General features: G+C 71.5%; 106 protein-coding genes (2 of these 106 cut by a window edge). 60 read left to right on the forward strand and 46 right to left on the reverse strand.

Annotation, left to right across the window (positions count from 1 at the left end; all coding sequences use genetic code 11):
* From ABZ098_RS12270 to ABZ098_RS12280, 3 genes are all read right to left on the reverse strand, one after another.
* Positions 1–1,332: the 5' portion of a glycoside hydrolase gene (locus ABZ098_RS12270; RefSeq protein ID WP_356589928.1), read on the reverse strand. Its footprint begins 513 nt before the window's first position; the window shows 1,332 of its 1,845 coding nt (coding positions 1–1,332); its start codon is at positions 1,330–1,332; its stop codon lies beyond the left edge, outside the window.
* Between the two features lie 36 nt (positions 1,333–1,368).
* Positions 1,369–2,613 (reverse strand): ROK family transcriptional regulator, encoded by a 1,245-nt coding sequence (locus tag ABZ098_RS12275; protein ID WP_356589930.1) that lies wholly within the window; start codon positions 2,611–2,613, stop codon positions 1,369–1,371.
* Positions 2,614–2,725: 112 nt separating this feature from the next.
* On the reverse strand, positions 2,726–3,979 hold the full coding sequence (locus ABZ098_RS12280; protein WP_356589932.1) for an FAD-binding protein: 1,254 nt from the start codon (positions 3,977–3,979) through the stop codon (positions 2,726–2,728).
* 110 nt (positions 3,980–4,089) lie between these two features.
* Here ABZ098_RS12280 and ABZ098_RS12285 point away from each other — a divergent pair, with 110 nt between their 5' ends.
* The 4 genes from ABZ098_RS12285 to ABZ098_RS12300 all read left to right on the forward strand — a co-directional run bounded on the left by ABZ098_RS12285 (position 4,090) and on the right by ABZ098_RS12300 (position 9,064).
* Positions 4,090–5,097 (forward strand): hydroxyacid dehydrogenase, encoded by a 1,008-nt coding sequence (locus ABZ098_RS12285; RefSeq protein WP_356589934.1) that lies wholly within the window; start codon positions 4,090–4,092, stop codon positions 5,095–5,097.
* A gap of 90 nt (positions 5,098–5,187) precedes the next feature.
* A complete protein-coding gene (locus ABZ098_RS12290; protein ID WP_356589936.1) occupies positions 5,188–5,850 on the forward strand; it encodes a pyridoxamine 5'-phosphate oxidase family protein in 663 nt (220 codons plus the stop codon).
* A gap of 62 nt (positions 5,851–5,912) precedes the next feature.
* Entirely contained in the window at positions 5,913–7,235 is a 1,323-nt protein-coding gene (locus ABZ098_RS12295; RefSeq protein ID WP_356589938.1) for a radical SAM protein, read from the forward strand.
* 356 nt (positions 7,236–7,591) lie between these two features.
* On the forward strand, positions 7,592–9,064 hold the full coding sequence (locus ABZ098_RS12300; RefSeq protein ID WP_356589940.1) for a cellulose-binding domain-containing protein: 1,473 nt from the start codon (positions 7,592–7,594) through the stop codon (positions 9,062–9,064).
* Positions 9,065–9,091: 27 nt separating this feature from the next.
* On the opposite strand, the gene ABZ098_RS12305 is transcribed toward ABZ098_RS12300, so the two are convergent.
* The 7 genes from ABZ098_RS12305 to ABZ098_RS12335 form a co-directional block, all read right to left on the reverse strand.
* Positions 9,092–9,769, reverse strand: coding sequence for a GntR family transcriptional regulator (locus ABZ098_RS12305; RefSeq protein WP_356589942.1), 678 nt, complete (start codon positions 9,767–9,769; stop codon positions 9,092–9,094).
* Positions 9,770–9,846: 77 nt separating this feature from the next.
* Entirely contained in the window at positions 9,847–10,848 is a 1,002-nt protein-coding gene (locus tag ABZ098_RS12310; RefSeq protein WP_356589944.1) for a proline racemase family protein, read from the reverse strand.
* A gap of 32 nt (positions 10,849–10,880) precedes the next feature.
* Positions 10,881–11,777, reverse strand: coding sequence for a dihydrodipicolinate synthase family protein (locus ABZ098_RS12315; protein WP_356589946.1), 897 nt, complete (start codon positions 11,775–11,777; stop codon positions 10,881–10,883).
* A gap of 30 nt (positions 11,778–11,807) precedes the next feature.
* A complete protein-coding gene (locus ABZ098_RS12320) occupies positions 11,808–13,277 on the reverse strand; it encodes an FAD-dependent oxidoreductase (protein ID WP_356589948.1) in 1,470 nt (489 codons plus the stop codon).
* Entirely contained in the window at positions 13,270–13,569 is a 300-nt protein-coding gene (locus tag ABZ098_RS12325) for a (2Fe-2S)-binding protein (protein WP_356589950.1), read from the reverse strand. Before ABZ098_RS12325 ends, ABZ098_RS12320 begins: the two co-directional genes overlap by 8 nt.
* Positions 13,566–14,753: an FAD-binding oxidoreductase gene (locus tag ABZ098_RS12330; protein WP_356589952.1), complete on the reverse strand. Its 1,188-nt coding sequence runs from the start codon at positions 14,751–14,753 to the stop codon at positions 13,566–13,568. The genes ABZ098_RS12325 and ABZ098_RS12330 overlap by 4 nt, the downstream gene beginning before the upstream one ends.
* 166 nt (positions 14,754–14,919) lie before the next feature.
* Positions 14,920–15,735: a hypothetical protein gene (locus tag ABZ098_RS12335; RefSeq protein WP_356589954.1), complete on the reverse strand. Its 816-nt coding sequence runs from the start codon at positions 15,733–15,735 to the stop codon at positions 14,920–14,922.
* Positions 15,736–16,064: 329 nt separating this feature from the next.
* Here ABZ098_RS12335 and rsgA point away from each other — a divergent pair, with 329 nt between their 5' ends.
* The 3 genes from rsgA to ABZ098_RS12350 all read left to right on the forward strand — a co-directional run bounded on the left by rsgA (position 16,065) and on the right by ABZ098_RS12350 (position 19,180).
* Positions 16,065–17,165 carry a ribosome small subunit-dependent GTPase A gene (rsgA, locus tag ABZ098_RS12340; protein ID WP_356589956.1) on the forward strand — a complete coding sequence of 367 codons (1,101 nt, stop codon included), beginning with the start codon at positions 16,065–16,067 and terminating at the stop codon, positions 17,163–17,165.
* Positions 17,166–17,309: 144 nt separating this feature from the next.
* Complete coding sequence (locus tag ABZ098_RS12345; RefSeq protein ID WP_356590510.1) at positions 17,310–18,695, forward strand: AlkA N-terminal domain-containing protein; 1,386 nt, start codon at positions 17,310–17,312, stop codon at positions 18,693–18,695.
* Positions 18,696–18,697: 2 nt separating this feature from the next.
* Positions 18,698–19,180 (forward strand): methylated-DNA--[protein]-cysteine S-methyltransferase, encoded by a 483-nt coding sequence (locus ABZ098_RS12350; RefSeq protein ID WP_356589958.1) that lies wholly within the window; start codon positions 18,698–18,700, stop codon positions 19,178–19,180.
* Here ABZ098_RS12350 and ABZ098_RS12355 read toward each other — a convergent pair.
* On the reverse strand, positions 19,177–19,548 hold the full coding sequence (locus ABZ098_RS12355; RefSeq protein WP_356589960.1) for a PPOX class F420-dependent oxidoreductase: 372 nt from the start codon (positions 19,546–19,548) through the stop codon (positions 19,177–19,179). The genes ABZ098_RS12350 and ABZ098_RS12355 overlap by 4 nt on opposite strands.
* Before the next feature lie 87 nt (positions 19,549–19,635).
* Entirely contained in the window at positions 19,636–20,118 is a 483-nt protein-coding gene (locus tag ABZ098_RS12360; RefSeq protein ID WP_356589962.1) for a DUF456 domain-containing protein, read from the reverse strand.
* Between the two features lie 382 nt (positions 20,119–20,500).
* On the opposite strand from ABZ098_RS12360, the gene ABZ098_RS12365 reads away from it, so the two are divergent.
* Genes ABZ098_RS12365 through ABZ098_RS12375 form a run of 3 tightly spaced genes read left to right on the forward strand, consistent with a single transcriptional unit; the run spans position 20,501 to position 24,761 of the window.
* On the forward strand, positions 20,501–22,564 hold the full coding sequence (locus tag ABZ098_RS12365) for a protein phosphatase 2C domain-containing protein (protein WP_356589964.1): 2,064 nt from the start codon (positions 20,501–20,503) through the stop codon (positions 22,562–22,564).
* A 54-nt stretch (positions 22,565–22,618) separates the two neighbouring features.
* On the forward strand, positions 22,619–24,361 hold the full coding sequence (locus ABZ098_RS12370) for a pyruvate dehydrogenase (protein ID WP_356589966.1): 1,743 nt from the start codon (positions 22,619–22,621) through the stop codon (positions 24,359–24,361).
* 28 nt (positions 24,362–24,389) lie between these two features.
* On the forward strand, positions 24,390–24,761 hold the full coding sequence (locus ABZ098_RS12375) for a VOC family protein (protein WP_356589968.1): 372 nt from the start codon (positions 24,390–24,392) through the stop codon (positions 24,759–24,761).
* A gap of 9 nt (positions 24,762–24,770) precedes the next feature.
* Here ABZ098_RS12375 and ABZ098_RS12380 read toward each other — a convergent pair whose 3' ends face one another.
* On the reverse strand, positions 24,771–26,189 hold the full coding sequence (locus ABZ098_RS12380) for a helix-turn-helix transcriptional regulator (RefSeq protein ID WP_356589970.1): 1,419 nt from the start codon (positions 26,187–26,189) through the stop codon (positions 24,771–24,773).
* 212 nt (positions 26,190–26,401) lie between these two features.
* On the opposite strand from ABZ098_RS12380, the gene ABZ098_RS12385 reads away from it, so the two are divergent.
* The 3 genes from ABZ098_RS12385 (at position 26,402) to ABZ098_RS12395 (ending at position 28,794) form a co-directional block, all read left to right on the forward strand.
* Positions 26,402–27,013, forward strand: coding sequence for a hypothetical protein (locus ABZ098_RS12385; RefSeq protein WP_356589972.1), 612 nt, complete (start codon positions 26,402–26,404; stop codon positions 27,011–27,013).
* A gap of 96 nt (positions 27,014–27,109) precedes the next feature.
* Positions 27,110–27,577: a hypothetical protein gene (locus ABZ098_RS12390; protein WP_356589974.1), complete on the forward strand. Its 468-nt coding sequence runs from the start codon at positions 27,110–27,112 to the stop codon at positions 27,575–27,577.
* Positions 27,578–28,371: 794 nt separating this feature from the next.
* On the forward strand, positions 28,372–28,794 hold the full coding sequence (locus ABZ098_RS12395) for an ATP-binding protein (protein WP_356589976.1): 423 nt from the start codon (positions 28,372–28,374) through the stop codon (positions 28,792–28,794).
* Between the two features lie 92 nt (positions 28,795–28,886).
* On the opposite strand, the gene ABZ098_RS12400 is transcribed toward ABZ098_RS12395, so the two are convergent.
* Together ABZ098_RS12400 and ABZ098_RS12405 are read right to left on the reverse strand one after the other, a co-directional pair.
* A complete protein-coding gene (locus ABZ098_RS12400) occupies positions 28,887–29,927 on the reverse strand; it encodes a DUF2637 domain-containing protein (protein WP_356589978.1) in 1,041 nt (346 codons plus the stop codon).
* A gap of 313 nt (positions 29,928–30,240) precedes the next feature.
* Complete coding sequence (locus ABZ098_RS12405; protein ID WP_356589980.1) at positions 30,241–31,122, reverse strand: (2Fe-2S)-binding protein; 882 nt, start codon at positions 31,120–31,122, stop codon at positions 30,241–30,243.
* A gap of 155 nt (positions 31,123–31,277) precedes the next feature.
* On the opposite strand from ABZ098_RS12405, the gene ABZ098_RS12410 reads away from it, so the two are divergent.
* Positions 31,278–32,084: a GntR family transcriptional regulator gene (locus tag ABZ098_RS12410; RefSeq protein ID WP_356589982.1), complete on the forward strand. Its 807-nt coding sequence runs from the start codon at positions 31,278–31,280 to the stop codon at positions 32,082–32,084.
* A gap of 185 nt (positions 32,085–32,269) precedes the next feature.
* On the opposite strand, the gene ABZ098_RS12415 is transcribed toward ABZ098_RS12410, so the two are convergent.
* Positions 32,270–33,043: a hypothetical protein gene (locus tag ABZ098_RS12415; RefSeq protein ID WP_356589984.1), complete on the reverse strand. Its 774-nt coding sequence runs from the start codon at positions 33,041–33,043 to the stop codon at positions 32,270–32,272.
* Between the two features lie 127 nt (positions 33,044–33,170).
* Positions 33,171–34,844, reverse strand: a complete 1,674-nt coding sequence (locus tag ABZ098_RS12420) for a PucR family transcriptional regulator ligand-binding domain-containing protein (RefSeq protein ID WP_356589986.1) — start codon at positions 34,842–34,844, stop codon at positions 33,171–33,173.
* A 343-nt stretch (positions 34,845–35,187) separates the two neighbouring features.
* Here ABZ098_RS12420 and ABZ098_RS12425 point away from each other — a divergent pair, with 343 nt between their 5' ends.
* The 5 genes from ABZ098_RS12425 (at position 35,188) to ABZ098_RS12445 (ending at position 41,835) form a co-directional block, all read left to right on the forward strand.
* Positions 35,188–36,078 (forward strand): xanthine dehydrogenase family protein subunit M, encoded by an 891-nt coding sequence (locus ABZ098_RS12425; RefSeq protein WP_356589988.1) that lies wholly within the window; start codon positions 35,188–35,190, stop codon positions 36,076–36,078.
* Entirely contained in the window at positions 36,078–36,614 is a 537-nt protein-coding gene (locus ABZ098_RS12430) for a (2Fe-2S)-binding protein (RefSeq protein WP_356589989.1), read from the forward strand. Before ABZ098_RS12425 ends, ABZ098_RS12430 begins: the two co-directional genes overlap by 1 nt.
* A gap of 1 nt (position 36,615) precedes the next feature.
* The gene (locus ABZ098_RS12435; protein ID WP_356589991.1) at positions 36,616–39,006 is read left to right on the forward strand and encodes a molybdopterin cofactor-binding domain-containing protein; all 2,391 of its coding nucleotides are present in this window, start codon (positions 36,616–36,618) and stop codon (positions 39,004–39,006) included.
* A 170-nt stretch (positions 39,007–39,176) separates the two neighbouring features.
* Positions 39,177–40,634 carry an NCS2 family permease gene (locus ABZ098_RS12440; protein WP_356589993.1) on the forward strand — a complete coding sequence of 486 codons (1,458 nt, stop codon included), beginning with the start codon at positions 39,177–39,179 and terminating at the stop codon, positions 40,632–40,634.
* 46 nt (positions 40,635–40,680) lie between these two features.
* Positions 40,681–41,835 carry an XdhC/CoxI family protein gene (locus ABZ098_RS12445; protein WP_356589995.1) on the forward strand — a complete coding sequence of 385 codons (1,155 nt, stop codon included), beginning with the start codon at positions 40,681–40,683 and terminating at the stop codon, positions 41,833–41,835.
* Here the strand turns inward: ABZ098_RS12445 and ABZ098_RS12450 are convergent.
* Positions 41,787–43,109 (reverse strand): lanthionine synthetase LanC family protein, encoded by a 1,323-nt coding sequence (locus tag ABZ098_RS12450; protein WP_356589997.1) that lies wholly within the window; start codon positions 43,107–43,109, stop codon positions 41,787–41,789. The genes ABZ098_RS12445 and ABZ098_RS12450 overlap by 49 nt on opposite strands.
* A gap of 22 nt (positions 43,110–43,131) precedes the next feature.
* Positions 43,132–43,563: an SRPBCC family protein gene (locus ABZ098_RS12455; RefSeq protein ID WP_356589999.1), complete on the reverse strand. Its 432-nt coding sequence runs from the start codon at positions 43,561–43,563 to the stop codon at positions 43,132–43,134.
* Positions 43,564–43,764: 201 nt separating this feature from the next.
* On the opposite strand from ABZ098_RS12455, the gene ABZ098_RS12460 reads away from it, so the two are divergent.
* Positions 43,765–44,337, forward strand: coding sequence for an HAD-IIIA family hydrolase (locus tag ABZ098_RS12460; RefSeq protein ID WP_356590001.1), 573 nt, complete (start codon positions 43,765–43,767; stop codon positions 44,335–44,337).
* 34 nt (positions 44,338–44,371) lie between these two features.
* Here ABZ098_RS12460 and ABZ098_RS12465 read toward each other — a convergent pair whose 3' ends face one another.
* From ABZ098_RS12465 to ABZ098_RS12480, 4 genes are all read right to left on the reverse strand, one after another.
* Complete coding sequence (locus ABZ098_RS12465; protein ID WP_356590002.1) at positions 44,372–44,680, reverse strand: DUF3040 domain-containing protein; 309 nt, start codon at positions 44,678–44,680, stop codon at positions 44,372–44,374.
* 68 nt (positions 44,681–44,748) lie between these two features.
* Positions 44,749–46,170, reverse strand: a complete 1,422-nt coding sequence (locus ABZ098_RS12470) for a family 43 glycosylhydrolase (protein WP_356590512.1) — start codon at positions 46,168–46,170, stop codon at positions 44,749–44,751.
* Positions 46,171–46,436: 266 nt separating this feature from the next.
* A complete protein-coding gene (locus tag ABZ098_RS12475) occupies positions 46,437–47,057 on the reverse strand; it encodes a DUF305 domain-containing protein (protein WP_356590004.1) in 621 nt (206 codons plus the stop codon).
* Positions 47,058–47,110: 53 nt separating this feature from the next.
* Positions 47,111–47,500, reverse strand: a complete 390-nt coding sequence (locus ABZ098_RS12480; protein WP_356590006.1) for a DUF6153 family protein — start codon at positions 47,498–47,500, stop codon at positions 47,111–47,113.
* 145 nt (positions 47,501–47,645) lie between these two features.
* On the opposite strand from ABZ098_RS12480, the gene ABZ098_RS12485 reads away from it, so the two are divergent.
* Positions 47,646–48,497: an isocitrate lyase/phosphoenolpyruvate mutase family protein gene (locus ABZ098_RS12485; protein WP_356590008.1), complete on the forward strand. Its 852-nt coding sequence runs from the start codon at positions 47,646–47,648 to the stop codon at positions 48,495–48,497.
* On the opposite strand, the gene ABZ098_RS12490 is transcribed toward ABZ098_RS12485, so the two are convergent.
* From ABZ098_RS12490 to ABZ098_RS12505, 4 genes are all read right to left on the reverse strand, one after another.
* A complete protein-coding gene (locus tag ABZ098_RS12490) occupies positions 48,472–49,131 on the reverse strand; it encodes a hypothetical protein (RefSeq protein WP_356590010.1) in 660 nt (219 codons plus the stop codon). The two genes, ABZ098_RS12485 and ABZ098_RS12490, sit on opposite strands and share 26 nt — an antisense overlap.
* A gap of 93 nt (positions 49,132–49,224) precedes the next feature.
* Complete coding sequence (locus ABZ098_RS12495) at positions 49,225–49,953, reverse strand: DUF1775 domain-containing protein (protein WP_356590012.1); 729 nt, start codon at positions 49,951–49,953, stop codon at positions 49,225–49,227.
* 97 nt (positions 49,954–50,050) lie between these two features.
* The gene (locus ABZ098_RS12500) at positions 50,051–50,647 is read right to left on the reverse strand and encodes a hypothetical protein (protein ID WP_356590014.1); all 597 of its coding nucleotides are present in this window, start codon (positions 50,645–50,647) and stop codon (positions 50,051–50,053) included.
* A 72-nt stretch (positions 50,648–50,719) separates the two neighbouring features.
* Entirely contained in the window at positions 50,720–50,944 is a 225-nt protein-coding gene (locus tag ABZ098_RS12505) for a twin-arginine translocase TatA/TatE family subunit (RefSeq protein ID WP_356590016.1), read from the reverse strand.
* 135 nt (positions 50,945–51,079) lie between these two features.
* Here ABZ098_RS12505 and ABZ098_RS12510 point away from each other — a divergent pair, with 135 nt between their 5' ends.
* The 7 genes from ABZ098_RS12510 to rox all read left to right on the forward strand — a co-directional run bounded on the left by ABZ098_RS12510 (position 51,080) and on the right by rox (position 58,922).
* Entirely contained in the window at positions 51,080–51,466 is a 387-nt protein-coding gene (locus ABZ098_RS12510) for a BlaI/MecI/CopY family transcriptional regulator (RefSeq protein ID WP_356590018.1), read from the forward strand.
* Between the two features lie 6 nt (positions 51,467–51,472).
* Positions 51,473–52,405 (forward strand): M56 family metallopeptidase, encoded by a 933-nt coding sequence (locus ABZ098_RS12515; RefSeq protein WP_356590020.1) that lies wholly within the window; start codon positions 51,473–51,475, stop codon positions 52,403–52,405.
* Between the two features lie 131 nt (positions 52,406–52,536).
* Complete coding sequence (locus ABZ098_RS12520; RefSeq protein WP_356590022.1) at positions 52,537–53,856, forward strand: hemolysin family protein; 1,320 nt, start codon at positions 52,537–52,539, stop codon at positions 53,854–53,856.
* Positions 53,853–54,875, forward strand: coding sequence for a hemolysin family protein (locus ABZ098_RS12525; RefSeq protein WP_356590024.1), 1,023 nt, complete (start codon positions 53,853–53,855; stop codon positions 54,873–54,875). Before ABZ098_RS12520 ends, ABZ098_RS12525 begins: the two co-directional genes overlap by 4 nt.
* A 154-nt stretch (positions 54,876–55,029) precedes the next feature.
* Positions 55,030–56,352, forward strand: coding sequence for a hemolysin family protein (locus ABZ098_RS12530; RefSeq protein WP_356590026.1), 1,323 nt, complete (start codon positions 55,030–55,032; stop codon positions 56,350–56,352).
* On the forward strand, positions 56,349–57,362 hold the full coding sequence (locus ABZ098_RS12535) for a hemolysin family protein (RefSeq protein WP_356590028.1): 1,014 nt from the start codon (positions 56,349–56,351) through the stop codon (positions 57,360–57,362). The genes ABZ098_RS12530 and ABZ098_RS12535 overlap by 4 nt, the downstream gene beginning before the upstream one ends.
* Before the next feature lie 135 nt (positions 57,363–57,497).
* Positions 57,498–58,922, forward strand: a complete 1,425-nt coding sequence (rox, locus tag ABZ098_RS12540) for a rifampin monooxygenase (RefSeq protein WP_356590030.1) — start codon at positions 57,498–57,500, stop codon at positions 58,920–58,922.
* Between the two features lie 207 nt (positions 58,923–59,129).
* On the opposite strand, the gene ABZ098_RS12545 is transcribed toward rox, so the two are convergent.
* Complete coding sequence (locus ABZ098_RS12545; RefSeq protein WP_356590032.1) at positions 59,130–60,776, reverse strand: allantoin permease; 1,647 nt, start codon at positions 60,774–60,776, stop codon at positions 59,130–59,132.
* Positions 60,777–61,123: 347 nt separating this feature from the next.
* Entirely contained in the window at positions 61,124–61,468 is a 345-nt protein-coding gene (locus ABZ098_RS12550) for a winged helix-turn-helix domain-containing protein (protein ID WP_356590034.1), read from the reverse strand.
* A 130-nt stretch (positions 61,469–61,598) separates the two neighbouring features.
* Between ABZ098_RS12550 and ABZ098_RS12555 the strand changes: the two genes are divergently transcribed.
* Positions 61,599–62,354, forward strand: a complete 756-nt coding sequence (locus ABZ098_RS12555) for an ANTAR domain-containing protein (RefSeq protein WP_356590036.1) — start codon at positions 61,599–61,601, stop codon at positions 62,352–62,354.
* Positions 62,355–62,519: 165 nt separating this feature from the next.
* Here the strand turns inward: ABZ098_RS12555 and meaB are convergent, their stop codons facing one another.
* From meaB to ABZ098_RS12575, 4 genes are all read right to left on the reverse strand, one after another.
* Positions 62,520–63,503, reverse strand: coding sequence for a methylmalonyl Co-A mutase-associated GTPase MeaB (meaB, locus tag ABZ098_RS12560; RefSeq protein WP_356590038.1), 984 nt, complete (start codon positions 63,501–63,503; stop codon positions 62,520–62,522).
* A complete protein-coding gene (gene scpA / locus ABZ098_RS12565; RefSeq protein WP_356590039.1) occupies positions 63,500–65,692 on the reverse strand; it encodes a methylmalonyl-CoA mutase in 2,193 nt (730 codons plus the stop codon). Before scpA ends, meaB begins: the two co-directional genes overlap by 4 nt.
* Positions 65,692–67,500: a methylmalonyl-CoA mutase subunit beta gene (locus ABZ098_RS12570; protein ID WP_356590041.1), complete on the reverse strand. Its 1,809-nt coding sequence runs from the start codon at positions 67,498–67,500 to the stop codon at positions 65,692–65,694. The genes scpA and ABZ098_RS12570 overlap by 1 nt, the downstream gene beginning before the upstream one ends.
* Positions 67,501–67,673: 173 nt before the next feature.
* Positions 67,674–68,069, reverse strand: a complete 396-nt coding sequence (locus tag ABZ098_RS12575) for a RidA family protein (RefSeq protein ID WP_356590514.1) — start codon at positions 68,067–68,069, stop codon at positions 67,674–67,676.
* A gap of 133 nt (positions 68,070–68,202) precedes the next feature.
* On the opposite strand from ABZ098_RS12575, the gene ABZ098_RS12580 reads away from it, so the two are divergent.
* On the forward strand, positions 68,203–69,189 hold the full coding sequence (locus tag ABZ098_RS12580) for a WYL domain-containing protein (protein ID WP_356590043.1): 987 nt from the start codon (positions 68,203–68,205) through the stop codon (positions 69,187–69,189).
* 60 nt (positions 69,190–69,249) lie between these two features.
* Here ABZ098_RS12580 and ABZ098_RS12585 read toward each other — a convergent pair whose 3' ends face one another.
* Positions 69,250–70,128 carry a helix-turn-helix transcriptional regulator gene (locus tag ABZ098_RS12585; protein WP_356590045.1) on the reverse strand — a complete coding sequence of 293 codons (879 nt, stop codon included), beginning with the start codon at positions 70,126–70,128 and terminating at the stop codon, positions 69,250–69,252.
* A 102-nt stretch (positions 70,129–70,230) separates the two neighbouring features.
* Between ABZ098_RS12585 and ABZ098_RS12590 the strand changes: the two genes are divergently transcribed.
* From ABZ098_RS12590 to ABZ098_RS12630, 9 genes are all read left to right on the forward strand, one after another.
* Positions 70,231–70,926 carry an SDR family NAD(P)-dependent oxidoreductase gene (locus ABZ098_RS12590; protein WP_356590047.1) on the forward strand — a complete coding sequence of 232 codons (696 nt, stop codon included), beginning with the start codon at positions 70,231–70,233 and terminating at the stop codon, positions 70,924–70,926.
* A gap of 74 nt (positions 70,927–71,000) precedes the next feature.
* A complete protein-coding gene (locus tag ABZ098_RS12595) occupies positions 71,001–71,477 on the forward strand; it encodes a tautomerase enzyme (protein ID WP_356590049.1) in 477 nt (158 codons plus the stop codon).
* 211 nt (positions 71,478–71,688) lie between these two features.
* The gene (locus ABZ098_RS12600; RefSeq protein WP_356590051.1) at positions 71,689–72,783 is read left to right on the forward strand and encodes a YihY/virulence factor BrkB family protein; all 1,095 of its coding nucleotides are present in this window, start codon (positions 71,689–71,691) and stop codon (positions 72,781–72,783) included.
* A 303-nt stretch (positions 72,784–73,086) separates the two neighbouring features.
* Entirely contained in the window at positions 73,087–73,458 is a 372-nt protein-coding gene (locus ABZ098_RS12605) for a phage holin family protein (RefSeq protein WP_356590516.1), read from the forward strand.
* On the forward strand, positions 73,455–74,000 hold the full coding sequence (locus tag ABZ098_RS12610; RefSeq protein ID WP_356590053.1) for a DUF3618 domain-containing protein: 546 nt from the start codon (positions 73,455–73,457) through the stop codon (positions 73,998–74,000). Before ABZ098_RS12605 ends, ABZ098_RS12610 begins: the two co-directional genes overlap by 4 nt.
* 4 nt (positions 74,001–74,004) lie before the next feature.
* Positions 74,005–74,271: a DUF4235 domain-containing protein gene (locus tag ABZ098_RS12615; protein ID WP_356590055.1), complete on the forward strand. Its 267-nt coding sequence runs from the start codon at positions 74,005–74,007 to the stop codon at positions 74,269–74,271.
* A 150-nt stretch (positions 74,272–74,421) separates the two neighbouring features.
* Positions 74,422–75,411 (forward strand): magnesium and cobalt transport protein CorA, encoded by a 990-nt coding sequence (locus ABZ098_RS12620; protein WP_356590057.1) that lies wholly within the window; start codon positions 74,422–74,424, stop codon positions 75,409–75,411.
* Between the two features lie 127 nt (positions 75,412–75,538).
* Complete coding sequence (locus tag ABZ098_RS12625; protein WP_356590546.1) at positions 75,539–75,712, forward strand: hypothetical protein; 174 nt, start codon at positions 75,539–75,541, stop codon at positions 75,710–75,712.
* Positions 75,713–76,037: 325 nt separating this feature from the next.
* Positions 76,038–77,135: an NmrA family NAD(P)-binding protein gene (locus tag ABZ098_RS12630; protein ID WP_356590059.1), complete on the forward strand. Its 1,098-nt coding sequence runs from the start codon at positions 76,038–76,040 to the stop codon at positions 77,133–77,135.
* A gap of 33 nt (positions 77,136–77,168) precedes the next feature.
* On the opposite strand, the gene ABZ098_RS12635 is transcribed toward ABZ098_RS12630, so the two are convergent.
* On the reverse strand, positions 77,169–78,164 hold the full coding sequence (locus tag ABZ098_RS12635; protein WP_356590061.1) for a LacI family DNA-binding transcriptional regulator: 996 nt from the start codon (positions 78,162–78,164) through the stop codon (positions 77,169–77,171).
* Between the two features lie 214 nt (positions 78,165–78,378).
* On the opposite strand from ABZ098_RS12635, the gene ABZ098_RS12640 reads away from it, so the two are divergent.
* From ABZ098_RS12640 to ABZ098_RS12655, 4 genes are read left to right on the forward strand one after another with little or no spacing between them, the layout of a single operon-like run.
* A complete protein-coding gene (locus ABZ098_RS12640) occupies positions 78,379–79,662 on the forward strand; it encodes an MFS transporter (RefSeq protein WP_356590063.1) in 1,284 nt (427 codons plus the stop codon).
* A 16-nt stretch (positions 79,663–79,678) separates the two neighbouring features.
* Entirely contained in the window at positions 79,679–80,506 is an 828-nt protein-coding gene (locus ABZ098_RS12645) for an alpha/beta hydrolase (RefSeq protein WP_356590065.1), read from the forward strand.
* A 1-nt stretch (position 80,507) separates the two neighbouring features.
* Positions 80,508–81,653 carry a serine hydrolase domain-containing protein gene (locus ABZ098_RS12650; RefSeq protein WP_356590067.1) on the forward strand — a complete coding sequence of 382 codons (1,146 nt, stop codon included), beginning with the start codon at positions 80,508–80,510 and terminating at the stop codon, positions 81,651–81,653.
* Positions 81,654–81,702: 49 nt separating this feature from the next.
* Positions 81,703–83,394: a CocE/NonD family hydrolase gene (locus ABZ098_RS12655; protein ID WP_356590069.1), complete on the forward strand. Its 1,692-nt coding sequence runs from the start codon at positions 81,703–81,705 to the stop codon at positions 83,392–83,394.
* A gap of 123 nt (positions 83,395–83,517) precedes the next feature.
* Here the strand turns inward: ABZ098_RS12655 and ABZ098_RS12660 are convergent, their stop codons facing one another.
* On the reverse strand, positions 83,518–84,396 hold the full coding sequence (locus ABZ098_RS12660) for an alpha/beta hydrolase (protein ID WP_356590071.1): 879 nt from the start codon (positions 84,394–84,396) through the stop codon (positions 83,518–83,520).
* Positions 84,397–84,413: 17 nt separating this feature from the next.
* The gene (locus ABZ098_RS12665) at positions 84,414–85,115 is read right to left on the reverse strand and encodes an SDR family oxidoreductase (protein WP_356590073.1); all 702 of its coding nucleotides are present in this window, start codon (positions 85,113–85,115) and stop codon (positions 84,414–84,416) included.
* Positions 85,116–85,363: 248 nt separating this feature from the next.
* Here ABZ098_RS12665 and ABZ098_RS12670 point away from each other — a divergent pair, with 248 nt between their 5' ends.
* From ABZ098_RS12670 to ABZ098_RS12695, 6 genes are all read left to right on the forward strand, one after another.
* On the forward strand, positions 85,364–85,666 hold the full coding sequence (locus tag ABZ098_RS12670) for a hypothetical protein (protein ID WP_356590075.1): 303 nt from the start codon (positions 85,364–85,366) through the stop codon (positions 85,664–85,666).
* Between the two features lie 8 nt (positions 85,667–85,674).
* Complete coding sequence (locus ABZ098_RS12675) at positions 85,675–86,799, forward strand: 4Fe-4S binding protein (protein WP_356590077.1); 1,125 nt, start codon at positions 85,675–85,677, stop codon at positions 86,797–86,799.
* Positions 86,796–88,085: a DUF3533 domain-containing protein gene (locus ABZ098_RS12680; RefSeq protein WP_356590079.1), complete on the forward strand. Its 1,290-nt coding sequence runs from the start codon at positions 86,796–86,798 to the stop codon at positions 88,083–88,085. Before ABZ098_RS12675 ends, ABZ098_RS12680 begins: the two co-directional genes overlap by 4 nt.
* Before the next feature lie 95 nt (positions 88,086–88,180).
* The gene (locus ABZ098_RS12685; RefSeq protein WP_356590081.1) at positions 88,181–88,750 is read left to right on the forward strand and encodes a TetR/AcrR family transcriptional regulator; all 570 of its coding nucleotides are present in this window, start codon (positions 88,181–88,183) and stop codon (positions 88,748–88,750) included.
* A 342-nt stretch (positions 88,751–89,092) separates the two neighbouring features.
* Positions 89,093–89,908 (forward strand): oxidoreductase, encoded by an 816-nt coding sequence (locus ABZ098_RS12690; protein ID WP_356590083.1) that lies wholly within the window; start codon positions 89,093–89,095, stop codon positions 89,906–89,908.
* A 36-nt stretch (positions 89,909–89,944) separates the two neighbouring features.
* Complete coding sequence (locus tag ABZ098_RS12695) at positions 89,945–90,919, forward strand: NAD(P)H-binding protein (protein ID WP_356590085.1); 975 nt, start codon at positions 89,945–89,947, stop codon at positions 90,917–90,919.
* 6 nt (positions 90,920–90,925) lie between these two features.
* On the opposite strand, the gene ABZ098_RS12700 is transcribed toward ABZ098_RS12695, so the two are convergent.
* A complete protein-coding gene (locus ABZ098_RS12700) occupies positions 90,926–92,128 on the reverse strand; it encodes a CorA family divalent cation transporter (RefSeq protein ID WP_356590087.1) in 1,203 nt (400 codons plus the stop codon).
* A 160-nt stretch (positions 92,129–92,288) separates the two neighbouring features.
* Between ABZ098_RS12700 and ABZ098_RS12705 the strand changes: the two genes are divergently transcribed.
* The gene (locus ABZ098_RS12705) at positions 92,289–93,395 is read left to right on the forward strand and encodes a winged helix DNA-binding domain-containing protein (RefSeq protein WP_356590089.1); all 1,107 of its coding nucleotides are present in this window, start codon (positions 92,289–92,291) and stop codon (positions 93,393–93,395) included.
* A 129-nt stretch (positions 93,396–93,524) separates the two neighbouring features.
* On the opposite strand, the gene ABZ098_RS12710 is transcribed toward ABZ098_RS12705, so the two are convergent.
* The 3 genes from ABZ098_RS12710 to ABZ098_RS12720 form a co-directional block, all read right to left on the reverse strand.
* Positions 93,525–94,316, reverse strand: a complete 792-nt coding sequence (locus ABZ098_RS12710) for a serine protease (protein ID WP_356590091.1) — start codon at positions 94,314–94,316, stop codon at positions 93,525–93,527.
* A 215-nt stretch (positions 94,317–94,531) separates the two neighbouring features.
* Positions 94,532–97,348, reverse strand: a complete 2,817-nt coding sequence (locus ABZ098_RS12715; RefSeq protein ID WP_356590093.1) for an AAA family ATPase — start codon at positions 97,346–97,348, stop codon at positions 94,532–94,534.
* Positions 97,349–97,511: 163 nt separating this feature from the next.
* The gene (locus ABZ098_RS12720) at positions 97,512–98,342 is read right to left on the reverse strand and encodes a helix-turn-helix transcriptional regulator (protein WP_356590095.1); all 831 of its coding nucleotides are present in this window, start codon (positions 98,340–98,342) and stop codon (positions 97,512–97,514) included.
* 116 nt (positions 98,343–98,458) lie between these two features.
* Between ABZ098_RS12720 and ABZ098_RS12725 the strand changes: the two genes are divergently transcribed.
* Together ABZ098_RS12725 and ABZ098_RS12730 are read left to right on the forward strand one after the other, a co-directional pair.
* Positions 98,459–100,126 (forward strand): AMP-binding protein, encoded by a 1,668-nt coding sequence (locus ABZ098_RS12725; RefSeq protein ID WP_356590097.1) that lies wholly within the window; start codon positions 98,459–98,461, stop codon positions 100,124–100,126.
* Positions 100,123–101,709 carry an AMP-binding protein gene (locus tag ABZ098_RS12730; protein WP_356590099.1) on the forward strand — a complete coding sequence of 529 codons (1,587 nt, stop codon included), beginning with the start codon at positions 100,123–100,125 and terminating at the stop codon, positions 101,707–101,709. Before ABZ098_RS12725 ends, ABZ098_RS12730 begins: the two co-directional genes overlap by 4 nt.
* A 183-nt stretch (positions 101,710–101,892) precedes the next feature.
* On the opposite strand, the gene ABZ098_RS12735 is transcribed toward ABZ098_RS12730, so the two are convergent.
* Both ABZ098_RS12735 and ABZ098_RS12740 read right to left on the reverse strand, forming a co-directional pair.
* Positions 101,893–102,432, reverse strand: coding sequence for a GNAT family N-acetyltransferase (locus ABZ098_RS12735; protein WP_356590101.1), 540 nt, complete (start codon positions 102,430–102,432; stop codon positions 101,893–101,895).
* Between the two features lie 737 nt (positions 102,433–103,169).
* Complete coding sequence (locus ABZ098_RS12740; protein ID WP_356590103.1) at positions 103,170–103,856, reverse strand: hypothetical protein; 687 nt, start codon at positions 103,854–103,856, stop codon at positions 103,170–103,172.
* A 212-nt stretch (positions 103,857–104,068) separates the two neighbouring features.
* On the opposite strand from ABZ098_RS12740, the gene gcl reads away from it, so the two are divergent.
* Complete coding sequence (gcl, locus tag ABZ098_RS12745) at positions 104,069–105,853, forward strand: glyoxylate carboligase (protein ID WP_356590105.1); 1,785 nt, start codon at positions 104,069–104,071, stop codon at positions 105,851–105,853.
* A gap of 230 nt (positions 105,854–106,083) precedes the next feature.
* Here gcl and ABZ098_RS12750 read toward each other — a convergent pair whose 3' ends face one another.
* The 3 genes from ABZ098_RS12750 to ABZ098_RS12760 all read right to left on the reverse strand — a co-directional run bounded on the left by ABZ098_RS12750 (position 106,084) and on the right by ABZ098_RS12760 (position 108,507).
* Entirely contained in the window at positions 106,084–106,323 is a 240-nt protein-coding gene (locus tag ABZ098_RS12750) for a hypothetical protein (protein ID WP_356590107.1), read from the reverse strand.
* A gap of 420 nt (positions 106,324–106,743) precedes the next feature.
* Positions 106,744–107,658 carry a 2-hydroxy-3-oxopropionate reductase gene (locus ABZ098_RS12755; RefSeq protein WP_356590109.1) on the reverse strand — a complete coding sequence of 305 codons (915 nt, stop codon included), beginning with the start codon at positions 107,656–107,658 and terminating at the stop codon, positions 106,744–106,746.
* 27 nt (positions 107,659–107,685) lie between these two features.
* On the reverse strand, positions 107,686–108,507 hold the full coding sequence (locus ABZ098_RS12760; protein ID WP_356590111.1) for a TIM barrel protein: 822 nt from the start codon (positions 108,505–108,507) through the stop codon (positions 107,686–107,688).
* 139 nt (positions 108,508–108,646) lie between these two features.
* On the opposite strand from ABZ098_RS12760, the gene ABZ098_RS12765 reads away from it, so the two are divergent.
* The 7 genes from ABZ098_RS12765 to ABZ098_RS12795 all read left to right on the forward strand — a co-directional run.
* A complete protein-coding gene (locus tag ABZ098_RS12765) occupies positions 108,647–108,898 on the forward strand; it encodes a hypothetical protein (protein ID WP_356590113.1) in 252 nt (83 codons plus the stop codon).
* Between the two features lie 47 nt (positions 108,899–108,945).
* On the forward strand, positions 108,946–109,254 hold the full coding sequence (locus tag ABZ098_RS12770; protein WP_356590518.1) for a helix-turn-helix domain-containing protein: 309 nt from the start codon (positions 108,946–108,948) through the stop codon (positions 109,252–109,254).
* Positions 109,255–109,338: 84 nt separating this feature from the next.
* Positions 109,339–109,851, forward strand: a complete 513-nt coding sequence (gene uraD, locus ABZ098_RS12775) for a 2-oxo-4-hydroxy-4-carboxy-5-ureidoimidazoline decarboxylase (RefSeq protein WP_356590115.1) — start codon at positions 109,339–109,341, stop codon at positions 109,849–109,851.
* A gap of 2 nt (positions 109,852–109,853) precedes the next feature.
* A complete protein-coding gene (gene uraH, locus ABZ098_RS12780) occupies positions 109,854–110,249 on the forward strand; it encodes a hydroxyisourate hydrolase (protein ID WP_356590117.1) in 396 nt (131 codons plus the stop codon).
* Between the two features lie 8 nt (positions 110,250–110,257).
* Positions 110,258–111,154, forward strand: a complete 897-nt coding sequence (pucL, locus tag ABZ098_RS12785; protein ID WP_356590119.1) for a factor-independent urate hydroxylase — start codon at positions 110,258–110,260, stop codon at positions 111,152–111,154.
* Between the two features lie 116 nt (positions 111,155–111,270).
* The gene (locus tag ABZ098_RS12790; protein ID WP_356590121.1) at positions 111,271–112,647 is read left to right on the forward strand and encodes an 8-oxoguanine deaminase; all 1,377 of its coding nucleotides are present in this window, start codon (positions 111,271–111,273) and stop codon (positions 112,645–112,647) included.
* 220 nt (positions 112,648–112,867) lie between these two features.
* A protein-coding gene (locus ABZ098_RS12795; RefSeq protein WP_356590123.1) for a nucleobase:cation symporter-2 family protein crosses the window boundary here: on the forward strand, positions 112,868–114,009 show its 5' portion. The gene runs 223 nt beyond the window's last position; the window shows 1,142 of its 1,365 coding nt (coding positions 1–1,142); its start codon is at positions 112,868–112,870; its stop codon lies off the right edge, out of view.

Below are 114,009 nucleotides of genomic sequence, written 5' to 3' on the forward strand. Positions count from 1 at the left end.
GCTGTTGAAGTGCAGCTTCACCGCGGTGTCGGTGGTGTTGTGGTTGTTGACCACGACGACCCACTTGCCGTGGTCGTCGTACGTCGACACCTCGACGCCGTCCGGAACGCCGGTCACGTTGTGGGCGACCGAGCCCGGCCGGACGAACTTGCTGTACTGGCCGAGCGCGTAGTAGCGCTTGGTGAAGTAGAGGGTCTGGTTGCCGTTGGTGGCGTAGTTCGGGTCGTAGTAGATCAGGCCGTCGTTCCAGCCCTCGGAGTTCTTCGCGAGGGGGTCGGAGCCGATCATCTCCGACAGGGCGACCCACCACTGGAACGCCGAGTCGTGCGCGGTCGCGAAGTCCTTGTAGATGATCCGGGACAGGTTCAGACCGCCGTCGATCGTGGGGTCGTACTCCTGGGCCCAGCCCGTGCCGCCGTTGCCGAAGCAGCAGATCTCCGTGGACCAGGACTGCTTGCCGACCGACTTCGACGTCTCGTAGATCTTCGCCCGCTGGTCGTCGCCCGGGTTGTTGTACGTGTGGTGGGCGAGCTTGTCGACGTACTGGGCGGTGTCCGGCTGCGAGATCCACTGCGGGACCTCGGTGTTGAAGTTCACCGTGGAGCTGGACTCGTCCGCGATGATGCCGGTCTTCTGGTGCCGGGCCTGCTGCTCGGCGCCCAACGCCCGCACGATGTCGTCGCGTTGGTCGACCGGCACCAGCATGCCCTCCTGGCCGCAGCTGTCGAAGCTGTTGGTCGGCTCGTTGAAGGGGCTGATGTAGTCGAACCGCACGCCCTGCTTGGCGAAGTGGTCGGTGACGTCGGCGACGTAGTCCGCGAAGTCCTGCGTGTTCTCCGCCTTCAGGTAGCCGCCGCAGCTCTTGGCGTTGGTCTTCCACTGCGCAGGCGCGCTGTTGACGAAGGCGATCAGGTCCTTCACGCCGTACTTGGCGGCCGCGTACAGGAACGTACGGCCCGCCTTGTCCTTGCTCCAGTCGTACGAGCCGTCGTCCTTCAGGAAGTCCTCGGGGGCGCGCGGCGCGTAGGTCACGCCGGTGCCGCCACCTCCGATGTTGTAGCGGTAACTGCTCAGCGCCAGGCCGTCCTTGGAGAACAGCAGCTTGGACACCCGGGCCTGGACCTTGGGGTCGAAGTTCTTCAGGTCGTTGACCCACCAGGCGCCCGAGGCGCCGATGTTGTCGATGGTCTGGGCGGCGTGCGGGGACACTTCGGCCACCGTGGGGGTGGCGGCCGACGCGGGCGGAGCGGATATCAGCGGTCCCGCGACAGCGAACGCGGCTGCGGCTGTCAGCAGGGCCGATCTCTTGCGGTGGGGGTGAGACACGTGCATCCCTTCCGTCGTCATGAAGGTGGTGCGGTACGGCTCCTAGCGGGGTTCGTGCGTCTTCGTCCTCGCCGGGGTGGTGCGTTTCGCGGACCTCTGCCCGACCGACTGGAGCGCCCCTTCGAGCGCGAACGTCGCCGCGCCCAGGCACGCCGGGTCCGTCGGGATCGGGGAGAGGACGATCTCGGTGGCGGCCATCGGCCGGGGCAGCGCGTGCCGGGCGACGGCCTCGCGCACCTCCTCGACCAGGGGCTCGCCGAGGGCGGCCGCGACCCAGCTGCTGAGCACGACCACCTCGGGGTTGACCAGGTTGACCAGGTGGGCGATGGAGGCGCCCAGATAGCGGGAGGTGTGCCGGACGACCTCGATCGCCACGGGGTCCTCGGTGCGCATCCCCCGGGCCAGCGCGGCGATCGTCGCCGTCTGGTCGCCCGGGTGCAGCAGTTCGCTGTCGGGGCTCAGCTCCCGCAGGTTCAGCATGATCCCGGGCGCGCCCACGTACGTCTCCACACAGCCGTGGTTGCCGCAGCGGCACAGGCGTCCGTCCAGGACGATCGTGTTGTGGCCCCACTCGCCGGCGCTGTTGGAGACACCGCGGTGCAGTGCTCCGCCCAGGACGAGCCCGGCGCCCACACCGGTGCCGAGGGTGACCACCACGGCGTTGGCGCGTCCGCGCGCGGCCCCGAACCACAGCTCGGCCACGGCCACGGCACGCAGCGGGTTGTCCAGGTAGAGCGGGTAGGCGATGTACTCGGAGAGCAGGTCGAGCAGCGGCACGTCGTGCCAGTCCCAGTTGGGCGCGTACTCCGAGATGCCGGTGGCGCGGTCCACCTGGCCCGGCACGCTCACGCCGACGCCCAGCACCCGGGCGCCCTCGATCCCGGCCTGCGCGACCACCGAGCCGACGGCGGCGGCGACATGGCTGACCACCTGCTCGGGGAGGCTCTCGCCGGGGCGGACGTCCTCCTCGGCGCGGGCCAGGACGTTCAGCGCGAGGTCGAACAGCTCGACGTGGACGTAGGTCTCCGCGATGTCCACGCCGATCAACGCGCCCCCCGACGCGTTGACGGCCACGAGCCCCCGGGGGCGCCCGCCCGCCGACTCCTCGAAGCCGACCTCAGTGATCATCCGCAGGTCGAGCAGCTCGCCCACGAGCGTGGCGACGGTGGCCAGGCTCAGCCCGGTGGCCGCCGCCAGCTCCTGCCGGGAGGTGGGCGACTCGGCGATGATCTGGCGCAACACCTCGTAGCGGTTCGCGGTGCGGATGTCGCGTGATGTGCGCTTCACCGGGCCTGCCCCATCCCTTCGCTCATGCCGGGACGACAGTGGCACCGGCGCGGCGCAAGGCTATGGTCTGCGGTTACTTTGTACAAGGGGTTAGGAAAGGGGTTTTATAAAGTCAGTCGGCGAGAACGGTCCGGACGAAGGCGTTGGCGAATTTACCCTCGGGGTCCAGCTCGTGCGCCAGCTTCCGGAAGTCGCCGAGCCGCGGCCAGCGCTCGCGCAGCACGTCCGCGGGCGTGGTGAACACCTTCCCCCAGTGCGGCCGCGCGTCGAAGGCGTCCAGCGCCTCCTCCAGCCGGCGCACCGCCGGGAGGACGGCCGCGGTGTCCTCGATCCAGGTGAAGTGCAGGGCCACGGTGTCCCGGCCGTAGGAGGGGCTCAGCCACTGCTCGTCGGCGGCCACGGTCCGCACCTCGCAGATCTGGAGCACCTCGGCGACCGTCTCCCGGATGCCGTCCACGGCGTGCAGTGCCTCGACGGCGTTCGCGCGCGGCAGCAGGTACTCCGACTGGAGTTCCGCTCCGCTGCTCGGCGTGAAATCGGCCCGGAAGTGGGGCAGTCGGTCGTGCCAGGGACCCGGCACCCCGGACTGCTCGGTGCAGTTGACCGCGGGCATCCCCGGCACCGGGTGCATCTTCTCGGTGGCGGGCGCGGCCCACGGGAAGTCGGCGAGCGGCTGATCCGTCCGCCGCTTGACCCACACCTGCCGGAAGCCCGGCGCGCGCCAGTCGGTGAACAGGCTCACGCTGTACGCCGCCGACATGACCGTCTCGAAGGCCGCCGAGTCGAGCCCGGCGAGGGGGAGTTCGGTGAAGACGTACTGCTCCACGTCGAAGGACGGCACGAGGTCCAGGGTGAGCGCGATGACGACACCGAGCGCGCCCAGCGAGGTGACCGCGCCGCCGAAGCGCGGGTCGTCCCGGCCGATCGTCAGCACGGAGCCGTTCGCCGTGACCAGCTCCACCTCGCGCACGGACGAGGAGAGCGGGCCGTTGCCCACGCCCGAGCCGTGGGTGCCGGTCGCCACCGAGCCGGCCACCGAAATGTGCGGCAGCGACGCCATGTTGGGCAGCGCGAGGCCGTGGGCGTGCACCACGCGCGCCAGTTCGGCGTACCGGACGCCGCCGGAGACCCGTACCGTACGGGCCGCGGTGTCCACGTCGATCACCGGCGGCAGGCCGGCGATGGACAGCAGGACGCCCTCCGGGCCCGGCTCGGCGATCTCGTTGAAGGAGTGCCCGCTGCCCAGCACCCGCACCCGCGCGCTGTCCGCGACCAGCTCGGCGATTCCGTCGAGCGAGTGGGGCCGGTGCAGTTGCCCGGCGGAGTAGGTGATGTTCCCCGCCCAGTTGGTGATCGTCTCCGACATGTCCGTCGTTCCTCCCGGAAGCTTGTGTATGCGTTGACCCTCTCATTTGCGGGGGCCTACGGTAGAGAACGGTTTCTACCACCTTTCCGCAGGTCTGGAGGATCACCACCTTGCCCGAGCGACCCCAGGCGCTGTTCGCCATGACCGCCGAGAACGTGCCGCTCGTCTTCCCGCCCGAGGTGCTGGCGCGGCTGCGGGAGTCCGTGGACATCGACCCCGCGGTGGTGGCCGAGGACCTCACCGACCCGGCTCTCGCGGACGTTCTGGCCCGCACCGAGATCCTCGTGACCGGCTGGGGCTGCCCGCGCCTGGACGCGGCCGTCCTCGACGCGGCCCCGAAACTGCGGGCCGTCCTGCACTCCGCCGGCTCGGTCAAGGGCTTCGCCACGCCCGAGATCTGGCGGCGCGGGATCGCCGTCTCCTCGGCGGCCGAGGCCAACGCGGTGCCCGTCGCCGAGTACACGCTCGCCGCGATCCTGCTCGCCGGGAAGGACGTCTTCGTGCGCCGCGAGCGGCTGCGCGCCGAGCGGGTCTCTCCCGGCTGGGGGGTCGTGCCCGGGATCGGCAACCACGGGCGGCGGGTCGGGGTGATCGGGGCGTCACGGATCGGGCGCAAGGTGATCGAGCTGCTGCGCCCCTTCGACCTCGCGGTGAGCCTGACCGACCCGTACGTCGACGAGGCGGGCGCGCTGGAGCTGGGCGTGCCCCTGCTGCCGTTGGACGACCTCCTGCGCACCTCGCAGATCGTCACCGTGCACGCCCCGGAGACCCCCGAGACCCGGCACCTGATCGGCCGCCGCGAGCTGGCCCTCATGCCGGACGGGGCCGCACTGATCAACACCGCGCGCGGAAGCCTGGTCGACACCGACGCCCTCGTCGACGAGCTGCGCACCGGTCGCCTCTCCGCGGTCCTCGACGTCACCGACCCGGAACCACTGCCCGCCGACTCGCCCCTGCACGACCTGCCGGGCGCCTTCGTCACCCCGCACCTCGCCGGGTCCCAGGGCAACGAACTGGCGCGGCTGGGGCTGGCGGTGGCGGAGGAGGCGGAGCGGGTCGTCTCCGGGGCCGCGCTCGCGTGCCCGGTGGACTACGCCGGCCTGACGCGAACGGCCTGATCTACGGATTTCGTTGTTCTTGGGTCACTTCAATGCCTACCAGGGCAGAGGTCTGGTCTAGAAACCGCTGAATCAGTAGGGTCCTGGTTCATGCTTCCTGATCAGCTTCCCGAGACCGACCTCACCCGTCACCGGCGTCTGCGTGCGCAGGGGAGTCGGGAGCGGGCCGACCTGGAGGCGATCCTCGACGCCGGGTTCGTCTGTCATCTCGGCGTCGTGGTGGAGGGGCGGCCGATCGTCGTGCCCACGGTGTACGGGCGGGACGAGCGGCAGCTCTACCTGCACGGCTCGGTGGCCAGTCGGAGCCTCGCGGGCGGCACGCCGGTCTGCGTCACGGTCACGCACGTCGACGGGCTGGTCCTCGCGCGGTCCGTCTTCGAGCACGGCGTCAACTACCGCAGCGCCATGATCCACGGCGCGGCCCGCAAGGTGACCGACCCGCGGGAGAAGCTGGAAGGCCTGCGCCGGCTCACCGAACACGCGGCGCCGGGGCAGTGGTCGTACGCCCGGCAGCCGAGCCGCAAGGAGCTCGCGGCCACCACCCTGCTCGCCCTCCGCCTCGACGAGGCTTCCGTCAAGATCCGTACCGGCGCGCCCGACGACGGGGACGGACCCGACGCCGAACTGGGGCTCTGGGCGGGTGTGCTTCCTCTCACCTCGGCGTGGGGTGCGCCCGTTCCCGACCCGGTACTGCCCCCGGAAACACCCGTACCGACGCATATCGCCCGCCGTGAGGGGACCCGGCACGGATGATGTCCGAGCGAGGGCATACCGTGAGGAGTCGGTCGTACGTCTGAGCCGGGAGGAGACACGGGATGGGCAGCCGTACCGCGCTGGTCGAGGATCTGATGGAGCGGTTCCCGCAAGTTCCGCGGGAAGCCGTCTTCAAGGAGGACCTGTTGCGGGGTGGCGTGGCCTTCGACCCGTCCGCCCTCAGCGACAACGAGTCGGGTGAGGTGAAGCCGAAGTCGTACTTCATCTTCTCCTTCGACCACGGCACCCTGCCGGAGCTGGGCGAGGCCGCGCTGCGCCGCCCGCCGGAGGAGATCATCCTGACCGGCGGGCCGTACGACCTGAGGCGGACCGTGGTGTCGGTGCGGGTGAACCCAGCCTCGCCGTACCGCGTGGCAGCCGATGACTCCGGCATGCTCGGGCTCTACCTCGACGGTAAGCGGATCGCCGACGTCGGGGTGCCGCCGATGCCCGAGTACTACAAGCACAAGCTCTCCAGCGGCAAGTCCGTCATGGAGGTCGCCCCGACCATCCAGTGGGGCTACCTGATCTACCTGACCGTCTTCCGGGTGTGCCAGTACTTCGGCGCCAAGGAGGAGTGCCAGTACTGCGACATCAACCACAACTGGCGCCAGCACAAGGCGGCCGGGCGGCCGTACACCGGGGTCAAGGACGTCGAGGAGGTCCTGGAGGCCCTGGAGATCATCGACCGGTACGACACCGCGAAGGCGTCCACCGCCTACACGCTCACCGGCGGCGCGATCACCAAGACGGTCTCCGGGCGTGACGAGGCCGACTTCTACGGCCACTACGCGAAGGCCATCGAGGAGCGCTTCCCGGGCCGCTGGATCGGCAAGGTCGTGGCCCAGGCGCTGCCGAAGGACGACGTGCAGCGGTTCAAGGACTACGGCGTGCAGATCTACCACCCCAACTACGAGGTGTGGGACGAGTACCTGTTCAAGATGTACTGCCCGGGCAAGGAGCGGTACGTCGGCCGGGACGTGTGGCACAAGCGCATCCTGGACTCGGCGGAGGTGTTCGGGGCGCGCAACGTGATCCCCAACTTCGTGGCGGGCGTCGAGATGGCGGAGCCCTTCGGCTTCAAGACCGTCGACGAGGCCATCGCCTCCACCACCGAGGGCCTGCGCTTCTTCATGTCCCACGGCATCACGCCCCGCTTCACCACCTGGTGCCCCGAGCCGACGACCCCGCTCGGCAAGGCCAACCCGCAGGGCGCGCCGCTGGAGTACCACATCCGGCTGCTCCAGGCCTACCGCCAGACCATGGACGACTTCGGTCTCTCCTCGCCCCCCGGGTACGGCCCGCCCGGACCCGGCCGTGCCGTCTTCTCGGTGAGCTCCTTCATGGACAGCCTCCCGGCCGCGCCGGAGCCGGCCGAGGTCTGACCCTTCGCGTACGACATCCCGCTCCGGGTGGCTCCCGCGGTTTCCGCGGCTGCCCGGAGCGGTGGCGCGTTCCCGCCCGGCTCCAGGGTGCCGGGGCCGCCGGGGCAGGGCGGTTTTGCGTCACGGGTGATTCCTGTGTGGCGGGATTGATACGTTCCCGCTTCCGGTCCGTATACACGGACGTGACTCCGCGCAGCACTGTGCCCTTAGGGGTGGACCGAACCCTCGGTAACCGTTTTGAATAGCCTGCTTGTCAGTTGTGTGGGACACGTGAAAGGCTCCTGTCCTGCCGCGAGGTTCCCCCCAACTCCTTTGCCAGTGTGGCGAGTTGACCTCGCTTTGGATGCAGGAGACCCATGCCCGACCTGCCGACCCCCCAGGACGCCGCCGAGGCCGCGCTGTTCTCCGAGTGCTGGGATGCCGTGCTGTCGTACGCCGATCTGTGCACGGCCGGCTCCACCGCCGCCACCGACCTGGCCCGGGAGGCGTTCTCCCTCGGCATGCGCGAGGCCCGGGAAGCCGAGGCCGCCGTCCGCGGCGCCGGCCGCCGTCCGGCCCGGCTGCCCCGAATACCCCTGCTGCTCACCGCCGTTCGCACCACCGCAGCGGACTGGGAGACGCAGGGCCTCGGCCACCGCCTCGACCCCGACCTGCGACTGTGGCTCAACTCCGACAAGGCCGCCCGCTACACCGGGCCGCCCCTGCAACGCCCCATCGCCCTGCGGGGACTGCGCGATCTCCAGGCGGCGGACGCCGAACTGCTGTGGCTGGCCGAGGTGGAGGCGCTGCCGCTGCCCGTGGTGGCCCGTCGGCTCGGCCTCGACCCGGCCACCGTGGGCGACGAACTCGCCCAGGTGCGCGGCCTGTTCCGGGACCGCAGCCACCGCAACCACCTCGACATGCCGATGGACGCGCAGTGCCGCAGCTACGCCCGGCTGCTGGACGCCGTCACCCGCTCCACCTCCGGTGAGACCCCGGACGACCTGTCCCGCCATCTCGCGCGGTGCCAGCAGTGCGCGGAGGCCGCCGCCTGTCTGCGCCTGCACGGCGGCGGCCTGCCCGCGGCCCTCGCGGGCGGGGTGATCGGCTGGGGCGGACTCGCCTATCTGGAGCGCCGCCGCCGGGCCGCCGAGGTGCGCCTCGGCGCGGGACGCCCGCCGGCACTGGAGAGCGGGCCCCCCAACCCTGGCGCGCACAAGGCGAAGGTCGTGCGCAACGGGCTGCTCGTCGCCGCCGTCCTCGTCTCCCTGCTCGCCCTCGCGGTCTCGATGATGCCGGGCGACGACATGGAGAACGGCGCCGCCGGGCCCGGCACCTCCGCCGAGGGCCAGCCGGTGGGCAACCCCACCTCGTCCGTCCCCGCCGCCACCTCGCGGGCGCCCGGCACGGCGAAGACCTCCAGCACTCCCACGGGGAACCCGTCGGAGTCCGCCGGGGTGACGAAGTCCGACCCGGAACCCCAGGGCACCTCCTCCGCCGGTGCCGAGGAACCGGAGCCCAGCGAGAGCAGCACGCCGACCTGCCGGGTCGAGTACTCCCTCGTCAAGCAGTGGCCCGACGGCTTCCAGGCCGAGGTCACCGTCACCACCCCCGAGGCGCTCGACGACTGGCGGGTCACCTGGTCCTTCAAGGACGGCCAGAAGGTGACGCAGATGTGGGACGCGGACTTCACCCAGAGCGGCACGAAGGTCACCGCGACCGCCGCCGACTACAACAAGTCGGTCCCCGCGGGCGGTTCGCTCTCCCTCGGCTTCCTCGCCTCCTGGCAGAGCAGGAACGCCCCGGCGTACGACTTCTCCCTCAACGGGTCGGAGTGCGCCAAGTCCTGACCTGGCGGGCCATGCTTCGACCGTCCCCTACCGCGCCGCCCACAACCCCCGCACATGACCGATGTGCCGAGTCATCACCTCCCGCACCGCGCTCTCGTCCCGGGCGATCAGCGCGTCGAGGAGTTCGAGGTGCTCCTCGGCGGAGGCCAGCAGGCGGCCGGACTTCACCAGCGGGGTGAGACCGTAGAGCCGCGACCGCTTGCGCAGGTCACCGACCACCTCGACCAGGTGGGCGTTGCCCGCGAGGGCGAGCAGTCCGAGGTGGAAGCGCATGTCGGCCTCGACGTACGCGATGAGGTCACCGGACACCGCCGCCTGCACGATCTCCCGGGCGGCCGGACGCAGCGCCTCCAGGGAGACCGGGTCGGCCGTCGAGGCCAGCTCCACGACGGTGGGGATCTCGATGAGCGAGCGGATGTGGGTGTATTCGTCGAGCTGCTTCTCGGAGACCGCGGTGACCCGGAACCCCTTGTTGGGGACGGTGTCGACCAGGCCCTCCTTGGCGAGGTCGAGCATGGCCTCACGCACGGGCGTGGCCGACACACCGAAGCGGGCGGCGAGTGCGGGCGCCGAGTACACCTGCCCGGGGAGCAGCTCGCCCGCGATCAGCGCGGCCCGCAGGGCGTCGGCGACCCGCTCCCGGTAGCTGCTCTTCTTGCCGCCGAGGACGGGCAGAGCGGGGGTGCTGGATCGCTGGGCGGCCATGAGGGGCATCTCCTAGTGGTGCAATGTCACGCGGCACCCGGCATTATCGTCGACCCGCCGAGGACGGGCGCTCGCGCTCAGAGGACGAACCCCGCCGGGAACGGATCGGTCGGGTCGAGCAGGTACTGGGCCGTGCCGGTGATCCACGCGCGCCCGGTGAAGCTGGGCAGCACGGCGGGGCGGCCCGCGACCTCCGTGGTGCCGAGGAGGCGGCCGGTGAACCGCGTCCCGATGAAGGACTCGTTCACGAACTCGGTGTGCAGCGGGAGTTCACCGCGCGCGTGCAACTGGGCCATGCGCGCACTGGTGCCGGTGCCGCAGGGGGAGCGGTCGAACCAGCCCGGGTGGATGGCCATCGCGTGCCGGGAGTGGCGGGCGGTGGCACCGGGCGCGAGCAGATGGACGTGGTGGCAGCCGCGGATGGACGGGTCCTCCGGATGGACGGGCTCCTCCTCGGCGTTGATCGCCGCCATGAGGGACAGCCCCGCCTTCAGGATGTGGTCCTTGCGGTCCCGGTCGAAGGGCAGCCCGAACTCCTCCAGCGGCAGGATGGCGTAGAAGTTGCCGCCGTACGCCAGGTCGTATGTCACCGTCCGCCCGTCGGCCAGTGCGATCTTCCGGTCCAGGGAGACGGAGAAGGACGGCACGTTCCGGAGCGTGACGTGCTTCGCCCTGCCGTCCTCCACCGCGACCTCCGCGACGACCGGTCCCGCGGGGGTGTCGAGCCGGATCGTGGTGACCGGCTCGACGACCTCGACCATCCCGGTCTCCACCAGCACGGTCGCCACTCCGATCGTGCCGTGCCCGCACATCGGCAGATAGCCCGAGACCTCGATGTAGACGACACCCCAGTCGCAGTCCGGGCGGGTCGGCGGCTGGAGAATGGCGCCGCTCATCGCCGCGTGCCCGCGCGGCTCGTTCATCAGGAGCTGCTTGATGTCGTCGCGGTGCTCACGGAACCACAGCCGACGCTCGTTCATGGTCGCGCCGGGGATCGTGCCGATCCCGCCGGTGATCACGCGGGTGGGCATGCCCTCGGTGTGCGAGTCGACGGCGTGCAGGACGAGTTTGCTGCGCATGACACTCCTGGTGATCGGAGGGACGGTTCGGCCTAAGCGAGCCCTGCCGCGACCGCCTTCTCGGTGGCGGACCGCACGACGGCCTCCTGCTCGGGCAGCAGCGGCACCCGCGGCGGCCGACAGCTCCCGCCGTGGCGGCCCACGATGTCCATCGACAACTTGATCGCCTGCACGAACTCGACCTTGGAGTCCCAGCGCAGCAGCGGGTGCAGCTGCTCGTACAGCGTCTTCGCGGTGGCGAGGTCGCCGCTCACGGCGGCCCGGTACAGCTCGACGCTCGACCTGGGCAGCGCGTTCGGGTAACCGGCCACCCAGCCCTTCGCCCCGGCGAGCGCCAGTTCCAGCAGAACGTCGTCGGCACCGATCAAAAGGTCCAGTTCCGGGGCGAGTTCGGCGAGCTGGTAGGCGCGTCGGACGTCACCGGAGAACTCCTTGACGGCGCGAATGAAGCCCTCGGCGTGCAGCTTGGCCAGCAGCTCCGGCACCAGGTCGACCTTGGTGTCGATGGGGTTGTTGTACGCCACGACCGGCAGGCCCGCCTTCGCGACCTCGGCGTAGTGCGCGAGCACCGACCGCTCGTCGGCACGGTAGGCGTTGGGCGGCAGCAGCATCACGGACGCACAGCCCGCGTCACGCGCCTGCTCGGCCCAGCGGCGGGACTCCGCCGAGCCGTACGCGGCGACACCCGGCATCACCCGCTCACCGCCGATCGCGGCCACGGCCGTCTCCACGACCCTGGCCCGCTCCTCGGGCGTGAGCACCTGGTACTCGCCCAGCGAGCCGTTCGGCACCACGCCGTCGCAGCCGTTCTCGACCAGCCAGGCGCAGTGCTCGGCGTACTTGTCGTAGTTCACGGACAGGTCGTCGTCGAGCGGGAGGGCGGTGGCGACGAGGACACCGCGCCAGGGGCGGAGGTCGGTGGTGGTCATGGCGTATCCCTCTCAGTGGGGTGTGACATGTTACTTATCCCGGTCTTCGCCGGACTTGTTCCGCGGCTCACGGCCGTCCCGCTCCCCGGTCTCCCCGGTCTCCCCGGTTTTCTTGGTCTCCCCGGCCCGCGCCAGCACGCCCAGCGGGACCGGCCGGGCGAACGGTCTGCGCACCGCCGTCTCCGCGCACCCGGCGACTCCGGCCACCCCGGGCCCGCACATCCGGCCCTGGCACCAGCCCATCCCGGCCCGCGTGAGCAGCTTCACGGTCCGCAGGTCACCGGCCCCCAGCTCCCGGACCGCCTCGCGCACCGCGCCGGCCGTCACCTCCTCGCAACGGCACACCACCGTCTCGTCGGTGACCTGCTCGACCCAGTGCGCGGGCGGCCGGTACACCGAGTCGACGGCGGCGAAGAAGACCCGCAGCCTCTCCCGGGTGCGGGCAGCGGGCGCCCACTCACCGGGGTCCGGCGCCCGCCCGGCCAGCCGTGCCGCGATCGACCGCCCGGCGATGTGCCCCTCGGCGAGCGACAGGGCGGAACCGCCGATGCCGGTGGTCTCGCCGGCCGCCCACACGCCCGGCACGTCGGTGCGCTGTTCGTCGTCGACGTACACGTCCGTCCCGTCGACCCGGCAGCCCAGCGCGTCGGCGAGGTCGGTGTGCGGCAGCATGCCGTGGCCCACGGCGAGGGTGTCGCAGACGAGACGCCGGCTGCTGTGCGGGCGGACCCGTCCGTCCCGGTCGAGGGCCGCGACCGTCACCGCCTCCAGCCGATCGGAGCCGTGCGCCTCCAGGACGGTGTGGCGCGGGAGCGTACGCACCCGGTGCCGGAGCAGCCGGCCCGCGTAACCGGCGCCTTCGGCGACCTTGTCCGGACGGCCCGCCAGCGCCCGGGACCGCCGTACGAACGACATCGGGTCGGCCGAGTCCACCAGTGCCGCGACCCTCGCGCCCGCCGCGGCGAGGCCGGTGGCGACGGGCAGCAGCAGCGGTCCCGTTCCGGCGACGACAGCGGTACGGCCGGGCAGTACGAGCCCGCCCTTGAGCATGGCCTGCGCCCCGCCCGCGGTGACGACACCGGGCAGGGTCCAGCCGGGGAAGGGCAGCACCTTCTCGTAGCCGCCGGTGGCGAGGAGGACCGCGTCGGCGCGCACCTCGGCCGGTTCCTCCTGCTCGGGGCCGACCAGGGCGTGCACGGTGAGTCCGGCGGCACCCCGGCGCTCGACGAACCAGACATGATGGTCCGTCAAGTGCCGTACGGCGCCCGTCCGTACGCGGGTGTCGAGCCCGTCCCGCAGTCTTTCCCAGGTCCGCCACTGGTGGTGCAGTGCCTGGGGGCGGCGGGCGCCGAGCCCGGGCGCGGGCTGCCGGTAGAACTGCCCGCCCGCCTCCGCCGCCGAGTCGATCAGCGTGACCCGGACACCGCGGGCGGCCGCCGCGAGGGTGGCCGCGAGCCCGGCCGGGCCCGCGCCGATCACCGCCAGGGTCGGTTCACTCATCGTGGCCGGTGCCCTCCTGTGTGCGGATCGTGTCCCCGGGGCGCAGCCGCACCAGGCAAGCCCGTTGGTTCGGGCGGTCGTTGACGGTCACCAGGCAGTCGAAGCAGACGCCGATACCGCAGAAGATCCCGCGCGGGCGGCCCTCGCCCCGGGTGGTGCGCCAGGAGGTGATCCCCGCCGTCCACAGCGCGGCGGCGACGGTCTGGCCGGGCAAGGCCTCGATCTCCCGCCCGTCGAGCGTGACGGTGAAGGCGGGACCGGGCTCGGCGTCCACCAGCTCCAGCGGATTCACGAGACCTCCCGGGAGTCGGACGAGCCGTCCCGTGAACCGGCCGGCGACGGGAAACGGTCGGGCCGGAAGGGCGCGAGATCCAGTGCGGGAGCGTGCCCGGCCAGCATCTGGGCGATCAACTGCCCCGTCCCGGTGGACAGTCCGATGCCCGCGCCCTCGTGCCCGCAAGCGTGGAACAGCCCGGGCACCCGCGGATCGGGGCCGATCGCGGGCAGGTGATCGGGCAGGTACGGCCGGAAGCCGAGGTACGTCCGCATCGCGCGCACCCGCTCCAGGAACGGGAACAGCCGGGTCGCGCCCGCCGCCAGCCCCCGCAGCGCGGGCAACGACAACGAGCGGTCGAAACCCACCCGTTCACGGGTCGCGCCGATCAGGACAGGCCCCGCCGCCGTCCCCTCCACGACCGGCGAGGTCTGCAGGGCCGCCGAGTCGCTGGCCACGTCGGCCACGTAGTCGGCGGCGTACACCTTGTGGCGGACCAGGCGGGGGAGCGGCTCGGTGACGAGGACGAAGCCGCGCCGGGGGAGCACGGGGAGGTCCACTCCCGCCAGCGCGGCCAGCTCACCGCCCCACGTCCCGGCGGCGTTGACGACGTGCGGCGCGTGGATCTCACCCCGGTCGGTCCGCACCCCGCGCACGGCACCGCCGGCCCCGCGCAGCACCTCGGTCGCCGTCACGCCGGTGCGCAGCCGGGCGCCCGAGGCCCGTAGGAGATGGGCGGCGGCCAGCGTCGGCATGACCTGCGCGTCCTGGGGATACAGCACACCGCCCGCGAGTCCGGGCGCCAAGTGGGGCTCCAGTTCCCGGAGTCGGCCCGCGTCCACCCGTACCGCCTCGACGCCCGCGGCCCGTTGTCCGGTCGCCAGCCCCTCCAGGGCTGCCAGGCTGTCCGGGGTGGCGGCGACGACCACGCCCCCCTTGAGTTCGTACTCGATCGCGTCACCGAGTTCCTCCGCCAGGTCGGCCCACAACCGGCCGGACAGCAGGGCGAGTTCGAGCTCGGGGCCCGGCTTCTTGTCGGAGACCAGGAGATTGCCCTCACCGGCGCCGGTGGTGCCGCCGGCCACCGGGCCACGGTCGACGACGGTCACGTCGAGGCCCGCCCGGGCGGCGTACAGGGCACAGGAGGCGCCCACCATCCCGGCTCCGACGACCACGACATCGCAGGTCAGTGGCTTGCTCACGCCAGTACTATGTCACATGTCGCACGGGACGGGAACACCCCGACGACCGACCGACCGGCCGCGGCCGACGCCACCGGCGGCCCGGGGTGGGACAGACGGCGGACCGGCCGGGGTGGACTAACGGCCGACCGGCCGGGGCGGGGCAGATGGCGCTCACGGTCCGCCGTCAGTCGATCTCACCCGGGTCGGCGGCCGGGGTCCGGCCCGCGTGGACCTCCTTCAGACGTGCCGTGCCCAGCTCCACCGCCTGCTCGGTGCTGTCGCCGTCGACTCCGTCGAGGCCGCCGTTGGTGAGGGTGATCGCGTCCGTGCCGACCCGCAGGGCGGCGACATCGAGGGTGAGGGCGGCGGGCGTACCGCCCGAGGTGCCCTGGACCGTGACCCGCAGCCCCTGACGAGCGTCGCCCACCTTCGGCAGGGACCTCTCCGTCACCTGGACCGTGCGCCGCCCGCCGGAGGAGTCCGTCGCCGTGAACTGGTCGCACTTGACCGGCAGACCCCGCAGCCAGGCGAGGGACGCGTCCAGCCCCGCCCTGTCATAGGCGGCCACCTGGTACAGCAGCCGGGACGCGCCCTCCTGGAAGCCGGTGAGCGCGGACGCCCCGGACGGCTTGCCCAGCAGCTCGTCCCCGTAGAGCCGGTCGAGAAGCTTCTGGCAGTCGGCGGCGTCCGCCTTGGCGGTGAGGAAGTCGGCCACGTCCACCTTGCCGACCAGCAGGCTGTCGCGCCAGGTGGCCGCGTTCTTCACCCGGTCCCAGTCGCCCTCCAGATCCGCCTCGGTCACCAGCGCGGCCCGCGCCCCGGCCGGGGTGAGCGCGGCCGGGGACGCCTGCGCGAGGGGCGAGGAGGAGATCCGCATGGTGTCCGCGCGGTCCGGCCCGCTGTCGTCGTCGCCGTCCGAGCACGCGGCGGTCGTCAGCAGGACGCCGGCGGCGAGGGCCGGGGCGAGGACGCGGAAGGGGCGGGGCGGGCGGTGGGTCATCACGAGCTCTCCTGGAGGTGGGGGTCGGTCTCCATGCCACAACCGCTCCTCCCGTACGACCAGCGCACCGGGCTGTTCGAGTGAGGAGGGGGTTCGCGGCGGGAGTCGGAAAAAACCGGTGGCGCCCCCGGCGCGAGCGCCCCTAAGGTGAGGGCACTTCGCACGGCGGCTCACCGCTGCCGTGCCCCACGAGCGAGGAAGAGGGAGGTGTCGACCGATGGCTGTCTTTGCGATGAGCGCTACCCGCATCCAGATCATCACGTCCACCTCCGTGGCCTTCGGCTGACGCCAACTCCTTGCGCCGGGGCCACCCTTGTGAAGGGTCTCCCTTGACTTCCAGCTCCACTTCTCAGGTTTTCTCCGCTCTCGCTCCCTACGGCTGGGACGAGGCATGGGCGGACGCGTTCGCCCCCTACGAGCCCGAGGGGCTCCTGCCCGGACGGGTGGTCCGGGTCGACCGCGGGCAGTGCGACGTCGTCACCGCCGACGGGCTGCTGCGGGCGGACACCGCCTTCGTCACCCCGAACGACCCGATGCGGGTGCTGTGCACCGGCGACTGGGCCGTCGTCGAGCCCGCGGGAAATCCGCAGTACGTACGCACGTACCTGCCGCGCCGGACCGCCTTCGTGCGCTCCACCTCCTCCAAGCGGTCCGAGGGGCAGATCCTCGCGGCCAACGTCGACCACGCGATCGTCGCCGTGTCGCTCGCCGTCGAACTCGACCTCGGCCGCATCGAACGCTTCCTCGCCCTGGCCTGGGAGTCCGGAGCCCAGCCGCTGGTCGTCCTCACCAAGGCCGACCTCGTGCCGGACGCGGTGACGCTCGCGCATCTCGTGCAGGACGTGGAGACGACGGCACCGGGGGTTCCGGTGCTGACCGTCAGCGCGCTGGACGGGGAGGGGCTCGACGTCCTCGTCGCGGTCGTCGCGGGCGGTACGAGCGTGCTGCTCGGGCAGTCCGGTGCGGGGAAATCCACGCTGGCGAACGCGCTCATCGGCGAGGACATGATGGCCGTGCAGGCCACGCGGGACGCGGACGGGAAGGGGCGCCACACGACCACGACCCGCAACCTGCTCGCCCTGCCCGGCGGGGGCGTGCTGATCGACACGCCCGGCCTCAGGGGCGTCGGACTGTGGGACGCCGAGGTCGGTGTCGGACAGGTCTTCTCCGAGATCGAGGAACTGGGCCGGCAGTGCCGCTTCCACGACTGCGCGCACGAGAGCGAGCCGGGGTGCGCGGTGCTGGCCGCGATCGACTCCGGTGAGCTGCCCGAGCGGCGGCTGGAGAGCTACCGGAAGCTGATCCGCGAGAACCAGCGGATCGTGGCCAAGACCGACGCGCGACTCCGGTCGGAGATCAGGAAGGAGTGGAAGAAGCGGGGCGCGCAGGGGAAGGCGGCGATGGAGGCGAAGCGGGGGCGCTGGGCGTAGTCGGCTGAGGCAGACACGGCCTGCACCAACCCAGGGCGCGGGGAACTGCGCGACCAGCCACGACGTACCCGCACTCGGCCACGCACCGCCATGTCCGTTTTCCGCCAGCGGCACCCCCGCGCACGGCGGACACTGGAACGCGTGATGGACGAGGACACCAGGTACGAAGCGGTCCGCAGCCGGGACGCCCGGTTCGACGGCGAGTTCTTCTTCGCCGTCGAGACGACCGGCATCTACTGCCGGCCGAGCTGTCCCGCGGTGACCCCGAAGCGTCACAACGTCCGCTTCTACGCGACGGCCGCCGCCGCGCAGGGCTCCGGTTTCCGGGCCTGTCGGCGGTGCCGTCCGGACGCGGTGCCCGGCTCCGCCGACTGGAACGTCCGGGCGGACGTGGTGGGCCGGGCGATGCGCCTGATCGGCGACGGCGTCGTCGACCGGGAGGGCGTCGCCGGGCTCGCCGACCGCCTCGGCTACAGCGCACGCCAGGTCCAGCGCCAGCTCACCGCCGAACTCGGCGCGGGCCCCGTCGCCCTGGCCCGCGCCCAGCGCGCCCACACCGCGCGCGTCCTGCTCCAGACCACCGGCCTGCCGGTCACCGAGATCGCCTTCGCGTCCGGCTTCGCCAGCGTGCGGCAGTTCAACGACACGGTCCGCGAGATCTACGCCTCCACCCCCAGCGCCCTACGGGCCGCCGCCCGGACCACCCGCCGCCCGGCCACCCCCACCGCCGGTATCCCACTACGGCTCGCCCACCGCGGCCCCTACCGCTCCGGCGCCGTCCTCGACCTGCTGGAGAGCGAGGCCGTACCCGGCGTCGAGGAGGTGAGCGGGCCGCCCGGGCGGCGCGTCTACCGCCGTACCCTCCGGCTCCCGCACGGCACCGGCATCGTCGCCGTCCACGAACGCCCCGGCACGGCCAGGGCCGCCACCGGCGCCCACCCCGGCGGCTGGCTCGACGCCCACCTGCACCTCACCGACCCCCGCGACCTGACCACCGCCGTCGGACGGCTGCGGCGGCTCTTCGACCTCGACGCCGATCCCTACGCCGTCGACGAGCGGCTCGGCGAGGACCCCCGGCTCGCCCCCCTGGTCGCCGCGCGCCCAGGACTCCGCTCGCCCGGCGCCGCCGACCCCGAGGAGCTCGCCGTACGGGCGCTGGTGGGCCGTACCGAATCCGCACGACTCGTCCAGCGGTACGGCAAGACCCTGGACGCGCCCTGCGGCAGCCTCACCCACCTCTTCCCCGACCCCGCGGCGCTCTCCGAGGCGGCCGGCCCCCTCGGCACGTTCGCCACCGCCCTCGCCGACGGCGCCGTACGACTGGATCCGGGCGCCGACCGAGACGAGGCGCAGCACGCGCTGCTCGCCCTGCCCGGCCTGGACGCCCGTACCGTCGCCGTCATCCGCAGCCGCGCCCTCGGCGACCCCGACGTGGCCCCACCGGACCTCGACACCCCCGACACCTGGCGCCCCTGGCGCTCCTATGCCTGGCAACACCTGCGCACAGCAGGAGAGTTGGAGTTGAAGTAGTCATGGCCATCCGTTGGACCCGCCTCGACAGCCCCGTCGGCGAACTGCTCCTCACCGCCGACGAGACCGGCGCGCTGACCTCGCTGTCCGTCCCCGGGCAGAAGAACGGCCGCACCGTTCAGGAGGGTTGGCTCCACGACCCCGCCCCCTTCCGGGCCGCCGAGGAGCAGCTCGCCGCGTACTTCGCCGGTGAACTCAAGGAGTTCGAGCTGGAGTTGCGCCCGGAAGGCACCGAGTTCCGGACCCGCGTCTGGGACGCCCTCGACGATGTCCCCTACGGCGCGACTGCGACGTACGGCGAGATCGCCGCCCGCGTCGGTGCCTCCCGCGCCGCCGTCCGGGCCGTGGGCGGCGCGATCGGCGCGAACCCCCTGTTGATCCTCCGCCCCTGCCACCGGGTGATCGGCGCGAACGGCCTGCTCACCGGGTACGCGGGCGGCCTGGAGCGCAAGACGGCCCTGCTCACCCTCGAAGGAGCCCTCTAGGACTCCTCCAGCCCCCAGCTGTGGATGCGTCGCGGATGGACGCGGATCAGCTCCTCGCTGAAGTGCGGACCCAACTCGTGCGGCCCGGTGAGGAGTTCCGCCTCCCCGCGGATGTCGATGCCGCGCACCGTCCACGGCTTCAGGCTGACGATGTCGTCCACCACCAGCGCGACCTTCGGGTTCTTCTGGAGGTTGCGCCACTTCTTGGTGCGGCCCATCGCGTGGCCGCCGATCAGGATGGTGCCGTCGTCCTGGGGAAAGAAGCCGACCGGGTTCGCCTGCGGCTGTCCGTGCGGGTCGACGGTGGCGAGTCGGCCCAGCCGCTGGGACTTCAGGTACGCGCGCTCGGCCTCGCTGAATTCGGTCATGGCAGCCACCCAAACACGCGCGCGCGGCCCGCACATCGGCCTCTCGACCTAGGCACGCCCAGGCCTGGCCCGGGCCGCGGTCCTACGTCAGCCCCACAGCACCGCCCCCAGCCACGCGCCCATGATCAGCAGACAGGTGAACAGTTCCGCAAGCACGCTGGAGCCGCCCGAGCGCATCGCCGTGCGCAGGGCGGCCCTCGCCTCCCCGTGGCGGCCGAGACGCAGGCGCTCCGAGAGGTAGATGCCGGCCATGAACCCGGGGATCGCGCCGAGCACGGGGATCAGGAAGAAGCCGAGGAACGCGCCCGCCCCGGCGTACACGCCCATGCGCGGGGTGGCCCCGCTCGCCCGCAGTTTGCGCGGCGGCAGCGCCCAGCGCACCACCTGGGAGAGGAACAGGGCGACCGTGGTCCCCACGAGCACGCCCCACGCGACCGGCTGCGGATCCTTCAGCGCCCACCACAGGACCGCGGCCCACACCAGCCACGACCCCGGCACACCGGGCACCAGAACCCCGACCAGGCCGAACAACATGACCAGGCCGACCAGCAGGAGGTCCCACACTCCCATTCGTCCAGGGTGCAGGAGGACGGCGGGAAGCGCAGGCCAGTGATGTTCAGCGGGCCGTCCTGCGGGCACTCGGTCGGGGAGCCAGGGCGGGCGGCACATCGGCACAAGGAAAGACGCCGTCCGGCACAGCTCCGCGACAGGACGGCCGGTCACACCCGGGACCGAGCCGGACCCGATCGTGACCCGAGCCCGCCGGTGACCGGGATCCGGGTCACTCGGGCGTCGCCGGGCGGTTCTCCCGTGGGGGGTGGAATCGTCCGGCGACCCCATGGGCCACACGAGTTCGACAGCTCACTCGACACGCCGTCCCGGCGGGCCTGACGGTGCTTGATTTTCGGGATGCCCCGTTTTCATACGGCCCGCGCGGTGGACAATTGGGGGCATGAGCCAGCAGGGGGGAAGGCCCACCGGTCACGAGGACGACTGGTGGAGGCAGCTGTACGACTCCACCGACGACACGGGCCCCACACCGGCCCCGGACACCCTGGACGACCGCTACGCCTCAGCGGCGGGCGCGGTACGGGACGGGTCCGGAGACGGCAGGCCCGGGGCCGGGGCGGATGCCGTGGATGAGCCGGGCCCCCAGGCCGGTACCGGGGTACCCGCGCCCCGAACAGGGTTCTCCGGCGCGCCGGCCCCCTCACCCGGCCGGCACCGGGATGCGTGGGAACCGCCCCCTGACGCACCCGCGTCCTTCCCACCCGGCCCCAAGCCACCCGGCTTCGTCGAGCGCGCTCCCGAGGACCGGCCGCTCTCGCCACCCGCTGGGCGCGCTTCCACGGAGACGCCTCCGACCACGACGGTTCCGGCCTCACGGATGCCGACCGAGCCCCCGAGGCCCCCGACCGCGGCACCCCCACCCCCCTCCGCCCCACCCCGCCCCGCGGCCCCGCCCACGCCACCGCAGAACACCGACCGCGCTGTCCCGCCCGACCGCGACTCGGGCGGGGGCGGCTTCGGTGGGGCGGCTGCGGGGCCGGCACCGGACACCGACCGCCTGCTCCCGCCCGACCGGGCCGACTCGGGCAGGGGTGGCTTCGGCGGACCGAGAGCACAGGGTGCCGGTCGCCTGCCAGACGTCCCCGCCCCAGACGCCCCCGCCGCGAGTCCGGCGCAGAACGCCGACCGGCCCACCTCGCCCGGCCGTACCGAGGACGTACCTCCGCCCGACCGTTCCGAGAGCCCTCCAGGGCCTTCGCAACGAGGCGCAACCAGTACACGGCAAGGTGAAGGCGACTGGTGGGCCACTCCACCGGCCCCCGCCTCCGCCCCCGCCCCCGACCCCGGTCTGGACTCCCACCCCGACCCCCACACCGTCGCCCCCCAGGAGTCCCCCGCGCTCGCCCCACCACCCCGCACCGGCCCCGGCTCCACCCAGCCCAACCCCACGCCCGAGCCCTCCGGACACGACCAGGACGGTCCTGCCGCCGCCCCGCAGGCACCCCGTACCGCCACCCGGGTAGACCTCCCCACCCTCCCTCCCGGCCCCGTGGGCTTCGTCGGCTCCGGGCCGCCCACCTACGACGCCGAGCCCACCGCCCTCCCTCCCGCAGACCCCGACGAGCTGGATGACCTGGTGGCGGACACCGTGCTCGACGGAGCCAGGTACGGGGCCTGCACACTGCGGGCGGTGTCCGTGCGCGGGGACTCGGCGAGGTTCCGGGGCGAGCCCCGGCGGGACTCCCTGCTCACCGCGCGCTTCGGCACCGGCGAGCAGGCGTTGGTCCTCGTCGCCATGGCCACCGGCGCCCGTGCCACCCCCGGTGCCCACCGCGCCGCCGCCGAGGCGTGCCACTGGATCGGGCGGGCCGTGGGACGCAGTCATGCCCGTCTGGCGCAGGACATCAGTGCCGCCCGCCGAGGTGACCTCAAGTCAGGGCTGCACCGGCTCACCGACCGCAGTCTCGGCAAGCTCCGCGCCAGCGCCGTCGAGCAGGGCGTCGACCCGGAGGAGTACGCCGCCACCCTGCGCTGCCTGCTCCTGCCGGCGGACCCCGACTGCCGGGTCCGCGTCTTCTTCGGCGTCGGCGCGGGCGGCCTCTTCCGCCTCCGCGACGGCGAGTGGCACGACATCGAACCCCAGGTCAGCGACATCACCGGCGAACCGGTCGTCGGCTTCGGCTCGCTGCCCACCGAGACCCCCGACGGCGACCGCCTCACCATGGACCTCGGCATTCCCACACCGCCGAGCCCGTACGAACCCGCCCCCGAGCCGCCCCGCGAGGCCTTCCGCTTCCGCGCCTCCGTCGCCCGCCCGGGTGACACGCTCCTGATGTGCACCGGCGGCCTCGCCGATCCCCTGCGCGGCGAACCCGAACTGTGCGACTACCTCACAGGAAGGTGGTCAGGACCCCCGCCCGGTCTCGCCGCGTTCCTCGCCGACTCTCAAGTCCGGGTCAAGGGATATGCCGATGACCGTACAGCCGCCGCTGTTTGGGAGGCGTGATCGCGGCCATTGTGGATTGATGGACCCAAGGAGACCGAAGGGGTGCATGGATCCATGGCCAAGCAGAACGTCGCCGAGCAGTTCGTGGACATCCTCGTCAAGGCCGGAGTGAAACGCCTCTACGGCGTCGTCGGCGACAGCCTCAACCCGGTCGTGGACGCCGTCCGCCGCAACGCGGCCATCGACTGGGTGCACGTACGGCACGAGGAGACCGCCGCCTTCGCCGCGGGCGCCGAGGCACAGATCACCGGGAAGCTGGCCGCGTGCGCCGGTTCCTGCGGGCCCGGCAACCTGCATCTCATCAACGGCCTCTACGACGCCCACCGTTCCATGGCCCCGGTCCTCGCCCTGGCCTCGCACATCCCCTCCAGCGAGATCGGCCTCGGCTTCTTCCAGGAGACCCACCCCGACCGCCTCTTCCAGGAGTGCAGTCACTACAGCGAGATGATCTCCAGCCCGAAGCAGATGCCGAGGCTGCTCCAGACCGCCATCCAGAACGCCGTGGGCCGCTCCGGCGTCAGCGTCGTCACGCTCCCCGGTGACATCGCGGACGAACCCGCCCCCGAGAAGTCCGCCGAGACCGCCCTGGTCACCTCCCGGCCCAGCGTCCGCCCCGGCGACGCCGAGATCGACAAGCTCGTCGAGATGATCGACCAGGCGGACAGGATCACCCTGTTCTGCGGCAGCGGCACCGCGGGCGCGCACGCCGAGGTCATGGAGTTCGCGGAGAAGGTCAAGTCACCGGTGGGGCACGCGCTGCGGGGGAAAGAGCACATCCAATACGACAATAAATACGACGTCGGCATGAGCGGCCTGCTCGGCTACGGCGCCGCCTACGAGGCCACCCACGAGTGCGACCTGCTGATCCTGCTCGGCACCGACTTCCCGTACAACGCCTTCCTCCCCGACGACGTCAAGATCGCCCAGGTCGACGTGCGCCCCGAGCACCTGGGCCGCCGCTCCAAGCTCGACCTGGCCGTCTGGGGCGATGTGAAGGAGACCCTGCGGTGCCTGACGCCGAGGGTCAAGGAGAAGAAGAACCGTCGCTTCCTCGACAAGATGCTCAAGAAGCACGCCGACGCGCTCGAAGGGGTCGTCAAGGCGTACACCCGCAAGGTCGAGAAGCACGTGCCGATCCACCCGGAGTACGTGGCCTCCGTACTGGACGAACTCGCCGACGACGACGCTGTGTTCACCGTCGACACCGGTATGTGCAACGTGTGGGCCGCCCGGTACATCACGCCCAACGGCCGTCGCCGAGTGATCGGTTCGTTCTCGCACGGGTCGATGGCGAACGCGCTGCCCATGGCCATCGGGGCGCAGTTCACCGACCGCAAGCGACAGGTCGTGTCGATGTCCGGGGACGGCGGGTTCTCCATGCTGATGGGGGACTTCCTCACCCTCGTGCAGTACGACCTGCCCGTGAAGGTCGTCCTCTTCAACAACTCCTCGCTCGGCATGGTCGAGTTGGAGATGCTGGTCGCGGGGCTCCCTTCCTACGGCACCACCAACAAGAATTCCGACTTCGCCGCCGTGGCCCAGGCCTGCGGTGCCTACGGCGTGCGCGTCGAGAAGCCCAAGGACCTGGCCGGGGCGCTGAAGTCGGCCTTCAAGCACAAGGGGCCCGCCCTCGTCGACATCGTCACCGACCCCAACGCCCTGTCCATCCCGCCGAAGATCAGCGCCGAGATGGTCACCGGCTTCGCCCTGTCCGCCTCGAAGATCGTCCTCGACGGCGGAGTCGGCCGCATGCTCCAGATGGCCCGCTCCAACCTCCGCAACGTGCCCCGGCCTTGACGAGTGGCGTGGATGCGAGACTGACGGCATGCCAGACATCGCCTTCACCGACGTCGCGCCCGTCGTCCCGGTCCGGAACCTCGACGCGGCCCTGGAGCGATACCGCCTGCTGGGCTTCGCCGCGCGTGCCCACGACGGTCCGCAGCGGTACGGCTTCGTCGAGCGCGGGTCGGTCTCGATCCACCTCAGCGAGTGGAGCGAGCACGACCCGCTGCGCACCGGCGCCGTCGTCTACCTCTATGTGAGCGACGCCGACGCCGTCCATGCGGAGTGGACGGCGTCGGGCGTCGAGGGCCGCTTCGGGCAACCGACCGACACTCCTTACGGACTGCGGGAGTTCACCTACGTGGACGCCGACGGCACGGCTCACCGCGTCGGGTCCGCGGCAGAAAAGCCCTAGCAGAAGGCCCTAAGTGCCGGACGGCACCCACGCCCGCTCACCGGCACTGTTCGTGCCGTACCAGAGGCGGGTCAGGCCCTTGATGCTGGTCGTGCGGAACGGGCGGCCGTGGTCGTCGATGCGGACCGTGCCGGTGCGGCCCTGCGAGGACCAGTCCAGTTCGAGGTACCAGTTGCAGTCGTACGTCTGCGTCGTCGCGCTGACCAGCAGCACCTCCGGGTCCGTGGCGGAGACCCGGTAGGGGAACTGCACCGCGGGGACGGTCTGTCCGGTGTCGTTGCCGGCCACCGCGTGGGCGACGGGGCGGTCGATGTCCAGGTTCACGTCGAAGCCGCGCGGGGTGATCCCGCCGCCGCAGCCCTGGTCCATGGCGTACGCGGTACCGGGTGCGGGGGAGCTGCGGCCGGTGATCCGGACGCGGAGCGCCTCCAGCACGACGGCCGTGGACGACCGCCCCTGCACGGAGATCTGCACCTTCGTCTCGCGCCCGTGGATCGCGCCCTGCGTCGCCGCCCAGATCCCGGCGTCCTGCACGAGCGGGGGCGGGGGGACCTGGGAGGGCGGCTTGTCGATGACGTAGTCGTGCCCGCAGCTTCCCTCCCAGATCTGGGAGTTCGCCGTCCAGGTCAGGGGAGTGCCGACGGAGGTCCCCTGCTGCCCGGTCCCCGCGCTCTCCTTCGCGGTGCCGCGGCCGTGTGACGCCGAAGCGGAGGGTCGTGTTCCGGTGGCCTTGGCCGAGGGGGAGGCGGACGTGGCGGAGGGACTCGGTGACGGCGATCCGGAACGGGCGGTCGGGCCCGACGCCGTCGTCCGGGACGATGGGTCGGGAGCCTGGGCCACGGTGTCCGAGGCGGGACGGCCGGACGGCAGCGCCGACAGACTGCCCAGGGTGGCGAGAGCGACCACGACGGCGGCCGCGGTCACGAGGAAACGCCGACGGCGGTACCAGGGGCGGGGCGGAGGAGCGGACCCCGTCACCTGCACGGTGTCCGACTCACCCGCACCCGCACCTTCGCTGTCGGCCGCTCCCTCACCCGCACGCTCGTCGTCGCCCGGCCCCTCCTCGGCCGGCACGACGAGAGCGACGGACGACTCCGCCGACTCAGACGACTCCGATGCCACCGGCGACGGCGACGGCGACGGCGACGGCTCCGCGGTCCGCGGCCGCTGTCGCGCCGCCACCGCCGCGAGCCACAGCCGGTGCAGCTCCATCCGCTCCTCGGCCGAACCGCCGCACAGCGCCGCGAACCGCTCCACCGGTGCGAAGTCGACGGGTACGGCGTCCCCCGCGCAGTACCGGTGCAGGGTCGAGGTGTTCATGTTCAGCCGCCGGGCCAGCGAACCGTAGCTGCGGTCCGTGCGCTCCTTCAGCCTCCGCAGCAGGGCCGCGAACTCCTGGACATCGTCCTGTGGTTCCGGTGCCGACAACGATTTCCCCCTTGATCCCGTATCCCAGGCACTCCCTGTACCTGCACGTCAGACGCCCTGGGATGGTTCCATGCCGACAGATCCCGTGTCCCGTGTTGCGTCCGCCCCCTGCGACCGCTGATGCTCTTGGTGTCACACCGACCGGGCCGGACCGACCATCCGGCGTCGTGGTGGCATCCCACATCCATGCACGTATCTCACGGGGGACACCCATGCCCAAGCGCAGTCGAGCAGGCGCGCTCACCGTACTCTCTCTCACCGGCCTCACGCTCGGCGTCACCCTCGCCGTGCAGGCCGCTGCCGCGCCGGCCGCGCCCAGGTTCCTCTCGGCCGGCGACCTCCCGCCGCACCCCTCGTCCGCCTGGACGGCGGGCAAGGTGACCGACGGGGTCCCGGACGAACTGCTCCTCTGCCTGGAGGACGCGCTGCCGGGCTACGACTCCCGCTACCGCGACTTCCGGACCGACCTGGACACCAGCGCCCGCCAGCTGACGATCGAGGTCGGCACCAAGACCAAGGCCGCCGCCCTCGCCGCCAGCATGAACAAGGAGATCCGCACCTGCGCGGACCGCCTCGAACAGCGCGACCCGGACGTCGAGGCGACGTACAAGGACTACGGCAAGGTCGCGGTCGAGGAGGGCGCCCGGGTGCACGGCCTGCACACCGAGCACTCGTTCGGCGCCACCGACATCCACCTGCTGTCCGTCGGCCGGGACGACCGGACCGTCACCGTCGTGGAGTGGTCCCAGATGGGCGACTTCGCCGACGCCCCGGTGAAGGCCTTCAAGAAGACGACCGCCACCGCGGTCAACAAGCTCCACTGAGCAGCGGGGCCGCCCTCCCGCACGGGGGTCGGGCGGGCGGCCCCGCACGGACCGCACGACCAGCAGCAGGAACCGGAAAGAAAACGGGGAACACAGATGAACACGACCAAGGCGACCCGCCGCACCACCCTGGCCGTAGGCCTCGCCCTGGCCCTCGGCCTCGGGGTCACCGCCCAGGCCTCGGCCGGAGCACCGCGCAGCGTCAGCGGGAAGCCCTCCGACAACATCACGCGCATCGCCGACTTCTACGGCGCCTACATCGACGCGGTGACCGACGAGGGCGGCGGCGAACTCCAGGACGCGCTGCGCGCGCACTACCTGACGCCCGCGTTCCAGAAGGAACTGAACGCCTGGGAGGACAAGGAGCACGCCGACGGCGTCCTGCGCGCCCAGAACGTGCCCCTCGCGTGGAAGGTCACCGACAACGGCACCAACGCCACCCGCACCGAGGCCGTCGTCACCCTCACCTGGAGCGCGGGCCAGACCAGCACCCTCGTGGTCGACATGACCCGCGGCAGCCACAAGATCATGCACATCGGCACCAAGGGCCTCGGCAGCAAGTAGCGGCCAAATCAGGCCAGTTTCCCTGCCGCCCCAGCCCTTCGCGGGATACGGCGAGGTCGACAGGACCGAGTCGGCGGATCGGCCCATGCCGGGCGGTCCCGGTGTCCCGGAGCCAGGTGGGCCAGGGGCCCTGCGGCACCGGGACGCGAAGGCCGCCCGAGGGAACGTACGCACCCGCTCACCCCCGCTCACCGAGCCCCGTTCGTCGGGCGCCGGTGGCGGGGGCGCACGCGTCCAAGGGGCGCGTGAGCCGTCGTACGGCGGGCGCCCGACCTGGGGTACGGGCCGGGCCCGCGCGGGTCCGGGACCGGCGCTCACCTGGCAAGCCCGGTCCGTTCCCTCCTCCCGGCTCTCGGAGCCACCCCGCCGACCAGGTACTTTCCCGTAACTCCCCACTCGGGAAGGGCTCGTGCGCCGGCCGGCCGGTCCGGCGGGCGGACGCCGGTGGGCAGGGCACATGCCGCCTGGAGGGGACCAACGGCACAGGCGCCGCGTGGCGGGAGGCCCGTACCGACCGCCACGGTGCGCCGTCCGCTGGTGACCGCGCCGTCGCACGCGGGGGCGGTCCGGGACGCGTCCACCCCGCCGACACGACCGTGGTCGCCTCCGCAAACGTGGCCGAACACCTGGTCGTTGACGATTCGACATGACTGCCGCCTGAACTACAGGGGCATGGATCCCCGTGAACGTGTTCGAGCAGGAGGGAAACCGACATCGGCACGCGGGCGGGGGTCATGAAGAGGCAGGCACGAGGAGGCGGTCCCACGACGGTAGGGGCCTTCTCGGCACACACCATGGAGGAGAAGGCCGACAGCGCCCGGGAGCAGGCGCAGTCGCCGCAGCTCCGGCGCAGACTGGAGCGGGCGGACCTGGGGGCCGTACCGGAGACACGCAGGGCTTTGCGCGAGCTGTTACGACACTGGGGGAGACCAGGGCGATCCGAGATAGCCGAACTGCTCACCAGTGAACTCGTCACCAACGCACTCGTGCACACCGACCACGACGCGGTCGTCACGGCCACGATCGGGCCACGGGCCCTGAGGGTGGAGGTGCGGGACTTCGTGGCCCGCATACCCCGGGTGCGCATACCCGCCCCCGACGACAGTACGCACGGCAGGGGCCTGGCCCTGGTGCAGTCCCTCGCGGACGCCTGGGGCGTACGGGCGCACGGCGTGGGCAAGTCCGTCTGGTTCGAACTCGACGCCGGAGCGGCGTGAACCACGGGAAGGGGGCGTGACCGCGTCGGTCACGCCCCCTTCCCATGGAGCTCCGGCCTCGCGGCCGCGCCCTTCAGGCCTCGGCCCTCGCCTCAGCCGAACTGCTGCTCAAGATCCTTGAGTTTGCGCTCCAGCGAGTCGAGACGCGGCAGGGCCATTGTGTCGTCCTCCGCGGTGAGGTCGACGGAGTGCGACTCAGAACCGCCGCGGACGGGCTGGAGAGAGGGACGCTGACGGACGGGCAGCGGCTCCGGGGTGGATATCGCAGGCTCCGCGGAGGCTCGCTCCAGGGCGGCGGCCGGCGGCTGCTGCTCCAACTGGCGCCCGCCGCCCCGGCCGACGAACCCGCGGTGACCCCGGCTGATCGCCTTGAGCTGCGCGCGCTCGACCCGCTCCTGCTCGCGGCGCCTGAGGCGGGCCGCCTCCTTCTGACGCTTGTCCTCGCGGACCTCGTCGACCGCCTCGTCCAGGCTGCGCACGTTCTCCAGCAGCATCAGCGACCAGGCCTTGTACGTCTCACGCGGCGCCCTCAGCCAGCGGACGATGCGGATCTGGGGCAGCGGACGCGGCACCAGACCCTGCTCGCGCAGCGCGGCCCGGCGGGTCTGCTTCAGCGCGCGGTCGAACAGGACGGCCGCCGAGAGGGACATGCCGGAGAAGAACTGCGGGGCGCCGTCGTGGCCGAAACCCCTGGGCGCGTGCACCCAGTTGAACCAGGCCGCCGCGCCGGCGAACGTCCACACGAGTATCCGGGAGCCGAGGGCCGCGTCACCGTGGCTGGCCTCGCGCACCGCGAGCACGGAGCAGAACATCGCCGCGCCGTCCAGGCCGAACGGGACCAGGTACTCCCAGCCGTTGGAGAGACCGAGGTTCTCCTGGCCGAAGCCCACCAGACCGTGGAAGGAGAGGGCGGCGGCAACCGCCGCACAGCAGAACAGGAGGACATAGGAGGCGGTGCCGTATATGGCTTCCTTGCGCCTGCGGCGCTCCTCGCTCCGCTCCCACGAGTCGTCTTTCGCGTGCTCCCCGCCGGACCGCTTGCTCCGCGCGAGCACCGCCACCGCCGCCAGCATGCCCAGGAGCAGTACGGCGCCCGGAAGCAACCAGTTCAGCGATATGTCGGTCAGTCTCATCTGGGGTCCCTTGCATTGGGATAGGGCGTAACGCCCGCCATAGTGGCCCAATCCCAACGGCCCTCAGGCGTTTTCGGGGCAAGAGGCCGCCAAGGAAGTGCAAGGGGTTGCCCAGGGCGGCGTTCTGCTCGAACTGCCGCTTGAGGGGCGGGAGTTGAGTTCGAATAAGACTACCCGTACGGGTGGTTCCACGGAAAGTTCCTGCGCCTGGTGAGGAAGTTGTGAATCCCCTGTAACCGAACGGGCGTCCCAGTCGGCGTTGATCTTACGGGACGCGGAGAAGGGGTCCGCGGCGGGGTCCCCTGAGGGTGCCTCAACTGGCCACGGCCGCCGTCAGCTTGGCGACACGGTCGGTGTCGCAGGTGCGCGGACAGGTGGCGCAGGTGTCGTCCGGAGCCAGCGTGTAGTACATGCAGCAGCTCACCCGGTCCCGGGTGCGCAGGGGCCGGCCGTCCGGACCGGCGAGCACGCGGAAGGCCGGGGTGCCGACGTACGGCTTCGTCGTCCCGGGCAGCAGGAGCTCCAGGGCGTGCTCGGCCCGGCGCTTCTCGTGCTCGCCGAACAGCTCGGCGACGTACCAGATCCCCTCGACGATCTCGTCGGTCACCATGCCCCACAAAGCCCTGCCGCGGCGGCGCATGCGCGGGCCGAAGGAGGCGAGGAGCGGGTCCATGTGCTCGGCGACCGCCTCCCGCAGCTCGGCGCGCAGCGACTCCTCGTCGGGGACCGTGTACGCGCCCGGCAGGGTCGCCGCCGGGTCGTCCGGGAGGCAGGCGAAGGGGCCGGGGTGGACCGCGAGGGACATCGGGCCCCGGGTGCGGTCGTAGGAGACGTGGGTCACGGGGTAGCGGGGGACCCGGCGGTGCAGGAACCACGGGACGGTGAAGAGGAGACAGGCCGGCCAGGCATAGCGGTGCAGGCCGAAACCGGCGATCACGTCCGGGCGGCCCTTCACGGCGTTGTCCCTGAGGACCTGCTCGTCGTCCCAGGTGAGGAAGGCGTCCAGGGTGGCCGCGTTCCCCGCGAGGTCGGCGGCGGTGACCCAGCCGTCGGTGTCCGGGAGGGGGGTGTCCTCGGGCAGCTCCGTGACCGTGACCGCCGGGAGGGCCTCGGTCAGGCGCTCGTAGGCGGCGGTGACGGCCGAACGAACGGCGGAACGGGGAGCCGAACGGGGGGCGGGCAGCGGTGCGGGCATGCGGGGCCACCGATTCGCAGTCGACTAGAGGTAAGCCTTACCTTACCAAGTCATTCGGGATTTGAACTGGAGCGTTCTGCGCCTAAGGTGCTTGACGGGTGAGTAACAACCTGCCGTTAATGACCTCAAGTACCGACACGTCCGCAGGAGGGCCCGTGAAGCAGGGTGCGCAGGGCTCCGCCGGGACGGGGGGTGCCGAGCGGGACGCGGACCGGAACACGGAGGCGGTACGGGTGCCGCCGCAGACGCGGGCCTCCGGCACGGCGCGGGCTCGGGCCGAGGCGGGTTCCGGGGCCCGGGGCGAGCACACCCACAGTGAGGTGCCGATTCCTCGTCCCGTCGTGCAGCGCGCCTCGGTGCGGGGGCAGATCCTCGACGCTCTGCGTACGGCGCTGGTCGCCGGGGACCTGCGGCCCGGTGAGGTGTACTCGGCGCCCGCGCTCGGGGAACGGTTCGGGGTGTCGGCGACGCCCGTGCGCGAGGCCATGCAGCAGCTCGCGCTGGAGGGGGCCGTCGAGGTCGTTCCCAACCGTGGGTTCCGGGTGGTCGAGCGCGGCGCCCGTGAGCTGGCCGAGTTGGCCGAGGTGCGGGCGCTGATCGAGGTGCCTGTGGTGTTGCGGCTGGCGCGCAGTGTGCCGGTGGAGCGGTGGGCGGAGTTGCGGCCGGCGGCGGAGGCGACCGTACGCGCCGCGTCCTCGGGGTGCCGGGCGACGTACGCGGAGGCCGACCGGGCGTTTCACCGGGCGGTGCTGCTGCTGTCGGGGAACGAGCAACTGGTGCAGATATCCGAGGACTTGCACCGGCGGTCGCAGTGGCCGCTGGTGGGTGGATCCGCCGTGCGGGGGCGGGCGGACCTGATCGCGGACGCGGCGGAGCACACGGCACTGCTGGACGCGTTGATCGCGCGGGATCTGGATGTGGTGCGGGGGCTGGTCGGCGGGCACTTCGCCGGCGGCGCCTGAGCGGCGGGTGGGTTGTCGTTCGGCTGCGGGCCCGGTGGGGGCGGGCGTTTTGCGCAGTTCCCCCCGCCCCTGATCCACGGTGACCGCAACTCCTCAGGGGCGCGGGGAACTGCGCGACCAGCCCCCACCGGGCCCGCAGCCGCCCGACAACCCCGCCCGGCACCCCCTGACGCGCCCCGGTCACCTCACGCCGTGGCCGCCGGCGGAGTCAACTGCCGTGCCAGCCACGTCGGTACACCCCCGAGCAACCGGTACAACCGCCGCGCCTCCTCGCGCAGCCGGGACGCCTCCGGTTCCGCCTCCGCGTCCGCCAGCGAGGCGAGGGCCGGGGCCGTGCCCACCAGGTAGCCCAACTCCTCGCGGATCCGCAGTGATTCGGCGAAGCCGTGCCGCGCCTCAGCCAACTCGCCTTCCCGCAGGGCCAGTCCGGCGAGGTGGCGCCATGTGAAGGACAGGAGCAGGGGGTCGGACTGGGCCGTGGCGCCCGCGTGGGCGCGGCGGTAGGCCGCCCGGGCCGCCTGCGGGGAGTGGGTCAGGTTCTCCGCCAGCAGCCCCCGGCGGAAGTCCAGCAGGGCCCTTCCCTCCGCCCCCGGGGCGATCAGCGCGGCCGCTCGGCCCAGCGCCGCCCGCGCCTCGTCCGCGCGGTCCCGGACCCCGTGGAGCGTGGAGGCGTACGCAAGTTGCCCCCGTTCACAAGCGGCCGCCCCCCGCTCGTCGTCGCTGTGGGCCAGTGCCTCGGCGGTGCGCAGCGCGTCCTCCGCCTCCGGCCAGCCCTGCTCCGTGTACAGGCAGCGTTCCACCAGGAGTGCCGCTCGCTGCAGGGCCGCCTGCGCGGTGACCGGTTGGAGCAGGGCGGCCGCGTCGGCCCAGCAGGCCCTTGAGCGCAGCCGCCATACCGCGGTCTGGAGTGGATCGTCACCGGCGGTCGTTCCGTTACCAGACATGGCGGTATGCGCCACGTTGCCCTCCCCGAGCACGCCGTCGAGCTTTGAGTGGTGGCGGCATCTCAGCACGAAACGACGGGCCCGGCCAAGAGGGTGGGTGAAGGAATTCACAAAGTCGTGGGAGTCGGGGGCCCCACAGGCTTCAGCTCATCCGCAGCGCCAGGAAGAAATCCAGCTTGTCCTCGAGGCGTGAGAGGTCCCGGCTCGTCAACTGCTCGATCCGCCCGACGCGGTAGCGCAGCGTGTTGACGTGCAGGTGGAGGCGGGTCGCGCAGCGGGTCCAGGAGCCGTCGCAGTCCAGGAAGGCCTCCAGGGTGGGGATCAACTCGGCCCGGTGGCGGCGGTCGTAGTCCCGGAGCGGGTCGAGGAGACGGGCGGTGAAGGCGCGGCGGACGTCGTCGGGGACGAAGGGGAGCAGCAGGACGTGCGAGGCCAGCTCCTGGTGGCCCGCCGCGCACACTCTGCCGACCCGGGCCGCCGCCACCCTGCGCGCGTGGCGGGCCTCCTCCAGCGCGCCTCTGAGCCCCTCCGCGGAGTGCACCGACGCGCTGACGCCCAGGGTGACCCGGCCGTCGTCGTCGAGGCCGGCCGACAGCGGGTCCCGGACCGACTCGAGCAGCGCGTCCGCCAGGATGCCCGACTCCGAGCCGTCGTGTTCGGCCGAGACGGCGGGGAGGGGGACGAGCGCGATCGCCTCGTCGCCCGTGTGGGCGACCGCTATGCGGTCGGAGGGCTCGGGACCCGTGGCCGACGGGTCCACCAGGATCTCCTCCAGCAGGGCCTGGGCCATCGGGCCGCCGTCCAGCTCGCCGTCCTGCCATTCGACCCTCGCCACCACGACCTGCCAGTGGGGGGCCGCCCCCAGGCCGGGGAGCAGGACCGGGGCGGCGACCCGCAGGCGGGCGGCGATCTCGGCCGGGGCAGCGCCCGTCTGGACCAGTTCCAGGACCTCCTGGGCCAGCCGGCGGCGGACCGTGCGGGCCGCGTCCCTGCGGTCCCGCTCGACCGCGATCAGCTGGGTGACGCCCTGGAGCAGGTCCAGGCGCTCCGCCGGCCAGTCCCCGGCGTCCGCCTCCACGGCCAGCAGCCAGTCGGACAGGACGGTCTCGCGGACGTCCCTGGAGGCCTGCGGGGACCGGCCGCTGCTGCGGACCGGGAAGAGGGAGTACGTCGACGCGCCGAGCGTGACCCGGTGCGGGCCCCGGCGGCCGGTGCGGGCCGCGGCCAGGTGTTCCGCCGCCAGCTTCGCGCAGGTGTCCGCGGGAAGGCCGGGGCCGGCCACCTTCGGGCCCGCGATCAGGCGGCCGGTCGGGGAGAGGACCCAGGCGCGCAGGTCCAGGTCCGAGCCGAGGAGGTCGAGGACCACGTCCGGGCCGCCGCCCGCCGGGCCCGACGTCATCATGCGGCGGTGCCGGTCCACCACGGCCGCCAGGTCGCCCGCACGCTCGCCGGAGACCTGCCGTACGACGTGCTCGGTGATGGTCGCGAAGGCCACCGACTCGTGCACCGCGAACAGGGGGAGGCGGTGCCGGGCGCACGCGACGACCAGGTCCTCCGGGACATCGCCCAGCTCCGCCTCGCCGGCCGCCAGCGCCACCACACCGGCCTGCACCAGGAGCCGCACGAAAGGCTCCGAGTCGGCGGCGTCCCGCCGCCAGGCGAGGCCCGTCAGGACCAGCTCGCCGCCCGAGAGGTAGCGGCTGGGGTCGCGCAGGTCGGTGGTCATCACACCGCGCACGGTGCGATCCAGCTCGTCCTCGCCGCCCAGCAGCCGCAGGCCCAGCGCGTCGGTGTCCAGCAGTGCGCGCAGCCGCATTCTCGTCGCCGCCGTTCTGTGTCTCGAAATCTACGATGGAGAAGGGGTCCGGTGGAGTGGGGAGCGGCCGCTGCCGCCTCCGGGGCTGTGTCCCAGGTCACGTGGGTCGTGCCGCACGTTTCCGCGGCAAAACATGGAGGTTACCGAGGGCCTCCGTTCATACGAATCTACAAGATGAGGGCCGCGACCAGCCAACTCCTTCATGGTTTCCGTGACTGACCCGCTCGGAGTACGGCGCTGTGTACTGGCTCCACTCCACGTAAAGAGCACATGAACGAGCCGGGGCCGCCGCACACGATCTGGCTCGATCCGTACGATCACGAGACGAAGAAGAGAGCCGGTCATGGACTTCCTTCGCCCCGCCAGTTGGGAGGAGGCGCTCGCCGCCAAGGCTGAGCACCCCACCGCTGTGCCCATCGCGGGCGGCACCGACGTGATGGTCGAGATCAACTTCGACCATCGGCGGCCCGAGTACCTGCTCGACCTGAACCGCGTCACCGACCTCACCGAGTGGGAGGTCGGTGAGGACTCCGTGCGGCTCGGCGCCTCCGTGCCGTACACCCACATCATGGAGCACCTGCGCGGCGAGCTCCCGGGCCTGGCCCTCGCCTCGCACACGGTGGCCTCCCCGCAGATCCGCAACCGCGGCGGTGTCGGCGGCAACCTCGGCACCGCCTCCCCGGCCGGTGACGCCCACCCCGCGCTCCTCGCGGCCGGCGCGGAGGTCGAGGTCGAGTCGGTGCGCGGATCGCGTCTCATCCCGATCGACGAGTTCTACACCGGCGTGAAGCGCAACGCGCTGGCCCCCGACGAGCTCATCCGCGCCGTGCACATCAAGAAGGCCGACGGGCCCCAGCAGTACTCCAAGGTGGGGACCAGGAACGCCATGGTCATCGCGGTGTGCGCCTTCGGGCTCGCCCTGCACCCCCGGACGCGGACCGTGCGGACCGGGATCGGTTCGGCCGCTCCCACCCCCGTTCGGGCCAAGGCCGCCGAGGAGTTCTTGAACGCGGCTCTCGAAGAGGGCGGGTTCTGGGACAACGGCAAGATCATCACCCCCTCGGTCGCCAAGCAGTTCGCGGACCTGTGCGCCGCCTCCTGCAACCCGATCGACGACGTCCGGGGCACGGCGAGCTACCGCCGCCACGCGGTCGGCATCATGGCCCGCCGCACGCTGACCTGGACCTGGGAGTCGTACCGCGGCACCGCCGCCACCACGGAGGGAGCTGCGTAATGCGCGTCAACTTCACTGTCAACGGTCGTCCGCAGGAAGCCGACGACGTGTGGGAGGGCGAGTCCCTGCTGTACGTGCTGCGCGAGCGGCTCGGGCTGCCAGGTTCCAAGAACGCCTGCGAGCAGGGCGAGTGCGGGTCGTGCACGGTCCGGCTGGACGGCGTTCCGGTGTGCTCGTGCCTGGTCGCCGCCGGGCAGGTCGAGGGGCGCGAGGTCGTGACCGTCGAGGGGCTCGCCGACTACGCAAAGCAGCGCTCCTGTGGGCAGCATGCCGCCGAGGGACAGGACTCCCAGACCGGCGAGGGCACCGAACTCTCCCCGATCCAGCAGGCGTTCATCGACGCCGGTGCCGTCCAGTGCGGCTTCTGCACCCCGGGGCTGCTGGTCGCCGCCGACGAGATGCTGGAGCGCAACCCGAGCCCGACCGACGCGGACATCCGCGAGGCGCTGTCGGGCAACCTGTGCCGCTGCACCGGCTACGAGAAGATCATGGACGCGGTCCGCCTCGCGGCCGCCCGGCAGGGAGAGGCGGTCTGAGATGTCCACTCCCAACGGCACCCCCACCAAGATCACCCAGGGTTCGAAGACCAAGGGCGGCATCGGCGAGTCCACGCTCCGCCCGGACGGCACCCTCAAGGTCACCGGCGAGTTCGCGTACTCGTCCGACATGTGGCACGAGGACATGCTCTGGGGGCAGATCCTGCGCTCGACCGTCGCGCACGCCGAGATCGTGTCCATCGACACGAGTGAGGCCCTCGCCCTGCCGGGCGTGTACGCCGTGATGACGTACGACGACCTGCCGACCGACGTGAAGAGCTACGGTCTGGAGATCCAGGACACCCCCGTCCTCGCCCACGGCAAGGTCCGTCACCATGGTGAGCCGGTCGCCATCGTCGCCGCCGACCACCCGGAGACCGCCCGCCGCGCCGCCGCCAAGATCAAGGTCGAGTACCGCGAGCTGCCCGTCATCACCGACGAGGCCTCCGCGACCGCCCCCGACGCGATCCTCGTCCACGAGAACCGCGACGACCACCACATCGGGCACGTCCCGCACCCCAACATCGTGCACCGGCAGCCGATCGTCCGCGGTGACGTCCAGGAGGCCGCGAAGAAGGCCGACTTCGTCGTCAAGGGCGAGTACACCTTCGGCATGCAGGACCAGGCCTTCCTCGGCCCCGAGTCGGGTCTCGCCGTGCCGGACGAGGACGGTGGCGTCCACCTCTACGTCGCCACCCAGTGGCTCCACTCCGACCTGCGGCAGATCGCGCCCGTACTCGGCCTGCCCGAGCGCAAGGTCCGCATGACGCTCTCCGGAGTCGGCGGTGCCTTCGGCGGTCGCGAGGACCTGTCGATGCAGATCCACGCCTGTCTGCTGGCGCTGCGCACCGGCAAGCCCGTCAAGATCGTCTACAACCGGTTCGAGTCCTTCTTCGGGCACGTCCACCGGCACCCCGCCAAGCTGTACTACGAGCACGGGGCCACGCGCGAGGGCAAGTTGACCCACGTGAAGTGCCGGATCGTCCTCGACGGCGGCGCGTACGCCTCCGCCTCGCCGGCGGTCGTCGGCAACGCCTCCTCGCTCGGCATCGGGCCCTACGTCGTCGACGACGTCGAGATCGAGGCCATCGCCCTCTACACCAACAACCCGCCCTGCGGCGCGATGCGCGGCTTCGGCGCGGTCCAGGCGTGCTTCGCCTACGAGGCGCAGATGGACAAGCTCGCCGACGCGGTGGGCATGGACCGGGTGGAGTTCCGGCAGCTGAACGCCATGGAGCAGGGCACGATCATGCCGACGGGCCAGCCCGTGGACTCCCCGGCCCCGGTCGCCGAACTCCTGCGCCGCGTCAAGGCGATGCCGCTCCCTCCGGAGCAGCAGTGGCTCTCGGCCGGCGAGGCGGCCGACGTACGGCAGCTGCCGGGCGGCCTGTCCAACACCACTCACGGCGAAGGCGTCGTGCGGGGGGTCGGCTACGCGGTCGGCATCAAGAACGTCGGCTTCTCCGAGGGTTTCGACGACTACTCCACGGCGAAGGTCCGCATGGAGGTGGTCGGCGGCGAACCCGTCGCCACCGTGCACACCGCCATGGCGGAGGTGGGACAGGGCGGAGTCACCGTCCACGCGCAGATCGCCCGCACCGAGCTCGGTGTCACCCAGGTGACCATCCAGCCCGCGGACACCCAGGTGGGCTCGGCGGGTTCGACCTCGGCCTCCCGGCAGACGTACGTCACCGGCGGCGCCGTGAAGAACTCCTGCGAGCTGGTCCGGGAGAAGGTCCTGGAGCTCGGGCGCCGCAAGTTCGGCTCCTACCACCCCGCTTGGGCCACCGCCGAACTGCTCCTGGAGGGCGGCAAGGTCGTCACCGACGGCGGCGAGGTGCTCGCGGACCTGGTCGACGTGCTCGAAGGGGAGAGCGTCGAGGTCGAGGCGGAGTGGCGGCACCGGCCGACCGAGGCCTTCGACCTGCGCACCGGGCAGGGCAACGGCCACGTCCAGTACTCCTTCGCCGCCCACCGCGCGGTTGTCGAGGTCGACACCGAGCTCGGCCTGGTCAAGGTGATCGAGCTGGCCTGCGCGCAGGACGTCGGCAAGGCGCTCAACCCGCTGTCCGTCATCGGCCAGATCCAGGGCGGTACGACCCAGGGCCTGGGCGTCGCGGTGATGGAGGAGATCATCGTCGACCCGAAGACGGCGAAGGTGAAGAACCCCTCCTTCACGGACTACCTGATCCCCACGATCCTCGACACGCCGACCATCCCCGTCGACGTGCTCGAACTCGCCGACGACCACGCGCCGTACGGGCTACGCGGCATCGGCGAGGCACCCACCCTGTCCTCGACCCCGGCCGTCCTCGCGGCGATCCGCAACGCGACCGGGCTGGAGCTCAACAGGACGCCGGTACGGCCCGAACACCTCACGGGCACGGCGTAGCAAGTCCCTCCGGGCGGCACCGGGACGTCACACCTCGCCGCGCCGCCCGGAGTACCCAGTTCGTTCGTCTCGGGCCGTCCCCCGGGTCGTGCGGCCGAAGCACCTTCCCAAATCCCGCAGCCGCAGAGGCGGTTGACGGGTGCCCCTGTGAACCTTGGGAGTAGGCCCACATGACCCAGCAGCAACTGGAGCCGGCGACCGTCGCCGACGACGCGGGAGAAGGCACCCGCGTCCCGGCCGGCAGGTCCTGGCTCGACCGGTACTTCCACATATCCCGGCGAGGATCCACCGTCGCGCGTGAACTGCGCGGTGGCGTCACCACCTTCATGGCGATGGCGTACATCCTCCTGCTCAACCCCCTGATCCTGTCCGGCAAGGACGCGGCGGGGGACACGCTCGGCCAGAAGGCACTCATCACCGCGACCGCGTTCGCGGCCGCCCTCACCACGCTGCTGATGGGCTTCCTCGGCAAGGTGCCCCTCGCGCTCGCCGCCGGCCTCTCCGTCTCCGGTGTGCTGTCCTCGCAGGTCGTACCCGTGATGACCTGGCCGCAGGCCATGGGCATGTGCGTGATGTACGGCGTGGTCATCATGCTGCTGGTCGTCACGGGCCTGCGCGAGATGATCATGAACGCGATCCCGCTGGCCCTCAAGCACGCGATCACCATGGGCATCGGCCTGTTCGTCGCCCTGATCGGCTTCTACAAGGCCGGCTTCGTCCACCAGGGCAAGGCGACCCCGGTGACGCTCGGCCCGACGGGCGAACTCGCGGGCTGGCCCGTCCTGTTGTTCGCCGTCACCCTCCTCGCGATCTTCATGCTCCAGGCGCGGGGCATCCCCGGCGCGATTCTCATCGGCATCGTCGGCGGGACCGTACTCGCCGTCGTCCTCAACGCGGTCGGTGCCATCGCCCCGAAGCAGTGGGCGAGCGGCGCCCCCGAACTGCACGGCAGCGCGGTCTCCATGCCCGACTTCTCGATCTTCGGGAAGGTCGAGTTCGGCGGCTGGGGCGAGGTCGGCGCGATGACGGTCGGCATGATCGTGTTCACGCTGGTGCTCGCCGGGTTCTTCGACGCGATGGCCACCATCATCGGCGTCGGCACCGAGGCGAAACTCGCCGACGAGCAGGGCAGGATGCCGGGCCTGTCCAAGGCGCTGTTCATCGACGGCGCGGGCGGCGCGATCGGCGGAGTGGCCGGCGCCTCCGGGCAGACGGTCTTCGTCGAGTCGGCGACCGGGGTCGGGGAAGGCGCCCGCACCGGACTGTCCTCCGTCGTCACCGGCCTGTTCTTCGCGGCCTGTCTCTTCTTCACCCCGCTCACGGCGATCGTGCCCGGCGAGGTCGCGGCCGCCGCCCTCGTGGTGATCGGCGCCATGATGATGATGAACGCCCGCCATGTCGACTGGGCCGACCGCGCCACCGCGATCCCGGTCTTCCTGACCGTCGTGATCATGCCGTTCACCTACTCGATCACCGCGGGCGTCGCCGCGGGCGTCATCTCGTACGTCGCCATCAAGGCCGCGCAGGGCAAGGCGCGGGAGATCGGCGCCTTCATGTGGGGACTGACGGCGATCTTCCTGGTGTACTACGCCCTCAACCCGATCGAGAGCTGGATGGGCGTGCACTAGCCGCCCGAACGCACCCGTACGCAACCGCTGACAAGGAGACCGAGACATGCTGGACATCGCCGACGAGCTGCACCGGTGGGTCGAGCAGGGACGCGACTTCGCCGTGGCCACCGTGGTGGCCGTCGGCGGCAGCGCGCCCCGCCAGCCCGGCGCCGCCCTCGCGGTGGACGCCGACGGCACGGCGATCGGCTCGGTCTCAGGCGGCTGCGTGGAGGGCGCGGTGTACGAACTGTGCCAACAGGCCCTGGAGGACGGGGAGTCGGTCCTCGAACGCTTCGGCTACAGCGACGAGGACGCCTTCGCCGTCGGCCTCACCTGCGGCGGCGTCATCGACATCCTCGTCACCCCGGTCCGCGCCGGCGACCGCGACCGCCCGGTGGTCGCGGGAGCCCTCGAAGCCGCCGCGCGGGGCCGGGCGGCGGCGCTGGCCCGGATCGTCTCGGGCCCGCGCGAACTCGTCGGCCGTGCGCTCGTCGTGGGGCCGGAGGACTTGGACGGTCACGGCGGTTTCGGCGCCCACCCCGAGTTGGACCGCACGATCGCCGCCGAGGCCAGTGCCTTCCTGGACGCGGGCCGCACCGGCACCCTGGAGATCGGCGAACAGGGCTCACGCTGCGGCGCCCCGCTCACCGTGCTCGTCGAGTCCTCCGTGCCACCGCCCCGGATGATCGTCTTCGGCGCGATCGACTTCGCGTCGGCCCTGGTACGGGTCGGGAAGTTCCTCGGCTACCGGGTCACCGTGTGCGACGCGCGCCCCGTCTTCGCGACGAAGGCGCGCTTCCCGGAGGCCGACGAGATAGTCGTCGAGTGGCCGCACACGTACCTGGAGCGCACGCGGGTCGACACCCGGACCGTCCTGTGCGTCCTCACCCACGACGCCAAGTTCGACGTCCCCCTGCTGCGCCTGGCCCTCCGGCTCCCGGTCGCCTACGTGGGCGCCATGGGCTCCCGCCGCACCCACCTCGACCGCAACGAACGCCTGCGCGAAGTCGGCGTGACCGAGCTGGAGTTGGCGCGTCTGCGCTCACCCATCGGCCTCGACCTCGGCGCTCGTACGCCCGAGGAGACGGCCCTGTCCATCGCCGCGGAGATCGTCGCGGCCCGGCGGGGCGGCAGCGGCATCTCCCTCACCGGCGCGCACACGCCGATCCATCACGACGTGACGTCGGCACCGGCCCGGCGGATCGGGTCGGTGGCCTGAGCGGACACCTGAGGCTGGTCCGGCCACGCGAAGGCGTACCGCGGATCACCGCCCCGGCTCAGCCGCACGAACCGCAGCAGCTCACGCACGATGCCCGCGGCGCCCTGCGCCCAGTCGCCGCGGGGTTCGAGGTCGCTCGGGGTGGCCTTGTGCTCGACGTTGGACCAGCGCGCGCCCTCGGCATCCCGGACCGCGCGGACGGCGAGGTCGGCGACCAGGACCCGCGCGAAGTCGTACGACTCCTGCCCCTCGGTCCGTTCGCCCCGTTCGGCGATCCGGTCGCAGGCCAGGGCGAGGACGCCGGCCGTGCCGCAGCAACGGCCGTTGTTGTCCCAGAACCCCGGGCGCAGTCGCTCGGGGAGGCCGGAGTGGGTGACGGTGTGCCAGCAGCGGTCGGCGAGCGCGGCCCAGGCGGGACCGCCGTTGATGTCGCGCAGCAGCCGGAACATGTGGGCGTCGCCTGCCGGGCCGTGGCACCAGCCGTAGCTGATCGGCTCGATCAGGTCCGGCCGGTGCTGCGGGGTGGAGTGCCGGACCAGGAAGCCGTCCGGGCCGCCCTCGTCGCGGGCCACGACGTCCGCGACCCCGGCCAGCGCGAGTGCGACCAGGTCGGCGCGGCCGGTCGCGTGGCCGATCCGGGCCAGGGCGTAGGCGATGCCCAGCGTGCCGTGGGACATGTGGTGCAGCCGGGCCTCGATGCCCGGACGGTGCGGCCAGGTGACGCCCCAGGGGGTCTTCTCCGCCGCCCGCAGATAGGGCTCCACCGCGAGGACGGCGAACTCGGGGTCGCCGACCTCCAGCGCGGCCAGGCCGATCCCGCCGTTGCCGCCCATCAGCTCGAACAGCTCGCCCCAGCGCTCCCCGTCGAAGTGCGCACGCACCAGAGCCATCGCACGGTCGGCCCCCGCACCGCAGGCGGTGTCGCCGAGTTCCTCGCGCACCGTGTGCAGGACCAGGGCCATGCCGGACCGGCCGAAGTACAGCGAGTCGTCCTCGTGGCCGTCGACGGCGCCGGCCACACCGCGGCCCGCGCGCAGGGCCAGGTCGGCGTAGGAGTCGTCGCCGAAGTGCCGCCATGCCTCCAGGAGCACGGAGACGATTCCGGCCGTGCCGCTGTACAGGGTCGGGTCCGTCTCCTCCCGCGAGTACGGGTCCGGCCAGGCGAGTCCGCCGTCGGCCGTCTCCCGCGCGGTGGACACCAGCCACCGCAGCCCGTCCACCGCGAGCTCCTCGATCTCGTCCACCCGCACGGTCGTACCGTCAACTGCCGTCATGGCACCCACTGTTGCATGCTCCTCAGGCCCCCCGCAGCAGCCGGTTCAGCGCTCGCCCGAACACCGCCCTGGCCGCCGTGCCCAGCAAGGGCGCGGGGAGCAGGGGGACCCGCAGCTCCTCACGCCAGATCACGCGCGCCCGGCCGCCCGGGCCCGGACGCACCTCCAGTTCGGCCCAGCCCCGCACCACACGACCGCGCTTCTCCAGGCGGCACAGGCCGGAGACGCCCTCCGCCGGCGGGCGCCAGACCGTGACCTCCATGGGGTCGTCGAAGCGGAACGGGCCCACTCCCGAGCGTGCGACGACGAGTGTGCCCTCGGCCGTCGGCCCCGGCGGCACGACGGTGACGCGCGTCAGGGGAACGTTCTCGCCGTGGCGGGGCCACTGCGTGAGACGGCGCCAGGCCTCGTCCTGGGAGAGCGGGGCCGTACGTTCGAGGAGGAAGGTGACCACGAGCTGATCTTAGGGAATCGGTCCAGCTCAGCGGGGACTTCAAAGGGGTCTCACATACTTGGCGCAGCCTCGGCGTCGGCGAAGGGCGTACGCGGGATCCGACTCCACCTGACCCGGTGGATCACACCCGGCCGCATGGACCGGCCCCATGCGGTTACTCGCGGAGAGGAACGAGTGCACGCGAGAGCCGGGAGGTGCCGCATGACGCGCGTGCGTACGGTGCTGTTCGACCGCGACAGCATCCTCGCCGAAGACCCGCCCGACCCCGACCGGGTGCGAGCGGCGCCCGGTGCCCGTGAGGCGCTCGCCATGCTGCGGCTGCACGACATCCGCACCGGGTTCGTCGCCCTGCGACCGGGCGTCGGCGACAAGGGTCTCAGTGACGCCGACCTACGGGCCGTCAACCACCGCGTGGACGAACTGCTCGGCCCCTTCGACATCTGGGGTGTGTGCCCGCACGGCCCCGAGGACGGCTGCCACTGCCGTCCGCCCGAACCCGGCCTGATCCTCTGGGCGGCGGGCCGGGTGTGCACCGCGCCGGGCGACTGCGCCGTCGTCGGCACCGCCGCGGACGCCGAGGCCGCGGCCCGGGTGGGCGCCCACGGGATCCTCGTACCGGACGAGCGGACCCGGCCGGAGGAGACGGCACGGGCCGGTCATGTGGCGTCGGACGTCCTGACCGCGGTGCGCGCGCTGCTCGCCGGGCCGCCGCAGGGGCGGGTCCTGGTCGACGAGCGGCCGATCGAGTCGGCGTTCGGGAACGGCGAGGCGTGAGACCGGTCGGCGTCGGAACGGCTGGGCGTGCGGTTCAGGGTTCCGTCCAGCGGCACAGGAGACGGAACACCGCGAACAGGGCCAGCGGCCAGACGGCCGCGAAGGCCCAGATCACCGCGGGCCGCGAGGTGACGATGCCGGTCACCATGAGCGTGACCGACACCGCGAGCAGCAGGCCCACGGTCAGGACGTGCGGCCGGTAGTGCGCCACCCGGGAAAGGTCCGGCCGCCGACGCAGCCGCCCGGTGCGCAGCCGGCGCTCCAGACGGCGGTCGCGGCGCAGGGCGCGCTCCACCTCGTCCAGTATGCGCTGTTCGTGATCGGGGAGTCGCCCTGTCGTCACTGTCGCTCCTCGCGGATCCGGAGAGTCACCTCTCCGGATGCCCCGAGAAAAGCCCGTGAACCGTCCGGTCACTGGGCGTGGAAGGTCGCGTCCTCCCTGTCGGTGGCCGTGCTCGGAGTCTGCACGTACAGCAGGTAGTTGTAGTGCCGGAGGTAGCGGCCCGCGGAGCCGGCGGACTCGTACGACACTCCCGCGGAGTCGGCGAGCCCGGCCCGCTGGAAGAAGCTGGCACTGGAGGCGAACGCCGTCGTCCCGTCGTTCTTCTCCACCCACACCTCGAAGTTCTTGTGCCGCAGGTAGTAGCCGGGGAAGTTGGCCGACTCCAGGGAGACCGTGCCGTTGCCCGTGAGCCCGGGTACGACCCGGAACTGCGAGTCGGCGAGCGGTGAGACGTTCGCCTCGATCTTCGCGCGGTACTCCCAGTGCCGGATGAACCGGTCCGGGAAGTTGTACGACGAGAAGCGCTTCGGGGTGACGCCGTCGGCGACCGGGATGCCGAAGTCCGGGGTGCCGTCCGCCTTCCAGTAGACCTTCTGCACGCGGGTACGGCGGTTGGGGTCGTTCAGCGGGTCGCCGCTGATGTCCTTGTAGCCGCGGTCGTGGTAGACGAGGATGTCCGACTTCCCGTCCTCGGAGACGGTGAAGGAGTTGTGGCCCGGACCGTACTGCGAGGTCGCGGCGCTGGTCCGGAACACCGGGTTCTGGCTCTTCGTCCAGGACGCCGGGTTCGTGAGGTCGGCCGTCGCGGACGCGGTGAGCATGCCCAGGCAGTAGTTGGCGTCCGTCGCGCTCGCCGAGTACGTCATGAACACCTTGCCCGCGTGCTGGATCAGCGCCGGGCCCTCGTTGACCTTGTACCCGATCGTCTCCCAGGACAGCGTGGGCTGCGACAGCTCGGCCGGAGTCCCGCTGATCGTCCAGGGGTTGGACATCTTCGCGATGAACAGGCTGGTGTTGTTGTTCTCCGCCGGGTTGCGCTGCGCCCACGCCAGATAGCGCACACCGTTCACGACGAAGGTCGTCGCGTCCAGCGAGAAGCTCTCCCACGTGGTCCTGATCTGGCCCTTCTCGGTCCAGGTGGCGGTCAGCGGGTTGGCGCCGGTGCCTTCCAGGACGTACATCCGGATCGCCCACACGTCACTGGTGGATCCGGCGGCGAAGTACACGTACCACTTGCCGTCGATGAAGTGGATCTCCGGCGCCCAGATGTGCGCGCCCATGACCCCGCTGGAGTGCTTGGTCCAGATCGTGGTCTCGGCCGCCGTCGACAGTCCCTGGATGGTGGTCGCCCGGCGCAGCACGATCCGGTCGTACTCGGGGACGGTCGCGGTGAAGTAGTAGTAGCCGTCGGTGTGTTTGAAGATGTGCGGGTCGGCCCGCTTCTCGGCGATCGGGTTGGTGTACGTCACGGCGGGGGAATCGGGCACGGCCGCGTGCGCGGTGCCGCCGGGCCCGGCCAAAGTGGCGGCCACACCCATGAACACGGCCATGAGCAGCCGAACTACGGTGAGTCTCAAAGGAGTTCTCCAGATCAGGGGTCGGTGCGAGGCGCCACTGCCGACAGGTGTTGTTCAGCCCGAGACCGTCCTGCCCGTCATCATGTCCGTGATGTCGAACAAGGTTCGTAACTTCGGTCAGAAGATAGGGGCGCGTCATGGCCTCGTCAACGCTTCTGTCAGAAGACGGGGAGGGCCGGCCCCGGAGGCCACGGTGCCCGCGCCCGGCGGCACGGGCACCGTGGCGACACGCGGACGTGTCAGTTCTCGCCGAGGAGCTTCTTCATCTCGCCGATCTCGGCGTTCTGCGTGGTGACGATGTCACCGGACATGGCCTTGGCGTCCCGGTACTCGCCCTTGGCCTTCTCGGTCGTGGCCATCTCGACGGCGCCCTCGTGGTGCTCGACCATCATGGTCAGGAACAGGGAGTCGAACTCCTCGCCGGACGCCTTCGTCAGCTTCTCCATGTCGGCGCTGTCCATCATCCCGGCCATGCCGGAGTGCGCCGAGTGGTTCATGCCGGGCATCGCCTCGGGCACCCGCTCGCCCCATGCCTTCAGCCAGCCGGTCATGGTCGAGATCTCCGGGCCCTGCGCCTTCTCGATCCGGGCGGCGAGGTCCTCGACCTCGGCGGAGGAGGCCCGGCCGTCGGCCAGTCCGGCCATCTCCACGGCCTGCTGGTGGTGCGGGATCATGCCCTGGGCGAAGGCGACGTCCTGGGCGTTGTGGGCGTCGGCCGAGGTCTCGGCGGACACCGAGGGCGACGGGGCGGCCGAGCCGCTGTCCTCGCTGTCGCCGCCGCAGGCCGTGAGGGTGAGCGCGGCGCTCACGGCGACCGCCGCGAGACAGGCACGGCGGATCAGGGTACGGGTCGTGCGCATGCTGGAACTCCAGTGCTGTGAAAGGGATCTGGACGTGGCGGAGCACGTCGTGTCTAGATCCGCAGGAGCTGGAGTTCCGCGAGGGAGGGCGGGGCCCTGGCGCCTTCCGGGGCCGCGGCCGTCCGGCAGGACAGGTCGGCCGTGCCCGTGGGGCTTCCCGACGGGTCGGGCAGAGGCGCCGGCACCGCGGGTCCTCCGCTCACCGCGCCCGACGCGCAGGTCGCGTCGGCGTGGTGGAGGTGGCCCGAGCCGCAGCCGTCGTGGCAGACCGGGTCGACGACGACGGCGGCGGCCGTCGCCCTGTGCGCGGACCCGCCCTCGTGCCCGCCCGTGCCGCCACCGGGGGCCAGGGCGTGCATGCCCAGCACGCCGACGAGCAGTCCGAGCACCAGCAGCGCCCGCCACAGGGGCGGACGCGCGGGGGACTGCTCGGAGCCGGTCATCGGGCTCATCCTAGAGGGGGGCCGGGGCACGGCTGCGGATGCACCGGAACCCGGGGTCGCGCGGCAAAAGGACTCCGCTCCCCGCGTCCCACCGGCGTACGTTCTCCGGGAGCCCGTCGAGGGGCGGCGGGCCGGGAAGGACCGTGTGGACACCGACAGCCGAGCCAAGGCACAGCGCTTCGCCGAACTGCACCGGGAAGGCTGCTTCCTGCTCCCCAACGCGTGGGACGTGGGCAGCGCCCGGATCCTGGAGGCGGCCGGGTTCCCGGCCGTGGCGACCACGAGCGCGGGCGTCGCGTTCTCCCTCGGACGGCCCGACCACGACTTCTTCGCCGAACAGCCGCCCGAGGACCGCGTCGACCGCGAGACCATGCTGGGCCGGGTCCGCGAGATGGCGGGCGGGATCGCCGTACCGCTGAGCGCGGATCTGGAGGAAGGGTACGGGGAGTCGCCCGAGACCGTCGCCGCCACCGTCGCGGGGGCTCTCGCCGCCGGAGCCGCGGGCGGCAACATCGAGGACTTCACCGGCGACCGCACCCGGCCGCTCCACGACGAGAAGCTCTCCGCCGACCGGGTCCGCGCCGCCCGCGAGACCCTGGCCGCCGACGGCGAGCCCTTCGTCCTGGTCGGCCGCACCGACGCGCTCCTGGTCGGCGGCACACTCGACGAGGCGGTACGGCGGGCCAACGCCTACCTGGAGGCCGGCGCCGACTGCGCGTTCGTCCCCGGCGCCGCCGACGCCGCGACCATCGGCACGCTGGTCCGCGAGCTCGACGGCCCGCTGAACGTGGTCATGGGCCTGACGGGCAACGCGCTCTCCCTCGACGACCTGCGGGAACTCGGCGTCCGGCGGGTCACGGTCGGCGGCAGCATCGCGCGAGCCATGTACCGCCGTCTGCTCGACGCCGCACGGGAGCTGGCCGACCTGGGCACCTTCTCGTACGCCGCGGAGCAGCTCTCCCAGACGGAGCTCAACGACCTGTTCCGGCAGGGCTAGCGACAGGGCTGGAGGCAGGAGCGGAGACCGGGGCGGAGGCAGGACCGGAGGACGCCACCGCACAGCTCGGCGCCTCGGGCGCGTCCTCCGCGTGCCGCGTCAGCGCGCACACCGTACGCAGGGCGACCTTCCAACCGCCGTCCTGGAGTACGGCCGCCCCCGGACCGCCGGTGTCCAGCCGGCGGTCCTCGCGCGTGAGGTCGTAGGCCACCTCGGCGTACACGTCCGACGTGTACGACACGGAGGTCACCTCGGCGCGCAGCTTGCTGCCGCTCGGGTCGCGGAAGAGGTTGTCGATCATCAGGGCGTTCTCGTCGCCGTTCTCGACCACGTCACTGCGCTGGTCCAGGGAGGACTTCGGGTCGAAGAGGACGGCCCAGGCCCGCCGGATGTCCTGCTCCGCCCGCTCCGGGTCCGAGGGGGCGGTCGCGGTGGGCGTAGGGGAGGTGGAAAGTGAAGGGGAGCCCCCGGCCGTGGTCGGGCCCGGTGAGCCGGTGACGGAGGGCCGGCCGGTGGGGGAGGCCCCGCCGTCACCGCCGTCGCCGTCGTCGCAGGCCCCGGTGAGGACGAGGGCGGCGACAGCCAGGGCCACCGCCCAGATCCCGTGCCGGGCAGGGGAGTTCGCGCAGGTCATGGCACTCCATCTCCGGGTACGCCGTGTGGCTGGCCTACCCGGAGGCGGGGGTTTCATCCGGGGTCCGGGAGAAAACCCCCGGACGGGGTGCGGCTACTCCTCGGTGCCGCCCCGTCGCCGTACCGCGAAGAGCGCCGCGGCCGCCGCCACGAGGACCGCCGCGCCGATGCCGGTCCAGGCACCCGCGGACAGTCCGCCCTCGTCGTCCTTCCCGGTGTCGGCGGCGGCCGGCGGGGAGGCCGCGGGCGTCGTCGCGGCGGGGGTCGGGGACGGGCTCCCGGAGACGCTCGGGGAGGGGGCGACCGGCTTCGCGCCCGGTGCCGCCGCCTTCAGTTCCAGGGTGGGCGCCGGGTTGTCCCCGTTCTCGTCCAGCTCGATCCAGCGGTCCACGTGTCCGTCGCCGTAGGTCTGGAGGGTCTTGAAGGGCACTTCCTCCGCGTCGGGCAACTGCCGTACGACGACGGAGTACTCGGCGCTCTCGCCGGTCCTCAGCTCCGTGCCCTTGACGGTGTAGCCGTCCTCGGTGGCACTGAACGTCCAGCCCTCGGGGCCCTTGCCGTACCTCACGTCGGCCGGGGTGATGCCCTCGGGCAGGACGACCCGTACCTCCTTGATCCCGGAGGTGTCGGACTCGGCCTCGGCGTGGAAGGAGACGGTGACGTTCTCGGCGAGGGCCTGCGCCTTGTCGGCCTCGACCTCGGTGTGGGCGGCGGCCGGAACGGCGGTCAGGAGGAGGGCGGCCGCGGCTCCGGCGGCCACGACGGACGGACGGGACAAGGCGATACGGGACAGGGGGATGCGTGACAGAGGGATACGGGACATGCGGGTCTCCAGGCAGGCGGGTACGGCGGGGCGGCCGTCCGGCGCGGGCCGGAGCGGAGGCCCCGTGGGGTCAGTGGTCGAGAGCTGCGCCCGCCGCCTAAGGACCCCGCCGTACCACCGCGTGCGCGAGCAACGGCCGTGCTGTGAGCGGCCGTTCGCCGTACGTCGGCACGACCGTCACCGCGGGCGTCGGCGCGGGTGACGCGAGCCTGGCCAACAGCAGCCGGGCGGCGGCCAGTCGGGCACGTACCGCGTCGAGCGCCGCCGTCACCCTGCGGGCCACCGTCCAGCAGGCCGCGTCCGCGCGGTGCAGAAGGACCGCGACGAGCGCGGCGGCCAGGGAGTGGGCCGCCGTCATGGCGAGGGAGCCATGGAGCCGCTCGTGCCACGCCGAACGGACGTCGTGCGCGTGTCCGCCGGGGCGGTGCGCGGCAGCGGTGAGGCTCAGCCACAGATGCAGCCCCGACTGCCCCGCGACACTGCACGCGACGACCGTCGCCAGACTTCTGGGCCGCTGCACACCGATGAGACCCACCGCGAAGAGCACGGCCGTCGCGGCGGCACCCTGCCCCCAGGGCACCGGCCCCTCGGCGAGCAGATGATGGGCGCTGACCCCGAGCACCGTGCCGACGACGGCGAACACCGCGGCCCGCGGAAGGGGCAGCGGCGCGCGCGTGGTCGTGTCCGGGTGCATGGCCCGCTCATCATGGATCATCGCGGAGCCGGTCGGCAGGGAAACCGCGGAGGGGGTACGACCCCGGGTCGGTCAGCGGGCGCCGGACCCCTGCTCGGTGCCCCCGCCGGCCCCGGGCCGCAGGACCTCCCCCTGGATGACCTGGGGTTCCGCGCGGCCTTCCCGCGCCGCGCGGGCCTCCGCCTTCATGATGCGCGCCGACCTGCCCGCCGTACGGGCCAGCTCGGGGCCCTTCTTGACGGCGATGACCGCTATGACGACGATCAGGATGATCGCGAGCTCGCTCAGTCCGAACATGGGGAAGGCCTCCGTCAGGGTGACGCCGCAGTCGGACGAGATGCCCGCCGGACCGGCAGCGTACCCGCACCCCGAGTCCGGTGTCCTTACCATGGACCGCCCGTGACGTGCGCGGCAGCGGAAGGGAGACAGGGCATGACGGACCACCGGCGTCCCCGGCGGCGGGGGCAGGGCGAGCTGGAGGTGCAGGTCCTGTCGGCCCTGCGGGAGGCGGACGGACCGGCGACCGCCGGCTGGGTGCAGGAACGCCTGGGTGCCGACCTCGCCTATACGACCGTCATCACCATCCTGACCCGGCTGCTGGCCAAGGGCGCGGTCACCCGGGAACGCTCGGGCCGCTCCTTCGTGTGGACCCCGGTCGCGGACGAGGCCGGCCTCGCGGCGCACCGGATGCGCAGGCTGCTGGACGGCGAGAGCGACCGGGAGGCGGTGCTGGCGAGCTTCGTCACCTCCCTCGACGCCGACGACGAACGCCTGCTGCGGGAACTGCTGGGGCGGACCAGGGGCGAAGGGGACGACTGAGACCTCATGGGGGTGTTCGTCTTTCTGCCACTGGTGCTGCCGCTCACGGCGTGGCCCGTCGCACGGCTCGCCGAGCAGCAACTGCATCCACGGCTCGCGACCCGGCTGCTGACCGGGGTGGCGGGTGTGATGGCCCTGTGCAGCACGGTCTGTCTCGGGCTGCTCATGGTGGTCGGCACCGCGCAACTGCCCGGCAACCCCCTGCCGGACGGCTGGTCGGACCCGCAGGTACGACAGGCCGTCCCGTACGACGAGGTGGCGGGCACGGCGGCCGTCCCCGTCCTGCTCGCCGTCGCCGCGGTGTGCGGCCGCACGCTCCGGCGCCACGGCCGGCTGCGCCGCGAAGCCCACCGGGCGCTCGCCGGGCTGCCGGACACGGAGGTCGCGGTGCTCTCCGACGACCTCCCGTACGCCCACGCCCTGCCCGGCGGCACCCGTGACCGCATCGTGGTGACCACCGCCCTGCTCGCCGCTCTGGGGCCCGCCGAGCGACGTGCCCTGTTCGCCCACGAACGGGCCCACCTGGCCGCCCGTCACCACCGCTTCCTGCTGGTGGCCCGGCTGGCCGCGGACGCCAACCCCTTCCTGCGCCCTCTGCGTACGGCGGTGGCGTACACCACGGAGCGCTGGGCCGACGAGGAGGCGGCACGGGCCGTCGGCGACCGCCGGACCGTGGCGCGGGCGATCGGCAGGGCGGCCCTGATCTCCCGAGGCACCCCGGCCCCGACCCTCGCGGGCCTCGCCCTGCCGGGCCCGGTGCCGCGCCGGGTGGCCGCGCTGCTGGGCCCCGCCCCCGCGACCCGCGCCTGGCCCTCGCTCTTCACCGCGGTGGGCGCGGCGGCCTGGACGGCGGCGGCCGGTACCGCCCTGTCGGCGATGTCCTCCGCGAACTCGGCGCTGACGCTGGCGCTGGTGCTGCGCGCTGCGACACCGCTGTAGATTGCTTTGCCTGTCCTTTACTATTGGATGCGAACCTGCCCCGAGACAAGGAGCCACAGTCCCGCAATGGGTGAGCCTCCCAGTACCAGCCCCGCCCCACGCCGACCGACCAGGGAAGCGGGGGTGACCCGGTGACAGAGACCCTGTTGCTGGTGCTGGCCCTGCTCCTCACCCTGGCCTGCGCCGTGTTCGTGGCGGCCGAGTTCTCCCTGACCACCGTCGAGCGCGGTGACCTCGAGCGGGCCGCCGAGGCGGGTGAGCGCGGCGCCGAGGGCGCGCTGAAGGCCGTACGCCGGCTGACCTTCCAGCTGTCCGGCGCCCAGCTCGGCATCACGGTCACCTCCCTGGTGATCGGCATGCTCGCCGAACCCTCCCTCGCGGTGCTCCTCAAGGGCCCGCTGAAGGCCGCCGGCCTCGGCGGGGCCGCCGCTCCGGTGGCGACCGCGCTGGGCGTTGCCCTGTCCACCGTCGTGCTGATGGTGGTCGGCGAACTGGTGCCGAAGAACTGGGCGATCTCCCGCCCGCTGGCCGTCGCCAAGGTGGTCGCCGGACCGCAGAGCGCCTTCACCGCCCTCTTCGGCCCGTTCATCCGCCACCTCAACGACACCGCGAACCGTTTCGTACGACGCTTCGGCCTGGAGCCCGCCGACGAGCTGGCCTCCGCCCGCGGCCCCGAGGAACTCGTCGCCCTCGCCGAGCACTCCGCCGCCGAGGGCGCCCTGGAGGCCGACTCCGCCGAACTGTTCGTCCGCACCCTGCACCTGGGCGAGCTCACCGCGCAGAACGTCATGACACCGCGTGTCGACGTCAAGGCCCTCGAAGCCCACGCGACCGCCGCCGACGCCGCCAACCTCACCCACGCCACCGGCCTGTCCCGCTTCCCGGTCTACCGCGACAGCCTGGACGAGGTCATCGGCACCGTGCACGTCCGTGACGTGCTCGCGCTGGAACCCGACAAGCGCGCCGCCACCCCGGTCACCGAACTGGCCACCGCGCCCCTGCTGGTCCCCGACAGCCTCACCGCCGACCGGCTCCTGGAGCGGATGCGGGCCGGCCGCACCATGGCCGTCGTCATCGACGAGTACGGCGGCACCGCGGGCGTGGCGACGGTCGAGGACATCGTCGAGGAGGTCGTCGGCGAGGTCCGCGACGAGCACGACCCCGTGGAGATGCCCGACCTGCGGCCCGCCGGCGAGCGGGCCTGGGAGGCGGAGGGCTCCGTCCGCGTCGACCGGCTCGGGGCGATAGGCCTCACGGCGCCCGAGGGGCCGTACGAGACCGTGGCCGGACTGGTCGCCACCCGCCTCGCGCGCATCCCCGCCAAGGGCGACGACCTCCACCTCGACGGCTGGCACCTGGAGGTCCTGGACGTCGACCACCACCGCGCCCACCTGATCCGGATCACCGGACCCGCCAGGGTGCCGGTCCAGACGCGGGAGGAGGCCCGATGACCACCGTCCAACTGCTCGTCGGCGCCCTGACGCTGCTGACCAACGCCTTCTTCGTGGGCGGCGAGTTCGCCCTGATCTCCGTGCGCCGCAGCCAGATCGAGCCACGCGCGCGTGACGGCCACAAGCGGGCCCGGATGACCCTGTGGGGTCTCGAACACCTCTCCGCGATGATGGCCACCGCCCAGCTCGGCATCACCGTCTCCTCACTGGTGCTCGGCGCGGTCGCCGAACCCGCCATCGCGCACCTGCTGGAGCCCGCCTTCGAGGCGGCCCGCGTCCCGGGCGGCCTGGTCCACCCGATCGCGTTCGTGATCGCCCTGTCCCTCGCCACCTATCTGCACATGCTGATCGGCGAGATGGTCCCGAAGAACATCGCCCTCGCGGCCCCCGTGCCGACCGCCCTGCTGCTCGGACCGCCGCTGGTGGCCCTCACGCGCGCGTTGAAGCCCTTCGTGTTCGGCGTCAACGCCTTCGCCAACGCCCTGCTGAAGCTGCTGCGCGTCGAACCCAAGGACGAGGTCGAGTCGGTGTTCACCGACGACCAGCTCGCCCGCATGGTCGTCGAGGCCGGCGAGGCCGGACTGCTCTCACCGGCCGACGGCGAACGGCTGCGGGACGCCCTGGAGCTCGGCACCCGGCCGGTCGGCGAGATCCTGGTCCCGGTGCAGAGGATGCGAACGGTGGACGCCTCGGTCACCCCGGCCCGCCTGGAGCGTGTCGCCGCCGACGCGGGCTGGTCGCGCTTCCCGGTCACCGGTCCCGACAGCACCCTGCTCGGCTATCTGCACATCAAGGACACCCTCGGCGTCACCGACCGCGACCGGCCCTTCCCACGCGCCGCCCTGCACCCGGTCACCCGGGTCCGCATCGACACCCCGCTGGACGACACCCTCACCGCGCTGCGCGCCGACGGGAGCCATCTGGCGGCGGTGACGGGGGAGACCGGGGCCGTCCTCGGGTTCGTGACCATGGAGGACGTCCTCACCGAGCTGGTCGGGCCGACGCCGGCCACCGCGTGACCGCCGGGCGGGCCCACCACCCGTTCGGCGGACCTGGCGGACCTGGGGAACGCCGCTCGCGCCCCAGCCGTTCACACAGCGCACATCACTACCGAAGGAGCAAGCCCGTGTCCGCCACACCGACGGACCCCCGCCCCACGCGATCGGCCGGCCGTTGACCACCACGAGCGCCGTCCTCGGCCTGCTGGCCGTGTTCCTGCTGACCGCCGGCACCGGCTACTTCGTCGCCCAGGAATTCGCGTACGTCTCCGCGGACCGGCTCGCCCTCTCCCGCGAGGCGGAGGCCGGCGACCGGAAGGCCGCCCGCGCGCTGAAGGTGCTGGAGCGGCTGTCCTTCATGCTGTCCGGCGCCCAGCTCGGCATCACCGTCACCGGTCTGGTCGTCGGCTTCATCGCCGAACCGTCGGTCTCCGCCCTGCTCGAACCAGCCTTCACCGGTCTGGGCGTCCCCGAGGGGGCCGTGGGCGGGATCTCCGTCGTGCTGGCGTTCGTGCTGGCCACCGTCGTCCAGATGGTCCTGGGCGAGCTGGCCCCGAAGAACCTCGCGATCGCCGTCCCGGAGCGCCTCGCCAAGGCCCTCGCCCCCTCCACGCTCGGCTACCTCAAGGTCGTCGGCCCGCTGGTGCACGTCTTCGACGGGGCGGCCAACCGCCTGCTGCGCGCGGCCGGCATCGAACCGGTCGAGGAACTCCACCACGGCGCCACCCTGGAAGAGCTCGGCCACCTCATCGGCGAGTCCCACGAACAGGGCGAACTGCCCAGGGACACCGCCGAACTCCTCGACCACGCCCTGGAGTTCTCCGAGCGCACCCTCGACGAGGTGATGGTGCCCCGCGTCGACGCCGTCTTCGTGCGCAAGGACGCCACCGCCGCCGAGGCCGTCGACCTGATCGCCAAGCACGGCCACTCCACCTACCCCGTCCTCGGCGACCACCCCGACGACATCCCGGGCGTCCTGGGCGTACGGGAGTTGATGCGCCTGCCGGCCCATGAGCTGACCCGGGTCGGTGCGGGCGCCCTCGCCCGCACCCCGCTGCTGCTGCCCGACACCCTTCCGCTGCCGGAGGCGGTCGCGCAGATGCGGGAGCGGGACGACGAGTTCGCGGTCGTCCTGGACGAGCACGGCGGAGTCGCCGGCATCGTCACCTACGAGGACATCGCCGAGGAACTGGTCGGCGACATCGCCGACGAGACCGACACCGTCACCGAGATCGCGGTCGCGGACGGGTCCGGCTGGCTGGTGGACGCCGGCCGCCGCCTCGACGAGGTCGCCGAGGCCACCGGTGTCGCCCTGCCCGAGGAGGAGGACTACGACACGGTGGCCGGCCTGATCGTCGACCGGTTGGGCCGCTTTCCGGCGATCGGCGACCGGATCACCGTGGACCTTCCGGGCGGCGGACGCGCGCGGATCGACGTACGGACCCTGGACCGGCACGTGCCGGAACGCGTCCGCGTGGAGAGGGTGGACGCGGCATGAGCTTCCCGATGGCACTGTTCGTCACCGTCCTGCTGCTGATCGGCAGCGGGTTCTTCGTGGCCGCGGAGTTCGCGCTGGTCGCCGCCAAGCGCCACCGCATGGAGAAGGCCGCGGCCGAGGGTCGGCGCGGGGCGAAGGCGGCCCTGGCCGGAATGCGCGAGCTGTCGCTGATGCTGGCCGGTGCCCAACTCGGCATCACCGTCTGCACACTGGGCCTCGGCTCGGTCTCCAAGCCGGCGATCTCCCACGAACTCGACCCGCTGCTGCACGACTTGGGCCTGCCCAGCGCGCTCAGCTACGGCGTGGCCTTCGTGTTCGCCATGGTAGTCGTGGTGTTCCTGCACATGGTGGTCGGCGAGATGGCCCCCAAGTCCTGGGCGATCGCCCACCCCGAGCGCTCCGCGATGCTGCTCTCGCCGCCCTTCCGGGCCGTCGTCAAGGCGGTCCGGCCGCTGATCTCGGTGCTGAACAGGATGAGCAACGCGCTGGTACGGCTGTGCCGGGTCACCCCGCGCGACGAACTGGCCGCCGTGCACAACCGCGAGCAACTCACCCACCTCGTCGAGGAGTCGCAGCGTCTCGGGCTGATCAGCGAGGCCGACTCGGAGCTGCTCACCCGTTCGCTCACCGAGCCCGAGACCCCGGTCGGCGACCTCCGCATCCCGGCCGCGGAGATCACCTCGGTGCCGGGCACCGCCGACCTCGACGCCGTCCTGCGCACGGCCGCCGACCACGACCGCACCCGCATGCTGGTCCGCGAGGGCGACCTCGTCCTCGGCTCGCTCCACGCCCGCGACGCCCTGGTGGCCCGCGCGCAGGGCCGCACCGGCACCGCCCGCACCCTCGCCCGCCCGGTCCCGGAGCTGACGCAGGACACCACGGTCGCCGACGCGATCGACCTCCTGCGCCGCAACCGGGCGTCGCTGGCGGTCGTACGGGACGGGGCGGGCGCGCTCACGGGGATGGTCACGCTGGACGACCTGCTGGCGCGGTATCTCCAACCGTCCTGAGACAGGACGCACATGAGCGAGGGCAAGGAGATCACCGCTCTCCCTGCCCTCTTCAACGTATAGCTCACGGGGGGCCTTGCGGCAAGATCCCCGTCGTGCCGCACAATCGCCGTCCGAGCCATGGAGGGGGATCCGATGATCGACGTGATCGTCGTCGGCGGCGGACCGACGGGACTGATGCTGGCGGCCGAGCTGCGGCTGCACGGGGTGCGGGTGGTCGTGCTGGAGAAGGAGCCGGAGCCGACCGAGGTCGTCCGCTCGCTCGGCCTGCACGCACGCAGCATCGAGGTGATGGACCAGAGAGGGTTGCTGGAGCGGTTCCTCGCGCACGGGAGGCCGTTCAAGGCCGGCGGTTACTTCGCCGGGATCGACAAGCCCTGGCCGGACGGGCTGGACAGCGCGCACGCCTACATCCTCGCCATCCCGCAGCCCGTCACCGACCGCCTGCTGGCCGAGCACGCCGTCGAACTGGGCACCGAGATCCGGCGCGGCTGCGAAGTCGTCGGGCTGAGCCAGGACGAGGAGGGGGTGGACGCCGAACTCGCCGACGGCACACGGCTTCACGCCCGCTACCTCGTCGGCTGCGACGGCGGCCGCAGTACCGTGCGCAAGCTGCTCGGGGTCGGCTTCCCCGGCGCGCCCGCCAAGACCGAGACGCTGCTCGGCGCGATGGAGGTGGGCGTGGCGCCGGAGACGGTGACCGCCGTGGTGTCGGAGATCCGCCGGACCCAGAAGCTGTTCGGCCTCGGACCCGTCGGGGACGGGCTGTACCGGGTCGTCGTGCCCGCCGAGGGGGTGACCGGGGACCGCTCGGTCGCCCCGACCCTGGACGAGTTCAAGCGACAGCTGCGGGCGGTCGCCGGCACCGACTTCGGCGTGCACTCACCGCGCTGGCTCTCCCGCTTCGGCGACGCCACCCGCCAGGCCGACCGCTACCGGGTCGGCCGGGTGCTGCTGGCCGGCGACGCGGCCCACGTCCACCCGCCGGTGGGCGGACAGGGCCTCAACCTCGGTATCCAGGACGCGTTCAACCTGGGCTGGAAACTGGCCGCCGAGGTGGCCGGCTGGGCTCCGGAGGGCTTGCTGGACAGCTACCACGCCGAACGGCACCCAGTGGCCGCCGACGTGCTGAACAACACCCGCGCGCAGATGGAGCTGTTGTCCACCGAGCCCGGGCCGCAGGCGGTGCGCCGGCTGCTGTCCCGGTTGATGGACTTCGACGAGGTGAACCGGCACCTGATCGAGCACATCACCGCGATCGGCGTCCGCTACGACTTCGGCGCGGGCCATGACCTGCTCGGCCGACGCCTGCGGGACCTCACGCTCGGGCGAGGCCGCCTCTACGAGCTGATGCGCCGCGGCCGCGGACTGCTGCTCGACGGGACCGGCCGTCTGTCGGTCGAGGGCTGGGCGGACCGTGTCGACCACGTCGTCGACACCGCCGAGGAGCTGGACGCTCCCGCGGTGCTGCTGCGGCCGGACGGCCATGTGGCGTGGGCCGGCGAGGATCAGCGGGAACTGCTGGACCGGCTGCCGAGGTGGTTCGGGGCGGCCGTCTGAGCGGCGAGTCCCCGGGCCAGGACGGCACGGGGACGACGGGCCCGGCGGTGGAAGGCGCACAGGTCGTACCGGCGGGCCGGAGGCGGCCGTACGGGGGACAGGTGCGGCGGTCGAGCAGCCGCAGCCGGTGAGACTGCGGCTGCTCGACGAGGTCGGCCGTACGCACGTACTCACGGCGGCCGTGGGCCGCCTGCTCGCGGGTGGGAGTCAGGCCGTGGCGGGCAGGACGTGGTCGCCGGTCTTGTCCGTGCTCAGGCACAGGGAGCAGACCACCGCGTCGTGGGTGGCGCAGGCGGCCAGGTCGGGGCGCTCGTAGGGCTGGCGGCAGACGTGGCAGTCGTAGGTGACCGCGCTCGGGTTGCCGTCCGCGTCCAGCATCGGCTCGTCGATGCCGTCGCCGGTGCGCCGCAGGTAGTACCTGCCCTTGGTGACGATCGCCATCAGCGGGGTGAGGACGAAGGCGATGACGGCGGCGGCGACGGGGGAGTACGGCTGGAGGGTGTCGCCGAGGGCGTGGAAGTACATGGCGATGGACAGGCCGGACGCGGCGACGAAGGCCACCACACCCACGGGGTTGACCGCGTGGAGCATGCCGCGGCGGAACTCGGGGGCGTGCGGGGAGAGTTTGAGCAGGTACTTGTTGATGCCGATGTCGGTGGCGACGGTGACGACCCAGGCGATCGCGCAGTTCGAGTAGAAGCCCAGGATGTCGTTGAGGAAGCTGAACATGTCGGCTTCCATCAGGACCAGCGCGAAGCCCAGGTTGACCAGGACGAAGACCATGCGGCCCGGGTAGTGCCTGGTGAGCCGGGTGAAGGAGTTGGTCCAGGCGAGCGAGCCGGAGTAGGCGTTCGTCACGTTGATCTTGATCTGGCTGATCACCACCAGCGCCACGGCCAGCGGAACCACCAGCCAGGACGGCATCATCGCGTCGAAGGCGCCCTTGAACTGCTGGATCGGCTCGGGAGCCACGTCCGGTCCCACCTTGGCGAGGATGTACACCGCGAGGAAGACACCGATGGCCTGCTTGAGCGCGCCGAGCACCACCCAGCCGGGGCCGGCCATGACCACCGCGGTCCACCAGGTGCGCTTGTTCGCCTCGGTCTTGGGCGGCATGAAGCGCAGGTAGTCGATCTGCTCACCGATCTGCGCGATGAGCGAGAGGCACACGCCCGCGCCGAGCAGCACGGACGCTGTGTTGACGCCGCCGTCGCCGTCGGTGCCCGCGTAGGCGAGGAAGCGGTCGACCGTGCCCGGGTCGGTGGAGATCAGGTAGACCAGCGGTCCGACCATCAGCAGCAGCCAGATCGGGGTCGTCCACACCTGGAGCTTGCTCAGCGCCTTCATGCCGTAGATCACCAGAGGGATGACCATGAGCGTGGAGACCAGGTAGCCCAGCCACAGGGGCAGTCCGAGGCCCAGCTTGAGGCCCTGGGCCATGATCGAGCCTTCGAGGGCGAAGAAGATGAAGGTGAAGCTGGCGAAGATGACGCTGGTGAGGACCGAGCCGTAGTAACCGAAGCCCGAGCCGCGGGTGATCAGGTCGAGGTCGATGTTGTAGCGGGCGCCGTAGTAGGCGAGGGGGAAGCCGGTGACGAAGATGACGACGGCGGCGACGGCGATCGCCACGAGCGCGTTGCCGGTGCCGTGGGCCAGGCCGATGCCGGCGCCGATGGAGAAGTCGGCCATGTAGGCGATGCCGCCGAGGGCGGTGGTGGCCACGACCATCGGGGTCCAGCGGCGGTAACTGCGGGGCGCGAAGCGGAGGGTGTAGTCCTCCAGGGTCTCCTTGACCGCCTGGTCGGCGGATTTCGACGGGTCTGCCGTTGCCGGCCGTGACTCTGTGGTGCTCATGTCACGCCTCCCAGTGGTGCTCGAGCGGGCGGTGGGGGATGCGTGGGAGCCCCGCGTGGCGTCGTCGGCAGGCCGGGGGAGCGGAGGGGCCGGAACGAGCGGTTCTTGGCCCTGTATACGACTCGGGTCCCACGGCTCGTCACGCTAGAAAGCGGTTGTTACCGACATCGCTGGGTGTCGTGAACGCGACGTTTCCGGAATCTCACCGCTGCGGATGGATGCAGCAGTGGGCTCCGTTTGCGAACGGTCATGGGGGCCTCGCGTGAGCCTTCCGGCCGTGGCTGGGCAGGCCGACACACCTGCCGGGTCCGGGAGCGGAGCCGGGGCAGGTTCGGTGCGCCGCGGGGTCAGGCCGGGGCGGGCCGTCGGGTGTCGGTGAGCGGACTGCGGTCCGCCTCGTCCTGGACGAGCAGGGAGAGCAGTGACGCCACGGTCAGGCCGGCCTCCGCGGGGTGGCGCAGGACCTTGCCCGGGTCGATGCGGTAGGTGTTGGTACGCCCCTCCCGCACGTGCGAGAGGTATCCGTCCTGCTCCAGATCGGAAATGATCTTCTGAACGGCGCGTTCGGTGAGCCGGCAGTGCGCGGCGATGTCGCGGATCCGGGTGCTGGGGTTGTCGGCGATCGCTGCCAGCACCCGCGCATGGTTGGTGACGAACGTCCATCCGGTGTGAGACTCGGGCACTCCATCCATGGCAGCAGTCTAGCGACCCAACATTCACGCATCCAAAAACCTGAACTTTATTTCGTGTATTGGTTGACGTATGTTGACGGTGGAGGGGAACGTGAGGGACAGAGGCTGCGAGCACATGAGGGAGAGGGCCATGTCGGAACCTGCGCACTCGGCGCAGCCCCTCACCGCGCTGGACGCGCGCCCGCCGTGTCTGGCCACGATCGACGCCGTGGTGGCCGGGGAGCGGATGCTCGTCACCTGCCGCGGTGAGTTCGACATGGGAGCCGAGGAGCTCCAGCCCGAGCTGTACGCCGCCCTCGACCGCTCGGCCACCGGGGTGGACCTGGACCTCGGCGAGGTCCGCTTCTGCGACTGCGGTGGCCTCAACGTCCTGCTGGGCCTGCGCCGGGAGGCCCTCGACCAGGGCAAGACGGTCACCGTCCGGGCGTACAGTCCGACCGTGGGACGCCTGCTCGACCTGACCGGTGCCCGGGAGCTGTTCGTGACCGAGCGTTCCGGAGGGCCCGGCGGTTCGGACACCCCAGCCGTCCAACCCGTACCCGTACCCGTCCCCGTCCCCGTCGCGGAGGAGCGGCCCGAGCCGATGGACGTCGATCAGGAACTGCGCCGGGAGGTCGACCAGTTGCGCCGGGCGATGCGGACCCGGCCGGCCATCGACGTGGCCCGCGGGATCGTCATGGCCTCCTTCGGGCTGAGCGCCGAGGACGCCTGGACGGTGCTCGTCACCGCCTCCCAGAACACCAACACCAAAATGCACAACCTCGCCCAGGACCTGATGGGCGCCATCCACGGGGACCCGGTGCCCGAACAGGTGCAACAGCAGATGGCGGCGGCGGTCGCCAAGGTACGGGAGACCGCGCAGACGTCGTCCGGCGATGCCGCGTAGCGGGTGCGGGACCGGGTTGGCGGGCCCGGGCGCCGACGGACGCGTGAACTGACGCGCACCAGGTGCGCCCAGCACACCCACCGCGGCGCTGCGTACGGAGGAGATCCTCCGGTGGTCCGGCCTGCACCGTCCGGTACCGCGCTGCCGGGGGCAACCCCCGGGCGGTCAGTCCCCCGCGCCGCCGAACGCCTCAAGGATGCGCTCGGCGGCCAGCGTGGCCGTCAACCGGCCCTCCCGGACCTGCTGTTCGAGGTCGGGGGCGAGCGACTGGACGGCCGGGTCGGCGTGCAGACGGCCGAGGAGCTCGTCCCGGACCATCGCCCAGGCCCAACCCACCTGCTGGTCCCGCCGCTTGGCGGTGAGCCTTCCGGTGGAGTCGAGGAGGGTCCGGTGTTGCTCCAGACGCTCCCAGACCACGTCCAGGCCGGTCGACTCGCGGGCGCTGCAACTGAGCACCGGGGGAGTCCAGAAGGCGTCCTTGCCGTGCATCAGCCGTAGCGCGCCCGCCAGTTCGCGCGCGGCCGCGCGGGCGTCCCGCTCGTGCGGGCCGTCCGCCTTGTTCACCGCGATCACGTCGGCGAGCTCCAGGACACCCTTCTTGATGCCCTGGAGCTGGTCGCCGGTGCGGGCCAGGCTCAGCAGCAGGAAGGAGTCGACCATGTCGGCGACAGCGGTCTCCGACTGCCCGACGCCGACGGTCTCGACGAGGATCACGTCGTAGCCGGCGGCCTCCATCACGACCATCGACTCCCGGGTCGCCTTCGCCACCCCGCCGAGTGTGCCCGCGCTGGGGGAGGGCCGTACGAAGGCGTTCGGGTCGACGGCCAGGCGCTCCATGCGGGTCTTGTCGCCGAGGATCGAGCCGCCGGTACGGCTGGAGGACGGGTCCACCGCGAGCACGGCCACCCGGTGCCCCAGCGAGGTCAGCATCGTGCCGAACGCGTCGATGAACGTCGACTTCCCCACGCCCGGCACCCCGCTCACGCCGATCCGCCGGGCCCGGCCGCTGTGCGGGAGCAGCTCGGTGAGCAACTCCTGGGCCAGCGACCGGTGTCGGGGGTGGGTGGACTCGACGAGCGTGATGGCACGGGCCACGATCGCCCGCTTGCCGTCGAGGACACCCTTCACATACGCGTCGAGATCGATCACTGCCCGTGCCCGAGGTCGGCCGACAGACGCTCCACCAGGTCGTACGCCGCGTCCGGGATCACCGTCCCCGGCGGGAACACGGCCGCGGCGCCCATCTCCAGGAGGGTCGGCACGTCCTGCGGCGGGATCACCCCGCCCACCACGATCATGATGTCCTCCCGGCCCTCCTCGGCCAGCGCCTCCTTCAGCGCCGGTACGAGGGTGAGGTGGCCGGCGGCCAGGGACGAGACGCCGACGATGTGCACGTCCGCCTCCACTGCCTGGCGGGCCACCTCGGCCGGGGTCTGGAACAGGGGGCCGACGTCGACGTCGAAGCCGAGGTCGGCGAAGGCGGTGGCGATCACCTTCTGGCCGCGGTCGTGGCCGTCCTGGCCCATCTTGGCGACCAGGATGCGCGGCCGGCGGCCCTCGGCCTCCTCGAAGGCGTCCACCAGCGCGCGGGTGCGGTCCACGTTCTCGGACTCCCCTGCTTCGTTGCGGTACACGCCGGAGATCGTACGGATCTGGCTCGCGTGCCGGCCGTACACCTTCTCCAGGGCGTCGGAGATCTCGCCGACGGTGGCCTTCGCGCGGGCCGCGTGCACGGCCAGCTCCAGCAGGTTGCCGTCCCCGTCGGCCGCCCGGGTCAGCGCGTCCAGGGCGTCCCGGCACGCGGTCTCGTCCCGCTCCGCCCTCAACCGCCGCAGCTTCTCGATCTGCTGAGTCCGTACGGAGGAGTTGTCGACCTTGAGGACGTCGATCGCCTGGTCGGTCTCGACGCGGTACTTGTTGACGCCGATGACCGGCTGGCGGCCCGAGTCGATGCGGGCCTGGGTGCGGGCCGCGGCCTCCTCGATGCGCAGCTTGGGGATGCCGGCGTCGATCGCCTTGGCCATACCGCCGGCCGCCTCCACCTCCTGGATGTGCTGCCAGGCCTTGCGGGCGAGGTCGTACGTCAGCCTCTCCACGTACGCGCTGCCGCCCCACGGGTCGATGACCCGGGTCGTACCGGACTCCTGCTGGATCAGCAGCTGGGTGTTGCGGGCGATGCGCGCCGAGAAGTCGGTGGGCAACGCCAGTGCTTCATCAAGGGCGTTGGTGTGCAGCGACTGGGTGTGGCCCTGGGTCGCCGCCATCGCCTCGACACAGGTGCGCGTGACGTTGTTGAACACGTCCTGAGCGGTCAGCGACCAGCCGGAGGTCTGCGAATGGGTGCGCAGGGAGAGGGACTTGGCGTTCTGAGGGTCGAACTGCTTGACCAGCTTGGCCCACAGCAGCCGCGCCGCCCTGAGCTTGGCGATCTCCATGAAGAAGTTCATGCCGATCGCCCAGAAGAACGACAGCCGGGGAGCGAACGCGTCCACGTGCAGGCCGACTTCGCGTCCCGCCCGGATGTACTCGACACCGTCCGCGAGGGTGTACGCCAGCTCCAGGTCGGCCGTCGCACCGGCCTCCTGGATGTGGTAGCCCGAGATGGAGATCGAGTTGTAACGGGGCATCCGCTGCGAGGTGTACGCGAAGATGTCGGAGATGATCCGCATCGACGGCTTCGGCGGATAGATGTAGGTGTTGCGGACCATGAACTCCTTGAGGATGTCGTTCTGGATGGTCCCGGCCAACTTCTCGGGCGGTACGCCCTGTTCCTCCGCCGCCACGATGTACAGCGCCAGCACCGGCAGCACGGCGCCGTTCATCGTCATCGACACGGACATCTTGTCCAGCGGGATGCCGTCGAACAGCTGCCGCATGTCGTAGATCGAGTCGATGGCCACGCCCGCCATGCCGACGTCACCGGTCACGCGGGGGTGGTCGCTGTCGTAGCCGCGGTGCGTGGGCAGGTCGAAGGCGACCGACAGGCCCTTCTGGCCGGCCGCGAGGTTGCGCCGGTAGAAGGCGTTGGACTCCTCGGCGGTGGAGAAGCCCGCGTACTGGCGGATCGTCCAGGGCTGGTTGACGTACATCGTCGGGTACGGGCCGCGCAGGTACGGCGCCACACCCGGGTACGTCTCCAGGAAGTCCAGGCCCTCCAGGTCGGCGCCGGTGTAGAGCGGCTTGACCTCGATGCCCTCGGGCGTCTCCCACACCGGGTCGGCCGTCTGCGTGGCGTCCTTGACGGCCGTACGCCACTCGTCGGCGCCGCCGTCGGTGGCCGGGGACCCCAGCTCGATCCCGCTGAAGTCGGGGACGGAAGGGCCGGCGGGGGCGGTCATCAGGACACTCCCATGCGGTCGAGGGTGGCGGTGAGCACGGCGACGGCGTCGCAGCCCGCGAAGACGTAGGAGTCCACATCGGCGTACTGCCCGGGCCGCCCGGCGAGGAACACATGCCGGGCGCCTGCCGACTTGAGGGTCCGTACGACGTCGTCGGCCTGTTCCTCGTACAGCGCTTCGCTGGAGCACAGGCAGGCCTCGGTGGCGCCGCTGTCCTCGAAGGTGCCCTCGGTGACGGGCTCGATGCCGCCGGCCTGGAAGAGGTTGGCGGCGAAGGTCAGGCGCGCGGTGTGGGCGGCGGCCGGGCCGAGCGCGGCCAGGAAGACGCGGGGGCGTGACCCGGTCGCCGCGAGGTGGGCGTCGGAGCGGGCGCGCAGCTCCTCGTAGGCCTCGTCGCGCCGGACGCGGGGCAGGCCACCGGTGCGGGACTCGGGCGCGGGGGCGCGCTCCACGGGCTTCTCGCCGAGATACGGGAACTCGCTGACGCCGGTGATGGGTTCGCGCCGGGTGGCCAGCTTCTTGGAGCGCTGCGCCCACGTCGTGGCCAGGTCGGTGCGGATGCGCCCGGAGCGCAGGACGGCCGCCTGGCCGCCGTCGCGTTCGATCGTCCGGAAGAACCGCCAGGCGGCTTCGGCGAGTTCGTCGGTCAGCCGCTCCACGTACCAGGAGCCGCCCGCCGGGTCGATCACCCGGGACAGGTGCGACTCCTCGACCAGGATCGTCGAGGTGTTGCGGGCGATGCGGCGGGCGAACGCGTCCGGCAGGCCGAGCGCGTGGTCGAAGGGGAGCACGGTGACCGCCTCCGCGCCGCCGACGCCGGCGGCCAGGGTGGCGATCGTCGCCCGCAGCATGTTCACCCACGGGTCGCGGCGGGTCATCATCACCGGCGACACCACGGCGTGCTGCGCCTGCGCCCCGGCACCGGGCGCCCCGCACACCTCGGCGACCCGCGCCCACAGTCGGCGCGCGGCCCGCAGCTTGGCGATCGTCAGGAACTGGTCGGCCGTCGCCGCGTACCGGAACTCCAGCTGCGCACAGGCCTGTTCGACGCTCAGCCCGGCTTCGGTGAGTTCGCGCAGATAGGCGACACCGGTGGCGATCGAGGCGCCCAGCTCCTGCGCGGCCGAACCGCCGGCCTCGTGGTACGGCAGCGCGTCCACGGTCAGCGCCCGCAGCCCCGGGTACTCCTCGGCACACGTGCGCGCGAGCGGGACGACCGGCGCGAAGTCCGACGCCTCGCCGGTACGCGCCTCGTGGCCGAGCGGGTCGGCGCCGAGGTTGCCGCGCGCGGCCGTGCCGTCGATGCCGCGCTCGGCGTAGATCCGCAGCAACTCCTGTGCGGCGGACTCGAATTGGCCGCCCGCGTCGAGGACGACCGGCGCGAGGTCGAGGTAGACGCCGTCGAGGACCTGGCCGAGCGAGTCGACCGGGATGCCGCCCTCGCCGGCGACCAGCCACAGCGAGGTGACACCGTTCTCCAGGTCGGTGAGCACCGCGCCGTTGTCGGCGACCGTGTGCCGCTGCCGTACGTCCCAGCCGCCGGCGGTGTTCCCCTCCGGGCGGGCGCCGCGCACGAAGGGGGCGAAGCCGGGGAAACCGGGGTCGGGTGCGGCATCGTGCGCGGTGTACAGGGGGCGGGTGCGCAGCCCGTCCTCGAGCGCGGTGGACAGGGCGTCCTCCGCTGCCGCGCCGGAGACTTCCTTGCCCGACTTGCGCAGGACACCCGCCACCAGGCTGTGCCACTGATCAAGGTTCGCGTCAGGGAACTCGGCGGCCAGCGAGAGCCCGTCGTCAGGCAGGACCGTCATGCTCGGATGCTAGGCCAGACCCCCGAAGGAGCAGCAGAGGGCACGGCTGTGACCTTGCCCTCCACGACACTGTGACCCCGGTCTCCCGTGATCCCGCGAGGGGCGTGGTCACGCCTCCCAGCGATCCCGCCAGGGACGTGATCACGCTCCCCGCGGTTCGGCGAAGGGCGCGCTCACGCGACGGCGGTGCCCTCCAGCTCGACCATCTGGCCGGGGACCGCCAGCCGGCTCACCCCGAGCATCGTGGTGGCCGGTGCCACCCCCGCCGCGGCCAGCCGTCCCGCCAGCACGCCGTAGTGCGGGAAGAGCAGGTCGACGTCCGTGGTGTAGACGTTGAGCCGGACGAGGTCCGCGAGGGACATGCCGGCCTTGCCGAGCACGGCCTCCAGGTTGTCGAGACTCAGCGCCAACTGGGCCGCCATGTCGCCTTCGTGCCGGGGTCTGCCGTCGTCGCCCATCGCGGTCTGTCCGGAGCAGTACAGCGTCCGGGTGTGCCCGGAGACGACCTCGCCCTGGTTGAAACCCATCTCCAGCGACCACGTCACCGGGTTGACCGCCGTTCGTTCCACTGCCACTTCGGCTCCATTCGATGCGTCGGGAATGCGTACGTCCGTCGGCGCCGTCGCCGCCGCCGATCTCGGTGCGCACCAGCCTTCCGGGACATCACGACACCCTCTGTCATGTATTCGATAAGGTCCCCGTGTGCGCGCCGATCGCTTGGTCTCGCTGGTGCTGCTGCTGCGGCAGCGCGGCCGGATGACCGCGGCCACGCTCGCCCGCGAGCTGGAGGTGTCCACGCGCACCGTGCTGCGCGACATCGAGGCGCTGTCCGCGGCGGGCGTCCCGGTCTACGCCGAGCGCGGCCGGCACGGCGGGTTCGCCCTGTTGCCGGGTTTCCGGACCGAGCTCACCGGGCTGAACCACGACGAGACCGTCGCCCTGCTGACCGCCGGAGCGGGGCGCGGCGAGCAGGTGTTCGGCCTCGGCCCGGCGCTCGCCTCGGCCCTGCGCAAGGTGGTCGACGCGCTGCCCGAGAGCCATCGGGCCACCGCGAGCGACGCGGCCCGGCGCTTGCTCGTCGAACCGGAGACCGACCTGCTCTCACGCCGGCCGGCCACCGACGAGGTGCCCGGTACCGCGATGAGCGAGATCCGACGCGCGGTGCTCGCCGGGCACCGGCTGCGCATCCACTACGCGGCCACCGACCAGGCGCCGCGGTGGCGCACGGTGGACCCGATCGGCCTGGTCACCGTGCGCGAACGCGGCTATCTGCTGGCCACGCGAGCGGGCGCGGACCGCACCTACCGGCTGTCACGGGTGCTGGCCGCCGAGGAACTGCCCGAACCGGCGCAACGGCCCGACCGGGTCGATCTGGACCAGGTCTGGTGGGAGCGCTGCGCGCGGTTCCTGTCCGACGGCCACATCGCCGTGCTGGTACGGGTGAACCCCGAGCGGCGGGAGGACCTGCTGAGCAGCGCCGTGGCCCTGCGCGGAGCGGAACCCGACGGGGACGGCTGGCTGCGGCTGGAGGTGACGTTCCAGGACCTGCGGCACGCGGAGTGGGCGCTGTGGCAACTCGGCACGGATGCGGAGGCCTTGACGCCGGAGTCGTTGCGCATGTCCCTGCGGGACCGCGCCGTAGCGGTCGCCGCCCGCTACGGGGATCCGTCACGAGGGGACTCGTCCTGAGTCCCGCCGTGGTGCCGGGGGAGCTTCACGTCCGGGCTTCCGGGCGTGGCCGCGCGGTCGTCACGGCGTGGAGAACAGGCCCGGTCCGTGTGGCGAGGGACCTCCCACGTGGCCGCCGCTCGTGGCTCGCAGGAACTCCAGTTTCTCCGCGTCGGGGGAGCCCGCGGCCACTGTGTAGACGATGAGGCGGATGTCGCTGCCCGGGACGGTGAGCACGTCGCAGTCGCACGTCACGTCGCCGACCTCGGGGTGCTCGATGGTCTTGCGGGCCGAGACGTGCGGTCCGACCGCGCCCTCGTCCCACAGCCGGGTGAACTCCGCGCTGGTGGAGCGCAGTTCCTCGACGAGGTCGATCAGGCCGCGGTCGCGGGGGTGGTCGACCAGAGCGGTGCGCAGGTCGGCGACGAGGGCGGCCTCCAGGGCGTCGCCGTCATTGCGCACGGGCCAGGCCGCGAGCCCCGAGGGCCCGGTGGTGAAGACCGACCTCACCAGGTTCCGCTCGGTGGGGGTCCGTGCGCTGGGGTCGCCCAGCAGCGCCGCCCACGCGGGGGTCCAGGACAGCAGCGTCCAGTCGGCGCTGAACACGCCCACGGGGAACTCGCCGAGGCGGGCCAGCATCCGCTGCACCCCGGTCGGGACGTGGGTGGAGACCGTCCCCTCCTGGGGCGGGAGGAGGCCGGCCAGGCGGTAGGCGTAGTCCCGTTCCGCGGGGTGCAGTTGCAGTGCCCTGGCCAGGCTGGCGACGACCTGCGCCGAAGGGCTCGTGGCCCGTCCCTGCTCCAGCCGCACCACGTAGTCGACCGACAGCCCCGCGAGATCGGCGAGTTCCTCGCGTCGCAGCCCCGCCGCACGTCGGCCGGGGCGCGAGGGCCGTCCGACGTCGGCGGGGGAAAGCCGGTCGCGCCAGCGGCGCAGTGCCGTGCCAAGGGTCTCGTCCACTCGACCATTGTGGGGGCCGTGCGGTCGCCGTGCCTGGTACTGGCGGTCCTACCGTCGCGGGAGGCACTGGTTGTCCTCGCGCCGCCGCCCGAGAGTGAACGCATGACCACGACTTTCATCACAGGGGCCAACAAGTCCCTCGGGTACGAGACCGCCCGCCGCCTGATCGAGGCCGGCCACACCGTCCTCCTCGGCGCCCGCGACAACGAACGCGGCCGGGCGGCCGCCGACGCGCTCGGGGCCCGCTTCGTCCAGATCGACGTGACCGACGACGCGTCGGTCACCGCGGCCGCCGCCGACGTCGCGGCTCGCGAGGGCGGCGTCGACGTACTGATCAACAACGCCGGTGTCCTCGGACCGCACGTCCCCGCCGACGAACTCACGGGCGCTGACGCGACCGCGGTGTTCGACGTCAACGTCGTGGGGATCGTCCGGGTGACGCACGCGTTCCTGCCGCTGCTGCGCAAGTCCTCGCACCCGGTCATCGTCAATGTCTCCAGCGGCATGGGGTCGTTCGAGCTGACCCATGACGCGCAGCGCGCCGAGGGGCGGAACCTCGCACCGCTCTACACGGCGTCCAAGGCGGCCGTGACCATGCTGACCACGCAGTACGCGAAGTCCTGGCCGGACGTGAAAGTCAACGCGGCCGACCCGGGCTACACCGCGACCGACTTCAACGGGCACAGCGGACCGCAGACGGTGACCGAGGGGACCGACGCGATCGTCGCCCTCGCCACCATCGGGGCGGACGGCCCGACCGGCGTCTTCCGCGACCGTCACGGTGCGGTGGCCTGGTGATCCACGCGGTGGCCGGGCCGCGCCGGCGAGTGCTGTAGCCTGCCGTTCTATAACGACTGTTATAGGAGGTCGGCATGACCATCATCACCGTGAACGCCCCGAAGGGGCGGCTGGGGGTCGAGCGGCGGCGGGAACTGGCCGAGACGCTGACCGACGCGGTACTCGTGCCGGAGGTCGGGCAGCACGCCCCGGCCGCCAGGGGCGGGTTCCAGGTGCACTTCGTCGAGCGCGAGCGGGACATGATCGCCATCGGCGGACGGCTGCTGGCCGACGCAGCTCCCGACCTCGACGTCATGGTGATCGACATCGCGGTCATGGACGCCGCCTGGCAGCGGGACGTACGCGCCGCGGTGATCGAGAGGGTGCTGGCCGCGCTCGCGGCGGCCTGTGGGCTGGAGAAGCCTTCGCCGGCCTGGTGGGTCAACTTCCGGGTGATCGACGAGGGCAGTTGGGGCTCGTCGGGAGGCGTGCTCTCCGTCCTGCCGCTCCTCGACAGCGGCGTTTTCACCGAGGAGCGGGCCGAGGCCGTCCGCGCGGCGCTGGGGGCGTGAGTCGATGTCTCGGTGACCTCGTCTCGGTGGCCGCGGCGACGAGTGCGGGCGACGGCGGCCGCCGCGAGCTCAGTGGCCTTCGGCCCGGTCTCACGCCTGAGCGGAGTGGCCTTCGGGTCCGGTCTCACGCCTGACCCGACGCCCGCCAGAGGTGAGGGCCCAGTGGCGTGATTGCAGCATTTGTGGTTACTCGCCCGATATGTCGAAACTTATGAAACTCGGACACAGGCATCACGACGTTCGCCATGGCTCGGGTCGCTCCGACGACCTCCAGGCCGACGAGCAGGAAGGCCGCGCCGATTCCTACGGCCGCGAGGACGAGCCGGGGAGGTTCGGTCCCGGCCCCGAAGTGGAGCGCAACGCCCCGGACGCCCCCACCGGGATGTCGAGGCAGTCGTGGTCGGCGGCGCTGCGCGGCACGTTGAAGGAGTTCAAGCGAGACGAACTCACCGATCGTGCGGCCGGCCTGACCTACTACGGCATCCTGGCGCTGTTCCCCGCGCTGCTGGTGCTGGTCTCTCTGCTGGGTATCTCCGGAAAGTCGACCACCGACAAGGTGCTGGACAACATCCAGCAGCTCACTCCGGGCGCCGCCAGCGATGTGATCCGCAACGCGGTGCAGCAGTTGCAGGGCAACTCCGGCGTGGGGTCGATCATGGCGATCGTCGGCCTGGTCCTGGCCGTGTGGTCGGCGTCCGGCTATGTGGCGGCGTTCATCCGCGCCTCCAACGCCGTCTACGACGTGCCCGAAGGCCGTCCGGTGTGGAAGGTCCTGCCGCTGCGGCTGGCCCTGACCGTCGTACTGCTGGTCCTCGCCGTGGTCAGCGCCCTGATCGTCGTCTTCACCGGCCCTCTGGCCCAGCGCGCCGGGGACGTCCTCGGGGTCGGTGACACGGCCTTGACCGTGTGGTCGATCGCGAAGTGGCCGGTCCTGGTCGTCCTGGTCACCCTCATGATCGCGATCCTCTACTGGGCCAGCCCCAACGCGAAGGTCCGCGGCTTCAAGTGGATCACGCCGGGCAGCTTCCTCGCCGTGGTCATCTGGATGATCGCCTCCGCCGGGTTCGCGCTCTACGTGGCGAACTTCGCGTCGTACAACAAGACTTACGGCACCTTCGCCGGAGTGATCGTCTTCCTGATATGGCTGTGGATCACCAACATCGCGATCCTGCTGGGCCTCGAGTTCGACGCCGAGGGCATCCGCCAGCGCGCGGTCGCCGGCGGCCACCCGCCGACGGAGGAGCCGTACGTCGAGCCGCGCGACACACGCAAGTGGACCGATGAGGACCGCCGTCGCCTTGAGTAGGCGACCGCCGCCCCAGGCGTCATGAGTGCCTGACCTGGGAGAAGAGGCAGGGTGCTTCGCCAGGTCGGGCGGGCTGTCAGGTAGTGCCGCGCCGTGCGCGCCCTGTGCCGCCATGAGGCCGTCACGCGAATTCAGATTCCCGCGCCGGTCTGCCCTGAGCTGGGTCGTTCGGGGTACTCGCCGGCGGAGGGCCGGACCGGCCGGCCCGAGCGATGAGAGGGACGGGAGGTGATGGCCGTGTCGAGCACACAGCCGTACTCGTCCGGGACCGACCACAGCCCGCGACCTTCCGGCCAGGAGCCGGTGGGCGAACTGGTGCAGAAGGCCTCGCAGCAGCTCACGGAGCTGGTGCGTGGCGAAATGCGCCTGGCACAGGCGGAGATGAAGGAGAAGGGCAAGCGCTACGGCAAGGGTGGCGGCCTGTTCGGCGGCGCCGGAGTGGTCGGGTTCCTGATGCTCCAGGCCCTGGTGGCCACCGCCATCGCGGCGCTTGCCGTACCGCTTCCCGTGTGGGCCGCGGCACTGATCGTGACCGCCGTGCTGGGGGTGATCGCCGCGGTGATGGCCCTGAGCGGCAAGAAGCAGGTCAGCCAGGCGGCACCGCCCACACCTGAGCAGACGATCGAGAACGTGAAGGCCGACGTGGCCGAGATCAAGGAGAGCGCACAGCGATGACCCAGCCACCCCACGACGAGCCGACCGCCGCCGGCCCCGAAGAGCTGCGCGAACAGGTCGAGCAGACCCGGACCGAACTCGGTGACACGGTCGAGGCCCTCGCCGCCAAGACCGACGTCAAGGCACGCGCCCAGCAGAAGGCCGCCCACGCCAGGGAACAGGCCACCGTCAAGGCCGCCCACGCCAGGGAACAGGCCACCGTCAAGGCCGCCCACGCCAAGGAGCAGGCCGCCGTCAAGGCCGCCCACGCCAGGGAACAGGCCACGGTCAAGGCCGGTCAGCTCAAGACCAAGGCCGCCGACCTGGCCCATCAGGCACAGGACAAGCTGCCCGACCCGGTCAAGGACAAGGCCGCCCAGGCCGCCGAACAGGCACGCACGAAGACAGCGCAGGCCACCCAGCTCTGGCACGACAAGGCTCCCGAACCCGTACAGCAGAAGACCGCCCAGGGCGCGGAGCTGGCGCGCAACAACCGCAACCTGCTGCTGGCGGCCGTCGGTGCCGCCGTGGTGGTGTGGCTGGCCTGCCGCCGCAAGGAGTGAACCGATGAAAGCATCGAAGATCGCCTACAAGCCGGTCGGCCTGGCCGTCGGCGCCGTCAGCGGCGTCATCGCCGGTGCCGTGTTCAAGCAGGCGTGGAAGATGCTGGGCCACGACCAGGACGCCCCCGACGCCACCGACGAGGAGCGCAACTGGGGCGAAGTGGTGCTGGCCGCCACCCTGCAAGGTGCGATCTTCGCCGCGGTCAAGGCGGTCGTCGACCGAGGCGGTGCCACCGCCACGCGGAGCCTGACCGGCACCTGGCCCGGCTGATCCGACATGCCCAGGGGGCCGGTACGCGCGGTACCGGCCCCCTTCTCGTCGTTCCGTCCCAGGGCGACTTGGTGGGCGAACTGGTGTTCGCGCGCCGGCCCCCGGCACCGGCCACGCATGGAATGGCGCGGCCGAAGCATCCGAGAGGGCATGGAATGTGTGATCTACCGACATCCGACGGGTGAGGGCGAGAAGATCGACTGCCGTCAGGAGGACGGCGGGTGCCAGGCCACTCTCGACCGCCTGGCCGCCCTCAAGCCCGACGAGTTCGCCTGGATCCGAATGGACGAGCCCCGACCGGACGAGCTGCAAAGGCTGGGCGAGCACCTGAAGCTGCATCCTCTGGCGATCGAGGACGCTGTCCAGGCGCATCAGAGGCCGAAACAGGAGCGCTACGGCGATCTGCTGGCGGTCGCGGTGAAGACGCTGTGGTTCGTCGAGCGGTCCGCCGATGTGGAGACCGGCGAGGTCATGGTCTTTCTCGGCCCGTCGTTCGCGCTGACCGTCCGGCACGGTGCCCTCGACCCCACGACCGAGGCCGCCGACCGACTGGCGGCCGAGCCGCAGATGACCCGGTTCGGACCGGTCAGCGTTCTGCACGCGGTCACCGACGTGATCGTCGACGCCTATGCGCAGGCCGCCGCGCAGGTCAGGGCGGACCTCACCGAACTCGAACGGTGCGTCTTCTCACCCGCGCGCGACGATCTGACGGAACGCATCTACTCGCTCAAGCGGGAGGTGGTGGAGTTCCGCGACGCCGTCCAGCCGCTGGTTCCGGTGATGCATCCCTTCACCGCGCCTCGTGAGGACTGGCCACGGGAAGCCGTGCCGTACTTCCGTGACGTCGCCGACCACCTCACCCGCACCGACACCGAAGTGCGCGCCCTGGACGACCTGCTCGGCTCCGTCCTCGACGCCCACCTGGCGAAGGTGGGCACCTGGCAGAACGACGACATGCGCCGCATCAGTGCCTGGGCGGCCATCCTCGCCATCCCCACCATGGTCGCCGGCGTCTACGGCATGAACTTCGCCCACATGCCCGAGCTGGACTGGCGGTACGGCTACCCGTGCGCACTGGCCCTGATGGCCCTCGGCTCGGGACTGCTGTACCGGGCCTTCCGACGCAACGGCTGGCTCTGACAGCCCGAGGACGTCTCTCTGACAGGCCAACGACCCCTGTCCGCCTGCCGGTTCCGTGGGCCGCGCCCGCAGCGCACACGGCCCGCAGCCGGACAGGGATCGTCAGTCCTGCCGCTGCCGTCCGGCGGTGCGCGAACACGCCGACAGCCGACGCCGGCCTCCGGCTGAGCTCGCCGCTGAGCGTCTGCTGGACCCGACCGCTGGGCTCGTTCAGCCCGATGATCTCGACGGTCTCGCCCCGCTGGGCGTACTGGTCTCGATGGCGTCCAGGGCGGCGGCGGAGGAGGCCGCCTGGGTCTGACTCCCACCGACAGCGCGCAGCGGCCGTGACCTGGAGGTCACGGGGAGTTCGCGGCCACCCCGGGCGGCGCGCCTCACCAGGACTCCCACGCTCGCCGACGCCCCGACGCCCTCCTCGCCTCACAGCCAAGCCGGTCATCCGGCACGAGGGCGACGACCGGGCACCCACACCTCTTGGAGGCTGCGAAGGATCGCGCCACGTGACCCGCGCGGTCGGCCTTCTGCTCGGCGCGGCGGGCGAGGTGTCGCAGGACTCAGCGCTTGCCGGGCGGAAACCGATCGGTGTACCGTGCTGGAAACCGATCGGTTTCCAGCTTGGAGTTCACGTGACCTCTCATGCCACCTCCTCGATCTTCGTGATCGGCGGCACAGGCGCCCAGGGCATGCCCGTCGTCCGCGCTCTCGTCGCCGACAAGAAGTACTCCGTCAAGGTCCTCACCCGGGACGCCACCTCGCCCCGGGCCCAGGAGCTTCTCGCGCTCGGCAACGTCTCCATCCTCGAGGGGACGTTCGCCGACGAGGACGTACTGCGCGAGGGATTCCGCGGCTGCGACGGGGCGTTCGTCAACATCGACGGGTTCAACACCGGCGAGAAGACGGAGACCTACTGGGCCTTCCGCACGTACGAGATCGCGATCGAAGAAGGAATCAAGTTCTTCGTCTACGGAAACCTCGACTACGCCCTCAAGAAGTCCGGCTACGACTCCAGGTTCCGTACCGGCCACTATGACGGCAAGGGCCGTATGGCCGAATGGGTGCTGTTCCAGAACGAGAGGAACAGCGACCGGATGGGCGCGGCGGTCTTCACCTCGGGTCCCTACATCGAGATGGTGATCTCACCGCTCACGCCCATGACGCCCACCGTCGAGGACGGTGTCGTCACGTGGCGGGTCCCTCTCGGTGAGGGAGCCGTTCCGCACGTGGCCCTGGAGGACTGCGGGTTCTACGTTCGCTGGCTCTTCGACCACCCGGAACGGGCCAACGGTATGGACCTCGAAGTCGCCATCGAGCACATGACCTACGCCGACATGGCCGCGGCGTTCGAGAAGGTCACCGGGCACCCGGCGCGGTACATCGACACCGACCTGGACGCGTACTGGAACAGCCCGGACCTGACCGGGCTCGCCGATCACCCCGCCGGGTACAACGCCGACCCGAACGACAAGAGCACCATGAGCTTCCGTGACAATTTCACCGGCTTCTGGAATGTGTGGAAGCACGGGATCATCACCAGGGACTACGCCCTGCTCGACGAAATCCACCCCGACAGGGTCAGGAGCGCCGAGGAGTGGTTCCGTCGAGAGGACCGGCTGGGCAGGGAACTCGGCAAGGGAAGTCTCTGGGAGAGGGTCCAGCCGGAGAACTGGGGCATGGACTCCGCGATCCTCAAGAGCAGCGCGGACTTCAGGACGGGCAAGTTGTAGACGGACCCTCGCACGGCACGTCAACTGCGGCGGCTACGTCGTCTCGCGCTGGACGAGCCCCAGGATGTCGCCCGCCTCGATCCCGCTCGGCACCGCGGGCACCGGAGCCCCGACCGCCGTGAGGATGCCGGCGGTGAGATTGCTGGCCGCCGCGGTGAGGTCCATGCCGATGGTGGTCAGGGCCGGTACGGCGAGCGAGCTCACGGGGAGGTCGTCGACGCCGATGAGGGCCAGGTCGTCCGGGACGTCGATGTGCTGGGTGCGGCAGCTCGCCAGGACGGCGAGGGCGATCAGGTCGTTGAACGCGGCGACCGCCGTGACCGGGGTGGCGCCCCGCGTCCACTCCACGACGGCGGCCCGGGCGCTGTCCCGCGAGTACCGCATGCTGACCACCCGCGGAGCCGGCAGGCCCAGTTCGCGGCAGGCCCGGGTGGCTCCCTCCAGGCGCGGCAGGCAGAAGGGCCGCTCCCGTGGGTCGTCCAGCGCGGCGTAGCCGATGTGCCGGTGGCCGCGGGCCGCGAGGTGCTCGATCTGCAACCGTCCGATGTCTTCCTGGCTCAGCCCGGTCAGGCCGCTGCCGTCAGGCGTGAACACACCGTCGAGCAGCGGGATTTCAGCCCGGCGCAGTGACTGCGCGTCGGCGGGCGGCAGGCTGCCGAACGCGACGACCACCGCCGGCTGGACGTGCTGCCACAGCTCGGCCAGCGGCGTGGCCGTCCCGGCGTGGTGCAGATACACGCAGGTGTAACCGGCCTCGCCCAGCGACCGGCCGAGGGCCAGCTTGAACTGCTCCATGGCCTCGGCGACGGGGAAGTCCGGAACCACGCAGAGCACGACGTTGCTCCGGCCCTTGCGCAGCGCGCGGCCGGCCCCCGACGGCACGTAACCGAGACGCTTCGCCGTCTCCAGGACACGACGGCGGGTCTCCGCGGAGAGGCCGTGCTCCTCCCTGCCGTTGAGCACGAAGCTCACCGTGGTCTGCGAGACCCCGGCCTCCCGCGCCACGTCCTTGCTGGTGACCCTCGGCAATGCCCCTCCCCGCCTCTTGCCACGTCTTCAGTCACAGGCTACGGTACGGCGATCAGCGATCTAATACGTATTAGATTTCATTGGGTCGCCGCATCGGTCGCCGCAATGGCCTGCCGGGGGACGCCCCGCACCCGTTTTGCCCGAGCCGCCCACCCCGGCCCATCACCGCCTTCCGCGCGCCGACGGGGTGGATCCACACGAAGAGAGATCTGTCATGGACGACACGATCCCCGTCACCACCGACACGACACCCGGCCGCGTTCCCGCCCCCGCCGATCCCGTCCGCCTGGGCCGCCTGCTCGCCTTCGTCTTCCCGGCGACCACCGCGATGTACGCCCTTTTCAACGGGATCGGGGTGATCCTGCTCCCCGCCCAGGTGGCCGACCTCGCGCCCGGCTCCAAGGTCGGCGTGCTGGCGCTGCTGACGACCCTGGGCGCGGTGGCCTCCATGCTCGCCCTTCCCACCGGCGGAGCGCTGTCGGACCGTACGCGCTCCCGGTTCGGCCGGCGCGCCCCGTGGCTGCTGCTGATGGCCGGCGTGTCCGCCCTGCTGACGATCGCCTTGGGCCTGAGCACCGGACTGGTCGCCCTCGCGATCCTGGTCCCGATCCTGTGGTTCACCTCGAACTTCTACGGCGGGGCGATCTCGGCGATCCTGCCCGACCGGGTGCCCGTGGCCAGGCGTGGCATCGCCTCCGCGATCATCGGCCTCGGCACGCCCGTGGGCATCCTCTTCGGCGTCAACCTGGCGAGCCGGGTCAGCCAGGTCTGGGCGTACACGGTGCTCGCGCTGGTGCTGTTCGTCACGACGCTGGCACTCGTGACCGGTGCGCGGGAGCCCTCATCGCTCGACCTCGTGCCGGAGCGACCGAAGGAACGCGGCAACGCGGTCGCCGCCGTCCGGGCGTTCTTCCGCGCCTTCGGCCACCGTGACTTCGCCCTGGCCTTCGCCAGCCGGTTCGGGCTGTTCCTGGCCTACTTCACGGTCTCCGGCTACCTCTTCTTCGCCGTGCAGGACTACCTCGGCGCCGAGAACGTCCCCGGCGGCAATGTCGCCCTCGCGGTGAGCACCCTCTCGACCGTCTCGTTCGGCACCTGGATCGCCGTCGCCACGCTCTGCGGCTGGCTCGCCGACAAGCTCGACCGGCGCAAGCTGTTCATCGCGATCAGCGCCCTCGGCCTGGGCCTGTCCCAGGTCATACCGATCGTCAGCCACAGCTGGGGTGCGATGCTCGCGTACTCGGCCGTCTCGGGCGCCTCGCTGGGCACGTACTTCGCCGTCGACCTCGCCGTCATGTCACTGGTCCTGCCGGACAAGGAGAGCGAAGGACGCGACTTCGCGATCCTCAACGTCGCCACCGGCCTGCCCCAGCTCGCCGCCCCCGCCATCGCCGGCTCCCTCATCGGACTCGGCGGATACGGCTCACTGTTCCTCGTCAGCGGCGCGTCCGCCCTGGTCGCCGGTGCGTTGGCCATCGCCATCCGCTCGATCCGATAACCGTACGGAGCCCTCCATGCCCCAAGTCACCGCACCCACCGGGGTGTCGCTCCACCACGACACCTTCGGCGATCCGAACCACCCACCGCTGCTGCTCATCCAGGGCCTCGGGGCCCACATGCTCGGCTGGCGCGCCGAACTGTGCCGGCAACTCGCCGACGCCGGCTTCCACGTCCTGCGCTTCGACAACAGGGACGTCGGCCTGTCGCAGAAGTTCCCGCAGGGCGGCTACACCCTGGCCGACATGGCGGACGACACCGCGGGCCTTCTCACCGCGCTCGGCATTCCCGCCGCACACGTGGTCGGGCAGTCGATGGGCGGCATGGTCGCCCAGCAACTCGCCCTCGACCACCCCACCCGTGTGCTCACCCTCGCCCTGATCTACACGGCGCCCAGCACGGACTTCCTCGCCGGACGCGACCTGGTCGACGAGCGGACGCACCGCCCCCGGGCCCGCGACCGCGACGAGGCGATCGCGCTGTACCTGGAGAACGAAGCCGCGTGCGCCTCACCCGGATATCCCCAGGACACCGCGTGGCTGCGCGAACTCGGCGGCCAGATGTACGACCGGGACTACGACCCCGACGGCATCGAGCGGCAGCTGGAAGCGCTCGACCACTCTCCCGACCGCACGCCTCACCTGCACCGCATCACCGTGCCCACCACACTCCTGCACGGCGACGGCGACCGCCTGATCGGCCCCGACGCATCCAAGGTCATGCACGAACTGATCGCGGACTCGAAGCTCACGATCCACCCCGGCATGGGCCACGAACTTCCCCAGCCGCTCTGGCCGCACATCATCACCCAGATCCGGGACAACACGGCACGAGGGAGTGCGTGACATGACAGAAGTACGGGTGAAAGGCCACGTCTCCAGCGGCTTCGAACCGGTCGCGGACGCCTTCGCCGACAACTTCCGGCACCGCGGCGACACAGCGGCCTCCTGCGTGGTGTACGCCCAGGGAGCGCCGGTGGTGGACATCTGGGCCGGTCGGACCGCCCGGGGCGCCTGGACGCCCGACACCCGCACCGTCATGTTCTCGGTGAGCAAGGGCGTCACCACCGTCTGTCTGCTGATGGCCGCCGAGCGCGGCCTGATCGACGTCGACGCACCGGTCGCGAAGTACTGGCCGGAGTTCGCCGAGAACGGCAAGGAAGCGACGACGGTACGGCACCTCCTCTCACACCGGGCGGGCCTGGTGGCGCCCGAGGCGGACCTGACACTGGAGGATCTGCGGGCCTGGGAACCGGTGGCGGACACCCTGGCCCGGCAGGCACCGGCCTGGACCCCCGGGACGGCGTACGCCTACCACGCGCTCACGTTCGGCTGGCTGGCCGGCGAGGTGCTGCGCCGGGCCACGGGACTGCGCCCCGGCCAGTGGCTGCGCGAGCACATCGCCGATCCCCTGGACCTGACGATGACGTACGGCGCCGACACCGCGTCCCCCGACCTCCATCCCCTGGCGGACCCGCTGCCCAACACGGACCCCGAGGCCGTCGCCATGATGGCCGAGGCCCTCGCCGCGCCCCTGGTCGAACGCTCCATCAGCCTGGGCGGTCTCTACGACATCGCCCGGATCGCCCAGGTCGCCAACACGCAGGCGTGGCTGTCGGTCGAGATGCCGGCGGGCAACCTCGTGACCGACGCCCGCAGCCTGGCGCGGCTGTACGCGGCCACGGTCGGCGAGGTCGACGGCGTCAGACTGCTGGGCCCGGACATCGTCCGCGACGCCCTCGTGGTGCGCTCGCAGGGGCGTCCGTTCGTGGGCCCGGACGCGAACAGCGGCTGGGGGACCGGCTTCATGACCAGCTCCGCCCACCGGCCCATGATCGGCCCCGGCAGCTTCGGACACGACGGCCTGGGCGGGTGCCTCGGCTTCGCACACCTGGAGTCCGAGGTCGCGTTCGCCTACCAGACCGCGCAGCCCGGCGGTCTCCCCGACGACCGGGCCGACGCGCTCAGCCGCGCGCTGCGCGGCTGCCTGTGAAGCCCGGCCCCACCCCCCACGCCCGAACCAGTCCTCAGAGAACCAGGCCATGACCACGACACTTCCACGTCACACCGCTCCGACACCCCCGAGCCCGGCCACCCGCGCGGCCGACCGGCTCCTGACCCGCCTGATGCGGTTGCCCGGCACCCGATACGGCTACCGGGTCGAGCGGAACTTTCCGACTCCCGCGCGCGACGGCGCGGTCCTGGTGACGGACCACTACGCCCCCGTCACCGACCGGCCGAGGGGCACGGTCCTCCTGCGCACGCCGTACGGGCGCGGCTTCCCGCACGACCTGGAGGCGAGGGTCTACGCGGACCGCGGGTACCACGTCGTGCTGCAGAGCTGCCGCGGCACGTTCGGCTCCACGGGAGACTTCTACCCGATGGCGAACGAGGCCGGCGACGCCCAGGACGCGGTGGCCTGGCTGCGGACGCAGCCGTGGTTCGACGGACGGCTCGCGACCTCCGGGGGCTCCTACGTGGGCTGGACCCAGTGGGCGCTGCTGATGGACCCGCCCCCCGAGCTGCGCACCTGCCTGATCGCTGTCGGACCGCACGACATGCACGACGCGGTGTACGGAGCCGGAGCCTTCCAGGTGGGTGACTTCCTGGCCTGGGCGGAGATGCTGGCCCACCAGGAGAGGTTCACCGGGCTGCGGGCCATCGCCCGGATGCTGACGCTGAAGCGACGGCTGGCCCCGGTCTTCGACGCCCTTCCCCTGGCCGACGCGGCCGACGAGGCGACCGAGCACCGCACGCCGTGGTTCCGGGAATGGCTGACGACCGCGGACCCCGGCGACCCCCTGTGGGACCGGCTCAAGCTCGACGAGGCCCTGCGGCGGGCGAACGTTCCGGTGCGGCTCACCGCGGGCTGGCAGGACCTCTTCCTCGACCAGAACCTGCGCCAGTACCAGGCACTGCGGGAGCGTGGCGTCGACGTCTCGCTCACCGTCGGCCCCTGGACCCACAACGAACTGGGCCAGAAAGGCATGGGGCGCCTGCTCCGCGGCAACCTCGCATGGCTTGGGACGCACCTCGCCGACGAAGCGCCGGCCCAGCCACGGTCCGTACCCCCCGTCGAGGTGTACGTCACCGGGCAGGGCGCCTGGCGGCACCTGGACGAATGGCCACCGGCGGCGGGCGAGACCGTGCGCTACCTGAGCCCGGGCGGCAAGCTCCTGGCCGACGAGCCGAGCGGCGGCGGTGCGCCGTCCACGTACGTCTACGACCCGGCGCACCCCACGCCGACCCTCGGCGGCCCGGTGCTCACCCTCGACGGAGGAAGCAAGGACAACGCGAAACTGGAGAGCCGCACCGACGTGCTCACCTTCACCACCGACCCGCTGACCGCGCCGCTGGACATCATGGGAACACCCGTCGTCGAGCTGGCGCACTCCAGGAGCAACCCGCACGCCGACGTCTTCGTACGGCTCTGCGACGTCGACCTCGAAGGAGTGTCACGCAACTTCGCCGAAGGTCTCCTCCGCCTGGACCCCACCTCGCCCCTCGACCAGGTGCTGACCGTGCGCGTGCGGCTGGACGCCTGCGCGCACCGGGTCAAGGCCGGACACCAGATCCGTCTGCTGATCGCCGGCGGCTCCCATCCCCGGTTCGCACGCAACGAGGGCACCGGTGAACCGCCCGGCACCGGAAGCGAGTTGCGCCCCTGCACGCACACCGTCCACCACGACAGCGGCGCGGTGTCCCGCGTGATCCTGCCGACACCGTCCGAGTGAGAATCGGGCGCCCGGAAGGCATGTCAGTTGGAGTCTGCGGTGGTCGCGGCGATGGCTGGCGGTGAAGGCGAGGAAGTGTTCCGGTTCGCGTTCGCGGGGGTGACCGGAGCGGTCTCGGGACGCTTACGCCACCGCGTTCAGCAGGTCGGCCAGCACGTCGGGCCGTTCCAGGGCGATGAAGTGGCCGGCCTCCGGGACCTGCGTGAAGTCGGCGCCCGGCAGCAGTCGCTTGTCGGCCTCCCGGTCCGAGGGCCGGGACCAGTCCTTCTCGCCGTAGACGAGGTGGACGGGCGCCTTGACCTCGGGGTAGCGCGAGCGGGCCGCGATGAGGCTCGGCAGGGCCTGGTACACCGCCCGTGCGACGGCCGGGTAGCCCGGGCGCTTGCCCACCTTCAGGAGTTCGTCCACGTAGTCCTCACGCAGGGCGCTCCTGTCGCCCAGGCCGCCCTGGAGGATCTTGCGCAGGGCGGGCTTGGGCTCGACGCCTGCGATCACCGGGCCCACCCCGGGCGCGAGGACACCGCTGACCACCACGCGGGCCAGCAGGCTGGAGCGGGCGATCCCGCCGGCGAAGTCGTAGGTGTTCACCGCGACCACGCGCCGGACCCGCTCCGGCAGGTCGGCCGCGGCGGTCAGGGCGAGCACCGCTCCCATGGACTCCCCGACCAAGGTCACGTCGTGCAGGTCGAGTTCGGTCAGGAGCCGCTCGACGCCCGCGCGCATGGCCGGCTCGTCGTACGACGCCCCGGGCACGATCTCGGAATAGCCCATCCCCGGCAGGTCGAGGGCGTACACGGTGTACCGGTCCGCGATCAACGGGATCAGGAGGCGGAAGTGCTCCGCCTGGGTGCGCACGGTGTGCAGCAGCACCAGCGGGGCGCCGCTGCCCGCCTTGAGGTAGCGCAGCGTTCCCTCGCGGCGGTCACGTCCTGCGCGCGGGGCGATGGTGTGGGTGGTGGTCCCGGGGATGGTGATCGTGGGACGTGAATCCTGGCTGGGCATCTGTCTGTCTCCCGGTCCTAGTCGGCCAGTTGGGCGTACAGCCCGGCCGGGTCGCCGGCCAGGCCGGCCTTGACCTGGCGCGTGATGTCGTCTGCGAGCACCTCGTACGCGCCGGTCTCGACCCCGTCGAGGGCGAGGGCGGCGACGTCACGGGGGTCGGATTTGGGTGCGTCCACGTCCGCGGCCAGGTCCGTGTCGACGTATCCGACGTGCAGTCCGGTGACGGCGATGCCGCGGGGCTTGAGCTCCAGGCGCAGGGAGTTGGTCTGGGACCACAGGGCGGCCTTGGAGGCGCTGTAGGAGCCGCCGAGTGCCAGCCAGGAGAGCACCGAGTGCACGTTGAGGATGTGGCCGCCGCCGTTGCGCTCGATGACCGGCACGAAGGCCCGGGCGACCAGCAGGGGGCCGTAGAAGTTGGTCTCGAACTCCCGGCGTACGTCGTCGACCGGGGAGTCGAGGAAGGAGGCGCCGACCGCGGCACCGGCGTTGTTGATCAGCACGGTGACATCCTGCGCCTGTGCGGCGGCCGCCGCCACGGAGGCCGGGTCGGTGACCTCCAGTGCCACCGGGACCGCGTCGGGGTGCGTCACGGTGCGCGGGTCGCGGGCCGTGGCGTAGACCTTGGCGGCACCACGCGCGTACAGCTCTTCCACCAGCGCCTTGCCGATGCCCCGGCTGCCGCCGGTGACGAAGACGTTCGCGCCCTTCAAAGCGGTCATGACTCTCTCCACACACATGGGATAACGATCGGTTTCCACTACGGTAAACCGATCGGTTTCCGAGCGCAAGCTCATCGTCGGCGGAAGGAGTCCCCGGCGGGGTGCCCGTGCGGCACCGGCACCCCGCTCGAAGGGTCGGCCCGCGGCGACGGGGACCGGCTTGTCGGCGCTGTTGCCGCCGGTGTGTCGGTCTCCTTGATGCCGAACCGGTCGTAGAAGCGCGCCGGCGCCCCCGGGGCGCGGCGGCGTTGAGCCTGCGGCAGCTCGCGGCGGGTGTGAAGACCTCGACCATGGCCGTCTCCCTGTTCGGCGGCAAGGCCGGTCTGCTCGGCAGCCTGCACCAGGAGGCCGTGTGCCTCTTCGCCTGGTGCCCGGCCGCTGTCTGCCCGAGGGGCGACCCGGCCGACGACGTGATCCGCACCGGGCAGGCCTGTTGCGAGGCGCCGTGGCCGACCCGGCTCGGGCTTGCGTGCGAAAACCGATCAGTTTACGGTGTTGAAACTGATCGGTTTCTCGTCGCGGATGGGCGAGTCCCGAACCCGAGTCACTAGGAGCACGGATGACTGCCGCGCGCGACGCCGAGGGACGACTGCCCGGTCCCAGGCTCCCGGCGAAGCTGGCCGCCCACCCGTCGGTTCAGGCCGTACTCGCCCGGCGCAGAGCCGGTGACGTGGCCCGCCCGCCGGCGGTGATCGACGCGGCCTGGCTGCGCGAGCTGTGCCTGACGGCCGGCGCGGACGACGCGGCCGCGGTGAGCCTGGACCACCCCGACCTGGCCGGCGAGCGCGAGTACGCCGAGTCCGCTCTGCCCGGCACCCGCACCCTGATCGCGATGGCGGTCCGGATGAACCGCGACAACTGCCGCTCCCCGGCCCGCAGTGTGGCCAACCAGGAGTTCCACCAGGCCGACGAACAGGCCAACCACGCCGCGCGCAGCGTCACCCAGGCGCTCCAGGACGCCGGCTACCGCGCACTCAATCCGTCCGTCGGCTTCCCGCAGGAGATGGACCGCTTCCCCCGCGAGCGGATCTGGGTGGTGGCGCACAAGACGGTCGCGGTGGCCGCCGGCCTCGGCGTGATGGGCCTGCACCGCAACGTCATCCACCCGAAGTTCGGCAGCTTCGTCCTGCTGGTCACCGTCCTGGTGGACGCGGAGGTCAGCGAGTACGGGCAGGCTCTGGACTACAACCCCTGCATCGACTGCAAGTTGTGCGTCGCGGCCTGCCCGGTCGGAGCCATCGCCAAGGACGGCGCGTTCGACGCGCTGGCCTGCACCACCCACAACTACCGCGAGTTCATGAGCGGGTTCACCGACTGGGCGCAGACCGTGGCCGACAGCGAGGACGCCGCCGACTACCGCTCCCGGGTCACCGATTCCGAGAGCGCCTCCATGTGGCAGAGCCTGAGCTCACCCCCCGGCTACAAGTCCGGCTACTGCCTTGCCGTCTGCCCCGCCGGCGAGGACGTCCTGGGCCCCTACCTGGACGACCGCAAGTCGTTCATGGACACCGTGCTGCGACCGCTCCAGGACAAGAAGGAAACGCTCTACGTCCTGCCGGGCTCGCAGGCGCAGCAGTACGCCCGGCGGAGATTCCCCCACAAGCCCGTCAAGGAAGTCACCGGCGGCTGGCAGCCCCCGGCGAAGCGTTCCCCGTCCCCCGAGCGAGAGCACCGTACGTCATGAGTGGCACTCACCCCTTCCGCGTCCTGCGCGCCAGACCTCTGTGGATGACCAACGGTGTCATCACGGGCGTGCTCGCGCTCCTGTTCGCCGTGTTCTACGTCGGCGCCAACATCGATCCGGTCGGTCACATGACCAGGCTGCCCGTCGGCCTGGTCAACGCGGACGAGGGAGCGGGCCAGGTCAATCTGGGGGCGCGGATCACCGAGTCGGTCAAGAGGTCCACGGCGGGTGGGGACAGGATCGACTGGAAGGTGATGGGGGAGAAGGAGATGAAGGAGGAAATCGGCGAGGGCAAGCTGTACGGCGCGCTCGTCGTCCCCGCCGACTTCACCTCCTCCGCCATCGCGCTGACCGGCACCCCGACCACCGGAACCCCGACCCGCCCGACGCTGACGGTGCTCACCAACCAGTCGGCCGGCAGCGTCGGTTCCGGCCTGGCCCGGACGGCGACGAGTCGGGCGGCCGAGAACGCCTCGCTGCAGGTGGGCAGGGAACTGACCGCCCGGATCGGCCCCGCGCAGGCGAAGCTGCCCGCCGCGGCACGCGTCCTGCTCGCCGACCCCGCCGCCGTCACGGTCGAGGACGGCCATCCGCTCGACTCGCACAGCGGCCTGGGCCTGACGGCGTTCTACTACGCGCTGGTCCTGGTGGTCTGCGGCATGCTCTCCGCCAACGTCATCAGCGGCCAGGTCGACCACGCCCTCGGCTACACCCACAACGACATGGGCCCGCTGCGCCTGCACCGCCCCCTGATCCGGGCGACCCGGGTGCAGACCCTCGCCATCAGCGGCACCCTCATGGCCGCCCTGTCCCTGCTGATGGGCACCCTGGTCATGGTGGGCGCTATCGGCATCATGGGCATGGACGCCTCCCATCTGCCGCTGCTGTGGCTGTACTCGGTGTGCGCCATCGCGGTCTCCGGGATCGGCGCGCTCACCCTCCTCGCCGTCTTCGGCACCCCCGGCATGCTGGTGGTCACGCTGGTCTTCATCGGCATGGCCGTGCCGACGGCCGGTGCCACCACCCCGATCGAGGCGCTGCCCGGCTTCTACCGCTTCCTCGCCGAGTTCGAGCCCCTGCGGCAGCTCACCGGCGGTGTCCGCTCGATCCTCTACTACGACGCCCAGGGCGACGCGGGACTGGCCCGGGCCTGGGTCATGATGGCGGCCGGCCTCGCGGCGGCAGCACTGTTCGGATTCGGTGTGCTGCGCTGGTACGACCGCAAGGGGCTGCACCGCGTCCCGGTGGAGGCGGCGGAACCCGGGAAGACGGCGGCTCCGGCGTGACGCGGGGGTACCACCACATCCCTCAGGTCCGCACGGACAGCACCCCCGGAAACCGATCGGTTTTCTTTTGCTTCCCTTTGGGTTAACCTCGCGGTATGACCACCGAAGTGAAACAAAGCCCCAGGGAGCGGCTGCTGGAAGCGGCGGCCACGCTGACCTACCGGGACGGCGTCAACATCGGCGTCGAGGCGCTGTGCAAGGCGGCGGGGGTGTCGAAACGCTCCATGTACCAGCTCTTCGCGAGCAAGGACGAGCTGCTCGCGGCGAGCCTGGAGCGGCGCACCTCCGCCTACGTGGCGGCGCTCCTGCCCGCCGCGGACGACGACCGTCCGCCCCGGGCGCGGATCCTGCACGTCTTCGAGGAGGTGGAGGCGCAGTCGGGTGCACCCGAGTTCTACGGCTGCCCCTTCCTGGCCGCGCAGATCGAGCTCAAGGATCAGAACCACCCCGCGAGCCGGGTCGCCCACGCGGTCAAGGAGAACCTGACCGCCTTCTTCCGCGCCGAGGCCGAGCGGGGCGGGGCGAGCGATCCCACTCTGCTGGCCCGGCAGCTCAGCCTGGTCTTCGACGGGGCCAGCGCACGCGCGGGCATCGGCGCCGACAGGCTGACGGGGCTCGTCGAACCCACGGTGACCACCCTGCTCGACGCGGCGGGCGTGCGCTGACGGACAGCCCCTCCGGAACTCCTCGCCGATCGACCCTCGCCCCACTTCTCGCCGGCCGCCATGAGTCTGCCGTGTCCGACGGTGCGGGTCGGTGCGCCCTGCCCTCCTCCGCCGGGCCCCCGTGATGCCGGCCGCCCCGGCCGTGACCCTCCTGCTGCGGCAAACGCGCGGCTGACTCGGTCGGTCGGCCGCGGAGCCGTGCCTTCTCTCATCCTCCATGGAGTGCCAAGTGGTGCCGCCTGCGCGGCCATCAGTCGCGCTCTCGCTGCCGGGACTTGCACGCGGAAACCGATCGGTTTACAGTGGTGGAAACCGATCGGTTTTCAATGCGTGGGAGTCATGATGACGACGGACAGGCCAGTGGCACTCGTGACGGGTGCGTCATCCGGCATCGGGAAGGAGACCGCGCTCGCCCTGGTCGCGGCGGGGTTCGAGGTGGTCGGCACCAGTCGCGACACCTCGCGCGTCACCCCGCTCGCCGGAGTGACGTTCCTCGGCCTCGACGTGGCCAGTGACGCCTCGGCCGCCGCGGCGGTCCGGGAGGTGAGCGAGCGGTTCGGACGGATCGACGTCCTGGTCAACAACGCCGGCGTCGGCTCGACCGGTGCCGCGGAGGAAACCTCCCTGGAGCAGGCCCAGGCCGTCTTCGACACCAACGTGTTCGGGGTCATGCGCATGGTCACAGAGGTCCTGCCGCACATGCGCGCCCAGAAGCGCGGGCGCATCATCAACGTCTCGTCCGTACTCGGGTTCATTCCCCAGCCGTACATGGCCGTCTACGCCGCCACCAAGCACGCGATCGAGGGTTACACCGAGTCCCTGGACCACGAGGTCCGTGAGCATGGCGTCCGGGCGCTCCTCGTCCAACCCGCGTACACCAGGACCGCGTTCGAGGCCAACAGCGCCAAGCCCGACACGCCCCTGCACGCCTACGCGAAGCAGCGGCAGACCGTCGACCGCGTGCTGGCGGAGGCGGTCAGGGACGGCGACGCACCCGCCGTCGTCGCCAAGGCGATCGTCGCGGCGGCGACCGACGCCCGGCCGAAGCTGCGCTACACCGCCGGCCCCATGGCCGCACGTGTGAGCACGCTGCGCCGTCTCGTTCCCGCCCGGGCCTTCGACAAGCAGATCCGCAAGATCAACCGCCTGGCGGTCTGACAACCGCCCCGTCCCAACCAGACAGAGGACATCTTGATGCCAGAGCGCAATCCCATCCTGATCACCGGTGCAGCCGGCGAAATCGGCGGCGTGAGCCGGACGATGGTCGACATGCTGCTCGAACAAGGGCACCCCGTACGCGCCTTCGTGCGCCAGGACGACGAACGCGCCCAGTCGCTCCGCCAGGCCGGGGCGGAGGTCTTCGTCGGTGACCTGCTCACCATCGCCGACGTGACCGCCGCGCTGAAGGGCGTGAAGCGCATCTACTTCAGCATGAGCCTGTCGCCGTACTACACCGACGCCGTCAGCCTGATGGCCGCGGCGGCGCGGGCCCAGGGCGACATCGAGGTGTTCGTCAACATCTCCGAGTACGAGCAGTCGTTCATGACCTTCGACCACATGACCGCACCGGAGCAGGAGCGGCGCGCGCGGCTCGGCGGACTCGTCGCCGACTGGTCGCCCCAGCAACGCGCCCACTGGGTCGCCGAGCAGGTGCTGGAGTGGTCCGGCGTCCCGACCGTCAACATCCAGGCGGCCTTCTTCGTCGAGAACCCCATCCTGACCTGGCTGGCCCTCGGCTCCCTGGCCGACGGTGAACTGCGCCTGCCCTTCGGCGACCACCGGCTCGCACCCATCGCCGGGTACGACGTCGCGGAGCTGTGCGCGAAGATCCTGGCCGACCCGGCGCCGCACATCTCCAGGTCCTACGCGCTCACCGGCCCGGAGCTGAAGGACATGCACGCGATCGCGGAGGACTTCGCGGCCGTGCTGGGACGCCCGGTCACGTATGTCCCCGAGGACATCGAGACCTGGAACGAGACCTACGTGGACACCCACATGTCGGCGTACCCGCACATCGCGGAGCACCTGAAGACCCTGACCCGGATCATCGGCCGCGGAGGATACGGCGGCATCACCGACGAGCTGGAGAACCTGCTCGGACGTCCGCCGAAGACCGTGCGGTGGGCGCTGGAGAACCACCCGCGCATCCAGAAGCTGGCGACCGCCTGAGACCGCTCAGAGCCAGTCCTTCCGCTTGAAGACGACGTACAACCCGGTGCACACCATGGCCATCAGGAGCACGGCGAAGGGGTATCCGAACCTCCAGCCCAGCTCCGGCATGTGCGCGAAGTTCATCCCGTAGATCGTCCCCACCAGCGTCGGAGCGAACAGGATCGCCGCCCACGAGGAGATCTTCTTGATCTCCTCGTTCTGTTCGAACCCCGCCTCCGCCAACGCCCGCATCTCCGCGTTCTGTTGCTGGGTGACGAGGGTGGCGTTGACGGTGAGGATGTCGGTGAGGGCCTGGCGGAAGCTGTCGACCCGTTCGCTGGTGTGGGTGACGTGGTCGGCGACGTCCCGGAGATAGCGCTGGAGTTCCTCGTCCGTGCCGTACTTGGCGAAGCCGGCCATCAGGGCGTGCAGCATGCCGACGAGGGGACGGGTGGCGCGCTGGAACTCGACCATCTCGCGGGAGAGTTCGTAGATGCGGCGGGAGACCTCCGGGTCGCCGCGGAAGACCTCCGTCTCGATCTCGTCGATGTCGTTCTGGACGCCCGCGACGACCGGCGCGTAGCCGTCGACCACCGCGTCCAGGATGGCGTAGAGGACGGCCTCGGGGCCGAGCCTCAGCAACTCCGGCGTCTTCTCCATGCGGTGGCGGACCGCCGAGAGGTCGGGGGCCGCCCCGTGCCGGACCGTGATCACGAAGTCCGGGCCCACGAAGACGTGCAGTTCGCCGAAGTCGACCTCCTCCGAGGCGTCCAGATAGCGGGCCGCCCGCAGGACCACGAAGAGGGTGTCGCCGTAGCGCTCCAGCTTGGGGCGCTGGTGGGCCTCCATCGCGTCCTCGACGGACAGCGGGTGCAGGTCGAACTCCTCGGCCAGCGACAGGAGTTCGCTCTCCGGAGGGCGGGCCAGGCCGATCCAGGCCATGCCGGAGGGCTGCTCGCGCAGTTCGCGGAAGGTGTCGGCGAGCGTCGCGGGGGAGGACACGCGCACACCGTCCCGGTACAGGGCCGCCTGGACGATGCTCGGCGGCTCGGGCGGCTGGGCGGCGGAGGGCTCTCCGGCGGGTACCGGCGTTCGCGCAGGCGTGGAGGGCGGGGTCAGGGCGCGGCGCCAGACGGACTTCCTGGCGCGCTTGGCGGCGGAATCTCCCGCGGCCGAGTTCCCCGCGTTCGAGTTCTTCGCGGCGGGGCGGGCGCGTCGCTCGGACATCGTGGCTGCCTCTCGCTCTCGGGTCGAGCCGGCGTCGGCGTGATCACGGAGCAGGGTATACGGGGCAAATGACATCCCGGGGAGGGCTGTACGGGGAGTTGGTGAGACCGGTGAGAGTTGCGGACAGAACCCGTCCGCAAGCACGTCTAGCGTGTTCCTCATGACGAAGACGACGACCTCGGCCCCCGTACTCGGCATCCGCGCCCTGAACCGCGCGACCCTCGACCGCCAGTTGCTCCTGCGCCGGTCCGGCCTGTCCGCGAAGGCCGCCGTCGGGCACCTGCTCGGCCTCCAGGCCCAGAACGTCAAGCCGCCGTACTACGCGCTCGCCGCCCGCCTCGACGGGTTCACCCCCGAGGCGCTGTCGGAGCTGATGGCCGACCGCGAGGTCGTCCGGATCGTCACCATGCGCTCGACCATCCACACCCACACCGCCGAGGACTGCCTCACCCTGCGGCCTCTCGTGCAGCCGGCCCGCGACCGCGAACTCACCAACTTCCGCAAGGGACTCGTGGGAGTCGACCTCGACCGGCTCGCCGTCCTCGCCCGGGAGCTCGTCGAGGCCGAGCCGCGCACGATGAAGGAGCTCCGCGAGGCCCTCCTCGTCGAGTGGCCGGACGCCGATCCGCAGGCCCTCGCCATCGCCGCCCGCTGCAGGCTCCCCCTCGTCCAGGTCACCCCCCGCGGGCTGTGGGGCAGGAGCGGCCAGGTCGCGCTCACCACGGCCGAGCACTGGCTCGGCCGCCCCGCCGAACCCGCCCCCACCCCCGACGCCACCGTCCTGCGCTACCTCGCCGCCTTCGGCCCCGCCTCCGTCAAGGACATGCAGACCTGGGCCGGACTCACCCGCCTCCGTGACGCCTTCGAGCGGCTCCGCCCCCGCCTGCGGACCTTCCGCGACGAGAACGGCGTCGAACTCTTCGACCTCCCCGACGCCCCGCGCCCCGCCGAGGACACCCCGGCCCCGCCCCGCTTCCTGCCCGAGTTCGACAACCTGCTGCTCTCCCACGCCGACCGCACCCGCGTGGTGCCCAAGGAGTACTGGGGCCGCAGCTGGCAGGGCAACCAGGCCTACTGCACGCTCCTCGTCGACGGCTTCCTCGCGGGCGTCTGGAAGCTCACCGCGGACGCCCTCGTCGTCGAGCCCTTCGACCGGCTCACCAAGGCGCAGCGGGAGGACGTCACCGCCGAGGGGGAGCGGATGCTCGCCACGCTGCACCCGGGGACGCCGTACGACATCCGGTTCGGGACGGTCGTAGCGAGGTGACGCCCGCGGAGAGGCGACGATCCGCAGGCTCGGCGTCGAACGTGGATGGGGGCGTTGCGGGCCGCTCGTGGTGGCCCGCAACGCCCCCGGTCTCGCACCTGAGGGATGCTCAGGAGTACCGCTGGGGACCTACGAGTTGACCTGCGCGGTCACGAGGCTGGAGAAGGTGGTCAGCCGGGTGTAGACACCCGGGTAACCGGCCTGCGCGCAGCCCTCTCCCCATGAAGTGATCCCTGCCAGGACGCCCCCGATGAGCAGGGGACCGCCGCTGTCGCCCTGGCAGGTGTCTGTGCCGCCGGAGGTGTATCCGGCGCAAACCATGTCGGTCTGGACGAAGTCCGAACCGTAGGAGGTCTTGCAGCTCGAGTCGGACACGATCGGGACGGTCGCGGTCCGCAACTGGTTGGAGGAGCTGCCGTTCTCCGAGGTGGTGCCCCAGCCGACGATACGGGCCGTGGTGCCGGCCGCGTACACGCTGGTCTGGGAGGAGGAGACGTACGACGCCTTCGTGTACGGCATCGACGTCGACAGGGTCAGCACGGCCACGTCGTCGCCGTTGGTGGCGTCGGTGTAGCCCGGGTTGATCCAGATCTTGCTGACCTTGCTGACCGTGCCGTTGGTGCCGTTGAGGTAGGTGCGGCCGCCGACGACTCTCACACTGCTGGTGGTCTCGCCGACCATGCAGTGGGCCGCGGTGACGACCTTGGTCGCGGAGACCAGGGTGCCGCCGCAGAACTGGTTCTGCGAGGCGTCCGTGATCTGCATCATGAACGGGTACGCGGTCGTGGTCGTCGTCGTACCGCCGACGATGGGCTGGGGAGCGGCGACAGCGGTGGGGGCGCCGATCAACGCGGTGGCGGCGGCAGCGGCGGTCGCCAGGCCGACGGCGCCGGCCTTCTTCGCACGGGTGAGACCGAACATCGGTGAGTCTCCTCAGGGTTGCCGGTGGGGGGTCGCGCGGGTGTGGGGGGTGGTACACGGGGGTCGCGGGACCGACCCCCGTATGCCCGGGCGAGCGGCACGTTCATAAGCTAGAACGCGGAAGTTCCCCTTCCCAATGAGGGAACCCCCTAAGGGAGTTGGGCAGGGAAAACCCTCGGTCGGCCCTGACGGAAGCCCTTCTGACGGCCCCTCGGCTACGGGCGGCGGCCCGCGGCCAGCCGGACGATGTCCACCCGGGAGCGGATCCCGAGCTTGCGGTAGACCCGCGTGAGCGTCGCCTCCACCGTCTTCACACTGATGAACAGGCGTGCGGCGATCTCCCGGTTGGTGGCGCCCTCCATCACGAGCGCGGCCACCTGACGCTCCATCGAGGCGAGCCCTTCGAGGCTCTCCAGCCCGTCCGAGGCGAGCGCGTGCGCGGGCTCCGGCTCCACCGGCCGGGCCAGCGCGGCCGCCTCCACCTGACGCAGCCACGGCAGTGCCCGGCACCGCCTGAAGAGCCGGGCCGCCTCGTCGTACGACGTCGGCCCCGGCCGCCGGGTGCGCAACTGGGCCAGCGCGAAGGCGGCGCGCGCCTCCTCCAGCCCGTAGCCCAGCTTGGCGAGACGATCCTGCGCCGAGGTCAACTGCACCAGCGCGGCGTCGTGTTCACCCCGCGCCGCCCGCACCAGTGCCTCGGCCCGGTCCAGTACGGCGAGCACGCTCTCCCGGCCGAGCCGGAGCGCGTTCACCCGCGTCACGTCGATGACGTCCTGCGCCTCGCCGGTCTCCCCGATCCGTACGAGAGCCTCCGCGAGGTCGCCCTGCCAGCGGCCGCGCGCCGGATCGGTGATGCCGAGCCCGTGCTCCAGCTCGCGCACCCGGCGCAGCGAACGGACCGCGCCCTGCGCGTCCCCGGCGACGAGCTGGGCGTACCCGAGGGCGGCCAGGCCCCGGGACTCGTACATCTGGTCGCCGTTCTCCTCGGCGTGGTCGACCGCCTCCCGGGCCAGCTCCAGTGCCCGCTCGACCTGTCCGCCCGAGGCCTCCGCGAGGGAGGCGAGCACGGCCGAGGCCACCTCGCCGATCCCGGTGTCCCGGGCCATCATCAGACTCTCCCGCGCCAGGTCGAGCGCCCGCCCGCAGTGCCCGGAGCGCAGCTCGGTCTCGGCCACCCCACGCAGGAAGTGCACCTCGCTCTCGACCGAACCCCGCCGCCGCACCTCCCGCAGCAGCGCGGTGACCGTGGCGCGGGCCTCCGGCAGCTGGTCGCTCATGATGAGCCAGCGGAAGCGGGAGTACCCGGCCCCGTTGTGATGGACGGCCACCCGCGGGTCCTGGGGCTCCTTCAGGGCGCGCTTGATGGTCGCGGGGGCGTCCGGGTGGCCCATCAGGGTCTCGATCTGGGCCTGGAAGGCCAGCGCCATCAGCTCGTTGTAGCGGTCGCCGGCCCGCGCGGCCAGCGCCGCCGAGCGGGCCGCCTCCTCGCGCGCCTCGTCGAAGTCGCCCTCGACGAGCAGCGCCCGCCAGGCCAGCTGGTAGCGGATCAGGGCGAGCAGTTCGGGGTCGTCGCCCGCGTCGGTCAGCGCCTGCGGGAAGGCCGCGTCGACCTCCGTCATGGCGTGGCCCGCGGTGTCGATCACGATGATCCAGGCCCGCACCCGGTCCGCGGGCACGGTGGCCCGGGTGAGCACGTCCCGGGCGATGTCCCGGGCGAGATCCAGTTCCCCGGCGGTGATCGCGTCCTCGGCCGCCGTGAGCCGCCGTACGTCCGGGGCGGGCACGCTGTCGGCGGGGGTGTGCCGAGCCGACAGCAGCCCGAGTGAGGCGGCCATCGAGGGGGCGCCCCGGTCCCGGGCCAGGGCCGCGGCCTCGGCGAGCCGGGCGGCCACCTCCGGGTCGGTGCCGATGGTCGCGAGGGCGAGGTGGCGGGCCCGTTCGATCGGGTCGGAGGCGGCCGTGGACAGCGCGCGGTGCGCGTCGCGCCGTTCCTGCGCGGGCGCCTCCGCGTACAGCGCGGCCGAGATCAGCGGATGCGCGAAGCGTACGGCGGGCCCCTCGGCCTCCGTCGCGAGCAGGCCCAGCGCGGCCGCCTGGGCCATCTCGGCCTCGGCGTTCCCGCGGCCGGCCGCGTGCAGCAGGGCCGGGGTGGGTCGGGCGCCCGCGCTCGCCACCAAGAGGGTGCGCCGAGCCTCCTCGGACAGCATCTCCAGGCGGCTGAGCACCAGGGCGCGCAGTGAGGTGGGCACCGGCAGCGGGTCGCCGGGGCGGGGCGGGACCGGGCTCTCGGTGAGCGCGCGGCCGAGTTCCAGGGCGTAGAAGGGGTTGCCGCCGCTGGTGCGGTGGATGTCCCGGACGGTGGAGCGCTGGAGGCCGGTGTAGCCGCGGTGGTCGAGCAGCGCGGCCACCTGGGCGCGGGTGAGGGGGTTGAAGCGGACGGCGAGACTGTCCGGCGGCAACGCGCGTAGATGGCGGTCGTACTCGGGGCCGTCTGTCCGGACCGCGCACAGCATCCGGACGGGGATGTCGCCGAGCCGGCGGGCGGCGAAGCCGAGCAGTTCCAGACTCGCCGGGTCCAGCCACTGCACGTCGTCGGCGACGACCAGGACCGGCCCCTCGGCGGCCAGGGCGCGCAGGGCCGACAGCACCGCCAGGCGCAGGGCGAGGCCGTCGCGCTGGAGGGTCGACTCGCCCCGGCCGGTCAGCGCCGATTCGAGCGCGGTGCGCTGGGCCGCGGGCAGCTTGTCGGAGATGTCGTCGAGGACGAGGCCGAAGAGGTCGGCCAGGGCCAGGAAGGGGAGGTGGGATTCGGACTCGGTCGCCGAGCAGCGCAGGACGGTGTGGGCCGCTTCGCCGCATTCCGCGGCCAGGGCCCGCAGCACGGTCGACTTTCCTATTCCGGCCGGACCGTGCAGGAGCACGCTGCCGCCGCGGGCAAGCTGCTCACGGGCCTGGCCGAACAGCTCGTCCCGTCCGATGACCAGGTCGGGGCGGCATCTCGCAGGCTCCTGGAAGTCGCGTGGCACGGTCACCGCTCCCCTCCCTGTGTCGTGTCCTGGCCAATATTAGGCAAGGTGCTTTGAAATTCGGCGGGAAGATGCGGTGAGGGAAATAACAACCGGTTCCGCATGAAGAAATTCAAAGAGCCCGCGAATGAATGAGATGTCTACGAATGTTACGTGAACGGCCGAGGTGTCACGGGAGCAGTCCCGCCCGGCGCGCGGCGACCACCGCCTCGCCCCGTGTCCTGGCCCCGAGCTTCCGCATGGCCGACCGCAGGTACGCCTTCACCGTCTCGGCGCTCACCCCCAGCCTGTCCGCCGCCACGGCGTTCGTCGCCCCGGCCGCCACACAGGCCAGCACGTCCAGCTCACGGGGTGCCAGCGCGACCCCCGCCGAGGGCCCGGGACCGTCGGTCAGCAGCGCGCAGGCGTCGAGCAGCTCGGCCCGCAGCGCGGGGTCGCCGATCCGCGGGGCCAGCGCCCGCAGCGCCGCGTGCGCCTCCCGGACCTGCTCCCACGAGGAGGTGTCGCCGTGCCCGGGCTCGGCCCGCGCCGCCAGCAGCGCGTCCCGGGCCTCGTCGCCCACGACCAGTGCCTGCTCCACGTCCCGTGCCGCGTCCACCGCCGCCGTCAGCGTGCGGTCACCGAGCGGCCGGGCGTCGCGCAGGGCGCCGTACAGCACCCCCCGCACCCGGCGACGTACGACCACGGGCACGGCCAGTACCGAGCGCAGGCCCTCCGCGGCGACGGCGGCGTCGTACTCGTGACTGATCTGCCGGGACAGCGAGTAGTCCGCCACGGCGCACGGGCGGGCCAGCGCGACGGTCCTGCCACCGAGGCCGTTGCCCGAGGTCACCGCCAGAGAGAGCAGCGAGGTGGTCGCCGTACCGCTCAGTTCGCTGATGCGGATCTGCGGGCGCCCGGACTCCACCAGACCGCCGAAGGCGACCGGAAGGCCCGTGGTGCGCCGCAGCCGCACGAGTGCACGCCGGATCTCCACCGCGCCGGCCGCGTCGACTGTCACCTGTTCGTCCCTTCACCGCGGCACACACCCCCGTTCGGGGGTAGTGAGACCCGCATCACGGATTACACGATGGAAGAGAGCCGCCCGGCAATGGTCCGGTACAAGGAGGACGCAAGATGACGGCCACGGAGGATTTCCGCGGGGCGCGGGACTTCCTGCTCCAGCACCGCGAGGACTACGCCACGGCGTACGAGGGCTTCGCCTGGCCCCGCCCGCGACACTTCAACTGGGCGCTCGACTGGTTCGACGTCATCGCGCGGGGCAACGACCGCACCGCCCTGCACATCGTCGAGGAGGACGGCGGCGAGGTCCGGCTGTCCTTCGCCGAGATGGCCGAACGCTCCGACCGGGTCGCCAACCTGCTGCGCGAGCGCGGGGTCGAGGCCGAGGACCGGATCCTCGTCATGCTGGGCAACCAGGCCGAGCTGTGGGAGACGGCGCTGGCCGCCATGAAGCTGCGCGCCGTCGTCATCCCGGCGACCCCGCTGCTCGGCCCCGCCGACCTGCGCGACCGCGTCGAGCGCGGCCGGGTCCGGCACGTCCTGGTACGGGCCGAGGACGCCGCCAAGTTCGACGAGGTGCCCGGCGACTACACGCGCATCGCCGTCGGCGGCGTCCCGGAGGGCTGGCAGCCGTACGAGGACGCGTACACCGCCTCCGCGGAGTTCCTGCCCGACGGGCCGACCCTCGCCGACGACCCGCTGATGCTGTACTTCACCTCCGGGACGACGGCCCGCCCCAAGCTCGTCGAGCACACCCACACGTCGTACCCGATCGGGCACCTGGCGACCATGTACTGGATCGGCCTCAAGCCCGGCGACGTGCATCTCAACATCTCCTCGCCCGGCTGGGCCAAGCACGCCTGGTCCAACCTGTTCGCGCCGTGGAACGCCGAGGCGACCGTCTTCATCCACAACTACACCCGCTTCGACGCGAGCCGTCTCATGTCCGAGATGGACCGGGCCCAGGTCACCACCTTCTGCGCCCCGCCCACCGTGTGGCGCATGCTCATCCAGGCCGACCTCACCCAGCTGCGCACCCCGCCCCGGGAGGTGGTCGCGGCCGGTGAACCGCTCAACCCCGAGGTCATCGAACAGGTCCGGCGGGCCTGGGGCATCACCATCCGGGACGGCTTCGGCCAGACCGAGACGGCCGTGCAGGTCTCCAACAGCCCCGGACAGCTGCTGAAGACCGGCTCCATGGGCCGCCCGAGCCCCGGCTACAAGGTCGAACTCCTCGACCCGGTCTCCGGCGCGCCCGGCGCGGCCGAGGGCGAGATCGCGCTGGACCTGTCGGCGCGGCCGGTCGGCCTGATGACCGGCTACCACGGGGAACCGGACCGCACGGCGGAGGCGATGGCGGGCGGCTACTACCGCACCGGAGACGTCGCCTCGCGGGACGCGGAGGGCTACCTGACCTACATCGGCCGCAGCGACGACGTCTTCAAGGCCTCCGACTACAAGATCAGCCCCTTCGAGCTGGAGAGCGCCCTCCTCGAACACGAGGCGGTCGCCGAGGCGGCCGTGGTACCCGCCCCTGACGAACTGCGGCTCGCCGTCCCGAAGGCGTACGTCGTCCTGGCGGAGGGCTGGGAGCCCGGCCCCGACACGGCCAAGGTGCTGTTCGAGCACTCCCGTGAGGCGCTGGCCCCCTACAAGCGGATCCGGCGGCTGGAGTTCGCGGAGCTGCCCAAGACGGTGTCGGGGAAGATCAGGCGGATCGAGCTGCGCGAGGCGACCGCGGCGGGATCGGACGCGGAGTACCGCGAGGAGGACTTCCGGTGAACTCGTACACGCACGGGGTGAGCGCGACCGAGCTGCTCGGCGACACCATCGGGGCCAACCTGGACCGCGCCGTGGCGACCTGGCCGGAGCGCGAGGCACTCGTCGACGTGCCGTCCGGACGGCGCTGGACGTACGCCCAATTCGGCGCCGACGTCGACGAGTTGGCCTCCGCGCTGCTCGCCTCCGGGGTCGCCAAGGGCGACCGGGTGGGGATCTGGGCGGTCAACTGCCCCGAGTGGGTGCTCGTCCAGTACGCCACCGCCCGCATCGGCGCGATCATGGTGAACATCAACCCGGCCTACCGCACCCACGAGGTCGAGTACGTCCTGGGCCAGGCGGGGGTCTCCCTCCTCTTCGCCTCGCAACGTCACAAGACCAGTGACTACCGGGCGATGGTCGACGAAGTGCGGGGCAGGTGCCGGGAGTTGCGGGAGGTCGTCTACATCGGCGACCCGAGCTGGCAGGCGCTGCTCGCACGGGCCGTCCCGGACGCCGTGTACCCGGAGCTGTCCTGCGACGACCCGATCAACATCCAGTACACGTCGGGCACGACGGGCTTCCCCAAGGGGGCGACCCTCTCCCACCACAACATCCTCAACAACGGTTACTTCGTCGGTGAGTTGATCGACTACAGCGAACAGGACCGGATCTGCGTCCCCGTGCCCTTCTACCACTGCTTCGGCATGGTGATGGGCAACCTGGCGGCCACCTCGCACGGCGCCTGCGTGGTCATCCCGGCCCCGTCCTTCGAACCGGCGGCGACACTGCGGGCCGTCCAGCAGGAGCGCTGCACCTCGCTGTACGGCGTCCCCACCATGTTCATCGCGGAGTTGAACCTCCCCGACTTCGCCACGTACGACCTCTCCTCCCTGCGTACCGGCATCATGGCGGGCTCGCCGTGCCCGGTGGAGGTGATGAAGCGGGTGGTCGCCGAGATGCACATGGCGGAGGTGTCCATCTGCTACGGCATGACGGAGACGTCCCCGGTGTCCTTGCAGACCCGCAGGGACGACGACCTGGAGCACCGCACCGGCACGGTCGGCCGCGTCCTGCCGCACATCGAGGTCAAGGTCGTCGACCCGGCGACCGGGGCCACCCAACCCCGGGGCACGGCAGGGGAGTTGTGCACCCGCGGCTACAGCGTGATGCTCGGCTACTGGAACGAGCCCGAGAAGACGGCGGAGGCGGTCGACCCGGGGCGCTGGATGCACACCGGTGACCTGGCGACGATGCGCGAGGACGGGTACGTCGAGATCGTCGGCCGCATCAAGGACATGATCATCCGGGGCGGCGAGAACATCTACCCGCGCGAGATCGAGGAGTTCCTCTACGGCCACCCGAAGATCGCGGACGTCCAGGTGGTCGGCGTCCCGCATGAGCGCTACGGCGAGGAGGTGCTGGCCTGCGTCATCCCGCGGGACCCGGCCGACCCGCCGACCCTCGAGGAACTGCGCGGCTTCTGCGAGGGGAGGCTGGCGCACTACAAGATCCCGAGCCGGCTGCGGATCCTGGAGTCCTTCCCGATGACGGTGTCGGGGAAGGTGCGGAAGGTGGAGCTGCGGGAGACGTACGCGGAGGGGTGAGCGCGGGGCGCCCTGCCAGGCCGGGGGGCAGCGGCCCGGCGGCCACGGCGGAGATGGCTCACCGGTTACGCGTCGGTGAGCCATCTCCGGGCGGAGGGAGTCGATGTGTCCTCCATGAAACGCGCATCCGGGCGTTGAAACACCGAACGGCCTTCGGCGACGGGCCACACACTCGGAGGGCGCTCAGCCGGGCAGTTTCGCTGCGTAGATCCAATCGAAGCCGTCGTATCCGGGGCCGTCGAGGTGTTCTGCCCGTATCAGGCCGGCACGTACCGCCACGCGCTGTGAGGCAGCGTTGGCCGGCCGGACCCGGGCGATCAGCGGGAGGTCGGGGACGTGGCGCGATGCCCAGTCGGTGACCGCGGTCGCCGCCTCGCCGGCGAAGCCCTGGCCCCATGCCGAGGTGGCGAAACGGTAGAAGAGGTTGAGGACTTTCATGCCGTTCAGTTCCATGGGCTTGACCCCGCAGAACCCCAGTTGCCGGGCAGAGTCGTGGCGTCGGACAACCCAGTACCCGTATCCGCAGCTCTGCCACTGGTTGTTCCAGCGCTGGTAGAGCTCCTCGGCCTCTTCGGGCCGGGAGAGGGCGTCGGAGGGATTGTGCAGGCAGGTTGCGGGGTCGCTGTGGATCGCGAAGATCGCATCGATGTCGGTTTCGGTCGGACGCCGCAGTGAAAGTCGTGCGGTCGACAACTCTTCGCCTGCCAGGCCCGATTCGCTCATATGAAGATCGTAGAGCCAGGAAGCCGGCGGTGATGTGGAGTCCGGCGAGGTGGACAGTGGCGGACTCACTCCCGGCCTCAGTCGTTCAGTACAGCCCTCACGCACCCGCCCTCCGGGCCGCCCGGCACCGTGGGACACCGGCCCAGCCTGGGCGCCAGGGGCACCCGGCACCGGAGATGGGTCGATGTCGTCGGGCGCTGCGGGCTGGGATCAGCGTCGGGGCATCGCCGCGGTCCGGGGGGTACGCGTCCGGTGTCGGGACGGCGTCCTCTGCGTCCGACGTCTGGCGTCTGGCGTCTGGCGTCTGGCGTCCGGCGATCGGTGATCGGGGTCGACGCTGGTCGGCGGCGTCTTGCCGTCCCGCGACCATGTGGGCCGGCGCCGTGCTGCCAGCGCCCCCGGCCTGTCGGCCACGAGTCAGCCGGGCCTCACGGCGCCTGGCTTCGCGGTGCCTGGCTTCGTGGCTTCCGGCTTCCGGCTTCCGGCTTCGTGGCTTCTGGCTGCACGGCGCCTGGCTTCGTGGCTTAAGGCTTCGCGGTGCCTGGCTTCGTGGCTTCCGGCTTCCGGCTTCGTGGCTTCTGGCTGCACGGCGCCTGGCTTCGTGGCTTAAGGCTGCACGGCTCCTGGCTTCGCGGTGCCCGGCTCCTGGCTGCACGGTGCCTGGCTGCACGGTGCCCGCCTGCGCGGCTCCCGGCTCCACGGCCCCCGTGCCCTCGAATGCCCCGAATCGCCGCAGGCTACGGCCCGGCCAGTTCGTCCGCCAGGCTGTTCACCGGCTGGGGTGTGCCCGTCAGGTCGAGGACGAAGAGGGGGACGCCCAGGGTGTCGGCGGTGGTGCGGGCCTCCGTGGTGTAGCCGGCCAGGGAGAAGTAGACGCAGTGGGCGGACTCCGTCATAGCCGTCAGCCACAGGCACTCCACGTCGCGCGGTGAGGCCGGCCGTACGGTCGGGTCCACCTGGGCCAGCAGTCCCCGCGCCGCGAGACCGATGCCGGACGGCGGCCGCTGGTCCGCGCGCCGGATGTCCTGGTAGCCGAGCCAGCGCAGATACAGCGCGGCGACGGTGACCGCGTCGCGCGCCGTGCGGATCGTGATCGGCTGGAAGGCGCGGCGCGGGGGAGCCGGGGCCGCCATGTCCGGCTCCGGCACCCTGTCCGGGCAGGTAGCCCCGGACACCGGGATCCGCAGGACCGTCCCGCAGCCACAGCCCAGCTCCGGCTGTGGCCACTGCGCCTTGCGGCCACAGATCGCGCACTTCACGACGACCCACGTCTCCTCCCACACCTGGTGGGTGACGGCCATGGGCGCGCCGTGCCGGTCCAGCGGCGGGAAGACCGGGGCGCCGCACTCGCACGGGTACGACGGCGCCGCGTAGAGATGCTCGCGCCGGCAGACCGGACAGCGCACCGACACGCTCTCGGACATGGCCTCATCGTCCTCCAGGAAGCCACTGTCTGTCCGTCTCTTGAGCACCTTCGTCTCTTGACGGCCCCGGCCCCTCCACCTACATTGCTTCCAGATAGTAGAAAATAAATTCCGCAATGTGGAATTAAATACGGAAGTGCTCGCCGCGGGGCGCGACGGGAGTACGCATCCGACAGCCGAACCAGTAGAAGCAGTCGAAGCAGGAGTACTCGATGGCTCGAATGACCGCTGCCCGCGCGGCAGTTGAGATCCTCAAGCGCGAAGGTGTGACGGACGCGTTCGGGGTCCCCGGCGCGGCGATCAACCCCTTCTACGCCGCGCTCAAAGCCTCCGGGGGCGTCCACCACACCCTCGCCCGCCATGTCGAGGGCGCGTCCCACATGGCCGAGGGGTACACGAGGACCCACCCGGGCAACATCGGTGTCTGCATCGGAACCTCCGGCCCCGCCGGCACCGACATGATCACCGGCCTGTACTCCGCGACCGGCGACTCCATCCCGATCCTGTGCGTCACCGGCCAGGCCCCGACCGCCGTGATCCACAAGGAGGACTTCCAGGCCGTCGACATCGCCTCCATCGCGGGGCCGGTGACGAAGATGGCCGTCACCGTCCTGGAGGCCGCCCAGGTCCCCGGCGTCTTCCAGCAGGCCTTCCACCTGATGCGCTCGGGCCGCCCCGGCCCCGTCCTCATCGACCTGCCGATCGACGTCCAGCTCACCGAGATCGAGTTCGACCCGGAGACGTACCAGCCGCTCCCGGTCTACAAGCCGGCCGCGAGCCGCGCGCAGATCGAGAAGGCGCTCGGTCTCCTCAACGCGTCCGAGCGCCCGCTGATCGTCGCCGGCGGCGGTGTCATCAACGCCGACGCCGCCGAACTCCTGGTCGAGTTCGCCGAATTGACCGGCGTCCCGGTCGTCCCGACCCTGATGGGCTGGGGCGTGCTCCCCGACGACCACGAGCTGAACGCCGGCATGGTGGGCCTGCAGACCTCGCACCGCTACGGCAACGCCACATTCCTGGAGTCCGACTTCGTCCTCGGCATCGGCAACCGCTGGGCCAACCGCCACACCGGCAAGCTGGACGTCTACACGGCCGGTCGGAAGTTCGTGCACGTCGACGTCGAGCCCACCCAGATCGGCAGGATCTTCGCCCCGGACTACGGCATCGCCTCCGACGCCAAGGCCGCCCTGGAGCTCTTCGTCGAGGTGGCGGGGGAGTTGAAGGCCGCGGGCCGGCTCCCCGACCGCTCGGCGTGGGCGGCCTCGGCGCAGGAGAAGAAGGCGACCCTCCAGCGCCGTACGCACTTCGACGACATCCCCATCAAGCCGCAGCGTGTCTACGAGGAGATGAACAAGGCCTTCGGCCCGGAGACCCGGTACGTCTCCACGATCGGCCTCTCGCAGATCGCCGGCGCCCAGATGCTGCACGTGTTCAGGCCCCGGCACTGGATCAACTGCGGCCAGGCGGGCCCCCTCGGCTGGACGATCCCGGCCGCCCTGGGCGTCGCCAAGGCCGACCCGGAGGCACAGGTCGTCGCCCTCTCCGGCGACTACGACTTCCAGTTCATGATCGAGGAGTTGGCCGTCGGGGCCCAGCACCGGATCCCGTACATCCACGTCCTCGTGAACAACTCCTACCTGGGCCTGATCCGCCAGGCCCAGCGCGCCTTCGACATCGACTTCCAGGTCAACCTGGAGTTCGAGAACATCAACTCCCCGGAACTGGGCGTCTACGGCGTCGACCACGTCAAGGTCGCCGAGGGCCTCGGCTGCAAGGCGATCCGGGTGACCGACCCGGCGGAACTGGGCGCGGCCCTGGAGCAGGCGAAGAAGCTCGCCGCCGAGTTCCAGGTGCCGGTCGTCGTCGAGGCCATCCTGGAGCGGGTCACCAACATCTCGATGTCGACGACGAACGACATAGGCAACGTGGTCGAGTTCGAGGAGATCGCGACGGAGCCGGCCCACGCCCCGACGTCGATCAAGCCGCTGAAGGTCTGACACCCCGAACGGCCGAAGGGCGGTCCCACCGTGAAGGTGGAACCGCCCTTTCCCGTGCCCGGCTCCCCCCGAAGCCGTCCCCCGTCGTGTGGCCCGCCGCCCCCGTGTCGGCGGGCCCTCACGTGTAGAGAATGTGCCCGAGGCGGGGGTGAGTTGAAGCCCCCTGACCCATGTTCAGAGGTTGATTTGAGGATTCCGTGGCAGGGGTACGACCGCAGTCGTACGTCCGCTCACCGTTCGTGGTGCTCGGACAGCCCCGGCCAGTCGTCCGGACCGCCGCCCTGCCACTCCACGATGTCGTCGTCCTCGACCTCGATCCGGTCCAGGTCGGCGAGCCGGAGCAGCTCGACGACGTCGTCCAGGTGCGAGGCGACGCCGAGGTTCTCGTCGTCCGCGGTGACCCGCCGCGACCCGTCCAGCGCCGGGGCGTGCACCACGACATGAGGATGCTGTGCTGGATGTGCTGCCATGCCTTCAGCGTCCTGCGCCCCGCCGGAATCCGCACCCCGGAACGCGGCGGAGCGCCGGATACGGGACCGTCCGTATCCGGCGCTCCGCGTTCGCGCGGGTCTTGCCGGGACCGCGGCGGCCGCGACGGAACCGGGGCGCGCTCCTTCCCTCAGGTCGAAGAAGGAGGGCCCGGGACCTTCACCACCGCACTGGCTCGCCGGCCGCCGCGGTCCTGCCCCTGCCCGCACCCGGTACCGGGCGACCACCCCTCATCCGGGTCGCCGGGCGCGTCGGGTGCGGGCAGGGAGTCTCCGTGGTGAGCGAGGTTCCTCGCGACCACGTTCTCCGGCCTCGGGGGCCGGGGTGGTTCCGGGCGACGCCACCGCCTGGGCGCGACAGGACAAATGTCAGCGAGGGCGCCGCCCGGAGTCTTGGGGGTGTCAGACCTGGGTGCCCGACAGGCGCTCCACGGCCCGCAGCAGTGCCGAGTGGTCCAGGCCGCCGTCGCCCTGCGCGCGCAGACTGGCGACGAGCTGGGCGACCACGGCGCCGACGGGCAGGGCCGCGCCGACATTGCGGGCGGCGTCGGTGACGATGCCCATGTCCTTGTGGTGCAGGTCGATCCGGAAGCCGGGCTTGAAGTCGCGCTGGAGGAAGTTGTCCTTCTTGCGCGCCAGCACGGTCGAGCCGGCGAGACCGCCGCCCAGGACGTCCAGCGCGGCCTTGAGGTCCACGCCCGACTTCTCCAGGAAGACCACGGCCTCGGCGCACGCCTGGATGTTGACGGCGACGATGAGTTGGTTCGCGGCCTTCACGGTCTGGCCCGAGCCGTGCGGACCGCACAGCACGATGGTCTTGCCGAGCGCCTCGAAGACCGGCCGGGCCTCGTCGAAGTCGGCCCGCTCACCGCCGACCATGATGGACAGCACGGCCTCGATCGCGCCCGCCTCACCGCCGGAGACGGGGGCGTCCAGGACCCGGATGCCCTTCTCGGCGGCCGCCTTGGCCAGGTCGACCGAGGTCTGCGGGGTGATCGAGGACATGTCGATCAGCAGGGCGCCGGAGCGGGCGTTCTCCAGGATGCCCTCGGGGCCGTACGCGATGGCCTCTACCTGCGGGGAGGCGGGCACCATCGTGATGATCACGTCGGCGTCCCGCACGGCCTCGGCGATCGAACCGGCGGCGCGGCCACCGGCGGCGGCCAGCCGGTCCAGCTTGTCCTGTTCGAGGGTGAAGCCGGTGACGTCGTAGCCCGCCTTGACCAGGTTCTCGGACATGGGGGAGCCCATGATGCCGAGGCCTATCCAGGCGATCGCCGGGCGGGCTGGGTGGGAGGAATGCGCGAGGTTGCTCATGATGGGGTGCCTCTCAGGAAAGGGGGGTCAGCGGGGCAGCCAGTCGAAGGCCTCGGCGCTCGGGCGGTCGCCCGGCTTGTACTCGAGGCCGACCCAGCCGTCGTAGCCCGCCTTCTTCAGCTGGTCGAGGAGGTCGTCGAGGGGCAGTGAGCCGGTGCCCGGGGCGCCGCGGCCCGGGTTGTCGGCGATCTGCACATGGCCGGTCTTCGCGGTGAACTCCTCGATCACCGCCGGCAGGTCCTCGCCGTTCATGGAAAGGTGGTAGAGGTCCATCAGGAATTTCGCGTTGCCGAGGCCGGTCGCGGCGTTGACCTTGTCGACGATCCCCACCGCCGCGGGCGCGCTCACCAGCGGGTACGACGGCGACTCGGGCCTGTTGAGGGCCTCGATCAGGAGGATCGCGCCGATCCGGTCGGCCGCGCGGGCCGCGAGGACCAGGTTCTCCAGCGCGAGCGCGTCCTGCTCGGCCGGGTCCACCCCCTCGACACGGTTGCCGTACAGGGCGTTGAGCGCCGTGGCGCCGAGGGATCCCGCGAAGTCGGCGGCCACGTCGACGTTGGCGCGGAAGCGCTCCGACTCCTCGCCGGGGACGGACAGGGCGCCGCGGTCGGGGCCCGGCAGTCGGCCGGCGTAGAAGTTCAGGCCCGTGAGCTGGACGCCCGCGTCCTCGATCGCCTTCTTCAGGGCGTCGAGCTCGGACCGCTCGGGGGTCGGGGTGTCGATCCAGGGCCACCACAGCTCGACCGCGGTGAAGCCGGCCGCGGCGGCGGCCGCGGGGCGCTCCAGGAGCGGGAGTTCCGTGAAGAGGATCGACAGGTTGACGTTGAAGCGCTGCTCCGTGAATCCCATGGGGTCCTGGCGCTCCCTTCCGTGTCGAGTATTTCCGTAATGCGGAAGTTAGTTTCTGCTTATTGGAAGATTGCCGTCGGGTCGAAGGCGTTGTCAAGAGGGCCCGACGGAAAACCGCACCTCGGGTTAGGTTGTGCGCGTGCGATTGAGAGTGGAGTTCACGACCGAACCCTTCGACCTCGACGAGGCCCCGGCGCACGCGCTCGTGGCCCGGGAGGTCATCGAGGCGGCCGAACTGGACGCGGTCGACGTCGGCCCGTTCGGCAACACGGCCGAAGGCGGCGCCGACGAGGTGCTCACCGCCGTGGACGCCCTGCTGCGCAGGACCCTGGCCGCCGGCGCCACCCGGATCTCCCTCCAGGTGAACGTGCTCGGGGAGGCCGACGCGTGAGCACCGACGAGCCGTTCATCGCGGCGGTCAAGCCGCTGGTCGACGCCATGGGCGGCGAGATGCTCCCGCCGGACGAGGCCGGCCCCGACGACGTCGTGCTCGCCTGGGAGGGCGCCGACGTGGTCGCCGTACGGCTGCCGCAGCTCGCGGACTCCCTCGATCACATCCTGGCCGCCATGGAGCGCAAGCAGGGCAAGCCGCTCGCCGACCTGGACCGCAAGGCCAAGCAGGAGGTCGTACGGATACTGGAGGCGCGCGGCGCCTTCTCCGTACGGCACGGCGTGGAGACCGTGGCGAGCGCCCTCGGGGTGAGTCGCTTCACGGTCTACAACTACCTGAACAGGGACAAAGCGTAGGCAGCTCACCCCGCCGGGTTTCGTAACCCCGAATTTTCAACAAAGTGTTGACGTGATGTCGCGTGGGGGCGTTAGCTGACTCCCGTGACTTCGACTTCCACGTCCCCCGGCCTGGCCCGGTTCAACGTCCTGGAGGAGCACGCGGCCCACGCCGTCCTCCTTGAGGCGTGCGCCTCGACGGCGTGGGTTCGGCGTCTGCTCGCCGCCCGCCCCTACGCGACCGTCGAGGACCTGTACACCACCAGCGACACCGCCATGGGCGAGCTGAGTGCCGACGACCTCGCCGAGGCCATGGCCGGTCACCCGCCGATCGGCCGCCCCAAGCCCGGTGACCCGACCTCCGCCCGCGAGCAGCGCGGCATGGCCGGTGCCTCCGAGGAGCTCAGGGCGCAGATGCTGGAGCTGAACCTGGCGTACCAGGAGAGGTTCGGCCATGTCTTCCTGATCTGCGCGACCGGCCGCACCGCCGAGCAGATGCGTGACGCGGTCAAGGAGCGGATCGGCAACCCGCCGGAGCGGGAACGCGAGATCGTCCGCACCGAGCTGGGCAAGATCAACCGTATCCGGCTCGCCCGCATCGTCGAAGAGGACGCCTGACCATGAGCACGAGCACCACCGCGTCCGTGTCCACGCACATCCTGGACACCAGCGTCGGCCGCCCCGCCCAAGCAGTCGCCGTCCGGCTGGCGGCCCGCGCCGGCCGGGACGCCGCATGGCAGGCCATCGGCGGCTCCGCGACCGACGGCGACGGACGGTGCAAGGACCTGCCGGCGCTGCCGGAGGGAACCACCCACGTACGGCTCGACTTCGAGGTCGAACCGTACTTCTCGAAGAAGCAAGCCGATGCGCAGCAGGACGCCCCCGCGAATCGGGACAGCGGTGCCGGTGTGTTCTTCCCGGAGGTGGCGATCACGTTCGCCGTCGTGCCGGGCGAGCACTACCACGTACCGCTGCTGCTCAACCCGTTCGGCTACTCCGTATACCGAGGGAGCTAGCAGACACCATGCCCACGATCCTGGGACAGAACCAGTACGGCAAGGCCGAGAACCGAGTCGTCAAGATCACGCGGGACGGCGCCACCCACCACATCAAGGACCTCAACGTCTCGGTGTCGCTCAGCGGCGACATGGACGAGGTCCACTACTCCGGCTCCAACGCCAACGTGCTGCCGACCGACACCACCAAGAACACGGTGTACGCGTTCGCCAAGGAGCACGGCATCGAGTCCGCCGAGCAGTTCGGCATCCACCTCGCCCGCCACTTCGTCACGAGTCAGGAGCCGATCAGGACCGCGCGGATCCGCATCGAGGAGTACTCCTGGGAGCGGATCGAGCACGGCAAGGAAGGCGCGCACTCCTTCGTCCGCAAGGGCCAGGAGACCCGCCTGACCCAGATCACGTACGACGGGTCCTCCTGGGAGGTCGTCTCCGGGCTCAAGGACCTCACCGTCATGAACTCGACCGACTCCGAGTTCTGGGGCTACGTCAAGGACAAGTACACGACCCTGCCCGAGGCGTACGACCGCATCCTGGCCACCGAGGTCTCCGCCCGCTGGCGCTTCAACTGGACGGACGACCAGCAGGAGACGCCGGACTGGGAGGCGTCCTACGAGCAGGTGCGGGACCACATGCTCCGGGCGTTCGCCGAGACGTACTCGCTCTCGCTCCAGCAGACCCTGTACCAGATGGGTGCGCGGATCATCGAGAACCGCGACGAGATCGACGAGGTCCGCTTCTCGCTGCCCAACAAGCACCACTTCCTGGTCGACCTGGAGCCCTTCGGCCTGAAGAACGACAACGAGGTGTACTTCGCCGCCGACCGGCCCTACGGCCTGATCGAGGCGACCGTCCTGCGGGACGGCGTCGAGCCGAGGATCCCGGTGGACCTCACCAACCTCTAGCAACTCCATCGCGGCACCCGCGGCCGGGCAAGGGCTCCGGAACGGCCCTCCGGCCGCGGCACTCAAACTCCCGGGGTCCTGCCGTGCCCTCTCCACCCCAGCGCAAAGGACGAACCATGGCAGCAGACCGGCGCATCGTCATCGAGAACTGTTCGATCGCGACCGTGGACGCGCACGACACCGAGTACCCGAGCGGCTACGTCGTCATCGCCGGCAACCGCATCGAGTCGCTCGGCGCGGGCAGGGCGCCGGAAGGCCTGGAGAACGTCGACCGCCGTATCGACGCCACCGGCCACCTGGTGACACCCGGCCTGGTCAACACCCACCACCACTACTACCAGTGGATCACCCGGGGCCTGGCCACCGACCACAACCTCTTCAACTGGCTCGTCGCCCTCTACCCGACCTGGGCGCGCATCGACGAGCAGATGGTCTACGCGGCGGCGCAGGGCTCGCTCGCGATGATGGCCCGCGGCGGCGTCACCACCGCCATGGACCACCACTACGTCTTCCCCGCCGGCTCCGGCGACCTGTCCGGCGCGATCATCCGCGCCGCCCGCGAGACAGGCGTCCGCTTCACCCTCGCCCGCGGCTCCATGGACCGCAGCGAGAAGGACGGCGGCCTGCCCCCGGACTTCGCGGTCGAGACCCTGGAGGGCGCCCTCGCCGCGACCGAGGCGACCGTCAAGGAGCACCACGACTCCTCCTTCGACGCGATGACCCAGGTCGCCGTCGCCCCCTGCTCACCCTTCTCGGTCTCCACCGAACTCCTGCGTGAAGGCGCCGAGTTGGCCCGCCGCCTCGGCGTACGGCTGCACACCCACGGCTCGGAGACGGTCGAGGAGGAGCAGTTCTGCAAGGAACTGTTCGGCATGGGCCCCACCGACTACTTCGAGTCCACCGGCTGGCTCGGCGAGGACGTGTGGATGGCGCACTGCGTCCACATGAACGACTCCGACATCGCCGCCTTCGCCCGGACGAAGACGGGTGTGGCCCACTGCCCCTCGTCCAACGCCCGTCTGGCGGCGGGGATCGCACGGGTCCCGGACATGCTCGCGGCCGGCGTCCCGGTCGGCCTCGGAGTCGACGGCACGGCCTCCAACGAGTCCGGCGAACTCCACACCGAGCTGCGCAACGCCCTGCTCATCAACCGCCTCGGCGCCCACCGGGAAGCGGCTCTCAACGCCCGCCAGGCGCTGCGTCTGGGCACCTACGGCGGCGCCCAGGTCCTTGGCCGCGCGGCCGAGACCGGTTCCCTGGAGGCGGGCAAGCTCGCCGACCTGGTGCTGTGGAAGCTCGACACCCTCGCCCACGCCTCCATCGCCGACCCGGTGACCGCGCTGGTCTTCGGTGCTGCGGCACCGGTCACGGCCTCCTTCGTGAATGGTCGTCAGATCGTCGAGGACGGACGCCTGTTGCACGTCGACGAGGACGCCGTGGCGCGCTCCACCCGGGAACAGGCCCAGCGCCTGGCCCGCATCGCCGGTCACTGAGTCCCGTACGGCATCGATCTCCGGCCGGGAGGGACGGCTCCCGGCCGGCGGCCGTGGACGCCTTTGTGGTGTCCGCGGCGGCCGTGCCCGGGGCGCGTGTTGGACGCACGCGCCCCGGAACGGTCCCCGTTCCCGGTCCCGCACGACCACTCGCACCACCTCCATGAAACCCACGGCACCGCCTCTCGGCAGCCGTGTAACCGCCCGGAGGCGAGCCGCAGTGTCAGTCCACCCCGTCGACGAAAAGCTCCCCGCTCTCAAGATGGCGACCACGGGCCTCCAGCACGTGGCCGCCATGTACGCGGGAGTCGTCGCCCCGCCCCTGATCGTCGGCGCGGCCATCGGCCTCTCCGCCGCCGACCTCACCTTCCTCACCGGCGCCTGCCTGTTCACCGCGGGCCTCGCCACCTTCCTCCAGACCCTCGGCATCTGGCGGATCGGCGCCCGGCTGCCCTTCGTCAACGGCGTCACCTTCGCCGGTGTCGCCCCCATGACCGCGATCGTCGCCTCCACCGACGACAGGTCCGACGCCCTGCCGGTCATCTTCGGCGCGGTGATCGTCGCCGGACTCCTCGGCTTCCTCGCCGCCCCCTTCTTCAGCAAGGCGATCCGCTTCTTCCCACCGGTCGTCACGGGCACCGTCATCACCCTGATAGGCGTCTCGCTCCTGCCGGTCGCCTTCGGCTGGGCACAGGGCCCCGACCCCGCGGCACGGGACTACGGCTCCACGACCAACCTGGGCCTGGCCGCCGGGACGCTCCTGATCGTGCTGCTCCTACGACGCTTCACGCGGGGCTTCGTCAAGCAGGTCGCCGTGCTGCTCGGCCTGGTGGCCGGCACCCTCCTCGCGATCCCCTTCGGCGCGACGGACTTCGCCCCGGTCGCCGACGCGGCCGTCGTCGGTTTCCCGACCCCGTTCCACTTCGGCGCCCCGCAGTTCCAGCTCGCCGCGATCCTGTCGCTGTGCGTGGTGATGGTGGTCTCCATGACCGAATCGACCGCGGACATGCTGGCGTTGGGCGAGATCGTCGAACGGCCCGCCGACGAGCGGACCATCGCCGCGGGACTGCGCGCCGACACCCTCGGCTCGGCCGTCAGCCCCCTCTTCAACGGCTTCATGTGCAGCGCCTTCGCGCAGAACATCGGGCTCGTCGCGATGACGAGGATCCGCAGCCGCTACGTCGTCGCCACCGGCGGCGCCTTCCTGGTGCTGATGGGCCTGTGCCCCATGGCCGCCTCGCTCATCGCCGTCGTACCGCGTCCGGTGCTCGGCGGCGCCGGAGTGGTCCTGTTCGGCTCGGTGGCCGCCAGCGGCATCCAGACCCTGGTCAGGGCGGGCCTGGACAAGGACAACAACGTCCT

Origin of the sequence: Streptomyces sp. NPDC006335, from assembly GCF_040612795.1 — a bacterium.
Lineage (GTDB): Bacteria > Actinomycetota > Actinomycetes > Streptomycetales > Streptomycetaceae > Streptomyces.

Coding starts and splice junctions, on each gene's coding strand:
- ABZ098_RS12760 (WP_356590111.1), bottom strand. CDS start 108,507: ATGGGATTCACGGAGCAGCGCTTCAACGTCAACCTGTCGATCCTCTTC.
- ABZ098_RS12460 (WP_356590001.1), top strand. CDS start 43,765: ATGACGCGCGTGCGTACGGTGCTGTTCGACCGCGACAGCATCCTCGCC.
- ABZ098_RS12470 (WP_356590512.1), bottom strand. CDS start 46,170: ATGGCCGTGTTCATGGGTGTGGCCGCCACTTTGGCCGGGCCCGGCGGC.
- ABZ098_RS12650 (WP_356590067.1), top strand. CDS start 80,508: ATGACAGAAGTACGGGTGAAAGGCCACGTCTCCAGCGGCTTCGAACCG.
- ABZ098_RS12290 (WP_356589936.1), top strand. CDS start 5,188: ATGCTTCCTGATCAGCTTCCCGAGACCGACCTCACCCGTCACCGGCGT.
- ABZ098_RS12320 (WP_356589948.1), bottom strand. CDS start 13,277: ATGAGTGAACCGACCCTGGCGGTGATCGGCGCGGGCCCGGCCGGGCTC.
- ABZ098_RS12645 (WP_356590065.1), top strand. CDS start 79,679: ATGCCCCAAGTCACCGCACCCACCGGGGTGTCGCTCCACCACGACACC.
- ABZ098_RS12315 (WP_356589946.1), bottom strand. CDS start 11,777: ATGACCACCACCGACCTCCGCCCCTGGCGCGGTGTCCTCGTCGCCACC.
- ABZ098_RS12535 (WP_356590028.1), top strand. CDS start 56,349: ATGAGCTTCCCGATGGCACTGTTCGTCACCGTCCTGCTGCTGATCGGC.
- ABZ098_RS12300 (WP_356589940.1), top strand. CDS start 7,592: ATGCCCGACCTGCCGACCCCCCAGGACGCCGCCGAGGCCGCGCTGTTC.
- ABZ098_RS12680 (WP_356590079.1), top strand. CDS start 86,796: ATGAGTGGCACTCACCCCTTCCGCGTCCTGCGCGCCAGACCTCTGTGG.
- ABZ098_RS12770 (WP_356590518.1), top strand. CDS start 108,946: ATGGGCGGCGAGATGCTCCCGCCGGACGAGGCCGGCCCCGACGACGTC.
- ABZ098_RS12790 (WP_356590121.1), top strand. CDS start 111,271: ATGGCAGCAGACCGGCGCATCGTCATCGAGAACTGTTCGATCGCGACC.
- ABZ098_RS12705 (WP_356590089.1), top strand. CDS start 92,289: ATGACGAAGACGACGACCTCGGCCCCCGTACTCGGCATCCGCGCCCTG.
- ABZ098_RS12750 (WP_356590107.1), bottom strand. CDS start 106,323: ATGGCAGCACATCCAGCACAGCATCCTCATGTCGTGGTGCACGCCCCG.
- ABZ098_RS12360 (WP_356589962.1), bottom strand. CDS start 20,118: ATGGGAGTGTGGGACCTCCTGCTGGTCGGCCTGGTCATGTTGTTCGGC.
- ABZ098_RS12570 (WP_356590041.1), bottom strand. CDS start 67,500: ATGACGGTCCTGCCTGACGACGGGCTCTCGCTGGCCGCCGAGTTCCCT.
- ABZ098_RS12675 (WP_356590077.1), top strand. CDS start 85,675: ATGACTGCCGCGCGCGACGCCGAGGGACGACTGCCCGGTCCCAGGCTC.
- ABZ098_RS12615 (WP_356590055.1), top strand. CDS start 74,005: ATGAAAGCATCGAAGATCGCCTACAAGCCGGTCGGCCTGGCCGTCGGC.
- ABZ098_RS12515 (WP_356590020.1), top strand. CDS start 51,473: ATGGGGGTGTTCGTCTTTCTGCCACTGGTGCTGCCGCTCACGGCGTGG.
- ABZ098_RS12550 (WP_356590034.1), bottom strand. CDS start 61,468: ATGGATGGAGTGCCCGAGTCTCACACCGGATGGACGTTCGTCACCAAC.
- ABZ098_RS12365 (WP_356589964.1), top strand. CDS start 20,501: ATGAGCCAGCAGGGGGGAAGGCCCACCGGTCACGAGGACGACTGGTGG.
- ABZ098_RS12440 (WP_356589993.1), top strand. CDS start 39,177: ATGACCCAGCAGCAACTGGAGCCGGCGACCGTCGCCGACGACGCGGGA.
- ABZ098_RS12690 (WP_356590083.1), top strand. CDS start 89,093: ATGACGACGGACAGGCCAGTGGCACTCGTGACGGGTGCGTCATCCGGC.
- ABZ098_RS12545 (WP_356590032.1), bottom strand. CDS start 60,776: ATGAGCACCACAGAGTCACGGCCGGCAACGGCAGACCCGTCGAAATCC.
- ABZ098_RS12355 (WP_356589960.1), bottom strand. CDS start 19,548: ATGACCGAATTCAGCGAGGCCGAGCGCGCGTACCTGAAGTCCCAGCGG.
- ABZ098_RS12350 (WP_356589958.1), top strand. CDS start 18,698: ATGGCCATCCGTTGGACCCGCCTCGACAGCCCCGTCGGCGAACTGCTC.
- ABZ098_RS12480 (WP_356590006.1), bottom strand. CDS start 47,500: ATGACCGGCTCCGAGCAGTCCCCCGCGCGTCCGCCCCTGTGGCGGGCG.
- pucL (WP_356590119.1), top strand. CDS start 110,258: ATGCCCACGATCCTGGGACAGAACCAGTACGGCAAGGCCGAGAACCGA.
- ABZ098_RS12295 (WP_356589938.1), top strand. CDS start 5,913: ATGGGCAGCCGTACCGCGCTGGTCGAGGATCTGATGGAGCGGTTCCCG.
- ABZ098_RS12495 (WP_356590012.1), bottom strand. CDS start 49,953: ATGTCCCGTATCCCTCTGTCACGCATCCCCCTGTCCCGTATCGCCTTG.
- ABZ098_RS12740 (WP_356590103.1), bottom strand. CDS start 103,856: ATGTCCGAGAGCGTGTCGGTGCGCTGTCCGGTCTGCCGGCGCGAGCAT.
- ABZ098_RS12510 (WP_356590018.1), top strand. CDS start 51,080: ATGACGGACCACCGGCGTCCCCGGCGGCGGGGGCAGGGCGAGCTGGAG.
- ABZ098_RS12665 (WP_356590073.1), bottom strand. CDS start 85,115: ATGACCGCTTTGAAGGGCGCGAACGTCTTCGTCACCGGCGGCAGCCGG.
- ABZ098_RS12390 (WP_356589974.1), top strand. CDS start 27,110: ATGAACACGACCAAGGCGACCCGCCGCACCACCCTGGCCGTAGGCCTC.
- ABZ098_RS12500 (WP_356590014.1), bottom strand. CDS start 50,647: ATGCACCCGGACACGACCACGCGCGCGCCGCTGCCCCTTCCGCGGGCC.
- ABZ098_RS12505 (WP_356590016.1), bottom strand. CDS start 50,944: ATGTTCGGACTGAGCGAGCTCGCGATCATCCTGATCGTCGTCATAGCG.
- ABZ098_RS12610 (WP_356590053.1), top strand. CDS start 73,455: ATGACCCAGCCACCCCACGACGAGCCGACCGCCGCCGGCCCCGAAGAG.
- ABZ098_RS12525 (WP_356590024.1), top strand. CDS start 53,853: ATGACCACCGTCCAACTGCTCGTCGGCGCCCTGACGCTGCTGACCAAC.
- ABZ098_RS12700 (WP_356590087.1), bottom strand. CDS start 92,128: ATGTCCGAGCGACGCGCCCGCCCCGCCGCGAAGAACTCGAACGCGGGG.
- ABZ098_RS12600 (WP_356590051.1), top strand. CDS start 71,689: ATGAAACTCGGACACAGGCATCACGACGTTCGCCATGGCTCGGGTCGC.
- ABZ098_RS12475 (WP_356590004.1), bottom strand. CDS start 47,057: ATGCGCACGACCCGTACCCTGATCCGCCGTGCCTGTCTCGCGGCGGTC.
- ABZ098_RS12755 (WP_356590109.1), bottom strand. CDS start 107,658: ATGAGCAACCTCGCGCATTCCTCCCACCCAGCCCGCCCGGCGATCGCC.
- ABZ098_RS12400 (WP_356589978.1), bottom strand. CDS start 29,927: ATGAGACTGACCGACATATCGCTGAACTGGTTGCTTCCGGGCGCCGTA.
- ABZ098_RS12450 (WP_356589997.1), bottom strand. CDS start 43,109: ATGACGGCAGTTGACGGTACGACCGTGCGGGTGGACGAGATCGAGGAG.
- ABZ098_RS12385 (WP_356589972.1), top strand. CDS start 26,402: ATGCCCAAGCGCAGTCGAGCAGGCGCGCTCACCGTACTCTCTCTCACC.
- ABZ098_RS12395 (WP_356589976.1), top strand. CDS start 28,372: ATGGAGGAGAAGGCCGACAGCGCCCGGGAGCAGGCGCAGTCGCCGCAG.
- ABZ098_RS12425 (WP_356589988.1), top strand. CDS start 35,188: ATGGACTTCCTTCGCCCCGCCAGTTGGGAGGAGGCGCTCGCCGCCAAG.
- ABZ098_RS12445 (WP_356589995.1), top strand. CDS start 40,681: ATGCTGGACATCGCCGACGAGCTGCACCGGTGGGTCGAGCAGGGACGC.
- ABZ098_RS12640 (WP_356590063.1), top strand. CDS start 78,379: ATGGACGACACGATCCCCGTCACCACCGACACGACACCCGGCCGCGTT.
- ABZ098_RS12590 (WP_356590047.1), top strand. CDS start 70,231: ATGACCACGACTTTCATCACAGGGGCCAACAAGTCCCTCGGGTACGAG.
- rox (WP_356590030.1), top strand. CDS start 57,498: ATGATCGACGTGATCGTCGTCGGCGGCGGACCGACGGGACTGATGCTG.
- gcl (WP_356590105.1), top strand. CDS start 104,069: ATGGCTCGAATGACCGCTGCCCGCGCGGCAGTTGAGATCCTCAAGCGC.
- ABZ098_RS12375 (WP_356589968.1), top strand. CDS start 24,390: ATGCCAGACATCGCCTTCACCGACGTCGCGCCCGTCGTCCCGGTCCGG.
- ABZ098_RS12345 (WP_356590510.1), top strand. CDS start 17,310: ATGGACGAGGACACCAGGTACGAAGCGGTCCGCAGCCGGGACGCCCGG.
- ABZ098_RS12435 (WP_356589991.1), top strand. CDS start 36,616: ATGTCCACTCCCAACGGCACCCCCACCAAGATCACCCAGGGTTCGAAG.
- ABZ098_RS12405 (WP_356589980.1), bottom strand. CDS start 31,122: ATGCCCGCACCGCTGCCCGCCCCCCGTTCGGCTCCCCGTTCCGCCGTT.
- ABZ098_RS12620 (WP_356590057.1), top strand. CDS start 74,422: ATGGAATGTGTGATCTACCGACATCCGACGGGTGAGGGCGAGAAGATC.
- uraH (WP_356590117.1), top strand. CDS start 109,854: ATGAGCACGAGCACCACCGCGTCCGTGTCCACGCACATCCTGGACACC.
- ABZ098_RS12335 (WP_356589954.1), bottom strand. CDS start 15,735: ATGACCCACCGCCCGCCCCGCCCCTTCCGCGTCCTCGCCCCGGCCCTC.
- ABZ098_RS12725 (WP_356590097.1), top strand. CDS start 98,459: ATGACGGCCACGGAGGATTTCCGCGGGGCGCGGGACTTCCTGCTCCAG.
- ABZ098_RS12735 (WP_356590101.1), bottom strand. CDS start 102,432: ATGAGCGAATCGGGCCTGGCAGGCGAAGAGTTGTCGACCGCACGACTT.
- ABZ098_RS12595 (WP_356590049.1), top strand. CDS start 71,001: ATGACCATCATCACCGTGAACGCCCCGAAGGGGCGGCTGGGGGTCGAG.
- ABZ098_RS12710 (WP_356590091.1), bottom strand. CDS start 94,316: ATGTTCGGTCTCACCCGTGCGAAGAAGGCCGGCGCCGTCGGCCTGGCG.
- scpA (WP_356590039.1), bottom strand. CDS start 65,692: ATGACCGCCCCCGCCGGCCCTTCCGTCCCCGACTTCAGCGGGATCGAG.
- ABZ098_RS12555 (WP_356590036.1), top strand. CDS start 61,599: ATGTCGGAACCTGCGCACTCGGCGCAGCCCCTCACCGCGCTGGACGCG.
- ABZ098_RS12490 (WP_356590010.1), bottom strand. CDS start 49,131: ATGACCTGCGCGAACTCCCCTGCCCGGCACGGGATCTGGGCGGTGGCC.
- ABZ098_RS12310 (WP_356589944.1), bottom strand. CDS start 10,848: ATGCGCAGCAAACTCGTCCTGCACGCCGTCGACTCGCACACCGAGGGC.
- ABZ098_RS12430 (WP_356589989.1), top strand. CDS start 36,078: ATGCGCGTCAACTTCACTGTCAACGGTCGTCCGCAGGAAGCCGACGAC.
- ABZ098_RS12695 (WP_356590085.1), top strand. CDS start 89,945: ATGCCAGAGCGCAATCCCATCCTGATCACCGGTGCAGCCGGCGAAATC.
- ABZ098_RS12655 (WP_356590069.1), top strand. CDS start 81,703: ATGACCACGACACTTCCACGTCACACCGCTCCGACACCCCCGAGCCCG.
- ABZ098_RS12280 (WP_356589932.1), bottom strand. CDS start 3,979: ATGTCGGAGACGATCACCAACTGGGCGGGGAACATCACCTACTCCGCC.
- ABZ098_RS12370 (WP_356589966.1), top strand. CDS start 22,619: ATGGCCAAGCAGAACGTCGCCGAGCAGTTCGTGGACATCCTCGTCAAG.
- ABZ098_RS12660 (WP_356590071.1), bottom strand. CDS start 84,396: ATGCCCAGCCAGGATTCACGTCCCACGATCACCATCCCCGGGACCACC.
- ABZ098_RS12420 (WP_356589986.1), bottom strand. CDS start 34,844: ATGCGGCTGCGCGCACTGCTGGACACCGACGCGCTGGGCCTGCGGCTG.
- ABZ098_RS12685 (WP_356590081.1), top strand. CDS start 88,181: ATGACCACCGAAGTGAAACAAAGCCCCAGGGAGCGGCTGCTGGAAGCG.
- ABZ098_RS12305 (WP_356589942.1), bottom strand. CDS start 9,769: ATGGCCGCCCAGCGATCCAGCACCCCCGCTCTGCCCGTCCTCGGCGGC.